Annotated in this window: 93 protein-coding genes, 2 rRNA genes and 2 pseudogenes; 52 read left to right on the plus strand and 45 right to left on the minus strand. The window is 50.4% G+C overall.

The window, feature by feature from the left end:
* A 23S ribosomal RNA gene (locus tag L2712_RS00005) occupies positions 1-94 on the plus strand; the annotation flags it as partial.
* A gap of 251 nt (positions 95-345) precedes the next feature.
* Positions 346-461: ribosomal RNA gene (gene rrf / locus L2712_RS00010) — 5S ribosomal RNA — on the plus strand.
* Positions 462-1,211: 750 nt separating this feature from the next.
* On the opposite strand, the gene mutT is transcribed toward rrf, so the two are convergent.
* The 9 genes and pseudogenes from mutT to nadC all read right to left on the minus strand — a co-directional run bounded on the left by mutT (position 1,212) and on the right by nadC (position 9,671).
* The gene (gene mutT / locus L2712_RS00015; protein WP_248976513.1) at positions 1,212-1,601 is read right to left on the minus strand and encodes an 8-oxo-dGTP diphosphatase MutT; all 390 of its coding nucleotides are present in this window, start codon (positions 1,599-1,601) and stop codon (positions 1,212-1,214) included.
* Positions 1,602-1,814: a DNA gyrase inhibitor YacG gene (yacG, locus tag L2712_RS00020; RefSeq protein ID WP_033540807.1), complete on the minus strand. Its 213-nt coding sequence runs from the start codon at positions 1,812-1,814 to the stop codon at positions 1,602-1,604.
* A gap of 48 nt (positions 1,815-1,862) precedes the next feature.
* Positions 1,863-2,597: a cell division protein ZapD gene (gene zapD, locus L2712_RS00025; protein WP_033540806.1), complete on the minus strand. Its 735-nt coding sequence runs from the start codon at positions 2,595-2,597 to the stop codon at positions 1,863-1,865.
* Positions 2,598-2,605: 8 nt separating this feature from the next.
* Positions 2,606-3,211 carry a dephospho-CoA kinase gene (gene coaE / locus L2712_RS00030; RefSeq protein WP_248976514.1) on the minus strand — a complete coding sequence of 202 codons (606 nt, stop codon included), beginning with the start codon at positions 3,209-3,211 and terminating at the stop codon, positions 2,606-2,608.
* Positions 3,212-3,235: 24 nt separating this feature from the next.
* Positions 3,236-4,147 (minus strand): prepilin peptidase, encoded by a 912-nt coding sequence (locus L2712_RS00035; RefSeq protein WP_248976515.1) that lies wholly within the window; start codon positions 4,145-4,147, stop codon positions 3,236-3,238.
* 48 nt (positions 4,148-4,195) lie between these two features.
* On the minus strand, positions 4,196-5,461 hold the full coding sequence (locus tag L2712_RS00040) for a type II secretion system F family protein (RefSeq protein WP_248976516.1): 1,266 nt from the start codon (positions 5,459-5,461) through the stop codon (positions 4,196-4,198).
* Positions 5,462-5,555: 94 nt separating this feature from the next.
* Positions 5,556-7,265, minus strand: coding sequence for a type IV-A pilus assembly ATPase PilB (gene pilB, locus L2712_RS00045; RefSeq protein ID WP_248976517.1), 1,710 nt, complete (start codon positions 7,263-7,265; stop codon positions 5,556-5,558).
* 384 nt (positions 7,266-7,649) lie between these two features.
* Positions 7,650-7,752 (minus strand): annotated as a pseudogene (locus L2712_RS00050) (prepilin-type N-terminal cleavage/methylation domain-containing protein); the annotation flags it as partial.
* A 1,037-nt stretch (positions 7,753-8,789) separates the two neighbouring features.
* Positions 8,790-9,671, minus strand: coding sequence for a carboxylating nicotinate-nucleotide diphosphorylase (gene nadC, locus L2712_RS00055; protein WP_248976518.1), 882 nt, complete (start codon positions 9,669-9,671; stop codon positions 8,790-8,792).
* A gap of 277 nt (positions 9,672-9,948) precedes the next feature.
* On the opposite strand from nadC, the gene ampD reads away from it, so the two are divergent.
* The 9 genes from ampD (at position 9,949) to L2712_RS00100 (ending at position 27,800) form a co-directional block, all read left to right on the plus strand.
* A complete protein-coding gene (gene ampD, locus L2712_RS00060; protein WP_033540800.1) occupies positions 9,949-10,500 on the plus strand; it encodes a 1,6-anhydro-N-acetylmuramyl-L-alanine amidase AmpD in 552 nt (183 codons plus the stop codon).
* 31 nt (positions 10,501-10,531) lie between these two features.
* Positions 10,532-11,383, plus strand: coding sequence for a beta-lactamase regulator AmpE (gene ampE, locus L2712_RS00065; RefSeq protein ID WP_033540799.1), 852 nt, complete (start codon positions 10,532-10,534; stop codon positions 11,381-11,383).
* A gap of 279 nt (positions 11,384-11,662) precedes the next feature.
* Positions 11,663-12,415, plus strand: coding sequence for a pyruvate dehydrogenase complex transcriptional repressor PdhR (gene pdhR / locus L2712_RS00070; RefSeq protein ID WP_033540798.1), 753 nt, complete (start codon positions 11,663-11,665; stop codon positions 12,413-12,415).
* A gap of 70 nt (positions 12,416-12,485) precedes the next feature.
* Complete coding sequence (aceE, locus tag L2712_RS00075) at positions 12,486-15,152, plus strand: pyruvate dehydrogenase (acetyl-transferring), homodimeric type (protein ID WP_033540797.1); 2,667 nt, start codon at positions 12,486-12,488, stop codon at positions 15,150-15,152.
* Between the two features lie 11 nt (positions 15,153-15,163).
* Positions 15,164-17,119 (plus strand): pyruvate dehydrogenase complex dihydrolipoyllysine-residue acetyltransferase, encoded by a 1,956-nt coding sequence (gene aceF, locus L2712_RS00080; RefSeq protein ID WP_248976519.1) that lies wholly within the window; start codon positions 15,164-15,166, stop codon positions 17,117-17,119.
* Between the two features lie 153 nt (positions 17,120-17,272).
* Positions 17,273-18,700: a dihydrolipoyl dehydrogenase gene (gene lpdA / locus L2712_RS00085; RefSeq protein ID WP_033540795.1), complete on the plus strand. Its 1,428-nt coding sequence runs from the start codon at positions 17,273-17,275 to the stop codon at positions 18,698-18,700.
* Positions 18,701-18,841: 141 nt separating this feature from the next.
* Positions 18,842-23,296, plus strand: coding sequence for an EAL domain-containing protein (locus tag L2712_RS00090; protein ID WP_248976520.1), 4,455 nt, complete (start codon positions 18,842-18,844; stop codon positions 23,294-23,296).
* A gap of 100 nt (positions 23,297-23,396) precedes the next feature.
* A complete protein-coding gene (locus tag L2712_RS00095; RefSeq protein WP_033539521.1) occupies positions 23,397-25,610 on the plus strand; it encodes a patatin-like phospholipase family protein in 2,214 nt (737 codons plus the stop codon).
* Between the two features lie 135 nt (positions 25,611-25,745).
* Positions 25,746-27,800, plus strand: coding sequence for a M13 family metallopeptidase (locus L2712_RS00100; RefSeq protein WP_248976521.1), 2,055 nt, complete (start codon positions 25,746-25,748; stop codon positions 27,798-27,800).
* Positions 27,801-27,864: 64 nt separating this feature from the next.
* On the opposite strand, the gene hxpB is transcribed toward L2712_RS00100, so the two are convergent.
* Complete coding sequence (gene hxpB, locus L2712_RS00105) at positions 27,865-28,524, minus strand: hexitol phosphatase HxpB (RefSeq protein WP_248976522.1); 660 nt, start codon at positions 28,522-28,524, stop codon at positions 27,865-27,867.
* Positions 28,525-28,933: 409 nt separating this feature from the next.
* Here hxpB and acnB point away from each other — a divergent pair, with 409 nt between their 5' ends.
* A complete protein-coding gene (gene acnB, locus L2712_RS00110) occupies positions 28,934-31,531 on the plus strand; it encodes a bifunctional aconitate hydratase 2/2-methylisocitrate dehydratase (RefSeq protein WP_248976523.1) in 2,598 nt (865 codons plus the stop codon).
* Between the two features lie 94 nt (positions 31,532-31,625).
* Here the strand turns inward: acnB and rsd are convergent, their stop codons facing one another.
* Positions 31,626-32,093 carry a sigma D regulator gene (gene rsd, locus L2712_RS00115; RefSeq protein WP_181404193.1) on the minus strand — a complete coding sequence of 156 codons (468 nt, stop codon included), beginning with the start codon at positions 32,091-32,093 and terminating at the stop codon, positions 31,626-31,628.
* 479 nt (positions 32,094-32,572) lie between these two features.
* Here rsd and hemE point away from each other — a divergent pair, with 479 nt between their 5' ends.
* The 3 genes from hemE (at position 32,573) to L2712_RS00130 (ending at position 37,718) form a co-directional block, all read left to right on the plus strand.
* Positions 32,573-33,637, plus strand: coding sequence for a uroporphyrinogen decarboxylase (gene hemE, locus L2712_RS00120; protein WP_033539516.1), 1,065 nt, complete (start codon positions 32,573-32,575; stop codon positions 33,635-33,637).
* Between the two features lie 622 nt (positions 33,638-34,259).
* Positions 34,260-36,833: a putative bifunctional diguanylate cyclase/phosphodiesterase gene (locus L2712_RS00125; protein ID WP_248976524.1), complete on the plus strand. Its 2,574-nt coding sequence runs from the start codon at positions 34,260-34,262 to the stop codon at positions 36,831-36,833.
* Between the two features lie 78 nt (positions 36,834-36,911).
* Positions 36,912-37,718, plus strand: a complete 807-nt coding sequence (locus L2712_RS00130; protein WP_248977049.1) for an SDR family oxidoreductase — start codon at positions 36,912-36,914, stop codon at positions 37,716-37,718.
* Between the two features lie 130 nt (positions 37,719-37,848).
* Here the strand turns inward: L2712_RS00130 and L2712_RS00135 are convergent, their stop codons facing one another.
* From L2712_RS00135 to purH, 3 genes are all read right to left on the minus strand, one after another.
* Complete coding sequence (locus L2712_RS00135; RefSeq protein WP_248976525.1) at positions 37,849-40,851, minus strand: hypothetical protein; 3,003 nt, start codon at positions 40,849-40,851, stop codon at positions 37,849-37,851.
* Positions 40,852-41,139: 288 nt separating this feature from the next.
* Positions 41,140-42,432 (minus strand): phosphoribosylamine--glycine ligase, encoded by a 1,293-nt coding sequence (gene purD, locus L2712_RS00140; protein ID WP_248976526.1) that lies wholly within the window; start codon positions 42,430-42,432, stop codon positions 41,140-41,142.
* 52 nt (positions 42,433-42,484) lie between these two features.
* On the minus strand, positions 42,485-44,074 hold the full coding sequence (gene purH / locus L2712_RS00145; protein WP_033539512.1) for a bifunctional phosphoribosylaminoimidazolecarboxamide formyltransferase/IMP cyclohydrolase: 1,590 nt from the start codon (positions 44,072-44,074) through the stop codon (positions 42,485-42,487).
* 300 nt (positions 44,075-44,374) lie between these two features.
* On the opposite strand from purH, the gene zntR reads away from it, so the two are divergent.
* Together zntR and L2712_RS00155 are read left to right on the plus strand one after the other, a co-directional pair.
* Complete coding sequence (zntR, locus tag L2712_RS00150; protein ID WP_033539530.1) at positions 44,375-44,851, plus strand: Zn(2+)-responsive transcriptional regulator; 477 nt, start codon at positions 44,375-44,377, stop codon at positions 44,849-44,851.
* Between the two features lie 3 nt (positions 44,852-44,854).
* Positions 44,855-46,240 carry an SO_0444 family Cu/Zn efflux transporter gene (locus tag L2712_RS00155; protein WP_248976527.1) on the plus strand — a complete coding sequence of 462 codons (1,386 nt, stop codon included), beginning with the start codon at positions 44,855-44,857 and terminating at the stop codon, positions 46,238-46,240.
* A gap of 70 nt (positions 46,241-46,310) precedes the next feature.
* Here L2712_RS00155 and L2712_RS00160 read toward each other — a convergent pair whose 3' ends face one another.
* Positions 46,311-47,342, minus strand: a complete 1,032-nt coding sequence (locus L2712_RS00160) for a DUF4382 domain-containing protein (RefSeq protein ID WP_248976528.1) — start codon at positions 47,340-47,342, stop codon at positions 46,311-46,313.
* Between the two features lie 336 nt (positions 47,343-47,678).
* Positions 47,679-48,404, minus strand: a complete 726-nt coding sequence (locus tag L2712_RS00165) for a YebC/PmpR family DNA-binding transcriptional regulator (protein WP_033539509.1) — start codon at positions 48,402-48,404, stop codon at positions 47,679-47,681.
* Positions 48,405-48,888: 484 nt separating this feature from the next.
* On the opposite strand from L2712_RS00165, the gene L2712_RS00170 reads away from it, so the two are divergent.
* Positions 48,889-49,359 (plus strand): GNAT family N-acetyltransferase, encoded by a 471-nt coding sequence (locus L2712_RS00170; RefSeq protein WP_283104722.1) that lies wholly within the window; start codon positions 48,889-48,891, stop codon positions 49,357-49,359.
* Between the two features lie 96 nt (positions 49,360-49,455).
* On the opposite strand, the gene L2712_RS00175 is transcribed toward L2712_RS00170, so the two are convergent.
* Positions 49,456-49,632: a hypothetical protein gene (locus tag L2712_RS00175; RefSeq protein ID WP_232479466.1), complete on the minus strand. Its 177-nt coding sequence runs from the start codon at positions 49,630-49,632 to the stop codon at positions 49,456-49,458.
* A gap of 294 nt (positions 49,633-49,926) precedes the next feature.
* Between L2712_RS00175 and L2712_RS00180 the strand changes: the two are divergent.
* Positions 49,927-50,804, plus strand: a pseudogene (locus L2712_RS00180) (radical SAM protein).
* Between the two features lie 21 nt (positions 50,805-50,825).
* On the opposite strand, the gene L2712_RS00185 reads toward L2712_RS00180, so the two are convergent.
* Positions 50,826-51,659: a mechanosensitive ion channel family protein gene (locus L2712_RS00185; RefSeq protein WP_248976530.1), complete on the minus strand. Its 834-nt coding sequence runs from the start codon at positions 51,657-51,659 to the stop codon at positions 50,826-50,828.
* A gap of 218 nt (positions 51,660-51,877) precedes the next feature.
* Here L2712_RS00185 and L2712_RS00190 point away from each other — a divergent pair, with 218 nt between their 5' ends.
* Both L2712_RS00190 and L2712_RS00195 read left to right on the plus strand, forming a co-directional pair.
* Entirely contained in the window at positions 51,878-52,333 is a 456-nt protein-coding gene (locus L2712_RS00190; RefSeq protein ID WP_033539506.1) for a hypothetical protein, read from the plus strand.
* Positions 52,334-52,556: 223 nt separating this feature from the next.
* Positions 52,557-53,732, plus strand: coding sequence for a type III PLP-dependent enzyme (locus L2712_RS00195; protein ID WP_248976531.1), 1,176 nt, complete (start codon positions 52,557-52,559; stop codon positions 53,730-53,732).
* A 51-nt stretch (positions 53,733-53,783) separates the two neighbouring features.
* Here the strand turns inward: L2712_RS00195 and L2712_RS00200 are convergent, their stop codons facing one another.
* Positions 53,784-53,999 carry an HP1242/YdcH family protein gene (locus L2712_RS00200; RefSeq protein ID WP_088905536.1) on the minus strand — a complete coding sequence of 72 codons (216 nt, stop codon included), beginning with the start codon at positions 53,997-53,999 and terminating at the stop codon, positions 53,784-53,786.
* Between the two features lie 445 nt (positions 54,000-54,444).
* Between L2712_RS00200 and udp the strand changes: the two genes are divergently transcribed.
* Positions 54,445-55,203, plus strand: coding sequence for a uridine phosphorylase (gene udp, locus L2712_RS00205; protein ID WP_033539504.1), 759 nt, complete (start codon positions 54,445-54,447; stop codon positions 55,201-55,203).
* Between the two features lie 89 nt (positions 55,204-55,292).
* On the opposite strand, the gene L2712_RS00210 is transcribed toward udp, so the two are convergent.
* Positions 55,293-56,048 (minus strand): outer membrane protein OmpK, encoded by a 756-nt coding sequence (locus tag L2712_RS00210; protein ID WP_248976532.1) that lies wholly within the window; start codon positions 56,046-56,048, stop codon positions 55,293-55,295.
* Positions 56,049-56,323: 275 nt separating this feature from the next.
* Between L2712_RS00210 and L2712_RS00215 the strand changes: the two genes are divergently transcribed.
* The 7 genes from L2712_RS00215 (at position 56,324) to L2712_RS00245 (ending at position 64,115) form a co-directional block, all read left to right on the plus strand.
* Entirely contained in the window at positions 56,324-56,785 is a 462-nt protein-coding gene (locus L2712_RS00215; protein WP_088905535.1) for an NfeD family protein, read from the plus strand.
* Between the two features lie 30 nt (positions 56,786-56,815).
* A complete protein-coding gene (locus tag L2712_RS00220) occupies positions 56,816-57,742 on the plus strand; it encodes an SPFH domain-containing protein (RefSeq protein WP_033539501.1) in 927 nt (308 codons plus the stop codon).
* Positions 57,739-58,674: an SPFH domain-containing protein gene (locus tag L2712_RS00225; RefSeq protein WP_033539500.1), complete on the plus strand. Its 936-nt coding sequence runs from the start codon at positions 57,739-57,741 to the stop codon at positions 58,672-58,674. Before L2712_RS00220 ends, L2712_RS00225 begins: the two co-directional genes overlap by 4 nt.
* A 140-nt stretch (positions 58,675-58,814) precedes the next feature.
* Positions 58,815-60,980 carry a DNA helicase II gene (gene uvrD, locus L2712_RS00230; RefSeq protein WP_248976533.1) on the plus strand — a complete coding sequence of 722 codons (2,166 nt, stop codon included), beginning with the start codon at positions 58,815-58,817 and terminating at the stop codon, positions 60,978-60,980.
* 116 nt (positions 60,981-61,096) lie between these two features.
* Positions 61,097-61,957 (plus strand): 4-hydroxybenzoate octaprenyltransferase, encoded by an 861-nt coding sequence (gene ubiA, locus L2712_RS00235; protein ID WP_033539498.1) that lies wholly within the window; start codon positions 61,097-61,099, stop codon positions 61,955-61,957.
* Between the two features lie 289 nt (positions 61,958-62,246).
* Positions 62,247-62,759 (plus strand): SET domain-containing protein-lysine N-methyltransferase, encoded by a 513-nt coding sequence (locus L2712_RS00240; RefSeq protein WP_248976534.1) that lies wholly within the window; start codon positions 62,247-62,249, stop codon positions 62,757-62,759.
* The gene (locus L2712_RS00245; protein WP_033539496.1) at positions 62,760-64,115 is read left to right on the plus strand and encodes a hypothetical protein; all 1,356 of its coding nucleotides are present in this window, start codon (positions 62,760-62,762) and stop codon (positions 64,113-64,115) included.
* A 64-nt stretch (positions 64,116-64,179) separates the two neighbouring features.
* Here L2712_RS00245 and hemB read toward each other — a convergent pair whose 3' ends face one another.
* The 11 genes from hemB to L2712_RS00300 form a co-directional block, all read right to left on the minus strand.
* Positions 64,180-65,196: a porphobilinogen synthase gene (hemB, locus tag L2712_RS00250; RefSeq protein WP_033539495.1), complete on the minus strand. Its 1,017-nt coding sequence runs from the start codon at positions 65,194-65,196 to the stop codon at positions 64,180-64,182.
* An 86-nt stretch (positions 65,197-65,282) separates the two neighbouring features.
* On the minus strand, positions 65,283-67,157 hold the full coding sequence (locus L2712_RS00255) for a sensor domain-containing diguanylate cyclase (protein WP_248976535.1): 1,875 nt from the start codon (positions 67,155-67,157) through the stop codon (positions 65,283-65,285).
* The gene (locus L2712_RS00260; protein WP_248976536.1) at positions 67,144-67,953 is read right to left on the minus strand and encodes a TatD family hydrolase; all 810 of its coding nucleotides are present in this window, start codon (positions 67,951-67,953) and stop codon (positions 67,144-67,146) included. Before L2712_RS00260 ends, L2712_RS00255 begins: the two co-directional genes overlap by 14 nt.
* Positions 67,953-68,507 (minus strand): hypothetical protein, encoded by a 555-nt coding sequence (locus tag L2712_RS00265; RefSeq protein WP_033539492.1) that lies wholly within the window; start codon positions 68,505-68,507, stop codon positions 67,953-67,955. The genes L2712_RS00260 and L2712_RS00265 overlap by 1 nt, the downstream gene beginning before the upstream one ends.
* A gap of 114 nt (positions 68,508-68,621) precedes the next feature.
* Positions 68,622-69,377 carry a twin-arginine translocase subunit TatC gene (gene tatC / locus L2712_RS00270; protein ID WP_033539491.1) on the minus strand — a complete coding sequence of 252 codons (756 nt, stop codon included), beginning with the start codon at positions 69,375-69,377 and terminating at the stop codon, positions 68,622-68,624.
* A 3-nt stretch (positions 69,378-69,380) separates the two neighbouring features.
* Entirely contained in the window at positions 69,381-69,779 is a 399-nt protein-coding gene (gene tatB, locus L2712_RS00275; protein ID WP_248976537.1) for a Sec-independent protein translocase protein TatB, read from the minus strand.
* 6 nt (positions 69,780-69,785) lie between these two features.
* Entirely contained in the window at positions 69,786-70,016 is a 231-nt protein-coding gene (gene tatA, locus L2712_RS00280) for a Sec-independent protein translocase subunit TatA (protein WP_033539489.1), read from the minus strand.
* 60 nt (positions 70,017-70,076) lie between these two features.
* The gene (gene ubiB, locus L2712_RS00285; protein WP_088905532.1) at positions 70,077-71,726 is read right to left on the minus strand and encodes a ubiquinone biosynthesis regulatory protein kinase UbiB; all 1,650 of its coding nucleotides are present in this window, start codon (positions 71,724-71,726) and stop codon (positions 70,077-70,079) included.
* On the minus strand, positions 71,723-72,346 hold the full coding sequence (locus L2712_RS00290; protein WP_248976538.1) for a ubiquinone biosynthesis accessory factor UbiJ: 624 nt from the start codon (positions 72,344-72,346) through the stop codon (positions 71,723-71,725). The genes ubiB and L2712_RS00290 overlap by 4 nt, the downstream gene beginning before the upstream one ends.
* A 220-nt stretch (positions 72,347-72,566) precedes the next feature.
* Positions 72,567-73,322, minus strand: a complete 756-nt coding sequence (ubiE, locus tag L2712_RS00295) for a bifunctional demethylmenaquinone methyltransferase/2-methoxy-6-polyprenyl-1,4-benzoquinol methylase UbiE (RefSeq protein WP_033539486.1) — start codon at positions 73,320-73,322, stop codon at positions 72,567-72,569.
* Positions 73,323-73,522: 200 nt separating this feature from the next.
* Complete coding sequence (locus L2712_RS00300; RefSeq protein WP_248976539.1) at positions 73,523-74,566, minus strand: formimidoylglutamase; 1,044 nt, start codon at positions 74,564-74,566, stop codon at positions 73,523-73,525.
* A gap of 1,114 nt (positions 74,567-75,680) precedes the next feature.
* On the opposite strand from L2712_RS00300, the gene L2712_RS00305 reads away from it, so the two are divergent.
* Together L2712_RS00305 and L2712_RS00310 are read left to right on the plus strand one after the other, a co-directional pair.
* Positions 75,681-76,151 (plus strand): hypothetical protein, encoded by a 471-nt coding sequence (locus tag L2712_RS00305; protein WP_248976540.1) that lies wholly within the window; start codon positions 75,681-75,683, stop codon positions 76,149-76,151.
* A gap of 97 nt (positions 76,152-76,248) precedes the next feature.
* Positions 76,249-77,085 carry an Abi-alpha family protein gene (locus L2712_RS00310; RefSeq protein WP_248976541.1) on the plus strand — a complete coding sequence of 279 codons (837 nt, stop codon included), beginning with the start codon at positions 76,249-76,251 and terminating at the stop codon, positions 77,083-77,085.
* 686 nt (positions 77,086-77,771) lie between these two features.
* Here L2712_RS00310 and rraA read toward each other — a convergent pair.
* Positions 77,772-78,257, minus strand: coding sequence for a ribonuclease E activity regulator RraA (rraA, locus tag L2712_RS00315; RefSeq protein ID WP_033539480.1), 486 nt, complete (start codon positions 78,255-78,257; stop codon positions 77,772-77,774).
* A 336-nt stretch (positions 78,258-78,593) separates the two neighbouring features.
* Between rraA and L2712_RS00320 the strand changes: the two genes are divergently transcribed.
* From L2712_RS00320 to L2712_RS00335, 4 genes are all read left to right on the plus strand, one after another.
* Complete coding sequence (locus L2712_RS00320; protein WP_033539479.1) at positions 78,594-78,848, plus strand: YgjV family protein; 255 nt, start codon at positions 78,594-78,596, stop codon at positions 78,846-78,848.
* Between the two features lie 103 nt (positions 78,849-78,951).
* A complete protein-coding gene (locus L2712_RS00325; protein ID WP_248976542.1) occupies positions 78,952-79,482 on the plus strand; it encodes a phosphatase PAP2 family protein in 531 nt (176 codons plus the stop codon).
* A 26-nt stretch (positions 79,483-79,508) separates the two neighbouring features.
* Positions 79,509-80,561 carry an MJ1255/VC2487 family glycosyltransferase gene (locus L2712_RS00330; RefSeq protein ID WP_248976543.1) on the plus strand — a complete coding sequence of 351 codons (1,053 nt, stop codon included), beginning with the start codon at positions 79,509-79,511 and terminating at the stop codon, positions 80,559-80,561.
* A 96-nt stretch (positions 80,562-80,657) separates the two neighbouring features.
* Positions 80,658-83,840, plus strand: coding sequence for an HD domain-containing phosphohydrolase (locus tag L2712_RS00335; protein ID WP_248976544.1), 3,183 nt, complete (start codon positions 80,658-80,660; stop codon positions 83,838-83,840).
* 27 nt (positions 83,841-83,867) lie between these two features.
* Here L2712_RS00335 and accC read toward each other — a convergent pair whose 3' ends face one another.
* The 4 genes from accC to arfB all read right to left on the minus strand — a co-directional run bounded on the left by accC (position 83,868) and on the right by arfB (position 86,708).
* Positions 83,868-85,235, minus strand: coding sequence for an acetyl-CoA carboxylase biotin carboxylase subunit (gene accC, locus L2712_RS00340; protein WP_248976545.1), 1,368 nt, complete (start codon positions 85,233-85,235; stop codon positions 83,868-83,870).
* Between the two features lie 42 nt (positions 85,236-85,277).
* Positions 85,278-85,697 carry an acetyl-CoA carboxylase biotin carboxyl carrier protein gene (gene accB / locus L2712_RS00345; RefSeq protein ID WP_248976546.1) on the minus strand — a complete coding sequence of 140 codons (420 nt, stop codon included), beginning with the start codon at positions 85,695-85,697 and terminating at the stop codon, positions 85,278-85,280.
* Positions 85,698-85,700: 3 nt separating this feature from the next.
* Complete coding sequence (aroQ, locus tag L2712_RS00350; RefSeq protein ID WP_088905524.1) at positions 85,701-86,156, minus strand: type II 3-dehydroquinate dehydratase; 456 nt, start codon at positions 86,154-86,156, stop codon at positions 85,701-85,703.
* A gap of 141 nt (positions 86,157-86,297) precedes the next feature.
* A complete protein-coding gene (gene arfB / locus L2712_RS00355) occupies positions 86,298-86,708 on the minus strand; it encodes an alternative ribosome rescue aminoacyl-tRNA hydrolase ArfB (RefSeq protein WP_033539472.1) in 411 nt (136 codons plus the stop codon).
* A gap of 120 nt (positions 86,709-86,828) precedes the next feature.
* Between arfB and L2712_RS00360 the strand changes: the two genes are divergently transcribed.
* The 7 genes from L2712_RS00360 (at position 86,829) to L2712_RS00390 (ending at position 94,660) form a co-directional block, all read left to right on the plus strand.
* Complete coding sequence (locus tag L2712_RS00360) at positions 86,829-87,206, plus strand: SpoIIAA family protein (RefSeq protein WP_033539471.1); 378 nt, start codon at positions 86,829-86,831, stop codon at positions 87,204-87,206.
* A 54-nt stretch (positions 87,207-87,260) separates the two neighbouring features.
* Entirely contained in the window at positions 87,261-87,443 is a 183-nt protein-coding gene (locus L2712_RS00365) for a DUF3012 domain-containing protein (RefSeq protein ID WP_033539470.1), read from the plus strand.
* 129 nt (positions 87,444-87,572) lie between these two features.
* Positions 87,573-88,004, plus strand: a complete 432-nt coding sequence (locus L2712_RS00370) for a hypothetical protein (RefSeq protein ID WP_248976547.1) — start codon at positions 87,573-87,575, stop codon at positions 88,002-88,004.
* A 175-nt stretch (positions 88,005-88,179) separates the two neighbouring features.
* Positions 88,180-88,389: a hypothetical protein gene (locus L2712_RS00375; RefSeq protein WP_088905522.1), complete on the plus strand. Its 210-nt coding sequence runs from the start codon at positions 88,180-88,182 to the stop codon at positions 88,387-88,389.
* Between the two features lie 8 nt (positions 88,390-88,397).
* Positions 88,398-89,585 (plus strand): efflux RND transporter periplasmic adaptor subunit, encoded by a 1,188-nt coding sequence (locus L2712_RS00380; RefSeq protein ID WP_248976548.1) that lies wholly within the window; start codon positions 88,398-88,400, stop codon positions 89,583-89,585.
* A 12-nt stretch (positions 89,586-89,597) separates the two neighbouring features.
* Complete coding sequence (locus L2712_RS00385; RefSeq protein ID WP_248976549.1) at positions 89,598-92,798, plus strand: efflux RND transporter permease subunit; 3,201 nt, start codon at positions 89,598-89,600, stop codon at positions 92,796-92,798.
* 641 nt (positions 92,799-93,439) lie between these two features.
* A complete protein-coding gene (locus L2712_RS00390) occupies positions 93,440-94,660 on the plus strand; it encodes a hypothetical protein (RefSeq protein ID WP_033539527.1) in 1,221 nt (406 codons plus the stop codon).
* 85 nt (positions 94,661-94,745) lie between these two features.
* Here the strand turns inward: L2712_RS00390 and L2712_RS00395 are convergent, their stop codons facing one another.
* The 4 genes from L2712_RS00395 to L2712_RS00410 all read right to left on the minus strand — a co-directional run bounded on the left by L2712_RS00395 (position 94,746) and on the right by L2712_RS00410 (position 99,424).
* Positions 94,746-97,025, minus strand: a complete 2,280-nt coding sequence (locus L2712_RS00395) for an aminotransferase class V-fold PLP-dependent enzyme (RefSeq protein WP_248976550.1) — start codon at positions 97,023-97,025, stop codon at positions 94,746-94,748.
* 293 nt (positions 97,026-97,318) lie between these two features.
* The gene (locus L2712_RS00400) at positions 97,319-97,780 is read right to left on the minus strand and encodes a NanQ anomerase/TabA/YiaL family protein (protein ID WP_033539464.1); all 462 of its coding nucleotides are present in this window, start codon (positions 97,778-97,780) and stop codon (positions 97,319-97,321) included.
* A gap of 121 nt (positions 97,781-97,901) precedes the next feature.
* A complete protein-coding gene (locus L2712_RS00405; RefSeq protein ID WP_248976551.1) occupies positions 97,902-98,960 on the minus strand; it encodes a DUF3080 family protein in 1,059 nt (352 codons plus the stop codon).
* 32 nt (positions 98,961-98,992) lie between these two features.
* Positions 98,993-99,424, minus strand: a complete 432-nt coding sequence (locus L2712_RS00410) for a hypothetical protein (protein ID WP_248976552.1) — start codon at positions 99,422-99,424, stop codon at positions 98,993-98,995.
* Between the two features lie 116 nt (positions 99,425-99,540).
* Here L2712_RS00410 and L2712_RS00415 point away from each other — a divergent pair, with 116 nt between their 5' ends.
* From L2712_RS00415 to L2712_RS00425, 3 genes are all read left to right on the plus strand, one after another.
* A complete protein-coding gene (locus L2712_RS00415) occupies positions 99,541-100,596 on the plus strand; it encodes a patatin-like phospholipase domain-containing protein (protein WP_248976553.1) in 1,056 nt (351 codons plus the stop codon).
* Positions 100,597-100,817: 221 nt separating this feature from the next.
* Positions 100,818-101,393 carry an LON peptidase substrate-binding domain-containing protein gene (locus L2712_RS00420; protein WP_033539460.1) on the plus strand — a complete coding sequence of 192 codons (576 nt, stop codon included), beginning with the start codon at positions 100,818-100,820 and terminating at the stop codon, positions 101,391-101,393.
* A gap of 230 nt (positions 101,394-101,623) precedes the next feature.
* Positions 101,624-102,541 carry a pseudouridine synthase gene (locus L2712_RS00425; protein ID WP_248976554.1) on the plus strand — a complete coding sequence of 306 codons (918 nt, stop codon included), beginning with the start codon at positions 101,624-101,626 and terminating at the stop codon, positions 102,539-102,541.
* Here the strand turns inward: L2712_RS00425 and L2712_RS00430 are convergent.
* Complete coding sequence (locus L2712_RS00430; RefSeq protein WP_248976555.1) at positions 102,538-104,418, minus strand: alkaline phosphatase D family protein; 1,881 nt, start codon at positions 104,416-104,418, stop codon at positions 102,538-102,540. The two genes, L2712_RS00425 and L2712_RS00430, sit on opposite strands and share 4 nt — an antisense overlap.
* Positions 104,415-105,098: an MliC family protein gene (locus L2712_RS00435; protein ID WP_248976556.1), complete on the minus strand. Its 684-nt coding sequence runs from the start codon at positions 105,096-105,098 to the stop codon at positions 104,415-104,417. The genes L2712_RS00430 and L2712_RS00435 overlap by 4 nt, the downstream gene beginning before the upstream one ends.
* A 182-nt stretch (positions 105,099-105,280) precedes the next feature.
* Between L2712_RS00435 and yegS the strand changes: the two genes are divergently transcribed.
* The 6 genes from yegS to L2712_RS00465 all read left to right on the plus strand — a co-directional run bounded on the left by yegS (position 105,281) and on the right by L2712_RS00465 (position 110,097).
* Positions 105,281-106,198, plus strand: coding sequence for a lipid kinase YegS (gene yegS / locus L2712_RS00440; RefSeq protein WP_248976557.1), 918 nt, complete (start codon positions 105,281-105,283; stop codon positions 106,196-106,198).
* 5 nt (positions 106,199-106,203) lie between these two features.
* Positions 106,204-107,127: a dTDP-4-dehydrorhamnose reductase family protein gene (locus L2712_RS00445; RefSeq protein WP_248976558.1), complete on the plus strand. Its 924-nt coding sequence runs from the start codon at positions 106,204-106,206 to the stop codon at positions 107,125-107,127.
* A gap of 8 nt (positions 107,128-107,135) precedes the next feature.
* A complete protein-coding gene (locus L2712_RS00450; protein ID WP_428617419.1) occupies positions 107,136-108,380 on the plus strand; it encodes a sensor histidine kinase in 1,245 nt (414 codons plus the stop codon).
* The gene (locus tag L2712_RS00455; RefSeq protein WP_033539454.1) at positions 108,380-108,916 is read left to right on the plus strand and encodes a response regulator transcription factor; all 537 of its coding nucleotides are present in this window, start codon (positions 108,380-108,382) and stop codon (positions 108,914-108,916) included. Before L2712_RS00450 ends, L2712_RS00455 begins: the two co-directional genes overlap by 1 nt.
* Before the next feature lie 199 nt (positions 108,917-109,115).
* Complete coding sequence (locus tag L2712_RS00460; protein WP_248976559.1) at positions 109,116-110,006, plus strand: sensor domain-containing diguanylate cyclase; 891 nt, start codon at positions 109,116-109,118, stop codon at positions 110,004-110,006.
* Entirely contained in the window at positions 109,960-110,097 is a 138-nt protein-coding gene (locus tag L2712_RS00465) for a hypothetical protein (RefSeq protein WP_248976560.1), read from the plus strand. Before L2712_RS00460 ends, L2712_RS00465 begins: the two co-directional genes overlap by 47 nt.
* 77 nt (positions 110,098-110,174) lie before the next feature.
* On the opposite strand, the gene L2712_RS00470 is transcribed toward L2712_RS00465, so the two are convergent.
* The 3 genes from L2712_RS00470 to L2712_RS00480 form a co-directional block, all read right to left on the minus strand.
* A complete protein-coding gene (locus L2712_RS00470; RefSeq protein ID WP_248976561.1) occupies positions 110,175-112,232 on the minus strand; it encodes a TonB-dependent receptor in 2,058 nt (685 codons plus the stop codon).
* A 1,000-nt stretch (positions 112,233-113,232) separates the two neighbouring features.
* On the minus strand, positions 113,233-113,442 hold the full coding sequence (locus L2712_RS00475) for a TOBE domain-containing protein (protein WP_144202655.1): 210 nt from the start codon (positions 113,440-113,442) through the stop codon (positions 113,233-113,235).
* Between the two features lie 89 nt (positions 113,443-113,531).
* On the minus strand, positions 113,532-114,428 hold the full coding sequence (locus L2712_RS00480; RefSeq protein ID WP_248976562.1) for a DMT family transporter: 897 nt from the start codon (positions 114,426-114,428) through the stop codon (positions 113,532-113,534).
* A 171-nt stretch (positions 114,429-114,599) separates the two neighbouring features.
* Between L2712_RS00480 and L2712_RS00485 the strand changes: the two genes are divergently transcribed.
* Positions 114,600-115,100 carry a MarR family winged helix-turn-helix transcriptional regulator gene (locus L2712_RS00485; RefSeq protein ID WP_033539449.1) on the plus strand — a complete coding sequence of 167 codons (501 nt, stop codon included), beginning with the start codon at positions 114,600-114,602 and terminating at the stop codon, positions 115,098-115,100.
* Positions 115,101-115,343 lie beyond the last annotated feature (243 nt).

Raw genomic sequence — 115,343 nt, forward strand, 5'->3', positions numbered from 1 at the left:
GAGCCGTCCGAGACTAGGACGTTGATAGGCAGGGTGTGTAAGCGTTGTGAGGCGTTGAGCTAACCTGTACTAATGACTCGTGAGGCTTAACCATACAACCCAAAAGGGTTTCGTAAGCAATGGTTACTGAATCAGAAGAATACAAGTACTTGATTGAAGTGCGGACTCAAATTAGCTCTTGAATAAAGAGTGCAGCTTTTCAAATTTATTATTTTGGTTAATTACGCAGGTAATTGTTTGGCTGACAAAGCCGTAACGAAGCGAAGCGCGGAGTGTACTAGAGTACATGAGCACTGCAGCGAGGAAACAATGCCGTCAGACGAAGAATTAACCAGTAAGAATTTGTCTGGAAACCATAGCATTGTGGTCCCACCTGATCCCATCCCGAACTCAGAAGTGAAACGCAATCGCGCCGATGGTAGTGTGGGGTCTCCCCATGTGAGAGTAGGTCATTTCCAGACGCCTAATAAAGCAAAAAGCCCTAGCCTAAATCGCTAGGGCTTTTTGCTTTCTACGCTCTGCGAAAGCATCTACTTCACCTGCAGTCCAAAGCTGCTTAAGCAGTGTGCGCCCCTCAGCTCGCAGTCTAGCTGCTTCGCGCTCCTGCCATCCATCAAGCTTCGCTTGATAAACGGATGCCTTTCGCCCCCATGTGAGCGTATGTTTGTACAAATATCTAAATGTGGCTGAAGCTGGCCATAACAGTCGCTTATTTTCGTCGTCCCGCCGCTGAGCTTGGTCATAAACTGCATCCTGTGTTTATGACATTCGGCACATCCATGTGCCTTGCTCGCAGTCTAGCTGCTTCGCGCTACAGCCATCCATCAAGCTTCGCTTGATAAACGGATGTCTTACGCCCCCATGTGAGAGGAGCGTTGAGTCAATATCTGATGTATGGCTCGAAGCAGGCCATGACTAGCGCTTCCTCTATATCGCTGAGCTTGGTCATAAACAGCATCCTGCGTTTATGACATTCGGCACATGCATGTGCCTTTCCCCCAGCTCGCAGCCTAGCTGCTTCGCTATGATATGAGGGGCGAGTAAGCACCTCGTATTTGGTTTGAAGCTGGCGATGATAGGCGACTTTCTTATAAATAACAGGGTAATTACTTACTGGGCAGCGGATTGTTATTTGATATCCAATTATGTGTGGATAGTACTTTAGTCATTAAAAAAGCCCGATATTAGGATTCGGGCTTTGAGGTGAATGACTATAAAGAGAGGAGTTTTTCTACTATGGGTTGGTTCGCCGCGGGAAAATCATAATCTTTGAGATCAGCAAGTTCAGCCCATTGAATAAGTTGACCTTCGAGCCCTTTAGCTTGCCCTGTGAAGGACTTAACTGTGTGTATGTCGAGATACACCTGTTTGTCAGGGTAGTCGTATGAGATGGCCATTAGTGGGCTTGTCGATGCCACTTCTAACGCCACTTCTTCCCTCAACTCTCTTATCAAGGCTTCAGAGGTCGTTTCACCCTGTTCGACCTTACCGCCTGGGAATTCCCATTTGCCGCCTTGGTGAAGGTGCTGAGGACGTTTAGCGAGTAATATCTTGTTATCAGTGTCGAATATGATGCCGACAGCAACATGGACTCTTTTCATCTATTGATCCTTAAAAAAATCAGATTCTTCATAGCCAAGGGAATCTAGGGTTTCTGGATCAAATTCAGGTTTCACTGGAATAGCATGTTTCTCAGAGGCCCAATCGCCAAGATCGATGAGTTTGCATCTTTCGCTGCAAAAGGGCTTGAATTTGGATTCTTTTGACCAAACTACCTCTTTTTGACAGGTCGGGCACTTAACTGTGGTTGGCATAATTACTTCCATAGGCCGATGAATGACAGTCGGGCTATGGTAATCACTTTAGGTGCAGGTTGCCAACATAAAGTCGATTGATTTATCTGAGTGCTTTTGTTGGTCAAACAATACAAAGTGGATGGCGTAACGATTACGGTTGCCGCTAATTGTGGGGTAGCATCCCTGTTCTGGATCTATCTTAACTCGAATCAGAGATAGTGCTTGATTGCTAGAGCCTTGGTAGAAGCCGGCGGTAGCCGTTGCTGGATTATAGATGGTTGTATTACGCGTTAATTCAAGTAACAACTTAATTGGGTTGAGTAAGCAATCGAAGTGGCTTGTCCATGCCTTATACTCTTGCTGGCGTACTTCCCAAGGTTTAGCCAACCAGTAGTGTAACTGCGGCAGGTCAAAGTTACAGCATGCGCCTGGCATGCCAAAGCGCTGCCTTAATGCTGATAAAAACCTATCTTGCTTTAGCTTTTGTCCTGGGCGCTCACAGCCGATGAGCTGAGCTCTAGCTTGTTGCATTTGATGAATGTAATGCTCAACTTGCTGTTCATCAATATGAGGCAAGTGCTGCCACTTTTTTAGATTAAGCAGCTGCTTGTCGATATCCTTAATGATTTCGCTGCGATAATCACAACGTTCAGTAAGTTCGCAGAGCGAAAATAGTGGATAGAAACAGCGATGTTGATGGTCTTGATCTAAATTACTTTGTACCTGGCTCGCGAGATATTCGAGCCTAAGATAGCTACGTGTTTTCTCGTTTAATGGCTGTTCGTAGATCAATTCATTCATGACGATAATTAAGTTTGTGCGGCTAATTTTATGTATTTATTATGTAATGCAGAAACCTTACTTCTTAATGCTGATATCGATCCTTGATTGTCGATAACATCGTCAGCTTTGGATAACTTCTCATCTCTGCTTGCCTGGCTAGCTATTATATTTTGTACTTGCTCTGCATCGACAGCGTCTCTTAGCGTCGTTCGCTGAATCTGTAACTCTGGCGAAATATCAACCACTAAAGTGCAATTCACTAACCTATCTAAACCATTCTCAAATAGCAAGGGGACAACCAAAATTGCATAGTTTGAGGTTGAGTTTTGCAATTGTGTTAACATTTCTGATCGGATTATGGGGTGTAATAGGTTGTTAAGCCATTCTCTCTCGGTGGGATTGTTAAATATCCTATCTCTTAGGGCTGTTCGATTTAGCTCGCCATTTTCAAGCAAAATATCGCCGCCGAAATGCTCTGCAATTTCGGCTAAGCCTTTGGTACCTTTTGCTACCACTTGTCGACTCACGACATCGGCGTCGACAAGATCGATACCTAATTCTGCAAACAGGTTCGCCACTGTGGTCTTGCCACTTCCTATACCGCCAGTGAGGCCGACAACAAAATTAGCCATGATAATCTCTGAGTTTGTTGATGTTTAAAGGGTGGAGAGGTACCAGTTAGTGATTCTCTCTCCCCAGATCATCGCTATCCAGCCTGCTAACGCAATATATGGCCCAAATGGAATGGGGTTGCCTGAGTTGATCTTCTTATTGACGATAAGAAGTAACCCAACGAGGGCGCCGACAATAGATGATAGTAGGATAATCAGGGGAAGTAACTGCCAGCCAAACCAAGCGCCGAACACAGCCAGTAGTTTAAAGTCGCCATAGCCCATACCTTCTTTACCTGTTAGCAGCTTGAAGCTCCAGAAGACACTCCAGAGACTCATATAACCTGCTGCAGCGCCAATCACTGCATCGCTTAGCGAGACATAGGTGCTATCAAGGTTAATGAGAAGACCGAGCCACAAGAGTGGCAGAGTGATTTGATCGGGCAGCAACATCTCATCGAGATCTATGCCCGTTAAGGCTATCAGGCCAAAGGTAAGTATGGTCGCGAAGACAAACTGCCAGCTAGGGCCAAAGTAATAGGCGAGATAGGAAACAGCCAACCCTGTAATAGCCTCAATAATAGGGTATCTGGCAGATATGTTGGTTTTGCAGTTAGCACATTTCCCGCCGAGCATTAACCAACCAAAAATGGGCAAATTGTGCCAAGGTTTGATATTGGTTTTACATATAGGACAAGCAGAGCCTGGGACGATGAGGTTATATTTTTCAGGGTAATCATCAATTGGCTGAGCTAACTTGTTTTCAATCTCCTTGATGGTGGATTTATGGTATTCCTCAAGATACTGATTGCACTCTTGCTGCCATTCCCTTTTCATCATGACCGGAAGGCGGTGAATCACCACATTTAAAAAGCTGCCAATAGTCGCAGCGAAAACGAAAGAGATTGCGGCAAACAGTACAGGGTACTGAGCCATTAATTGGATAAATTCAGTCATTGAAGATGCTTATTCTTGTTATTAAAAACTAGGTGACTCGCTCGGGGTTTAACCAACCACATTACCCATTTGGAAGATAGGCAGATACATACCGATGATAAGACCACCTACCAGGGTACCAATCACCACCATCATGATGGGCTCGATAAGGCTTGATAGGCCATCGACAGCATCATCGACCTGCATCTCATAGATATTAGCGACCTTGTTGAGCATCTCATCGAGGCCACCAGATTCTTCGCCTATCATTACCATCTGAATTAGCATGTCGGGAAACAGTCCCGTGGTGCGCATCGCGACATTCATCTGCATCCCTGACATCACTTCGCTGCGCACTTTAATCAGTGCGCTTCGATACACATAGTTGCCTGAGGCGCCTGCGGCAGACTCAAGACCATCGATAAGTGGCACGCCTGCAGCAAAGGTGGTTGCCAAAGTTCTAGAGAATCTCGCCATGGCTGCCTTATGAAGAATCGGGCCAATAGCGGGTATTTTTAATACAAATTCGTCCACTCTGTTTCTAAAGGTTTCTGATTTTAAATGAGCACGTTTAAATGACCAAATACCTATGATTATGGCAATGACAAAGAAGTACCAAGAGGACTGAAGCCATCTTGATATGCCAACAATCATTTGAGTGAATGCGGGTAACTCTGCGCCAAAACCTGCAAAGATCTCCTCAAATTGAGGAACTACCATGAGCAATAGTAGCGCTGTTACACCGATAGCAACGACCACAACAGCAGCAGGGTAGAACATGGCCTTTTTGATTTTTGATTTGAGCGCCTCAGCCTTTTCGCGGTAAGTTGCGATGCGATCGAATACCGCATCGAGGGAGCCTGAGTGCTCACCAGCGGCAACTAAGTCTACATAGAGGTCGTCGAAATATTGTCTGTGCGGTCTTAATGAATCTGATAATGGAATACCTGATTGTACATCGGCAACAATGGTTCCCAGCAATTCACGCATACGAGGTTTTTCATGGCCTCGGCCTAACATCTCTAAGGTGGTGACGATAGGTACGCCCGCCGCCAGCATAGTCGCTATCTGGCGAGTGATCATGGCGATATCCATCGCCTTGATTTTGGGGTCGCTTTTAAATAGTGACTCGGGCTTTTTCTTAACGACCTTGGGGTTAACCCCTTGGGATTTTAGCAGCGCCTTGATTTCTGCCGACGAGGTGCCTCGCAGCTCACCACTGGTTTTTTTGCCGTCACGGTTGGTGCCTTTCCACTCGAAGGTGACGACCTTAGGTTGCGCCTTGGCAGCTTTTTGCTTTTTATTGGTTGTTTTTGCGAGTGATGCGCTAGCCATGGAAAATCCTTTGTTGAAAAGTGTTAAGTTATAAGCAGTAATCACTAGTAAAGAGACTACTTAACAGAGTCTTACGTTACCACTTACGACTTCTTTAAAAACTGGTGACGCGGTTTATTTCGGCGATACTGGTTACGCCTGCAATGACCTTGCGTAGGCCTGAATCTCTCAGATCGCGCATGCCTTGCTCTTTGGCCTGATTAGCGATTTGCAGTGAGTTGCCTCCTTCCATAATAGTACGGGCAATCTCATCTGACATCTTCATTACCTCATAAATACCGACACGTCCTTTGTAGCCACCGGAGCAGAGGTCGCAACCAACAGGTTTGTAGACGGTAAAGCCTTCGTCAATTTGTGCTTGGGTAAAGCCTAATCTGAGTAGTTCGTGTTCTGGTACCTCTTCGGGTTGGCGACATTCGGTGCAGAGTCTTCGTGCCAGACGCTGAGCGATAATCAGGTTTACAGAACTCGCAATATTATAACCAGGCACGCCCATGTTAATTAGACGAGTTAGGGTTTCGGCGGCCGAGTTAGTGTGGAGAGTTGACAGTACCAAGTGGCCTGTTTGTGCTGCCTTTATGGCAATTTCGGCGGTTTCCAGATCACGGATTTCACCTACCATGACTACGTCGGGGTCTTGACGCAAGAAAGATCGCAGCGCAGAGGCGAAGGTGAGTCCGGCCTTTAAGTTAATATGAACCTGGTTGACCCCTTCTAGGTTAATTTCGACTGGATCTTCTGCGGTAGAGATATTGCGCTCTTCTGTATTGAGAATATTAAGGCCTGTATACAGGGACACTGTTTTACCTGAACCTGTAGGGCCGGTGACCAAGATCATCCCCTGAGGTTTTGCCAGCATCTCTTCATAGAGCTTGCGTTGGTCATCTTCATAGCCGAGTTTTTCGATGCCGAGTTGGGCAGAAGAGGAGTCCAAGATACGCATTACGATCTTTTCGCCCCAAATTGTCGGCAAGGTACTGACACGAAAATCGATAGATTTGGTGCGAGACAGCTTCATCTTGATGCGCCCATCTTGAGGCACGCGGCGCTCGGCGATATCTAGCTTTGACATTACCTTAAGGCGAGCTGATATACGACCAGCTAAATTCACCGGCGGCTCAGAGACTTCATGTAAAATCCCATCGATACGAAAACGAATACGGTAGCGCTTCTCATAGGGCTCAAAATGTAAGTCAGATGCGCCCTTACGTATGGCATCAGTTAAGATTTTATTGATATAGATAACGATGGGGGCGTCATCACTGGCATCGCCTTGCTGCTCTTCCTGGCGTTTGTCGGTATCGCTAATTTCTATGCCGGACAGAGAATCTTCATCTATACCGTCTAGGTCGAGCGCCGAGATATCTTCTTCGAGAACTTTCTCAAGCGCTACAGTCAACTTGTCATCTTCAACCAGAATGGCTTCGGCATGTAGGCCGGCGCTGAACTGAAAGTCTTCTAAGGCGGCAATGTTGGTCGGGTCTGATGTGCCAATATAAAGTCGATTTCCGCGCTTAAACAAGGGTAAGCATTTGTGCTTTTCGATCAGTTTTTTGTTGAGGAAATCTTCGGGAATGCTACTGATATCAAACTCATTGAGATCTAATAAGGGAGTGCCATATTCTTCATAGCAGAGCTCGGCTATTTCGCGGGCGGACAATAGTTTCTCTGAGATTATAGTTGATACTAGGGATAATTTTGTTTGACGAGATTTCGAGATAGCTGATGAGATCTGATCTTCGCTAAGTAATTGTTTGCGAATAAAAAGGGTCGATAGTCCAAGGTGTAAGCCTGTGGTCGGCATGAATCATCAGGGCCTTAATAAATTAATTGAAGCCAAAACCAAATGTGCTCATCTGATTTTGGCTTGATATCTGAATTAGCTTTATTATCTAGCTTGCTGTGCAGTTTTTAATTGTTACATCTGCACCACCGGTTCCAGTTAGAGAACATTGCCATTCTAATTCACCGTTCGCTGCTGGAACCGCCTTTAATTCAGCAGTTACACCACTAATTGTATTTGTTAAAGTATCACCTGCTTTGCAGTAAGCTATAGCTGGTAGTGCAGGGTCATCTGCAGTAGCAGCTATTGCGCCACAGTCTAGCGTATTATATACAGAATATCTTTCTGCTAACTTAATTTTTGAACCGCTCATAGAAGCTACTGCATTTGTTGCATTAGATTTTTTTATGTAATCCTGATAAGCAGGCAGTGCAATTGCGGCGAGAATACCGATGATTGCAACAACGATCATTAATTCAATTAGGGTGAAACCCTTAGCATTGCTCATGTTACGAGACATTTTGATACCTTTCATTTTTTCTCTCTCCGTTTGACAGAACTCTGACTCGACTCATCTCTTACTGATGTAGATACAATGACAGCCTATTCTTTTAGCATCGGCTTAATCTAGCACCGACCTTGTAGTTATAGTCATGTTTCTTATGAAACACTACTAATTACTGCTACTTACCGGGTTATATTTACCACGGTTAAGGCCGATGTTTAATATAAGCCTAAAATAAGGGCTAAAGCTGCTCTACTCTGTGCGCTCCTGCGTCACTTAGATGTCGTCCTTGATCAAATCGTTATTGCTATCAACTAGTCTTTATGAATTCCTGAATGAGGTCAGTCGTTAGTACATGACTATTGATCCAACTCCAATCTAGGCTTTCACTCTAAGTTTGATTTATCTACATTCGGCAAACTACACCATTTTGGCGGCTTAACTCATCCAAATCATTTGTTTACAGTTAACTTTTTCGTTTCTCGCGTAGTGTCTTTTTATGAGTTATCGAGACGAACAATTGAGCGTCTGATAACTACAAAAATGTTAACGATATGTTTCGTTAAACCTACCACTAACTAGAGAGCTACTTTAGTTAACGATAATTAATGCTTTCGACTTACTAAGTCGGTCTACCTTCATGGTAAGCTGGCCGAAAGGGCCATCTCGCCTACAGCCAAAGTTAGTACAAAGTTAACAAAAAGGGAACCGTAAATCGCATCAAAGTCTTAATTTAAAGGTGAATTTGTCTAATAAAATTTTTTTTTGTAAAAAAAGTTATAGCGTATTTATGACTTTGATTGAAAAATTGGCGCTTGAAGCCTGAGTGTCAATTTTACAGCGGCCAAACGACCTGTCTAAACTGATTAAATTACATACCAGTCAGTGCTAGTGAGTGTTGTCAGCTAGAATTGTTAAAAAAGTGTTGGTAAGAGGTCTGTTGTTCTTAGCAGTCTTTAGACGCTCGCCTAACCTCTTACCATACTTGTTCTTAAGCAGTACGCCATACATTTATCTTGAGAGACGTTTTCACCTCAGTGTTAATCTTTCAATCTCAAAGACAAATCTAGCGCTTTGACGTGTTTGGTTAGGGCGCCTACCGAGATGTAGTCGATTCCTGTCTTGGCAAAGTCAGAGATGGTATCTAACGTCACGTTTCCTGAGACTTCGAGCTTAACGCGTTGGTTTTCGCTATAGCTATTGTTTAGCTCTACAGCCTCAATCATCATGGTGACGTCAAAATTATCGAGCATGACGATATCTGCACCGGCATCTAGAGCCTGCTTAAGTTCATCAATCGTTTCGACTTCGACTTGAACTAACTTATCACTGGCCAATTGACGGGCAGCGCTAACCGCTGAGGCGATGGAGCCGCTGGCCATGATGTGGTTTTCTTTAATAAGGAAGGCATCGAACAGGCCTATGCGATGATTCTTACCGCCGCCACAGGTAACGGCATACTTTTGCGCGGTGCGCAGGCCGGGGATCGTTTTGCGGGTATCTAACAGTTTACAGTGGGTGCCGGCCAGTCTATCGACATAGAGCTTAGTTAGGGTGGCAACACCAGAAAGCGTTTGGATAAAGTTCATCGCGCTGCGCTCGCCGGTCAAAATAGCGCGGGCTGAGCCTGACATTTCGCACAATACTTGGTTCGGTAAGACGAGATCGCCATCGTCCACATGCCAATGCAGGGCAACTTCGCCACCTAACTGATTAAAGACCTGCTCGGCCCAGGCTTTGCCACAAAATACCCCTTCCTCTCGAGTAATTAGGGTGGCTGTTGCGTACTTATCGCTAGGAATAAGCTGGGCTGTGATATCCAGGCTTAATTTTTCGTCGGCGGTAAGATTGCTATCGGCCTGAAAACCTAAATCTTCTTCAAGTGCGATTTTGACTGCCAGTCTAATGTCATTTTCCAGCATCTTTCTATCCTCATGACTGTGTGCGGCGCTCCGTGAGTCGCTCTTTGAATGACCAATAGGGTATCGGTCGTGATCTAATGGCCGCAAACACTTAACTATATGCCGTTAATAGTAACAAATCCCTAATTGAAAAAGCAGGGATATTTCTCTCCTAATGTCAGCTGACCATGTGTCGATTTGTATTTTGCTATGGGGACCTACTGGCGGCCTTGAGCCAAAGTGAGTTAAAGTGCTAAAGGCTTGATATTATTTGGAGGTAGATTAGCCTGTGGCTGTAATGACGTTAGATAATGGCTGGGTTGAGCAATGCCGAAAATGTATCTCGCCCCATTTTAACGAGCGCCCCTGCGGTGAGGTCAGCTTGTTGGTGATCCACAATATCAGTTTGCCAGCCGGCCAGTTTGGCTTGCCCTATATCGATCAGCTGTTTCAAGGCTGTTTAGATAGCCAGGCGGATGAAAGCTTTTGTGATCTTCAAGGGCTAGAGGTGTCGGCGCACTTTTTGATCCGCCGTGATGGGGAGTTAGTGCAGTATGTAAGCTGTAATGACCGCGCCTGGCATGCAGGGCTATCTCAGTTCGCGGGTCGAAGCGGTTGTAATGACTTTGCAATCGGGGTGGAACTTGAGGGAACCGATAGCATTGCCTATACCGATGCGCAGTATGAGCGGCTTAGACAATTAACCTTGGTCTTGTTTGAGGCATATCCTATGCTCAATAAAGATATGATCGTCGGCCATAGTGACATTGCACCCGGTCGCAAAACCGATCCCGGTGAGAGTTTCGATTGGCAGAGATATCGCGCCAGTTTAACGGATGAACAAATATAGCAAGCTAACAAGTTAGGAGAGGGAATTGTAGATGGCACTGTTTTCTTTGTTGATGGCGATCATGATCGAGCGTCTCAAGCTACTCCCCCAAGCGTGGCAGCTGGAAACCTTATTGGCATTATATGCTAAGAGTTTCTTTGGCCGTAAGCAGTTGGCGAATGATCTTATGATGGCTATCGCCCTGATTTTACCCGCCATAGCGGTGCAGGTACTGGCTTGGTTTGTTGCTGGGATGTTCTGGGGGCTGCTGAGTCTTGCACTCTGGGTAAGCGTTTCTATTTTATGTTTCAGCCACCTTAAGCAGCGGCAGATCTTTAAGCAATATATTCAGGCGGCTTGCCGGGGTGATGCTCAGGCCTGTTACCATTTTGCTGATGAACTCGATCCTTATGTGTCCCTCAATGCCGTATCTGAGAAAGATTTAGGCGAAAAGGTGGGGCAAACCGTAGCCTGGCTCAACTACCGCTTCTATGGCGCCGTGGCCCTCTACCTTATCTTCTTCGGGCCTGCTGGGGCAGTGCTTTATTGCACAGTGCGTTATTTCTCCGATGATGCAAAAAGCCGCGGGGCAGAGTTGCCTTTAGTGGATACGGCCTTGATGTTGTTAGATTGGTTGCCGAGTCGCTTAATCGCGCTGGGCTATGTACTCAGCGGCCATTTTTCGTTGGCATTTGCTCGCTGGCGTCAACAGGCGCTGTGTTGGCGCTGTCCGGCGAGGGAGGTGATCTCTGAAGTTGCTCTGGCCGCGGAGACCATTGAATTTAATTCACCTACGCCAATTTGCGTCCAATCCACCATCTCTTTGCTACAGTTGAGTAAGCGTAACTTTATCTTACTCGTGATAGGTCTCTCTTTACTGACTATCTTTGGGGTCGTGGTATAAGTCAGTCGTGCTTTGGGGTCGTGGTATAAGTCAGTCGTGGTATAAGCAAAAGGATGATGCTCCAACTAGGGCTGCAAACAGCTTGTAGACTGATTGAGATCTTGCCTCACTAAACGTGGGGCAAAGGTCAGACCCCTTATACGTAAAAATAAGCTATTCTCACAAATTGTGAGTTTACATGAAGCGGATCACGAACTAGACATCTGAAATGTGATTTGATAAAGTGCGCTCAGTCAATTAAATTGGTAAGACCAATTTACAATAGGAGCTGAGGGCCATATGGCTTATAGCAAAATTAACCAGCCAAAAATTTCTGATGTGATCATGAATCAGTTGGAGCAGATGATCCTCGAAGGAAGTCTGCAACCAGGTCAGAAGTTACCACCAGAGCGTGAATTGGCACTGCAATTTGAAGTCTCTCGACCATCTCTTCGTGAAGCAATTCAAAAGTTAGAAGCAAAGGGCCTGCTGCTGCGTCGTCAGGGCGGTGGCACCTATGTCAAAGAGCAACTTTGGCAGAGCCTTGCTGATCCTATTGTGGAGCTGATGCACAGCGATTCTGAGAGTCAATACGATTTACTCGAGTTTCGTCACGCCACTGAAGGCATGATGGCCTATTTTGCGGCGCTTCGGGGAACCGACGCGGACATGCAAAACATCAAACAAAAAATCCAAGCAGTTGAAGCCGCCTCTGACATAGAGACCAAGGCCGAGGCGATTGTGTGCTTTTATCGCGCCATTGCCGAAGCGTCTCATAACGTGGCCATGCTGCATTTGGTATTAAGTTTAACTCCCGTGCTGCATAAAAATGTGGCGCAAAACTTAGAGTTGCTAAGGCGTAGAACCGATGCCTCTAAGATGGCGAACGAACATAGGCAAGATCTGCTTGCCGCCATCGTGCGCCGTGACCCAGAAGCAGCAAGAGAAGCCTCAAACGAGCACTTAAGCTACATTGAGGAAGTGATGTTGTCTGTTAGGGAAGAAGATAGCCGGTTGCAGCGTAGTCTGCGCCGTTTGAAGAGTGGCGCATAGACCAATGGTCTAGTCGCCACTTTTTACTATTCAACTCATACAATTAATGTATATAGGGAAGGACTGCGAAATGTCTGAACATATGCTACAAGATTTAGATCCGTTAGAGACTCAAGAGTGGGTCGATTCATTACAAGCCGTGTTAGAGCAAGAAGGCCCAGAGCGTGCTCACTATCTCTTAGAGAAACTTATCGACAAGGCTCGTCGTAACGGTACTCATCTGCCTTATAAAGCAACGACTGCGTATTTGAACACTATTCCAGCGGGCCAAGAGCCACATATGCCTGGTAACCAAGAGATGGAGCGTCGTATTCGCGCTATCATTCGTTGGAATGCCCTAGCTATGGTGCTTCGTGGATCGAAGAAAGATCTTGAGCTGGGTGGTCACATTTCGAGTTTTGCCTCTAGTGCGACAATTTATGACGTTTGTTTCAATCACTTCTTCCGTGCACCAAACGAGAAAGATGGCGGTGACTTAGTCTACTTCCAGGGTCATATCGCCCCAGGTATCTATGCGCGTTCTTTCCTTGAGGGCCGTTTAACCGAAGATCAAATGGCTAATTTCCGCCAGGAAGTAGACGGTAAGGGTCTCTCTTCATACCCACATCCTAAGTTGATGCCTGATTACTGGCAGTTCCCAACGGTATCTATGGGTCTGGGTCCGATTCAAGCTATCTATCAGGCACGTTTCCTTAAGTACCTGACTGACCGTGGTCTGAAAGATTGTTCTGAGCAAACCGTTTACTGTTTCCTTGGCGATGGTGAGTGTGATGAGCCTGAGGCATTAGGTGCTATCGGCCTGGCGGCACGTGAAGAGCTGGATAACCTAGTGTTTGTGATTAACTGTAACCTACAGCGTCTCGACGGCCCTGTACGTGGTAACGGCAAGATCATTCAAGAGCTTGAAGGTGAATTCCGCGGCGCAGGCTGGGAAGTGGTTAAGGTTATCTGGGGTCGTTACTGGGATCCACTATTGGCTCGTGACACCAGCGGTAAGCTACTGCAGCTGATGGAAGAAACCGTTGATGGTGAATACCAAAACTGTAAGGCCAAAGGTGGTGCTTATACCCGTGAACACTTCTTCGGTAAGTACCCAGAGACGGCTGAAATGGTTGCCAACATGTCAGATGATGATATCTGGCGTCTAAACCGTGGTGGTCATGATCCGGTTAAGATCTATGCCGCGCTACAACACGCGAAAAACACTAAGGGTCGTCCAACCGTTATCTTAGCGAAAACCGTTAAAGGTTATGGTTTGGGTGATGCCGGTGAAGGTAAGAACATTGCGCATAACGTCAAGAAGATGGATATCAGCGCCGTACGTTACTTCCGCGATCGCTTTAACATCCCAATTCCGGATGACAAGCTAGAAGAGATCCCATTCTATCACCCAGGTCCAGACTCGGAAGAAGTGAAGTATCTTCTTGAGCGTCGCGCTGAGCTGCATGGTTCTATGCCTGCTCGCCGCGAGAAGTTCTCTGAAGATCTGGAAGTGCCATCACTGAAGATTTTCGACTCTATCCTGAAAGGATCTAATGGTCGTGAGATCTCTAGCACCATGGCGTTTGTGCGTATCCTGACTGCACTACTGAAAGATAAGAAGATAGGTAAGAACATTGTCCCTATCATTCCTGATGAAGCGCGTACCTTCGGTATGGAAGGTCTGTTCCGTCAGGTGGGTATCTATGCCCATGAAGGGCAAAAGTACGTGCCACAAGATTCGGATCAGGTGGCTTACTACCGTGAAGACAAGTCGGGTCAGGTACTGCAAGAAGGTATTAACGAGCTTGGCGCAATGTCTTCATGGGTGTCTGCAGCGACCAGTTACTCGGTTAACGATACACCAATGATCCCATTCTACATCTACTACTCTATGTTTGGTTTCCAACGTATTGGCGACATGGCATGGGCGGCAGGTGACATGCGAGCCCGTGGCTTCATGGTCGGTGGTACGTCAGGTCGTACAACCCTGAACGGTGAAGGTCTGCAGCATCAGGATGGTCACAGCCATGTATTGGCGAATACAATTCCAAACTGTATCTCTTATGACCCAACTTATGGTTATGAGATTGCAGTTATCGTTCAAGATGGTATCCGTCGCATGTACGGCGAAAACCAAGAAGATATCTTCTACTACCTGACCACAATGAACGAAAACTATGTTCAACCTGAGATGCCAGAAGGCGCTGAGGAAGGCATTGTTAAAGGTATCTACAAGCTTGAGTCTGTATCAGGTAGCGGCAAAGGTAAGGTACAGCTGATGGGCTGTGGCACCATCCTTGAGCAAGTTCGCAAGGCGGCCCAGGCATTGGCGAAAGACTTCGGTATCTCATCTGATGTATTTAGCGTGACCAGCTTCAATGAGCTGACTCGTGATGGTCAGGCGGCAGAGCGTTACAACATGCTGCACCCAACTGAGACGCCTAAGCAGGCTTATATCAGCCAAGTGCTTTCTAGCGATTCACCAGCCGTTGTTGCCACCGACTATATGAAGATATATGGCGAGCAGCTACGTGCTTATGTTCCTACCGACTACAAGGTGTTGGGTACTGATGGTTTCGGCCGCAGTGACAGTCGCGAAAATCTGCGTCACCACTTCGAAGTGGATGCTAAGTTCATCGTGATCGCCGCGCTTAAGTCGCTGGTTGACCGCAATGAACTGCCTGTCGAAGTGCTTGCCAAGGCGATTGCCGAATACGGCATCGATGCAGACAAGATTAACCCACAGTTCGCGTAAGGGGATAAAAAATGGCTGAATTAAAAGAAGTTTTAGTCCCCGATATCGGTGGGGATGAAGTACAGGTTATTGAGATCTGTGCTGCGGTAGGCGATAACCTCGCTGCCGAAGAATCTATCATTACCGTTGAAAGCGACAAGGCGACCATGGATATTCCTGCGCCTTTCGCCGGTAAACTTGCCGAGCTCAAGGTCGCCGTGGGCGATACGGTTTCTGAAGGAACGCTGATCGCCATGATGGAAGCGGGTGAAGCGCAAGCCGCCGAACCTGCTTCTGAAGCGCCAGCAGAAGCCGCCCCTGTTGCTGCTCCAGCTGCGCCTGTTGAATCAGCTCCTGCTGCGGCTCCAGCCTCAGCGCAAGTGATTGAAGTCACTGTGCCGGATATCGGTGATGCGTCAGATGTTGACGTGATTGAAGTGCTGGTGGCCGTGGGTGACAGCATTGATGTCGACACAGGGCTTATCACGCTTGAAACCGACAAGGCGACCATGGAAGTCCCTGCGCCAGCTGCGGGTGTGGTCAAAGAGATGAAAGTGGCCGTGGGCGACAAGGTCTCTCAAGGTTCTCTGGTCTTGATGCTTGAAGTCAGCGGCGGTGAAGCTGCTGCGCCAGCGGCAAGTGCGCCTGCTCAAGAGGCAGCTAGTGCGCCAGCGGCAACTTCCAGCGTTGAAGTGAAAGAGATTAGCGTACCCGATATCGGCGACGCGTCTGATGTCGATGTTATCGAGGTTTTGGTAGCAGCGGGTGATGTGATCGAGGCTGACCAAGGCCTGATCACCCTGGAAACCGACAAGGCCACCATGGAAGTACCAGCACCGTTCGCCGGTAAACTGGTTTCTGTGACGGTTAAGGTAGGCGATAAGGTTTCTCAAGGTAGCGTTATTGCGACTATTGAGACGCAGTCAAGCGCCCCTGCGGCGGCTCCAGCGCCAGCGGCTGCACCAGCAGCTTCAGCCCCGCAAGCCAGTGCGCCAGCACCTGCGGCGAACAAGCCGCCTGTGCCGCATCACCCGAGTGCCGGCAGCAAGCCTGCAACGGGTGCCGTGCACGCCTCGCCAGCGGTTCGCCGTCTGGCACGTGAATTTGGTGCAGACCTGACTCAGGTTACTGGTACCGGTCCTAAGGGACGTATTCTGAAAGAAGACGTTCAGGCCTTTATCAAGTATGAGCTGTCTCGTCCGAAAGCCTCTGCGGCTACTAGCGTGGGCGCCGGTGAAGGCGGCCTGCAGGTGATTGCAGCGCCTAAGGTTGATTTCGCTAAGTTCGGTGAAGTGGAAGAAGTACCGCTGAGCCGTATTCAGAAGATCTCTGGACCTAACCTGCATCGCAACTGGGTGACTATCCCTCATGTGACCCAGTTTGACGAAGCAGACATCACTGAGATGGAAGCCTTCCGTAAGCAGCAAAACGAGATCGCTGCTAAGCAAAAGACTGGCGTTAAGATCACCCCGCTGGTGTTTATGATGAAGGCGGTTGCTAAGACACTGCAGCAGTTCCCAGTGTTTAACGCCAGCCTGAGTGCCGATGGTGAGTCGCTGATCAAGAAGAAGTACTACCACATCGGTGTGGCGGTTGATACGCCAAACGGTTTGGTGGTGCCTGTGGTTCGTGACGTCGATAAGAAGGGTATTATCGAGCTGTCAGCCGAGCTGATGGAAATTTCGGTTAAGGCCCGTGATGGCAAGCTGAAAGCAGCCGATATGCAAGGCAGTTGCTTCACCATTTCTAGCCTAGGCGGTATTGGTGGAACGGCATTTACGCCTATCGTGAACTATCCAGATGTGGCGATTCTTGGCGTATCTAAGTCTGAGATTAAACCTAAGTGGAATGGTAAAGAGTTTGAGCCTAAGTTAATGTTGCCGCTCTCTTTGTCTTACGACCACCGTGTGATCGATGGCGCCATGGCAGCACGCTTTAGCGTCACGCTGTCAAGTATGCTGTCCGACATACGCACACTTATTTTGTAATGATGAAGGCTACTCAACATGAGTAGCCTTTTGTTTAACTCCTTGAAAGGTTAAAATGCGGCCACCTTACAAGAACTAACGTTCAAAAAGCTGGCGTCATAATGGGTTGGGCCGGAATTCCTCCCAACACAATGAGAAAGAATAGAGGAAAACATGAGTAACGAAATCAAAACTCAGGTAGTGGTTTTAGGTGCAGGCCCTGCAGGTTATTCAGCAGCATTCCGTGCTGCCGACTTAGGTCTGGAGACTGTTATCGTTGAACGTTTCAGCACCCTAGGTGGTGTGTGTCTGAACGTGGGTTGTATCCCATCTAAGGCATTGCTGCACGTATCTAAAGTGATCGAAGAAGCTAAAGCCATTTCAAACCACGGCGTGGTATTTGGCGAGCCACAGATTGACCTGGATAAACTACGTGAGTTTAAGCAGAGTGTTATCAGCCAGCTGACTGGCGGTCTGGGCGGTATGTCTAAGATGCGTAAAGTCAACGTAGTGAATGGCTTCGGTAAGTTCACTGGACCTAACACTATCGAAGTTGCCGGTGAAGATGGCGTGAAAGTGGTTCACTTCGAGCAAGCGATTATCGCTGCGGGCTCTCGTCCAATTCAACTGCCTTTCATTCCTCATGAAGATCCACGCATTTGGGATTCAACCGATGCGCTAGAGCTGAAAGAAGTGCCAGGCAAACTGCTGGTTATGGGCGGCGGTATTATTGGTCTAGAGATGGGTACTGTTTATTCGTCACTGGGTAGTGAGATCGACGTGGTTGAAATGTTCGACCAGGTGATCCCTGCCGCTGACAAAGATATCGTTCGCGTCTACACCAAGAAGATCAAGAAGAAGTTTAACCTGATCCTAGAGACCAAAGTGACTGCCGTTGAAGCGAAAGAAGATGGTATCTATGTGTCTATGGAAGGTAAGAAGGCACCGAGTGAGCCAGTACGCTACGATGCGGTATTGGTTGCTATCGGCCGTACACCAAATGGCAAGCTGATTGATGCTGACAAGGCTGGCGTGAACATCGATGAGCGTGGTTTCATCAATGTTGATAAGCAGATGCGCACCAACGTACCACACATCTATGCTATCGGTGATATCGTGGGTCAGCCAATGCTGGCACACAAAGGTGTGCATGAAGGCCACGTTGCCGCTGAGGTGATCGCTGGCATGAAGCACTACTTCGATCCTAAGGTGATCCCATCAATCGCTTATACAGATCCAGAAGTGGCGTGGGTTGGTCTGACTGAGAAAGAAGCTAAAGAGCAAGGTATTGCTTATGAAACAGCGACTTTCCCATGGGCGGCTAGTGGTCGTGCGATTGCTTCAGACTGTTCAGACGGTATGACTAAGCTGATTTTCGATAAGGAAACTCATCGTGTGATCGGTGGTGCTATCGTGGGTGTTAACGGTGGTGAACTCCTAGGTGAAATCGGTCTGGCTATCGAGATGGGTTGCGATGCAGAAGATTTGGCTTTGACCATCCATGCTCACCCAACTCTGCATGAGTCAGTTGGTCTTGCCGCTGAAATCTATGAAGGTTCAATTACCGATTTGCCAAACCCTAAGGCAAAGAAGAAAAAATAATTACTTGTTAAATAAAAAAAGCGCTCATTGAGCGCTTTTTTTTTGGTAGGCTAACTTATATATTATATTTTTGTAACAGTTGTAAGTTTATTGCGCCATGCCCCAACCCCGTTGTACCGTCTGTTTTAAATGGGATCTTCTATGAGCTATAGCCAGGCGTTACGCTTAATAGGCCTTTGTTTGCTGCTGTTCTGTGTTAGTGGGCCGAGTGTTGGCGGCGATCTGGTGCAGAGGGTATTTGGTGCCCGGGATGGACTCAACAATGCCACGGTAAACGATATCAGCTTCGATGAGTATGGCTATACTTGGCTCTCCACCGAGCAGGGGCTGTACCGTATCAGCGATACCAAGGCTAGGCGTATCGATAAAGATGCCAATCTTATTCGTCTTTCCGATGAATATATCTATCTTACCGAGTCACTCAGTAAGAAACACCTACTGGTCAGCAGTTATGCCAACACCTATCTGTACGACATCATCAATGATAAGTTTGTGCAACTCGGCACGCCGCAGCTTTTTCCCGAGTTTCATCGCGGTGGCCTGCAGGCAATTACTCGGCAGAAAGATGGCAGTTATGTACTGCTAAGCTACCATGGCGAATTGTATCGCCTTGATTATGAGGCGATGTCGCTCTCATTTATTAGTGCTCTGCCCACCGATCCCGACATGCCTTGGTTTGTGTTGTCCCAATTTGGCGATTCGCAGCTTATTGTGGGTAAGAGTTATGAGCTGCAGCTTAGAGACAGCCTAGGCATGCTCCGAGGGCTGTTTCCCTGGACCGAGGAGCAGGGTCAGATCAAGAGTCTGTTTGAAGACAGAGCTGGTCGGCTCTGGCTGGGGTCGAGCAACGGCTTGTACCGCGTCTATCCAGATACTTTGACGTTGGAAAAGGTAGAGCAGCTTCCCTTTTATGTGACTCAGATGGCCCAGGACAAGTTGGGCTTTCTCTGGCTATCAGGACGAGAGGGGCTGATCAAGTGGCATCCAGATACCTTAGAGCTCAAACGCTTTACCGATGACTTAAAATTGGCAGCTGATTTGGATTATATCTATGATTTGGCGGTCGATAGTAACGATTTGGTATGGGTTGGTGGCTCGGGTGATGGGCTGGCGATCATTGCCGATAACCCTGATTTTGTTATCGACGACTTTACTCAGCGTGCGCCATATCGTCTTAGTGACGAGATGGTGTGGACAATATACGCCGATGAGCAGCAACTCTGGCTGGGGACTGATAAAGGGCTTATCGAGATAGATAGGGTTGCAAAGACGAGTCAAACCTTTGTGCCTGACGAGCTGGAGGTGAATGACAGTGTCTATATGGTGAGCCCATTTGATGAGCAATATCTGCTGCTGGGGACCACCAATGGCCTGTTTGTCTATAACAGATTGAGCCAGAAAACGCTGCGCTTTGCCGAGATCTCCGGGGGGCGAACTTCCCTCGAAAATAAGATGATCTACTCCACCTATAAAGATCCGCTTATTACCTCACGCTGGTGGTTTGTTACGGCTACCGGTCTGTTTTATTGGGATAAAGGCAGCTTGGAGCCCAGCCGGATGCCCGTTAAGGGAGTTGATGGCACTCAGCATCAGATCCCACTTAGATCAATTTACCGCGGGGCCGATGGCAAGCTGTGGGTAGGCGGTGAGAATCTGTTTGGCTATATAGATAACAAGGGGCTCTTCTACTCTCGTATCGATATTTTTGCCGATAACAATATCTCTATCGACGTCAGTTATATCAAAGAGGTGGACTCGGGGGTGCTATGGCTGGGCACTTCGCCTAAGGGCTTAGTGGAGTATCATCCAAAAACAGGCTTGACCTATTTTCTGACCGACAACTGGCAGGTGGATTGTAGCTCTATCTATTTTATCGAGCAGTTGCCTGGTTATCGCGTGCTTGGCTGTGCTAATTCTCTGATCCGGCAGGACTTGACCACGGGCAGCTTGACTGTGATTGAGAAACAGGATGGTTTAATCAGCCATGAGTTAAACGATGGTGCCGCTTATTATGAGCCAAGTGCCGGTTTGTTTGTCGGGAGTCCTGATGGTGTGAGCCTGGTTGATGTCTCTTTAATGCGTAATCGTTTGGCAGAAGATGGCATCATGATGGAGTCAGTGTCTGTTTTTTATGAAGACAGTACCGAGATAAAGCTGGTTCCAGACCCCGGCATGCTTATAAAGCCCGGTGCGCGTCTGATCAGCTTCCAACTCACCAGCCTGGATTATCTCACCGATATTCCATTTCAATTACAGTATCGTTTGCGCCATGGTCAGAACTCGGAAGAGAGTAAGTATCTTCAGCTGATGGGCCAGTCTCAGGTGAACGTCTCAGGTCTTAAAGAGGGCCGCTACACCTTAGATATCCTCAGTGAACAAAATGGTGTCTGGTCGCAAACCCCCTATTCATTTAGCTTTGTCGTAGAAGATTACTGGTGGAACTATGACTGGTTTAGGGCCTTGGTCATTATCTCTTTGTTGTTGGTGGGGCTCTATTTCCTGCTGTTGCGCCAGAAGCAGCTTAGCGCCTTCAGACGGGTAAATCGGGCGTTAAAAGATAGTGAAGATAGACTGCGTCAATCGCTGCGAGGAAGTGACTCCGAATTGTGGGAGTGGCATAGCGACAGTGACTCATTTTTGCTGGAAAATCGTGGCCGCTATTTCCCCGATAAGGGAGATGCCTTTGAGCTTAAGATGGAAGAGTTCCCCATCTACGCCGATGATCAGGATAAGGTGTTTAGCGCCTGGAAGCGCCTATTGTCTAAGCAGGACGACAGGCTTGATGTCGACTACCGCTACCGTCGACCAGATGACTCTTGGGGCTGGACTCGTGTGCGCGGTCGAGCCCTTGAGTTTGATGCCGTGAGCGGCAAAGTCAGAAAGGTTGCGGGGATCTACACGGATATCACCACTCAGCGTCGCTTAGAAGATGACGTTAAGCTGTTAGCGCAAGCCTTTGCCAATACCTCTGAAGGGGTGCTTATCTTAGATGCTGATGAGCGGGTTAGGGTTTCTAACAAGGCGGCGCAGAAGATTTTGGGCATGACCGCCGATGAGTTGATTGACCGCTATTTTGCCCAGTTGGTGCACAGCAGCGAAGAGCGAAGTGATGAGATCAATATCCTGCTAGAGCAGGGGATCACCTGGACCGGAGAGCATGAGTTTCAGTGTGCCGAGGGGCTTATCTGCCCCGTGTGGTTAAATCTGTCGACCATGACGGATGAGCGTGGCGCTATTAGCCACTATGTGGCGGTGTTCTCCGATATTACCGAGCGAAAGCAGACCGAGGCGGACCTGCGCCGCCTGGCTAACTATGATGTGCTCACCGGTCTGCCCAATCGCTCGTTGTTTGCCTCTCGCTTAGCCAAATGCATCCATCGCGCCGAACAAACCCAAGAAAAACTGGCGTTGATCTTCCTCGATCTGGATCGCTTTAAGAATGTTAACGATTCCTATGGTCACAGCATGGGGGATGCCTTACTCGTTGAAGCCGCTAGTCGACTGCAATCTTGTGTGAGCGATAATCACACCTTGTGCCGTTTCGGTGGCGATGAGTTTGTTATTTTGATGCGAGACATGGCAGATATCGATGAGGTCAATCACCTGTGTGAAGCCTTGATTCGCCAAATCGAGCAGCCGTTCGAGCTCTATGGTCGCGAGTTCTTTATCTCTACCAGTATCGGGGTAAGCCTCTGGCCGGATGATGCAAAGCAGCCTGAGGTGTTAATCAAAAACGCCGATCAGGCGATGTACCATGCTAAAGATGAGGGGCGTGGTAATTTCCAGTACTTCTCGGCCGAACGTAATGCCGAAGCGCTCTACCATCTTAAGTTGGAAGCTGAGCTGCGCAAGGCGATAGACAGGCAGGAGTTTGAACTCCATTTCCAGCCGCAGATCGATATCCTCAAAGACGACAAGGTGGTGGGCATGGAGGCGTTGCTACGCTGGCATCATCCTACAGAGGGCTATATTCGTCCCGATATTTTTATTCGGGTGGCCGAGTCTTGCGGACTGATCATCGATATCGATCGCTGGGTGATCAGACAGGCCTGTATTCAGGGAGCTAAGTGGGGTGAGGAGTTCGGCGAAGATCTGAAACTGTCGGTTAACGTGTCGGCAGTGCATTTCAGGCAGCCCGACTTTATTCAGGATGTGCAGCAGGCGCTCCAGGAATCGGGGATGCCGGCTAAGATGTTGGGGCTGGAAATTACCGAAGGCGTTTTGATGAAAGAGCTACATGTGGCCAAAGATCATCTCGAGGCGCTCAGAGCCATAGGCATAGATGTGGCTATCGATGATTTTGGTACTGGCTATTCATCCCTTGCTTACCTGCGCAGCTTCGATGTGAGTACCTTGAAGATTGACAGATCTTTCCTTATCGATATCGCCAACAACGAGGCCGACCAGGCGATTGCCAGCAGTATTATAGAGCTGGCGCGTAACCTCAAGTTGAAGGTGGTGGCCGAAGGGGTGGAAACCCAAGAACAGCTGGAGCAGGTCTTTAGTCGTGGTTGTTACATCATTCAGGGATACTACTTTGCTAAGCCGATGGCCACTACGGAGTTTGAGCAATACCTCAATGCCCAACTTCAGTAGAACTGTTAAGACAATCTTATTGAAAAGTGAAAATTTTCTCGTTATTTAAGATGTTTGTTAGAATGCCCTGTTCCTTTAACAATAAGATGATGAACTGCCGATGACCAAGCCTTTCCTACTCATTTTTCTGCTAATGAGTCTCTCTAGTGTAGCCGTGAGCCAAGAGCGACCTAAAATCGGCTTGGCACTCAGTGGTGGCGGCGCCAAAGGAGCGGCTCATATCGCCGTGCTTAAGGCGCTGGAGGCAGAACAAATCCCCGTCGATTATATTGCCGGTACCAGTATTGGGGCTTATGTGGGGGGCATGTATGCTCTGGGTTATAGCGCCGAAGAGATCGAAGAGATCATGATGGGCGCCAACTGGAATGCAGGCTATTCAGATACCATTCCCCGCGCAGACCTTAGTTATCGGGGCAAACAGCAGCGCGACCGATTTAATTTACCGATCAATGTGGGTTATAGAGACGATGAAATAAAGGTCCCTAATGGCCTGCTGCACGGTCAGTCTATGTCTATTTTGCTACAGCGCTCGACAGATCTGGTACATAAGTTCGAACATTTTGACGAGCTGCCGATCCCCTATCGTGCGGTGGCGACCGACCTCGAGACCAGCGGCGCCGTGGTGATCGACAGTGGTAGCCTGGTCGACGCCATGCAGGCGTCGGCGACAGTGCCGGGTGCGCTACAGGCTGCTCAGTATAAGGGCCGCATCGTAGTTGATGGCGGTATCGCCAACAATATGCCAGTGGATGTGGTTAAGGCCATGGGCGCCGATATCGTCATCGCCGTGGATATCGGCTCCTCCTTGGTGACACGAGAGCACCTAGAAAGTACGGTTGCCGTGTTAAATCAGTTATCGACCATGTTGACCAATGCCAGTACCGAGCGGCAGAAGCAGTTGCTGACCGCACAAGATATCCTGATCCGCCCCGAGGTGGGGGCGCTCAGTACCACAGACTTTACCATCATGCCTGAAGCGTTTCGTTTGGGTGAGGTTGCCGTTAAGCAGCAACTAGATAGGCTAAAGCAACTTACCGTGACCTCAGAGCAGTATGCTGCCTATCAGGCGCATAAAGATGCCGTCAGCGTAGGCTGGCTCTATAACCTGTCGCAACCAGTAGTGGAAATACGTTTTGACAATAACTCTCTGGTGAGTCAGAAGCTGCTGGCAGAAACCTTAGGCATAGAGCCAGGAGAGGTGGTCGATAAGGCCAAGTTGGAGAAGGGGATAAATAACGTTTACGCCTTAGATAAATTTGAGCGGGTTAATGCCGAGTTTATTGATACCGAAGAGGGGCGTGTCATGGTGCTGCAAACCCGAGCCAAGTCGTGGGGACCCAATTACTTTCAGCTTGGCTTTAGCTGGGAAGACGACTTCACCTTAGATTCTGCCGTGGCGTTTGATGTCGCTTATACCATGACAGATCTCACTGCTTATGGCGGCGAATGGCGCAATGAACTGCGTCTGGGTTATGAGAAATTGCTCTCCTCTGAGCTGTATCTGCCTTTGGATTCTGATCAGCGTTATTTTTCCCGTGCCGAATTGGGTTATGAGAATAAAGAGTGGACCCTCTATGAAGAGAATAATCGTGTCATAGAACTTGATCAGGTTAGGTTCCGCGCCGAGCTGGGCGTTGGTCTTAACTATATCAAGGAAGGGAAAGTTGAAGTTGGTTTGGTGGGGGAAAGCGGTTATCTGGATAATGCGGTATTTATCGGTGAGCAAGACTATAGCTCCTATGGTGCCTACCTCAAATTTGGCTTCGACGACTTAGACAGCATCAGCTTCCCGACCTCGGGTAATCGAGTCACCATTAATATGTACTATCGCCGTGAGCATTCTCCCGACATTTTTGGAGAAGATCCTTCCGAGACTTCATTCCAGATCAAGGCCGATTGGCGCGGCGCCCTGAGTGTCGGCAATCATGCCTTCGTGGGTAAGGCCTCGCTGGCGACAGTGGATAAGGAGCGGGGCTTTAGTGTTAACGTGTCTGAGTTAGGTGGTTTCCTCAACTTATCCGGATACCACAAGAATGCCTTGGTGGGGCCGCACAAGCTGTTCGGTGCCTTCATCTATCAATACGATCTGGGGCGCGACATGCTGGGTATGACTGATTACCCTCTCTATGTGGGTACCAGTATTGAGGCGGGTAATGTCTGGTCTATTCGAGACAGTGTCAGCTTCGACGACCTTATCTATGGTGGCAGCCTCTATCTGGGGACTGATACACCCATAGGTCCTGCCGCGATCGGTTATGGCTGGACTGACGATGGCGAAAATACTGTCTTCCTGTTTCTGGGTAAGAACTGGTAGGCAGATAAGGGCGTCATACAAAGTTACAAAATCGCCCTACAGTCAGACAGACTGGGGTGATAGTGTGTCATTCGCAATGGTTTAACTAACCAGAAGATTAACAATAAAGCGTAAAAAAAAACCGGGGATTTCGAGATGAAAAGAGTCAGTCATTTGGCATTAGCCGTGGCACTAGGCTTGGGCCTGGGTGCCTGCAGCAGCCAGGATGCCAGTAAAGTAGAGAGTGTGCAAACGGCCAAGGTGTCGGGTGTAGAGAAAGAGAATTTCGACCCTCAAGTGCGTCATCAGGACGACTTCTACTACAGTGTTAACGGTCATTGGCTGGCAACCACGCCTATCCCGGCTGACAAATCTAATTACGGCGCTTTCTCGGTTTTGTATGAGCAGAGCCAAAATGCGTTAAAAGAGATCATCGACGAAGTCGCCGCCATGCCAAACAAGGCAGAAGGCTCGAGTGAACAGAAAGTGGGTGATTTTTACGCCAGCTACATGAACACCGATCTGGCTGAGCAGCTAGGCGTAACGCCAATTAAGGTGCCGATGGCTGAGATTCAAGGTCTTAAGAATCATCAAGATGTTGCCAACCAAATGGGTAAACTCTTGGTCTCTGGTGTGCAGATGCCTCTTGGCTTCTACGTTAACAACGATGCCAAGAAGTCGACCCAGTATGGTGTCTATTTCTACCAGTCTGGCTTAACTCTGCCGGATCGCGATTACTACCTGAAGGACGACGCCAAGTTTGTTGCCAATCGCGCTGCGCTGCAAAGTTATATCGCCGAATTGCTAGAAAAGGCAGGCTATTCTCATGCCAAACGTGCGGCGAAAAATGTCGCCGAGATCGAGCATTTCCTGGCAGAGAGTCAGTGGACTCGTACCGAGTCACGTGACGCCAATAAGAGCTACAACAAGATGGATATCGATGGCTTGCAACAGACTGTGAGCAACTTCGATTATTCACAGTTTGCCAACGGCGCCGACATGAACAAGGTCACCGAAGTGATTGTTCGCCAGCCCTCTTTCTTCGAGAAATTTGGCAAGCAGTTTAATCAATTTAGCGTGGAACAGTGGCAAGATTACCTGATGTTCCATCTGGTCGACAGCTATGCCGAGTTGCTGAATAAAGAGTTGGTTGACCTACACTTTGCCTTCCATGGCAAGACTTTGATGGGCATCGAAGAGCAGAAGCCACGCTGGAAGAAGGCGGTAGATGCGGCCGATCAGGTGATTGGTGAGCTGGTGGGTAAAGAGTACGTTAAGCGTCACTTTAAGCCAGAAGCCAAGGCGCGTATGGAGAAGATGATCCAAAACCTGATCAAGGGTTTCGAGGTGAGCATCAATGAGCTCGAGTGGATGACGCCCGAAACTAAGGTGGCGGCCCAAGAGAAGCTGTCTAAGTTCAACTACAAGATAGGTTATCCAGACAAGTGGAAAGATTACACAGATCTTAGCATCAAGGCGGATGACCTGGTGGGTAACTACCTGCGTTACGCGCACTTCGAGTATAAGAGCATGCTGGATAAGCTAGGTCAGCCAATCGATCGCACAGAGTGGCACATGACGCCACAGACGGTCAATGCCTACTACAGCCCTGTGATGAACGAGATCGTTTTCCCCGCTGCGATTCTGCAACCGCCATTCTTTAACATGGATGCCGACGATGCGATCAACTATGGCGGTATCGGCGCCGTGATCGGTCATGAGATCAGCCATGGTTTCGACGACCAAGGGGCCAAGTATGACGGCGATGGCAACTTGAGAGATTGGTGGTCAGACAAAGACAGAGAAGAGTTTAACAAGCGCGGCGCTAAGCTGAGCGCCCAGTATTCTGGTTACGAAGCCTTGCCTGGTAAGTTTGTGAATGGCGACCTCACCTTGGGTGAAAACATTGGTGATCTGGGTGGCCTAACCGTGGCAGCGCGCTCTTACCTGCTGAGCCTCAACGGTAAAGAGGCGCCAGTGATCGACGGCCTGACCGGTGAGCAGCGTCTGTTTATCGGTTGGTCTCAGGTATGGCGTCGTAACTATCGCGATGAAGAGCTGGGTCGTCGTCTGCTGACCGATTCGCATTCACCAAGTCATTTCCGCGCCATGGGTACGCCCCGTAACATACCGGCCTTCTACGAGGCATTCGATGTTAAGGCGGGCGACAAGATGTACCTGAGCGAAGAAGATCGTGTGAAGATCTGGTAACTCATAGATAAATGTAAAAAAGCCCATCCTAGGATGGGCTTTTTGGTATTTGAACTCGACAGATTTAACACATCAGGAAGTCGGCCAGCTCATCGAGACTTTTGAGTTGCTGGTGAGCGGCGGCCCATCTGGATTGGCTCGCCTCATGGGGCGCAGGGATCACCACAGTATGCATATTAGCGGCTCTGGCGGCGATTAGGCCGTTGAAGGAGTCTTCTATCGCTAAACATTCTTGTGGTGGCACTCCTAACGCCTTGGCGCAATTGAGATAAACCTCAGGGTGGGGCTTACCCAGCGCCAGAGACTCGGCGCTCTCTATGGCATCGAACTTATCTGCAATGGCTAATTTTTGCATGACGGCATCGATCAGTTGCTGGGGCGAGGAAGTTGCCAAGCCTATTTTAAGGCCGCTGCGCTGACATGCTTCAAGAGCAGCAGCTACGCCGGGCATAGGCAGGCCGTTGCGTAATATCTCCTCGGCGACCCGTTGCACTATGGCTTCAGAAGTCGCTTGATTATCGTAATCCGCCCAGGGATGACGTTGATACCAGAAGGCCACTACCTGATCGATGCGTAGGCCTGTGGTTTGCTGGGTATCGATAAGGCTGATGGGCAGGCCCAATTGGCGAAATACATGGTATTCGGCGGCTTGCCAGCTCGGTTCCGAATCGATAAGGACGCCATCCATATCGAAGATGACAGCCGATAAATTCAATTGGCTCATGATGAAGAGTCCTGCTCTTTTAGGCGGGGAAAGTGGAATATTATGCGTATTCTTCGGTTAAATACGAGTCTAAAGGCAAAGTTTTTTGCCTTAATATCTTGAGCAAACTTCAGGCTTTTCTCGTTTAGAATAAATTAATCTTTGTTTTATAAAGTCTTTAATATTAGGTGTTTAGCTGTTGATTCAAACTATTGTCTAATTTCATTTGTTTTATGGCTAGGATAATTTGCACTGCGCCCTAGGAAATCCCGGTAATTTCTCACTTCTAAGAGTGTGATCTGATTCATACTTTTGCAAAGCTGTAGTATAATGCGGCCGGAAATACGGGTTGAGCCTGCTTGACTGTGAGCTTCAGAATTGAAGACGTGCAGTTTCGCTGTTAGAACGCCAAACAAAGAGGAATGTTGCCGTGCTAGAAGCATATCGTAAACACGTCGCAGAACGTGCTGCAGAGGGCGTAGTCCCTAAGCCACTAGATGCCCATCAAGTGGCCGAATTAGTCGAATTAGTAAAGAATCCGCCTGCGGGTGAAGAGGAGTTTATCCTTGACCTGCTCGAAAACAGAATTCCACCAGGTGTTGACGAAGCTGCCTATGTAAAAGCGGGCTTCCTCGATGCGGTTGCCAAAGGTGAGGTAACCTCTCCTATCCTATCTTCAGCCCGCGCCGTTGAGCTACTGGGTACCATGCAGGGCGGTTACAACATCGAACCTCTAATTGGTCAGCTAGACAATGAAGCTCAAGCGCCTTTGGCAGCCAAGGCGCTGTCAAACACCTTGCTGATGTTTGATGCTTACCACGATGTGGTTGAGAAGATGAAAGCGGGTAACGCTTTCGCTAAGCAAGTGGTTGAGTCTTGGGCCAACGCCGAGTGGTTCCTGAACCGTCCTAAGCTGGCTGAAAAAGTGACTCTTACAGTATTTAAGGTGACTGGTGAAACCAACACCGACGATCTGTCACCGGCACCCGATGCCTGGTCACGTCCAGATATTCCACTGCATGCCTTAGCCATGCTGAAAAACGCGCGTGATGGCATAGTGCCAGACGAAGCGGGCGTGAAAGGTCCAATCAAAGAGATCGAAACTCTGAAAGAGAAGGGTCATCCACTGGTTTATGTGGGCGACGTTGTAGGTACAGGTTCTTCACGTAAGTCTGCTACCAACTCAGTACTTTGGTTTATGGGCGACGATATCCCAAATGTGCCTAACAAGCGCGCTGGTGGTTTCTGTCTGGGTGGCAAGATCGCACCTATCTTCTTCAACACCATGGAAGATGCCGGTGCCCTGCCAATCGAGCTAGACGTGAGCAAGATGAACATGGGCGATGTGATTGACATCTACCCATACGAAGGCGTCGTTAAGCTTCACGGTACTGATGAAGTTATTTCAGAATTCAAACTGAAAACTGAAGTATTGTTAGATGAAGTTCGTGCCGGTGGCCGTATTCCATTGATCATCGGTCGTGGCTTAACTGACCGTGCGCGTGAAACATTAGGCTTACCTGCATCTGAAGTATTTGTACGTCCACAAGATGTGGCCGACTCTGGTAAGGGTTACACCCTGGCGCAGAAGATGGTAGGTAAGGCATGCGGCGTTGCCGGTGTGCGTCCTGGCCAATACTGTGAGCCTAAGATGACCTCTGTAGGTTCACAAGACACTACAGGTCCTATGACGCGTGATGAGTTGAAAGACTTGGCATGTCTTGGCTTCAGTGCCGATTTGACCATGCAGTCATTCTGTCACACCGCAGCTTATCCTAAGCCTGTGGACGTGAACACTCACCACACCCTGCCTGACTTCATCATGAACCGTGGCGGTGTATCGCTGCGTCCAGGTGACGGTGTTATCCACTCTTGGTTAAACCGTATGCTGCTGCCTGATACCGTAGGTACTGGTGGTGACTCTCATACTCGTTTCCCAATCGGTATCTCTTTCCCTGCGGGTTCTGGTCTGGTGGCTTTCGCCGCGGCGACCGGTGTTATGCCACTGGATATGCCTGAGTCTGTATTGGTTCGTTTCAAGGGTGAGATGCAGCCTGGTATCACGCTACGTGACCTGGTACATGCGATTCCGCACAAGGCGATCGAGATGGGTCTGCTGACCGTTGAGAAGAAGGGCAAGATCAACGCCTTCTCTGGTCGTATCCTGGAGATCGAAGGTCTTGAGAAGCTGAAGGTTGAGCAGGCGTTCGAACTGTCTGATGCCTCGGCCGAGCGTAGTGCTGCCGGTTGTACCATCAAGCTGGACAAAGAGCCTATCATCGAATACCTCAACTCTAACATAGTGATGTTGAAGTGGATGATCGCCGAAGGTTACGGTGACCGTCGTACCATTGAGCGTCGTATCACTGCGATGGAAGAGTGGTTGGCGAACCCTGAGCTGATGGAAGCCGATTCTGATGCAGAATACGCCGAAGTGATCGAGATCGATCTGAACGAGATCAAAGAGCCTATCCTGTGTGCGCCAAACGATCCAGATGATGCCGTACTGCTGTCAAGCGTGAAAGATACTAAGATCGACGAAGTATTCGTGGGTTCTTGTATGACTAACATCGGCCACTTCCGTGCAACCGGTAAGATGCTGGACAAGTTTGCTACGACTCTGCCTACCCGTCTGTGGATCGCTCCGCCAACTAAGATGGACCGTGATCAGCTGACAGAAGAGGGTTACTACGCCATCTTCGGTCGTGTCGGTGCGCGTATCGAGATCCCAGGTTGTTCTCTGTGTATGGGTAACCAGGCTCGTGTTGCCGAGGGTGCGACAGTGGTTTCGACTTCTACTCGTAACTTCCCGAACCGTTTGGGTACAGGTGCAAATGTTTATCTGGCCTCTGCCGAGCTAGCCGCCGTTGCTGCGCTGCTGGGTCGTCTGCCAAGTGTTGAAGAGTATCAAGAGTACGCGAAAGAGATCGATGCGACAGCAGCCGATACATACCGCTACCTGAACTTCGACCAGATCGACTCTTACACTCAAAAAGCGGGCGAAGTGATCTTCCAGTCTGCCGTGTAACTTAGTTAGATTGCGCAAAAAGGCCAGCTAAATAGCTGGCCTTTTTTATTGGGGTTTACCTGTGACTTAAACAAAGTCAGCGGTTTGCTCTCTATTAGGAGTATTTGGCGTGCAAGGCTTCTAGGAGCTGATCTTCTAGCTGGAAGCGGGTTTCCATGGCATCACCTAAAGAGGAGAGATCTTTATCCAGCTGGTAGAGGATCTTGTCGTCGCTGGCGCTGGTGTATTTGTCATTGAAGTCCAGCGCGAGATCTGTGGTTTCGCTGATCTTAGGTACTATGGTCTGTGCCAGTGAATGGCTCGATTCGCCATTTTTCTCACAGGCGGTCATCACGCGGTCATAGACTTCGAAATGGCCTTCGGAGACATAGTCTACCAGTAGGTCACAAAACTCTTTAACTGAGTTGAAGGCGGGGAGTGATTTGTCCATTGCCTCATAGGGGGGCAATCCTGCGATTTGGCAGTAGTTAATCAGTAGCTTACGACGGTGGTTGAGCCATTGATCAATCAGCTTGTTGGCGCCTCCCCATTTCTGTTCGGCCCGTTCTAATTGCTTAAGCATGATGGTCCCCATCGAATTCTTCTTCTGTGACTTCTAATGTAGGTGACAACCACTGCTTTGATCAACCATTTTTTAGTCAATCTCGGCGATCTTTCAGCTGGTCGAATCTGATTGTTTTGTATACAAAATGGTTAGGTCGGGAGTAAATAGAGGGAGTAGAAATAAAATGCCCAGCGATAGAAATCTATCGCTGGGCGAGTAAAGTTTTTGCGGGCTCGATGCGACGAGCTTCTTGATTGTTCTTGCTAGCGCAGACTTTTTATATCAAAGGCGAGGAGACGGTGCAACTTTTTTCGAATGAAATGCGGTGTAGAGCGACTAATCATTGTCGTGAGTCAGTGCCCCTGTGATGGGAAGTCGAGGCAAAAAAATAATCAAGCGGCGTTTGTCACATAAATGTGTTGATGGAGGTTACTTTACTCGCGTAAATGCTAAACTACTGTCCCAGCGAAAATCAATAAGCGTAGGAATAGAGCCTTATGGCAGAATTAAAAAATGATCGTTATTTACGTGCCTTACTGAAACAGCCTGTTGATGTGACTCCTGTGTGGATGATGCGTCAAGCAGGTCGTTACCTTCCTGAATATAAAGCGACTCGTGCACAAGCTGGTGACTTCATGTCACTGTGCCGTAACGCTGAGTTGGCTTGTGAGGTGACGTTGCAACCGCTTCGTCGTTACGATCTCGATGCTGCGATCTTATTCTCTGATATTTTGACCGTACCGGATGCGATGGGACTGGGTCTCTATTTCGAAACTGGTGAAGGTCCACGTTTCGAGCGTCCAACCGATACCATAGACGCCATCAAGAAGCTGGCTGTGCCGGATCCAGAAGATGAGCTGGGTTACGTGATGAACGCCGTTAGCACTATTCGCCGCGAGCTGAAAGGCGAAGTGCCGCTGATCGGTTTCTCCGGTTCGCCTTGGACCCTGGCGACTTATATGGTCGAGGGTGGTTCAAGCAAGACCTTCGAAAAGATCAAGAAGATGGCTTATGCCGAGCCAGCTGCGCTGCACATGCTATTAGACAAGTTGGCCGATTCTGTGACTCTGTATCTAAATGCTCAGGTGGCTAACGGTGCTCAGTCGCTGATGATTTTCGATTCATGGGGCGGCGCCCTGTCGCATACTGCCTACCGTGAGTTCTCTTTGCGTTACATGCAGAAGATTGTTGATGGCCTGACTCGTCATGCCGATGGCCGTCAAGTGCCTGTGACCCTATTTACTAAGGGTGGCGGACTCTGGTTAGAAGCCATGGCCGAAACCGGTTGTGATGCACTGGGTCTTGACTGGACTGTAGACATTGCCGATGCACGTCGTCGTGTAGGCCACAAGGTTGCCCTTCAAGGTAACATGGACCCATCGATGCTTTATGCTTCTCCTGAGCGCATCCACGAAGAGGTGCGTCAGATCCTTGCGGGTTATGGTGAAGGTTCAGGCCATGTATTTAACTTGGGTCATGGTATTCACCAGCATGTGGATCCAGAGCATGCGGGCGCCTTTATTAAGTCAGTTCACGAACTGTCAGCGCAATACCACAAGTAATCGATATCGCAAGTAATCGATACCAATAGTGAGATGGCCAGCCTGGTTAACCCGGCTGGCTATTTTTTTGTCTGAAAGGTGCTAGCCCTCATCAGCCCCCTACACGTAAAAAAATACCTAAGATGTCATGGGATGTAGGCTTGGCTAATTTAAATTCAATAAGCAAAGATAAGTGGGCTTTATAAAAATATATTGATCAGTATGTTGGTGCTTAAGATTGTCCTGTTTCGTCTCTTGGCGGCCAGTTGATCTTCTATCCCCTGCCGCGGCAAATTAAATCGGCCGCTCAGCGCTATTTCTCTTTCAATCTCAATCTATTTGTCTTCTTATCTCGATATGGCTCTATCGTCTGTAGAGAGCACTTAAGTTTCTATAAATTATTACAAAAATAGTTCATCGCCTTATAAGTGGTGAACTGGCTCTCAATTTGTTTCGACAGTTACGCCTCAATTGCCAATTCCTGCGCTAAGTCAATGCAGGGGCCGATTGTCGCAGGCAGGCTATTGGCTAGTTTTGCAACGGCCGGATGCTCGGTAGTTTAATCCCTAGGCCAAATAGGGTATTTTTCTCGCCGACCTGATCACCGCACTAAAGCGACCCTACAGGATGGCTCTGATTTACGATGCGCATTAGTAAGAAAATAGTGGTTTTTGTGGTGGGCTTTTGCCTGCCTGCCATATTGGCCATCGCCTATAGCTTAAGTGTGTGGTTTGACATGCGCCTCGCCGATATTCAACAGGAGGAGGGGCGCCGGACTCTGCACAATATTGCTCTGCATCTTGAGGAAGATTTGCATCAATTCGAAATGTTGGCGCAAATTTATGGTGTGCCTATGGCCTTGTTGCCCTCAGATCAGCAACAAACGTTGTCGGCTAACTGGCAGGCTATGGCGCAATCGAGTCAGGTCAATTTCTATACCCTGCAGGGGGAGCGCCTAACGTCTTTTGACAGAAATAGCCGAGAGGTTCAAGAATTAGAGCTTAATGCCTTCTTGTCCGAAATCAGGGAGCTATCAGGCATCAAGACAGGTTTCCTACTTAAAGGTCAGTTAGGCTATCTGGTCAATGTTATCCCCCTCTCATTTGAGCGCCAGTTGCTGACGGTGAGGCGAGTCGATAACGTCTTGTTGGAGCACTATCAACCTTATGCAGCTTCCGTGCGATTGAGGTTGGCAACCACTGAGGCGATGCCGCTTACCCAAGAGGACTCCCTAAGGGAGACGCTTGAGGTGCCTAACCTGCTAGCTGACCAAACCTTGCTGCTCGATATAGAGTGGGCTGAGCCGCTAAGTAAGGTCTCTAGTGCGCCGATGACATTTATCTACCTTGTCGCTGCTATCAGCTTGCTGCTCTTGCTGCTGGGCTATCTCTGGCTGCGCCATGGGGTGGTCGACCCGTTAAAGCAGTTGTTAAAGCAGCTCGCCAAGGTGGACCCAACGGCTAAGACTTATCAACCGGTCCGCAGCTCTGGGGCCTCTGAATTTATGGTGATCTCAGAACAGATCAATAGCCTGCTTGCGCGCATATTTCAGCAAAAAGAGCGCTCTAAGATCACCCTCGAAGCTATCGCCGAAGCCGTTATTCTCACCGACAGCTGGGCTAAGGTGATCTACTTAAATCCTCAGGCCGAGCGCCTGCTTAGGATAAAGGCGGAAGCGGCGGTGGGGATGAGTCTGGACAAGGTATTTCGCAGTGAAAGTCAGTTAAATGAATCCTTATTTGCTTTCATGGCCAGCGGGACCGCGACGCCAATGCTGAGTAAGGTGAAGTTTAACAGTCATGAGCCACGATTGATGGAGCGTAGCATCAGCAACCTTAGAGGGCTCAACAGTAAGAGCATTGGCACGGTTATCGTGCTAAGAGATATCACTCAGGAGGAGTTGTTAAAGCATCAGCTCAGGCGTAGGGCCAACTTCGATAATGTGACTGGCTTATTGAATCGCTGCGCCTTCGAGGAGCGTTTAAAGGGGTTTGCCGAAGATGCGCAGACATTAGCCATCTGCTACTTGGATCTGGAGCAGTTTAAGCTGATCAACGACTCCTGTGGTCATAACGCCGGTGATTCCATGCTTGAGATGGTCGCTAAGGCGATACAGGCGAGTCTCGATGATAATGGCTTGTTGGCACGTCTCGGGGGCGATGAATTTGGCTTGGCCCTTAAAGATCTGGGGGTGGTGCCCTTGGCGCAGCAGGTTAAGCAGATCATCGACTCCGTGGGTAAGCAGGTGATGGAGCATCACGGTTGTCATTACCATGTGGGGATCAGCGCTGGTGTGGCCATGGCTAGAGCGCCCTATATCAATCCATTAGAACTGCTTAAAGATGCCGATATTGCCTGTATCGCCGCCAAACGTAAGGGCAGTAATCAGGTGCATTTTTATGATGATAAGGACAAGGAGCTCACCTATCAGCGTAACGCGCCTAAGTGGGCTGTGCGTATTGCTCAGGCGATAGAGCATAATGAGCTGCTGCTTTACTATCAACCGATTAAGGCGCTTAGCGAACAGGGCAAGCAGCGCATGGAAGTCCTATTGAGGATCCAGGAGCCTTGCGGTCGCATCTTGGCACCAGCGCAGTTTATTGCCGCGGCGGAGCGCTTTAAGTTAATGACAGACGTCGACAAAGAGGTGATCCGCAAGACCTTCCTTTGGCTCTCTCTTCACGAAGAGCTTTGGGCGGATCACTGTTTGTCTATCAACCTGTCGGCTAACAGCCTGGGAGCCGAAGGCATGGTTGAATATATCATTGCTCAATTGGAACGTTTCGCGATTCCCAGTCACTGTATCTGTTTTGAGATCACCGAGACGAGCGCGATTCAAAATCGCAATCGAGCGATGGAGATGCTCAATCAGTTGAAGAAGCAGGGGTTCTCTTTCGCGCTGGATGACTTCGGCACTGGCTTTGCGTCTTATGGCTACTTAAGAGAGCTACCGGTCAACTATGTCAAAATTGACGGCTGCTTTATCAAGTCGCTTGCCAGCAATGCTAAGGATTATGCCATCGTCAAATCGATCCATGACGTCTGTCAGGTGATGGGGATCGAGACTGTCGCCGAGTTTGTGGAGAACCAGGAGATCATAGATCGCCTTCGATCTATCGGCATCAATTACGCGCAAGGCTACGCCATCGGCAGACCGAAAAGTCTGGAGAGTTACCTCAGCCCGGTGTCAGACAATGTGCATAGATTATTGGCTTAGGTGAAAATTTGGACTTGTGATCGGCAGCAAACTATGTGAATTTGTGGGGTATCCAACTACTTATTGACCAAGTTTATGATGCAGAGTTTAGCCGATAAAGTCGTTATCATCACAGGGGCCTCAGAGGGCATAGGCCGGGCATTAGCTAAGGCGATGGCCCCTCTGGGGTGTCGGTTAGTATTGACCGCCCGCAGCCAGGGACGACTGCATTCTTTGCAGCGAGAGCTGGCATCGACTGCTAGCGTCCCCCCGCTTATCGTTCCCGCAGATGTCACAGATGCCAGCGCCTGCCAATCCCTTATCGATACCTGTGTGGCGCATTTCGGTCGACTGGATATTCTAGTGAACAATGCTGGCATGACTATGTGGTCCCGTTTCGATGAGCTCGAAGATCTTTCGATTTTAGAGCGGGTCATGCAGGTCAACTACCTAGCGCCTGCCGTGTTGACTCACTATGCCTTACCTCATCTTAAAGCGAGTCGTGGTCAGATAGTGGTGGTTGCCTCGGTGGCAGGATTAACAGGTGTGCCCACCCGTAGCGGTTATAGCGCCTCTAAACATGCGGTCATGGGCTTTTTTGATTCTCTTCGCATCGAGCTGGTGGAAGATGACGTGGCCGTTACTCATATCTGCCCCGATTTCGTGGTGTCTGAGATCCATAAACGCGCCCTGGACGGTCAGGGAAAGCCGCTGGGTAAGAGTCCTATGCAGGAAGCCAAAATCATCACCGCCGAGCAGTGCGCGCAGATGATGCTGCCTGCGATTGCCGGACGTAAACGCCTGCTTATCACATCAACACGAGGTCGATTAGGGCGTTGGTTTAAGATTATCGCTCCCGGTTGGATCGATAAGATTGCCCGCAAAGCGATCGCCTCAGGGCATTAGGTTCAAGTTAGCTGAGTTTGATCGCTATAAAGAGCGTTGCTAAAACACTAAGCGAAAGCCAAGTAAAAAGTGCAATAAAAAGCCCAGCATGAACTGGGCTTTTTTCTGTAATAAGGTCGCGCGACCTTGTTTATTCCTTGGTGATATCCAGGTTGATCAGCCACCAGGCTCTGGCCTGAATGTCACCGGCCTCGACCACACCACCACTGCGGTATGGTTTGGCGAAGTGAGTGATTACGATAGGCTTAGCTGTCTGGAAACGTCCCGGATTGACGAACCAGGCGTTGTAAGGATCTTCCGGATTTAGGCTGACAGTGACCTCTGAACTGACCGGTTGGCTCATGCCCGGACATGTGTAGATGCTATTCGATGCCAGTGGGTAGGCTACCCGACTGCCATCTTCACACAGACTGGTTTTTTGTAGCCTGAGGGTGATCAGTGTGCAGCTCTTGTAATCGCTGGGATCGATACACACCTGCGTTACCATATTGGTGTAGCCACCCTCGAGTTCATCGTCGCCATCTTTGCTCACCGCATCGCTGCGCCCGCCGATAGCGGTAAAGTAGGAAGCGTCGCCGGCGGCAACCTCTGCCGGTGAGACCAGTTGAAGGTCGCTACCATCGAAGCTCAGGCTGGCCTCTTCGCCAAGGCCGGGCTCAATATCTTTAAGGAATACCTCATAGTTCAGACTAGTGCTCAGGTAGTTGTCGCCGCCGTCGTCGGTGACAGTGATGCTGAAGTAGTCGTTTTCACGTGAGCGCGGATAAGTATGCAGCGTGAGCTCGCCGTCAGGGGTGAGCTCGGCATATTCTGGGGATACCTGTAGGGTGAAGGCATAGGATAGGTTACCAAAGGCGTTGGTAAACTCTGGTGGTAATACCTTACGATCAGGGTAGTAGACGACTGACTGGCTGATCTCATTCAAGCTGAGACCAGGGTGCTTAGCTTTGGCGATGCTGACGTTAAAGTCGCGCGTAGTACGTTCATAGTTGCGGCTTTGCTCTATCAGCGTCACTTTGGCCATACCTGCAGACTCTATGGTCATGGTACCAGTGTTAGTATTTAGATCAATCACCTTGCGCGAGGCAAGATCGGCGTAGTAAGTGAGCTGGCTATCGATACCACGTCCCGTTACCGCTGGTGGGGTGAGACTAGCTCCCTGGCCGTAATTTGTGCTCAGTAGTTGGCTTGCCAGTTTCAGCTCGGGGTTTTCGACGCCCTTGTCGATCACCACATTCAGTTGAGCTTTCTGAGGCAGATGACCAGCATCGCCGCTATCTGTCACTGTATAGGTCACGTTACCTGCGTTTTGTACCGTCAGGGTAAGTGTAGCCAGGTTGACGCTGACCACATCGCTTTGACCACTTTCCAGGCTAAGACTCAGGCTGCCAATAGCGCCCGAAAGTGGAATATCGATCGTCTTACCCGGCGCATACTGGGTTCGCACCGAAGAAATAGCCAGACTTCCGTTGAGAGGGGCTACGTCGACGAAGAAGCGGCTGCTGGCCGGATGATAGAAATCGTTACCTTTGTCTGTCGCCGTTATCCAGCCTCGGCCGGCGCCAATGATGGTGATCGCCTTGCTGTCGGCATCCTGACTGAATACGCCGTCACCGTCATTTTCTATCTGGTAACTGACTTCGCCCTGATTGTGGTTGGCTTGAGGAACAAATAGTGTGTTAGCAGCGTAGTCGATACGGCTATTTTCTACCGCAAACAAGGTGTTGTCTTGTTTGTCTATCTTGACACTGTACTGCTGTTCTTGTGGTGTCCATAGTTCGCCGCCATCGTCCCGGACTATCACTTCGACCAGGCCGGGTTTGAGGACCTGCATCTGCCCGTTGTTAACATCCAGCGTAATAACATCGGTGGCGCTGGTGGCGGCCAAGCGGTAACTTAGCTTGCCCTTGGCGCCGACGATTTGTGGCATTAAGGTTTGATTCGCTTGGTATTGAGTGTCTATGTCGAGCGCTTGCAGTGAACTGGCCACCCCGGCCTCGACCTTGACCTTAACAGCGCGGCTCGAGCTCAGGTAGTTGCTGTTACCTGCATCTGTCACTTCCACCAGGGTTTCACCCACACCTTTGAAGCGATATTCTCCCTGTTCAGCATCGGTGATCTCAATGATATCCTCGGCCGAGCCCGCCTTGATGGCAAAGTGTAGCTTGCCTTGGGCACCAGTGACCTCGAAGGTTTCGTTCTTGTCGGCGACGAAGCGTGTGTTGATGTCACTGACTTTAAAGGCGAGGTTTTTCGCCTTATCTATCTGTACCTTAAATCGTTGCGTAGGCACCTGAGCATGGTTTAATGGCGCAACTTGTCGCACCTCAACCTCAGTTTCACCGGCACCAAGAATGTTCATTGCCCCAGTGGTGGGGTGGACCTGTACTACCTGAGTGTTAGCGCCTGACGCCAGTTGGTAGAGAGTTTCAGTGGTGGGCGTACCAGTATAGACGGGCAGTAGTTTAGCTCCAAAGATCAGTGGCTTGTTGGCGATATCTTGAAAGCTGGCATAGGTAGTCTCGGCTGGCGAGATACTGATTTGAAATTCGCGTGAATCGGCTAGGAAGTTACGCCCACCATCATCTTTGGCAAGTAGCGTTACGCTGCCACTGCCGACAACCCTGATATTCCCCTGGTCATCGATAGACACCACATTGGCAGGTTGACCGGCGGCCAGCGCCAGGCTGAGATTGCCTTTAACGCCGCTAATACTGGGGGCCAACACGGCGCCATCCACATAGCCTTGGCTGATATCATTGGTCAATAGCGGTGAACGGGGAGCCTTATTGATGGTGATGCTAAAACCTTGGTTGACGGATTTTGTCTGGCTGTTGCCGCTGTCGGTTGCGATCAGTTCTGTGGTGCCAGCATTGAGGATCGTCAGCGACTGTTTATCGGCAGATATCTTGACCACATCGGCAGGGGCACCGCTGACTAATTGATAGCTGATACTGCCTAACTTGCCGGTGATGGCTGGGCTGAGGTGCTGATCAGGTGCATAGGTTTGCACTAGTTCCTGAACTTGAATGCCTGGATGTGCTTGCTTTTCGGCTTGCGGTGCAGGACTGTCCGAGTCGCCTCCGCCACAAGCGGTAAGTATAAGGGTGAATAACAGGGGTAAGTATCTCATTAAGCCTCCAGCTTAAAAAACAGAGGCGGCGAGTATACAGATGTGAATAATCTGCTGCAATGCGATGGAAAAATATTGAATTATGCTAATATTGTGTTCTTTATTGTATAAAAATAATATATTCAGGCTATTTTTAATGCATGATTAAAATTTAGCAGTTAACTTATTGAGTCGTATAAAAAAGCACCTGATACCCTTAAGGAGTACAGGTGCTTTTATGCGATTTTATTGCATGAAAAGTGAGCGTGATCTAAGTCTCAACTATTCATGAATAACCCTTTGTGGGTATTAACTCTCCCGGGCGATTGCGCGATAGGCAATATCGGTACGGAAATAGACGTCGTCCCAATGGATCTCGTTCACCAGCTGATAGGCGCGTTTCTGCGCCTGAGTCACGTTCTCACCCAGTGCCGTTGCACAAAGTACGCGACCACCGTTAGTGACCACATGACCGTCCTTCATGCTGGTGCCAGCGTGGAATACCTTGGCGTCATCATCGCCCAGGCTTAAGCCATCGATCACATCGTGCTTGCGGTAGGCATCTGGATAACCGCCTGCTGCCAATACCACACCCACTGCCGCGCGGCTGTCGAACTCGGCGGTGACCTTGTCCAATTCGCCACGGGTAGCGGCCAGGCAAAGCTCAACCAGATCAGACTTTAGGCGCATCATGATAGGTTGGGTTTCTGGGTCGCCGAAGCGGCAGTTGTATTCCAACACCTTGGCACTGCCATCTGGCGCAATCATCAGGCCTGCATAGAGGAAACCTGTGTAAACATTGCCTTCTGCTGCCATGCCATCCACGGTAGGACGGATAACATTGTCTATGGTCCAGTCGTGCACCGCTTGAGTGACCACTGGCGCCGGAGAGTAGGCGCCCATGCCGCCGGTGTTCGGGCCGTTGTCGCCATTGTCTCTGGCTTTATGGTCTTGGCTGCTGGCCATGGCCAGGATATTGTTACCGTCGACCATGACGATGAAACTGGCTTCTTCGCCCTTGAGGAACTCTTCGATCACCACGCGGGAACCCGCCTCGCCAAACTTGTTGCCAGCTAACATATCTTCGATAGCTGCATCGGCTTCTGCTTGATCCTGGGCGATGATCACCCCTTTACCTGCCGCCAGGCCGTCGGCCTTGATAACGATAGGAAAGCCAGTGTTGGCAGTCACTTCAGCTACATAAGCCTTGGCGGGCTCGATCTCTGTGAAGTTCGAGTATGCCGCAGTGGGAATGTTGTGACGGGCCAGGAAGTCTTTGGTGAAGGCCTTAGAAGACTCTAACTGCGCCGCGCCTTGGGTTGGACCAAAGATAGGCAGCTTAGCCTCGTTAAAAGCATCGACCACGCCGAGAGAGAGAGGCACTTCAGGGCCTACTATGGTCAGCTCAATGGCTTGCTCTTTAGCAAAGGCTACCAGTTCAGAGATGGCTTCGACGGCAATTTCGACGTTTTCCAGCTTAGGCTCTAACGCTGTGCCGGCATTGCCAGGCGCCACGAAGACTTTCTCTACCAGTGGTGATTTGGCCGCCTTCCACGCCAGTGCGTGTTCGCGTCCACCGCTACCAATTACTAATACGTTCATGCTGTATCCTTAAAACGGCGCCCGGGCTTGTGGCCCAGGCGCGAGATGCAAATTAATGACGGAAGTGACGCATGCCGGTGAAGACCATGGCCATGCCATGTTCGTCGGCAGCTGCGATGATCTCTTCATCACGAATCGAACCACCCGGCTGGATGATGCAGCTGATCCCTGCGGCTGCGGCCGCATCGATACCATCGCGGAAGGGGAAGAAGGCATCGGATGCCATGACTGAACCCACAACTTCCAGGTTTTCATCGGCAGCCTTGATACCTGCGACCTTGGCGCTGTAGACGCGGCTCATCTGGCCTGCGCCCACACCAATTGTCATGCTGTCTTTGGCGTAAACGATGGCGTTAGACTTAACGAACTTAGCCACCTTCCAGCAGAACATGAGATCTTTCATCTCGGCTTCGGTCGGCTGACGCTTAGTGACAACCTTGATATCGCTCATCTCAACCATGCCTTGGTCACGGTCTTGAAGCAGCAGACCGCCATTAACACGCTTGTAGTCTAGGCTTTGGGTCTTAGTAGTCCACTGACCACATTCAAGCAGACGCACATTGGCTTTGGCTGCAACTACGTCGCGGGCCGCCTGGCTAACGACTGGCGCGATAATCACCTCGACGAACTGACGCTCGACGATAGCGCTAGCTGTCTCGGCATCGAGTTCACCGTTAAAGGCGATAATGCCGCCGAAAGCCGAAGTCGGGTCGGTTTGATAGGCGCGGTTGTAGGCTTCTAACAGGTCGTTACCGATAGCGACACCACAAGGGTTGGCGTGCTTCACGATGACACAAGCTGGTTCGCTGAACTCTTTAACACATTCCAGCGCCGCATCGGTATCGGCGATGTTGTTGTAAGACAGCGCCTTACCCTGCAGCTGAGTCGCACTAGCGACCGAGGCCTCATCTATGTTTAGATCCACATAGAAGGCGGCACTCTGGTGGCTGTTTTCGCCGTAACGCAGATCTTGCTTCTTCACTAACTGGGTGTTGTAGGTGCGTGGGAACTTAGAGTCCTGATGGCACTCATCTTCACTGTGGGCTGGTACCATGGTGCCGAAATAGTTGGCGATCATGCCGTCATAGGCGGCAGTGTGCTCGAAGGCGGCGATGGCTAGATCGAAACGAGTCTCCAGCGTCGTGCTGCCCTGGTTAGCCTGCATCTCTTTGATAACGCGATCATAGTCTTTGGCGTTAACGATAATGGTGGTGTCTTTGTGGTTCTTTGCAGTAGAGCGCACCATGGTAGGGCCGCCAATGTCGATGTTTTCTACGGCATCGGCCAGGGTGCAGCCTTCTTTGGCCACAGTCTCGGCAAAGGGATAGAGGTTAACGGCAACCAGATCGATAGGCTTAATGGCATTCTGTTCCATCACTAGCTCATCGATACCACGACGGCCAAGGATACCGCCATGCACTTTAGGGTGCAGGGTTTTGACGCGGCCGTCCATGATCTCAGGGTGACCTGTGTAGTCAGAGACTTCAATGACAGGCACGCCGTTGTCTGCCAACAGGCGAGCGGTGCCGCCGGTAGAGAGCAGTTCAACACCTTGAGCGTGCAGGGCCTTAGCAAACTCTAAGATTCCGGTTTTATCTGAAACGCTTAACAGCGCGCGACGAATAGGTCTGGCATTATTCATTTTAGGTACAGGGTCCAGTGGTTATTTTAAGGATCTTTCGGAAAGCAGAACAGTTAGTGCCAACTAACCCGGGCGTATTGCTTTCCAAAAGCCCCTCAAATATTTTTACTGCCCATCGCGGCGCGCGTATTTTAACGTAAAACTGTGTGCCATGCTGTTTTTTTCTGTGCGATTTCACAATACGCCATGGCGAACAAGCCAGCCTGAAAAAATTCCTGCACAATAACCCTTGACCTTAGATTTAACTCTAAGGTTTATACTAGCAATATGACTTTGATGAAATGCTTAGCCGGAGGCGAGATGTATCGTATTGGAGAGTTAGCCAAGCAGTGTGAGGTGAAGGCCGACACCCTACGTTTCTACGAGAAACATGGCCTGTTATCGCCGTCGATGCGTAGCGACTCGGGTTATCGACTCTATACCGAACATGACGCTGAGCGCTTGCGTTTTATCCTGCGCGCCAAGGCAGTGGGCTTTACCTTGTCGGAGATCACTGAGCTGTTATCTATCGATCTGGACAAGTCCAATTGGGCCTGTGCGGATGTGAAGGGGATGGTGGATATAAAGTTGGCCAATGTAGAGGAGAAAATCGCCGAGCTGAATCATTTTCGCGTCTCCCTGCAACGCCTTTCCGATGCCTGCTGCGGTGGTCCTGAGAGCGCCGAACATTGCTCAATACTTGAGGCGCTAGAATCAAACGTCGAAGTGAAGTGTGAAAACCACAGTCATGATCACAGCGAAACCGAATATAAAACCAGTTGTAAGCTAAAGGGTTAACCTATGTTGTTATCTAATTTTATCGACCTCTTTCTCGATTCCGCGCCCTGGCTGCTGTTGGGTCTAGTGCTTGCCGGCATGCTGAAGATGTTTGTGCCTATGGCATGGATGCAGAAGCAGCTGGGGGGCCACGGGATGAAGACGACCATTAAGGCGGCCGTGTTGGGCGCACCCTTACCGCTCTGTTCCTGCGGCGTGATCCCCGCTGCAGTGGGTCTGCGCCGTTCGGGGGCTTCCAAGGCGGCCACCACCTCATTTTTGGTCTCAACCCCTGAGACTGGTATCGATTCGGTCAGTGTTTCCTATGTGCTGCTTGGCCCCTTCATGGCAATTGTTAGGCCTATAGCGGCAGTGAGCAGCGCTATCGTTGCCGGTTTGCTGGTGGGCCGTGATGACGACGAGGTGAAAGTGAGCGATACGGCTGAGTCTGCCCGCTCTAACCAAGCTGCGAGCGATAAAGGCTCCAAGGCAAGCACTAGCTGTTGCAGCAGTAGCAAGCCAGTCGAAAAGCCGCTGGAGAAGCAAGTGTCATCGAGCTGCTGTGGCGACAAGTCAAATGCGCCAGTGCGAATGAAGGCGGATGCCTCACCCATGATGATGCGCCCAACGAGCTCAGGTGCTATGGCTAAGCCAGAAGCTTTGATTAAGCCAGCGGCAGCCACTCAGTCCGCGAGTGGGTCATGCTGTGGGAGCAAGGCAAAGCCCGAGCCGATAAGCTCATGTAGTTCTACTACTGATACGACTAATCAGAGTAATAGCCAAAGTGAGAGCTGTTGTGAATCGACCAAAGATGTGGCCACTGAGCTCAAGGGTACTTCAGTGCTGGCACGGATGGGCAAAGGTTTGCATTATGCCGCCACCGACCTAGTGCGTGATACTACCGTTTGGTTGTTGATTGGTCTTTTCTTTGCCGCATTGGTGCAGACCTATGTGCCAGGGGATTTCATGGCTAAATGGGGTGACGGCATCTTAGCCATGCTGGTAATGGTGCTGGTCTCTGTGCCCATGTATATCTGCGCTACCGCCTCTACGCCTATTGCGGCCGGGCTGCTGCTGGCAGGTGTATCACCAGGCGCCGTACTGGTGTTTATGTTGGCGGGCCCTGCGACGAATATCGCTACCTTAGGTGTAGTGACCAAGGAACTGGGTAAGCGCGCCCTCTATGGTTATCTCGGCGGCGTGTTGGGTGTTGCCCTTATCTCAGGTGTTATCGTTAACTATCTGGTGGAGACCTTCGGTTTTGTGGTGATGCCTCAAATTGGAGAAGAGCACAACCTCTTGCCGTCAGTGATAGTTAATGGTTCGGGGATCATCTTGGCCATCTTGATGCTGAGGGTATTGCTTGCCAAGTTACCCAAGAACTGGTGGCGTCGAGACTGCTGCTCTTAATGTGATGGTTTAACGAATAGAAAAGGCACTCAATAGAGTGCCTTTTTTATGTTTATGACAAGGATGTCACTTAGGTCGCTGGAACAAAATCCATTGGGAAGTGACGTTCTGTCGTAGTGCCTTCAGTCACAACGACATCTTGCTCATCAATGTGAAGGAAGAAAGGTGCTTCGACATCTTCAGGCGTGTTAACTGATTCAGGATCGTCATTTTGTGCCACACAGGTATAGCCAAGGCTGTAGGTACTGGCGGCAACGAAGCCAAATTCATACTCGTAACCGGTAACATTTTCAGCATCATCGGTAATTGGATTAACCCGTGCAGAGGCAATAGGTGCCACTTGTAACTCAACAACGTCGGCATCTGGGCGGAAATCTACCATGTTTTCAAGTGCGGTAGCCGTTGGGTAAAGGTAGACGGCTGGGCTGAACTCGGAACCACCGGCAGCCACTTCACATGCATCCATTACATCACTACTAATTTGGCCATTGATGGCACCTACTTCGGCGTTGTTCACTAGCTGTACAGCCGTTGGCTTAAGCGTCCAGTAGTCTTTGTTGCCATGTGGTGCTTGAAGACCTTTAGATAGGTTGAATTCGGCAACAAAGTCATTAACGCCAGCGGCAATGGTGAAGCTCTTGTTGAAGAAGAGACGACCTGTGCCTTCTTCCTCAGCACCGACGCCGCCACAGCTACCGTTGCTGTTGGTGACCAAGCCAGCGTCCATGTCATCCATAGTTTTGACATAAGAGCTGTTAGTGTCGGCGACTTCGCTATTCTGCATGTAGATACACATCTGGTATTCACCGACCGGGATGGTTTGGCCGGCAACCAGAGTTTCTATCTCTTGGCCTTGTACTGTGAGTAGGTCAACATGCTTTAATTCACCATCTTCTGAGACGTCGAATGAGATAGGTTCACCTGCACCTTTTAATACCACCTGCTTGAAGGCAATATTCACTACTTTAGCATCGGCAGGGTTGTCTGAGACACCTAGGCTAAAGACGCCTGTTTTTGGTGTTTCAGGAGTATCATCACTACCACCACAGGCGGCAAGTAGGCTGGTGAGTGCGATGGCGATAATCGATTTTGAATACTTCATAGGTTACCTGTTCATCATGTTGGTTGATCAATTACACGTGACAAGCCCTCCCGAACAGGAGCGGCAAATCACGTGCGATTGATTTGGATTGTTTTTGTAGGTCTAGCTATAAGGATAGGCGAATACAGGCTCAAGTCCACCGAAAATGGCTTTTAAAGGTGCACTATGAATAAAGTTTAATTGATAGGGTGGTAAGTACTTACTATAAGCGCCAAGCCTTTGACTATGGTCAAAAAAATTACGGGTTGATTGGTGAAAAAAAAGCGATTCGTTATTTACGTGAAACGAATCGCTTTTTATTGTTCAGGCCAGAGTGACAGGCGAGAGAGGTGATGTTTATGCCTTGATGTCGGCGTTGTGGTAGACGTTTTGTACGTCGTCACAATCTTCCAGTGCAGCTTGGAATTTTTCGAACTGGGCGATCACTTCTGGGTCGGTGAGTTCTGTCATGGTCTGTGGCACGAAGGCAATCTCTTCTACTTCCAATTCAGTGTCAGGGAAGGCGTCGTTAAGGGCTGTCTTTGCCTTGTTGAACTCTGTGTGCGGTGCAAACACGCTAATGATGCCATCTTCTACTTCGATGTCGGCGATATCCACGTCGGCCATCATCAGGGCTTCCAACACTGCTTCTTCATCGTCACCTTTAAAGGCAAATACAGCTTGGTGATCGAACATGTGACCCACGGTTCCCGGGCTACCTAGTTTGGCATCGTTCTTAACGAATGCCTGACGGACTTCGGTAAAAGTACGTTTACCGTTATCAGTTAAGCAGTCGACGATGACCATAGCGCCACCAGGACCAAAACCTTCATAACGAGCCGTCTCATAGTCTTCACCACCGCCGCCGCGAGCTTTTTCGATTGCTCGTTCGATAACATGGGCAGGCACTTGATCTTTTTTAGCCTTAGCGATCATTTGACGTAGCGCTAGGTTACCGTCTGGATCAAAACCACCATTTTTAGCGCAAACATAGAGTTCTTTGCCGTAACGAGAGTAAAGTCTAGTTTTCTGTCCAGCCGTTTTGGCCATAGATTCTTTGCGGTTTTGGTATGCTCTTCCCATCTTGATCTATCTCAGTAAGCTAAAAAAATTGGCCCAATATTAGCAGCTTTGTCGACGATTTTGCATACTCCCCCAAGGATTTTGTCAAAACTGTGGTGATTAAAACGCTTAACCTGGGGGCTAAGTGATGAAATCAGGTATCACTAAGACTTAAGCGAGCTTTGTTCGAGCGCGAACTGATAGATATATTCGACAAAGACGCGCATTGACGAGCCTGCTAGGTGCTATGGGGTAAGCTCTGGTTGATAGTTGTCTGCGACATAATACAAAGGGGTTGACGATGGCTTCTTTGAAGGTTCAGTTGTTTGTCAATCTATTGAGCCTGCAGTGCTTTGAGGTTAGGGTAGATAGCCGTTAAGTCATCATTAGCCGCCTTGGTTGGTAGTGCAAGTATTAAATATGGCTGAGATAGCAGCCAATCTATGTGAGTTAGACGAAGGCTATAGTTGGGTTGCAGTGGAATCTGATTTGGGGCACCCGTTTAATGGATAAGGGGAACCGTGTGCGGTGGGAGAATGTGGCGTTTGCCGAGTTGACGCTTGAGTGTCTGTATGAGCTGTTGAGATTGCGGGTCGATGTGTTTGTGGTTGAGCAGGCTTGTGCCTATCCCGAGCTGGATGGCAAGGACACCTTGCCCGAGACGCGCCACCTGTTAGGCTTGGATGCAGAGGGGCAAATTATTGCCTACGCAAGAGTATTAGCGCCTGGGGTAAGTTATCCTCAGGCCAGCATCGGCCGGGTGATCGTTGCCGAGTCTGCCCGTGGTGGTGGCGTGGCCAAGCTTTTAATGCAGCAGGCGATCGCCATTGCCAAGCAAGCCTGGCCGGGGCGAGGAATTCAAATCGGTGCCCAGGAGCATTTACGCCAGTTTTATCAAGACTTGGGCTTTAGGTCTGTCTCAGAGGTTTATCTTGAGGATGGGATTCCCCATCTGGATATGTTGCTAAAGGATTGACTTACGGTGTCGCGGGGACAAATAAAGGAGCACACTGAGTGCTCCTTTATGTTCGGGTAATTAAGCCGTAAGGCTTGTCAGCCACCTAGTTGGTGACTAATCCCTGAGTTGGATCTTAGGCTCATGCTCAACTTCGCCATATCTGTCTATGGTCGACAGTTGGTTTTGCTGGGCGATAATAGCCAGTGGACCCGAAGGCAAATGGCGAACAAACAACAGCCGATACCCATATCGATGCAGGCTATAAAGGGCCATCTTTTGTTCCGCGCTCATTGAGCTCCAATGCTCATCATGATGCAGGACGTTCCCTCGCCTGTCTTGCAGTTGTTGTGCTATTTGCATGTTATTATCTACACGTTTGTCGGCCGATGTAGCCAATAATTTTTCTATGCTGACTAAGGTCAGACAGTTATAAACGATTAATCTGAATGAGATTAACGTCAGTCATTCTACTGACTCTGATTGAACATAAATTGAACGAGATCAATTTATCGGTCGAGATTGGCACACGACTACTAAAAATTATGAAAGTGCTCACATATTCACCATGAATTGAGACAGGTAAAAATGATTAATTATATTGAGCCCCTATTCAGACCACCTTCGGAGTGGAAGTCCCTCATTCTTCAAGTGACTAATGGGTGTAGCTGGAATCGCTGTCACTTCTGTGACATGTATACCGCGCCGCAGAAGCAATTTCGTGCACAAAAACTGGATAATATTGCAGCGGATATTGAACGGGTGGCGCAAAGCGGTGTGCCGGTTTCTCGGGTATTTCTGGCTGATGGCGATGCCATGAGCCTGCCTTTTAAGCGGCTTGAGGCTATCTGTTTGTTGATTCGTGAGCATCTGCCACTGGTGACCCGAATTAGTAGTTATTGCCTGCCGCGCAATCTTAACAATAAGACGGACGAGCAGCTGGCTCGGCTCAGAGAGTTGGGGCTGAGCCTCTTGTACGTGGGTTGTGAGAGTGGCGATGATGAGGTGCTGGCTCGCATCGAGAAGGGCGAAACCTTTGACTCCTCTTTGCTGGCGCTACAGCGTATACGCGCTGCCGGCATGAAGTCCTCCGTGATGATACTCAATGGCTTGGGGGGGTGGAGTTATCCCGGCAGCATGCGCTCAATTCGGCGCGCCTGATGAACCAGGCACAGCCCGACTATCTATCGACGCTGGTGGTCACTCTACCCCTGGGTAAGGCGCGTATGGACGCCGGATTCGATGGTGATTTCAGATTGCCGGATCAGCATGGACTATTGAGTGAGATGCAGCTGCTGCTGAGTGAACTTGAGCTGGAGAAGACTATCTTTCGCTCGGACCACGCCTCTAATTACTTAGTGCTTAAGGGGATCCTTGGTCGTGATAAACATAACTTGTTAGCCCAGGTCGATCAGGCGATGCAGGGGCTGGTGCCCCTGCGTCAGGAGTGGCAGCGCGGCCTATGAGCCCGTTGCTAATGAAAGAAGTTATCGCTCGATATGGATCTCGCGTACCGGGCAGGGGATCTCTATACCCGCCTGGCGAAGCGCGTTGATTAGCTCCAAATTGACCTGATATTTATTCTGATAGTAGCTGTTGGTGGGTACCCAATAACGCAAGCCTATCTCTAAGCCTATGCTGTTAAAACCATTGATACCTATCTGGGGCGGACGCTCCTGGTTTACCTCTTTGTTGGCATCAAGCACCTGCTGGGCGATGGCGAGCACTTGGTTAGCATCGCTGCTGTAGCTGATGTTAAAGCGGATCTCGACCAGCTTGTCGCTAAAGGAGTTGTGCAAGATCTCGCCGACAATATGTTTATTGGGGATGCTAATCACCTCGCCTTCTTCATTGGTCAGCAAGGTAAGCCCCAGGTGAATACTCTTGACGACACCACTAACGCCTTGGATCTCTATGGTGTTGCCCACGACGAAGGGGCGGGTCACTATGATGGTCACGCCGGCGGCGTAGTTTGACAGCATGCCTTGCAGCGCCAAGCCTGCGCCCAATGATGCGGCACCAATGGCCGCCACCATAGGTGTGATACTGATCCCCAGTTTACCCAGCGCGATAATACCGACCATGATAATGATGATTATCCGCACTAGATTAGAGACGAAGTTACTCAGAGTAATGTCGATCTCATGTTTTTCAAACTGCCTAGCGACTAGGTTGGAGACCTTGTTGGCTACCCAGAGTCCCAGCATAAAGATAAGCAGGGCGCCGACTAGTTGAAAACTGTATTTCACCAGAAATTCGGTCAACAGGGTGTAGACATTCTGCAGTTGCGCCAGCTCCTGCTCCAGACCATTTTCATTCATAGCACTCTTCCTAATACCTTGGTGTACGATGATTGCGTTAACTATGGCTATGTTACTTAAATTTCAAAGGCTTGATAACAAATATCTCAAGTTTGTGTCATGGCAAAAATTAGCGTGAGGCGCATCAAGCTATTGCGATGCATTCGGGGGCATAGGGTGCAGTATAAGATATAGTCTGTTTCCCTGTAAGTTAACTTAACTGTATAGAAAGAGGCATTATGAAAGCGCTAGTTTTGGCCATGGGCGTGTTGTTCTCGGCCGCCAGCTTTGCCAGCAGCCTGACCCAAGGTGACCATATCGAGGCGATAAGCCTGACTGATCAGAATGAAGCTGTGTTGGAAGTCAATTCGGATACCCAGGTTTTACTCTTTAGCCGTGGCATGAAAGGCGGTGAGATCATTCAGGAGGCGATTGAGTCTTTGGAGTCACCTATGCCGAGCAATTGGCGTTATGTAGCGGATATCAGCGGTATGCCTTCGCTTATCGCCAAGTTTGTTGCCATTCCTAAGATGCGAGATCTTAGTTTCGCTATCGGTCTCGACCAGGAAGGCGAGGTGACTCAGTTGTTACCTGGTGACAAAGAGACGGCAACGGTTATCAGTCTGGATGGACTCAAGATCATCAAGGTCGTTCAAGTCGATTCGGCAAAAGCTCTGCTGGAGGCGGTGAAATAATCCAAGTAAGGCTTTCGACAACGCTTACTAATTTCTTTTAAATATTAATCGCTTAAGTTGGTTTTTATCGAGTCGAAAATCGAATCGATATTTTTGGAATAAAAACTTATTTATTAAGCATAAAAATTCGTTGATCTGTTCAGAAAAATAGCGTTTACTTCGCTGCGATTTTTAACCGAATCACGCGAATTTATTTTTATTCTGCTACGGAGATACTGGCGAGATGAGCCAATTTCAAGCGATTGATGTTAATGAGTATTATGACCAAGCTACCTTTGACCGTATCAAGTCATTTGCTCAGGACAAACCGACACCTTTCGTCGTAATTGACACTAAAATCATTGCGAAACAATACGATGACATGGTGCATAACTTCCCTTACGCCAGTATCTACTATGCCGTTAAGGCGAATCCTGCCAGAGAAGTATTGACGTTACTGCGTGATCGCGGTGCCAACTTCGATATCGCTTCTATCTATGAGCTGGATATGGTGAGCGATATCGGCGTGACGCCTGACAGAGTCAGCTATGGCAATACCATCAAGAAACGCCAAGATGTGCGCGCTTTCTATGAGCGCGGTGTGCGCATGTATGCATCCGACTCTGAAGCAGATCTTCGTATGATCGCCGAGGAGGCACCTGGCTCTCGCGTCTATGTGCGTATCTTAACCGAGGGGACTCACACCGCCGATTGGCCCCTATCACGTAAATTCGGCTGTCAAAATGAGATGGCGCTTGAGCTGTTGGTGTTGGCTAAGGCCCTTGGGCTTGAACCCTATGGCATCTCGTTTCATGTTGGCTCGCAGCAGCGTGATATCGGCGCCTGGGATTCGGCTATCGCTAAGGTAAAGAGCATCTTCGAGCGCCTGCGCGAAGAGCATGGTATTGAACTCAAGATGATCAATCTGGGTGGCGGTTTTCCGGCTAACTATCTGGATAAAACCAACGAGCTGGGTACTTATGCTGAGAAGATCACTCACTTCCTCAAAGAGGATTTTGGTGATCAGCTGCCACAGATCATTCTGGAGCCGGGCCGTTCTTTGCTCTCCAATGCTGGCGTCTTGGTGTCAGAGGTGGTGTTGATCAGCAAGAAGTCACACACGGCGCTGGAGCGTTGGGTCTTTACTGATGTGGGTAAGTTTTCTGGCCTGATTGAGACCATGGATGAGGCGATTAAATTCCCTATCTATACCGAGCGTCAGGGAGAATTGGATCGCTGCGTGATCGCAGGTCCCACCTGCGACAGTGCCGATATTATGTATGAGCACTATAGCTACGGGCTGCCGGTGGATCTGACCATTGGCGATCGCATGTATTGGCTAACCGCAGGTGCCTATACCACCACTTATTCGGCCGTCTGTTTTAACGGCTTCCCGCCCTTGAAAGATTACTATCTGTAAGGGAAGACAAAAGGGCGCCTAGGCGCCCTTTTATTATCTCTGTTGTTCCCGCTATTTGGTGTGGGTCTTTAAGATCTGGTGTAACGCTTCCTTGATATGCAGTTTTTCCTGTTTGAGACCCTTCACTTCTGGGGTGAAATCGCTGGCCGCATGTTGTTCTAAGGCTTTTATCTCGTCATCGAGTTCGTTGTGTTTATTAAACATCTTAAGAAAATGCGCGTCTTTTGCTTTGAGTTCGCTGATTAAGTCTCTGTATTCTGGAAACATATTGGCCGTCCTTCTTGGTCAATGTTTTGGGGAGAGTGAAAAGCAAAAAGTGCTGTTATTCCCTTTGCTTTGAGTTCAGCCTAGCGCGATTTTAGTGGTGAGTTTGTGAGCTGAATCACCGACTGGACAAGCAGATCCCATCACTCTTTTATTACTATTTAACTATATGTAATTAAATAAAATTATTGGCAACGTTTGTGCTGAATGTTGAGGTTTTTCAAGCTTCTTGCCTTACTAGAATAAATTTGCCCTATTGGCTGGCGGCTTAGGTGGGAGTTGCTATATTTTCAGTGCTGATAGCGGAAAAAGTTTGGTAAATTCATTACAACAAAATATCTAACTGCTGGCGGGGAAAGTGTGATCAGGTTAACCTTAATGGCTTTCATACTAGGTTAAAGTCCATTTAATAAGAATTTTATAATCAAAATTGAAAGGGGTTTTCATAATGTCAGATGTATTTCATTTAGGCCTGACGAAAGAGATGTTAGATGGTGCAACGCTTGCTATCGTTCCCGGTGATCCTGAGCGTGTGAAACGTATTGCCGAGTTGATGGACAATCCAACATTCCTGGCCAGTCATCGCGAATACACCAGCTATCTTGCCTATATCGATGGTAAACCTGTGGTGGTCTGCTCTACCGGTATCGGTGGTCCTTCTACCTCTATTGCCGTAGAAGAGTTGGCACAACTGGGTGTTAATACCTTCTTGCGTGTCGGTACCACGGGGGCGATTCAGCCTGAAGTCAATGTGGGTGATGTGATCGTGACTCAGGCATCAGTGCGTTTAGACGGCGCTAGCCTGCACTTTGCACCTATGGAGTTCCCAGCAGTGGCGAACTTCGAGTGTACCACCGCTATGGTTGCAGCGTGCCGTGATGCGGGACTAGAGCCTCACATTGGTATCACTGCCTCGTCAGATACCTTCTACCCAGGTCAAGAGCGTTACGATACGGTATCTGGCCGTGTTACCCGCCGTTTTGCCGGTTCGATGAAAGAATGGCAAGAGATGGGAGTGCTTAACTACGAGATGGAGTCGTCGACGCTGTTTACCATGTGTGCGACTCAAGGCTGGCGAGCGGCTTGTGTGGCGGGCGTGATCGTTAACCGTACTCAGCAGGAGATCCCTGATGAGGTAACCATGAAGAAGACTGAGACCAGTGCTGTGTCTATCGTGGTCGCTGCGGCGAAGAAACTACTGGCTTAAGCAATTGTGATAACTCGCAGTAACAATAAAAAGGCGCCTTAGGCGCCTTTTTTTGTCTGCATATACTTTGTCATGCATCAGGGTAAGTATTAGAAGTGATATTTAGCGATCACCGAGTAGGTGTTCTGGTCTACGCCTTTAACACCGTACTTGTTTTTCCAAAAATCATACTCGATACCCACAAACAGCTTATCTTTCTTGTGTGAACCAAAGATGGCCGCGCCTAGGTCGTATTTCACCTGAGGGTTAAAGTGGAGGTTTTCTTCATAGCCAGTGTTATCGGCAGCAAACACCCAGTCGATAAAGCCGTCGAGTACTATGTTGGAATTGCCTACGGGGAAGTCCATTCTAAACACAGGTGTTAACTGCCAACCATCGCTCATGTTACCGCTGCTGATGGCATCACGGCGATAGGTATTAAGTTGGAAGTAGCTAAAATAGGGGATCTTAAAATCCAGGCCAACACCATAGAGGAAGCTCTTGACCGGGCCTTCGCCCTCTTCGAACGTAAGTGCCAGTGAGACATCTGTGAGTGCGCCTGCGCCTACAGTCTTGCCTGAGATCTTGCTAGCGCTGAACCGCGGTGAGATCTCGCCGTAAGTGGTGCTATCTTTACCGCCATTGTTGCCGTTGAAGAAGATAAAGTCTTGAAAGGCGAACCAGTCGCCATATTTCCAACCGCCGGCGGTTTCAATGGTGATAGTGGTTTGTTGGTCAGAGGGGGCAAGATCATAGTCGTCGCCATAGAGGGCAGTGGCACTGATGTCCCACCAATGAATCATCTCATCTGCTACGGCAGGTTGTGCGGCAAGCAGTGCGAGTAGCAGCCAATTTCTGTTCTTCATCATATTACCTTTTATCATTGTTATTTGGGGCTAAATTGAAAACAATCTCTGCATTTCTCTGATGCATTTGTTGCTTATTTTTACGCCTTGTTATTGATGCGCCGCAAGTATAAGGGATTTAGTGATTGTGCCCAATTACAAAACAACCAATTTCGTATGGTTAAGTTAAATGTTTGTTGCCTATGTCACATTTTGTGTCGTGACATAATATGTCGCAATCGGAATTAAGAGCTGATATAGTCTTCGCAGGGATACTCTCATTTCAGGGGGGAAATATGGAGTTTTCTAATCCTATCTTTATCTGGATAGCCGTGGGTGTGGTGCTGATGTTAGCCGAAATCATCTTGCCCGGCGGTATCGTGATTTTCTTGGGCGCCGCCTGTCTGGTGGTGGCAGGCGCACTGACGTTAGGTTTTGTCGACGGGATAGTGCAGGCCATGACGCTCTGGTTTATCAGCTCAATCGTTTTGCTATTGGCTTTTCGTCAGCTTACCCAGCGCCTGGTGGGAGGCGATTCCCATGTGGACAATACCGATGAAGAGTTTGATCTCTATAACCAAATTGCCATTGTTAAGGCGGTGATCGGCCCGGCACAACAGTTGGGACGAGTCGAATTTCAGGGAAGCGAATGGCCAGCACTGGGTGATGGCAGTGAGATCCCTGTGGGTGCTCAAGTCAGAGTGATCTGTCGCGAGAATATTGCCTTAGTCGTTGAACCTTTGACAGAGCAGGCATAGGCCTGGCTGACTTTTTAGAGGAAGGAATCTATGTTCGAATTTACGCTATTTATACTCTTTGTTTTCTTTATTCTTTATAACTTGTTGCTTATCGTTCCGATGCGCGAGGTCCATGTGATCGAGCGTCTGGGCAAGTTCAGGCAGGTACTCCAACCTGGTTTTCATTTCTTAATTCCATTTTTCGACCGCGTCGCCTACCGTCATGATACCCGCGAGCAGGTGCTGGACGTTCCGCCTCAAAGCTGTATCTCCAAAGATAATACTCAGCTGGAGGTCGACGGCTTGGTTTACCTCAAGGTGATGGATGGCAAGCTGGCCAGTTATGGTATCGAAGACTATCGCCGCGCCGCAGTTAACCTGGCGCAGACGACTATGCGATCTGAGATAGGTAAGCTCAGTCTGAGCCAGACCTTTTCTGAACGGGATAGCCTCAACGAGTCGATTGTGCGTGAGATCGATAAAGCCTCGGACCCTTGGGGGATCAAGGTACTTAGATATGAGATCAAGAACATTACCCCGTCTCACAAGGTGATCCACACCCTGGAGAAGCAGATGGAAGCCGAGCGTAGCAAACGCGCGGAGATCACGCTGGCCAACGCCGAGAAGGCGGCGATGATCAACCTCTCCGAAGGGCAGCGTCAGGAGGCGATTAATCTGTCGGAAGGTGAGAAGCAGAAGCGGATCAACGAGGCGAAAGGTACCGCGCAGGAGATCGCCATTATCGCCCGAGCCAAGGCCGAGGCGATGACCTTAGTGTCAGAAGCGTTAGCGCTCGAAGGGGGCAACGAAGCGATGAATATGCAGCTCAAGGAGCAGTTCATCAATCAGCTGGGTAAGATACTCAACGAAGCTGAAATTTCGGTGGTGCCGGCCGAAATGGCTAAGCTGGAGGGGTTTTTTGAAGGAATGGAGCAGGTGACTCAGAGTGTGGGTCAGGTAAAAGGAGGTCGCGCATGATTGCCAATATCAACACAGATTTAATCCTACTGGGCATTTGGGGGCTGATCTTTGCCATCTTTATCATCAAGTTGTTCCAGTCGATCCGCTTAGTTCCGACCAAGTCAGCCTATATCGTCGAGCGTTTGGGTAAGTATCACACCACCTTGGATGCAGGCTTCCATGCCCTGGTGCCTTTTATCGATAAGGTAGCCTATGTGCATGACCTAAAAGAGGAAACGATAGATGTGCCGCCCCAGGAGTGTTTCTCCAGCGACGAAGTGAACGTCGAGGTAGACGGGGTGATCTATATCTCTGTGGTTGATCCTGTAAAGGCCAGCTATGGCGTTACCGACTATCGCTACGCCGCCATTCAGCTGGCGCAAACCACTACCCGCTCTGTGATAGGTACGCTGGATCTTGACCGCACCTTCGAGGAGCGAGACGTGATCAGCGCTAAAGTGGTGGAAGTGTTGGATCAGGCCGGGGCTACCTGGGGGATCCGGGTTCATCGCTATGAGATCAAGAATATCACCCCGCCAGAGACGGTGAAGAACGCCATGGAGATGCAGGTTAACGCCGAGCGTGAGCGCCGCGCCCTGCTAGCCAAGAGTGAAGGTGACAAGCAGAGCAAGATCAACCGCTCCGAAGGTGTTAAGGCCGAGATGATCAACCGCTCCGAGGGTGAGATGCAAAAGCGGATCAACGAAGCCGAGGGTAAGGCCGAAGAGATCCTCACCATAGCTAAAGCAACCGCAGAGTCTATTGAGCGTATGGCGCTGGTGGTATCGGCTCCCGGTGGCAAAAATGTGGTGCGTATGCAGCTCGGTGCCCAGTATCTTAAGCAGTTCGATGGCCTGACCCATAGTGCCAGCAAGATAGTGCTACCGGGGAATATGATGGACTTCGATCACTGGATGGACAGCATAGGGTTGGAAGAGAGCAAGGAGTAATCTTTGCGCTTGAGTTAATTGAGCCTAAGCCTTTGCTTAGGCTTTTTTATGGCCGGTGCTAAGGGGCGCTGGGAGTTGGTGGCGGTAGGATCACGCAACGCCTCCTGTTATACTTGCCGCCTGATTTTTTGGAGGCAAGAATGGACGTATCTTCTTTACTCGACGGCTTAAACGATAAACAGCGCGAGGCCGTCGGCGCACCACAATCTAGCATGCTGGTGCTGGCAGGCGCGGGCAGTGGTAAGACCCGGGTGCTGACACACCGTATCGCCTGGTTGATGCAGGTAGAGCAGCAGAGTCCCTATTCTATCTTGGCGGTGACCTTTACCAACAAGGCTGCGGCCGAGATGCGTGAGCGTGTGGAGAAGGTCAGCGGCAGCAGTATGGGCCGTATGTGGATAGGTACCTTCCACGGTTTGGCGCATCGTCTGCTGCGCACCCACTATCAAGATGCCAACTTGCCCCAGAGTTTCCAAATTCTCGACTCAGACGATCAGCTCAGGCTGATTAAGCGCATTTTGAAGAGCCTTAACCTGGATGAGAAGCAGTATCCGTCTCGTCAGGCACAGGGCTATATCAATGGCAAAAAAGATCAGGGGCTAAGACCCAAGCATATCGATGCCGGTGGCTTCCCCATAGAGCAGAACCTGCTGAAGATCTATCAGGTGTATCAGGAGTCTTGCGATCGTGCAGGACTGGTGGACTTTGCCGAGATCTTATTAAGAGCCCATGAGCTGTGGCTTAACAAGCCTCATATTCTGGAGCATTATCAAGAACGATTTAAAAACATCCTGGTGGACGAGTTTCAGGATACCAACGCTATTCAATATGCCTGGATCCGCGTGCTGGCGGGCAGCAGTGCTAATGTGATGATTGTTGGTGACGACGACCAGTCTATTTACGGCTGGCGTGGTGCCCAGGTGGAGAACCTGCACAAGTTTCTACAGGACTTCCCGGCGGCCCAGACCATACGTCTGGAGCAGAACTACCGTTCTTCGGCCAACATACTTAATGCCTCCAACGAGCTGATCGCCAACAACCCAGATAGACTGGGCAAGAAGCTGTGGACCGAAGATCAGGCGGGGGAGAAGATTGGCCTCTATTGCGCCTTCAACGAGATGGATGAGGCGCGCTTTATCGTCGGCCGCATCATGGATTGGCAGGATATGGGCGGTAACCTGAGCGACTGCGCCATCCTCTATCGCTCTAACGCTCAGTCGCGGGTGTTGGAAGAAGCACTGCTGCACAAGGGGATGGCTTATCGCATCTATGGCGGCCTGCGCTTCTTCGAGCGTCAGGAGATCAAGGATGCCATGGGCTACCTGCGCCTGATCAGCAATAAAAATGATGATGCCGCCTTCGAGCGTATTATCAATACGCCGGCGCGTGGCATAGGTGGACGAACCTTAGAGATCCTGCGCAGCACGGCGCGTCAGCAGGAGCTGACCCTGTGGCAGACCTGTCTGCGTCTGCTCGATGAGAAGGTGCTCTCGGGCCGGGCCGCCAACGCGGTGCGCGGCTTTATGGACCTGATTGTGACCCTACAGCAAGAAACAGACGAGCAGTCGCTGCATCGCATGACAGATCATGTTATTCAAACCTCAGGGCTCAAGGCCATGTATGAGGCGGAGAAGGGCGAGAAGGCCCGTGCCAGGGTGGAAAACTTAGAGGAACTGGTCACTGCGGCGCGCACCTTTGTGATGCCAGAAGATCTCGAAGATATGGGCGAGCTCAACGCCTTCCTATCTCATGCGGCGCTCGAAGCTGGTGAGGGGCAAGCAGATGCCTTTACTGATGCGGTGCAGCTGATGACCCTGCATTCGGCCAAGGGCCTGGAGTTCCCTATGGTCTTTATGGCGGGTGTCGAGGAGGGGATCTTCCCGAGTCAGATGGCAATGGATGAGGGCGATAGACTCGATGAAGAGCGCCGCCTTTGCTACGTGGGCATGACCCGCGCCATGAAACAGCTCTATATTACCTACGCCGAATCACGCCGTATTTACGGCCGGGAAAACTATGCCCGTCCGTCACGTTTCATCAAGGAGATCCCTGGTGATTACGTGCAGGAGATCCGCATGAAGACCAGTGTGTCGGCACCGGCCAGTAGTAATAGATTCAGTCAGGCACAGGCCTCGTTCAATGATTCAGGTTTTAATCTGGGTCAGCGAGTGAACCATCCTAAGTTTGGTGAAGGCACTGTGACTAACTTCGAAGGAAGCGGTGCCCAGGCCAGAGTTCAGGTGGATTTTCTCGATGTCGGCAGCAAGTGGCTGGTGGTCGCCTATGCAAGATTGGAAACCCTGTAAGCCAAGGCAGATAAAGCGCTTGAAACTCTTAGGGCGTCAGTCATAATGCCAAAGGATATTGATGAGCTTGCCCACAAAAATCAAAGGCTAAAGCAGTCGTTAGGAGAGCCTAAAAAATGAGGTTAAGGGATAAATTAGACGCCTATTTGCGTCTGGCACGGATGGATCGCCCCATCGGTACCTTTTTGTTGTTATGGCCGTGTCTGATGGCACTGCTGTTAGCGGCCGGAGGCATGCCAGATCTTAAGGTGTTGATCATCTTCGTCATTGGCGTAGTGGTGATGCGCGCCTGTGGCTGTATTATCAACGATTATGCCGACCGTAAGCTAGACTCCCATGTTGAGCGCACCAAGAGCCGTCCTCTAGCCAGCGGTGAAGTGACTGTCAAAGAAGCGCTTATCCTGTTTGTGGTGTTGGGCCTGTTGGCCTTTGGCCTGGTATTGATGCTTAACCCCTTGGTGGTGCAGCTCTCCTTTATCGGCATCATACTGACCATCATCTATCCCTTTACCAAACGTTTCACCAATATGCCGCAGATGTTCCTCGGCGTGGTGTGGAGCTGGTCGATTCCTATGGCCTATGCGGCGCAACTCGGCACAGTACCGGTAGAAGCCTGGTGGCTGTTTGCCGCTAACTGGTGCTGGACTGTGGCTTACGACACCATGTATGCCATGGTGGATCGCGATGACGATCTTAAGGTAGGCATCAAGTCGACGGCGATTCTATTTGGCCGCTTCGATCGCCAGATCATCGGCTTGTTCCAGTTGGCCGCCCTTGGTTGTTTTGTTATGGCGGGTCTCAGTGCCGATCGCGGCCTGGTATTTGCCTTGGGGATCCTCACTTTTATCGGCTTTAGTCTCTATCAGCAGAAGTTGATCTTCGATCGCCGGCGCGCTCCTTGTCTGCAGGCATTCTTAAACAATAACTGGGCAGGTATGACCCTGTTTCTGGCTCTGGGTATCGATTATCTGCTTTAGTCCCTATATCGCCAATTAAGCCACCAATGACGGTGGCTTTTTTGTTTTTACTGTGCTGACAGTCGATCTCTTTCTTCCCCCCATTGGATCATCTTTCTCTTCTTATTTTGCTTCTTAAGGCTTACGTCACAGGCTTAGAGGCGCTAGTGATACAGGCTGCAAGTGAAAGGTTATCTGAGCTCTATCCATTGAGTGTAATTTTGTTGACCTAAGATTGGGTTATTGCAGTGGAAATGTGATTGAATAATAGATAAGTTATTGTATAAAAATCACTTTAAGATAGAGCGGGATGATCAATTCATCCCATCAGGGCAGCGCTCAATCGTTGTCAGAGGAACTGAATATGGATGTGACCCAAGATCTGCAGTTTGTTCGCAGTGTGGTTGTAGATAATATTGCCGACACCCAAATTGATGTTAGTGAACTACATGGGTTCGGCTTATTTTGCCAAGAGTCCGGCTTTGAAGCGGGGCAGGAGCTATGTGTGCTCGATGGTCAGGTTCTCACCATTGAGCATTATGAGAAGATAGAGGCGTTGGTTGCGCCAAATATCCTAGCTTATAAAAATTATATCTTTATGGAATGTAATTACTTAGGGGCAGATAAGCTGTTGGTTAGGCCTTTTAGAACCAAGTATAGTTACATCAATCACAGTCGCACGCCTAATGTCGAGCTGAAGCGCGAACCGCTGCGTATAGTGACCTTGAGAAAGATTGTGGTGGGAGAGGAACTAACGATTGATTATCGCAACGAGCCGCTACCAGAAGCCTATGTAAATAACCCAGTAAAGGATTTTTTGTAAATGGTTAAAACTTCGGTGATGTGTGTTCAGCCGCTAGAACTCGGTGTTGACACCTTTGATGCGGCACTGACGAATAATCGTAATATCAAGAAATTCTTCAGCGCAAATATGGATGTTAAGCCAAGCATCGATTGGATTAACTCCTTCTTAAAAATCCATACCAGAAGCAAAAATTTCAAGTCGATTCTCTCTTCTACTCGGACGCCGGTATCGGGACAGTTACTGAAGGCTGATCTCGCACAGTCAATGTTCTGGGTTAACGATGAATTTGATATTTCTGACAACTTGCTTCCCAAGGAGTGTAAGTTCGATCTGATTTTCGATTATCGTCTCTACAGCTTTATTCTGGTTTACGAGCTGGTATTCGAGTTTGAAGAAGCTCGATTGATGCAATTATTAGGCACGGATTATAAGGATCAAGATAAGAATAATCTCTATAACACTGTGCGTAACCTATTGGTTAAAGAGCATAATGATAGTCAGATCAGCGTTTGGGCATCTCAGGTAATTGAACTAGCGAAGATGAAGACAATTGAATGTCTTAAGCTGATTGATAACAAGCGTAATCATGAGGTGAAGCTGCTCAATAATACAGGGAATATCACCTTCTTCTATCAAGCCGACGCGGCTAATCAAGGGCTGAAAGAAGCCATATTTAACTGTAATACTCAGGCCGAACGTGTTTCCTATAATCAGACCATCATTCTAGATAATGACAAGGTCAGTTACCGTTTTTACAGTCGCTTTCATTCGATTATTTCTAATGATAGAAGTTACTACCATAGGTTCTTCCCGATTCAATACCACATTCAATATATGTGGTTCTCCACGGCTTACTTCATCAATCTCATGGATGAGCTCAATCGTCGCATCCTAATCGATGATCGCAACAAGAGTATTGAAAAGAATCGTGTGGTGATCGACGAATATATCAATAAGTTCGAACTGCTTAGGATCCAGAATCAGGACATGAAGTCTCTGTTTGAGTCTGATAATGACAAGATATATGTACCGATGGAGAGTAAATGGAATATATGTAACGCGCTCGATAATGCGCAATCTTATGTGGCGTCATTTAAAGATTACCTTGAGCGTTCCTATCAGCGTCGTATGGAAAGCACCAACACCAAGCAGAGTAAGATTTTGTTTGTGATCTCCTGTATTCAATTGATGGGACTGGTGAGTATCTGGAACGACTATCTATCTCTCTCAAAAGTAAGGCAGTTTATGTATACCACTGGGATACATAAAGATTCCCAAGTGGAGTTTGTGCTCAGTATTAATACCTGGTTCCCCATTGCGCTCTTTGTTGGGCTGTTGGGCTTTATGGTCTACAGTCATTACAAGAGCCGCTAGAATAGCGTCATAAAAAAAGCCAGTTATTTGCAACTGGCTTTTTTATTATCACGGGCGATTGAGCTTACTTATTTTCAGCTTCTTTTAGCCACTGTGCGGCGCGTTTGGCGAAGTAGGTCAGAATGCCATCGGCACCGGCGCGCTTGAAGCACAGGAGTGACTCCATCACGATTGCCTTTTCGGCCAACCAGCCATTTTCGATGGCTGCCATATGCATGGCGTACTCACCGCTCACCTGATAGGCGAAAGTCGGTACGGCGAGCTCTGTCTTCACGCGATGAACTATGTCCAGGTATGGCATGCCAGGCTTAACCATGACCATATCGGCGCCTTCCTGAATATCCAGGGCCACTTCGTGTAGCGCTTCATCACTGTTGGCTGGATCCATCTGGTAGCTATGCTTGTTGCCGCCTTTGAGGTTGCCAGCAGAGCCAACTGCATCGCGGAAAGGACCATAGTAGTTAGAAGAGTACTTGGCCGAGTAGGCCATGATCTGGGTGTTCACATGACCAGCTGCTTCCAGGGCTTGACGGATAGCGCCAATGCGGCCGTCCATCATGTCAGATGGGGCGACGATATCTGCCCCCGCTTCGGCGTGCGACAGTGCCTGCTTGACCAGGATCTCTGTGGTGATGTCGTTAAGGATATAACCGCTATCGTCGATGATGCCATCTTGACCATGGGTGGTGAAAGGGTCTAGCGCCACGTCAGTCATCACGCCTAGCTCAGGGAAGGCTTCTTTCAGAGCGCGTACTGCACGCTGGGCCAATGCATCGGCATTGTAGGCCTCTTCGGCCATGAGTGTTTTCTTCTCGGCTGGGGTCACAGGGAATAGGGCCACCAGAGGGATCCCCAGTTTGACCAGTTCTTCTGCCTCTTTGAGCAATAGATCGATAGAGTAGCGCTCGATGCCAGGCATAGAGGCGACCTGCTCAGTACGGTTATTACCTTCGAGCACGAACATAGGGTAGATCAAGTCGTTTACCGAGAGCTGGTTTTCGGCCATCAGACGGCGACTAAAATCGTGTTTACGCATGCGGCGCATTCTGCGCTGAGGGAAAGCACTGGTAATGATGTTCACATTCGACTCCTAATTTAGGCTTGTTTGCTTTATTGGGCTACACACTGCAAAGCTCATCCAAGGATGAGGCGTAGCCGCTAAGTCAGTTAATTTAATTCTTCGATTTCGGGCGAATAGACGCAAACGCGATTTCGGCCCTCATTCTTGGCACGATAGAGTGCCTTGTCTGCTTGGTCGACCAGCAATTGAGTATGCTGATCATTGACAATAATTTCGGCGCAGATCCCGATACTAATGGTGAGCGGAATAGCCTGTTCTTCCCAGGTGAGTGGCAACTGGCATACAGTGTTGCGCATTAATTCAGCCACTTGCCTTGCTCCCTCCGAGGAGGTATTGGGCAGTATCATAGCAAACTCTTCCCCACCGAAACGTGACACCAGATCACTTGGCCGCCTTAATTTTGCTTTTAGCGCCTGGGCAATGGTCTTGAGCGCCTGATCGCCTGCCAGGTGGCCATAGGTATCGTTGATGGCCTTAAACCGGTCGATATCTATCATCAAGATGGCCAGCGGTGTCTCTTGGCGACGACTCAAACGTCCTTCGGCCTGCAGTCGTTTCTCGAAGGCGGCACGGTTTTTCACGCCTGTGAGACTATCGACAGTGTTTTGTTCGGTAAGTTTCTGGTTGGCCTCATTTAATTCACGAAGTGCGATCTCAAGCTCTAAAGTACGCTCCTGTACCATCTGCTCAAGACGTTCATTGCTGTCGGCTTCGATTTTCAATGCCTCTTCACGAGCCTGACGAATGCGCTGGGCCTGAAGCAGGGCTTCTTGCTGGATCTTCTGCTTGGCTTTACGTTCATCGTTATAACGAATGGCCAGTACCGCGGCCATGAATACGATCTCAAAAGTCAGGCCAATCATGATAGGTGTCTGGTGCATGATGGGCAGATAGATCACCCCGAGATACATCAAGGCGGTGATAAAGGAGCCTGCCATCATACCCGACCAGGCGAGTGTGTAGAGTCTGGCCAGCTTATGACCTCGCAGGCTCAGCAAGATGGCGATCAGCATCAGCATGCTGGTGGTGAACAATACGGCGATGATATTGAGCTTAAGGGCCACCGAGTAGCTTAAGAAAGGGGTGACTAAGGTGAGAAACAGCGCTGTGGCGGCGCTGTAACGGCAGAGCCTCAGCATCTTGAGGTTATGGTATTTTAGCTGCAGGACCTTCTCGGAAAACATCAACACAAAGGTCAATGCGAACGGGATCAGTATGGGGATCATGATCGCCTGCAAGGTGGGCCAGTTGGGCCACAGATAACGAAACGACAGGCCGTGCAGGGTCGCCACCAATAGGGTGACAGATAATACATAGCCAGAGTAGTAGCTGTAACTGTAGGAGCGCGAGGTGAGCGCAATAAACAGGCTGAACAGGCCGATAGCCATCAGGGCGCCTAGCTGAAACCCTTGATAGAGAGACTGGGTTTCGGTGGCATTAACGATATGATCAGCCGATAGCAATGAGATAGGCAGATTGGCGCTGCCTTGGGTTGCAACGCGAATATAGAAAGTGTGTATCGCCTCGGGGGGCATCTCGAATCGGTAGAGAAAGTCATTGTTGATGATAGGGCGCTGATGAAACGAATAGCTGTCGCCCATCTCCAGGTGAACCGTCGGCTTACCCTTTTGTTGGTGGTAAAGGTTTATCTCATCCAGGTGAGGATTAGCCAGTTTAAGGTAACGCTGCATCGGGATTTCTGTGGCGTTGTAGAGGCTGACCTTGACCCAGAAGGGCTTGACCCCAAGGTGTTGATTAAACTCAGGTGAAAGTCTTTGCCAGCGGCTGGAGCTGAGCCGACTTACCTGCTCTATGTGGGTGAGTTTGTCATCTTGTACATAGTAGAGCCAAGCGGAGAGCTCGATAGACTGATCTTTGTTGACCGCCAACAGTGACTCGCCTAGGCCAATGCCAGGAAAGCTTATGGTGAGCAACAGCAAGAGCAGCTTAAATTGGCTCATAGTCCGCTTCCAGGCCAAAAAACTCACAGCTGTTGAGATAGGCCTGACGAGCAAAAGCGTTGGCATTCTCGCCTCGCAGTGCAGCTATCGTTTGACTGATATAGGGCAGATACTGAGGTTTGTTCTTGCTCGACTTGGGTTTGGGGCGCATGCTTCGCGGCAGCAGATAGGGACTATCAGTTTCTATCATGATGCGCTGGGCTGGAATATCGGCCACCAACTCGGCCAGCTCCTGACCGCGCCGTTCGTCGCACACCCAGCCTGTGATGCCTAAGTGCAGATCCAGTTCGATATAGCGTTCTAAGCTGGCACGGTTGCCGGTAAAGCAGTGTAATAATGCGCCTTTGAGCTGAGGGCGATAGTTCTGTAATATCGACGCAAAATCGTCGTGGGCATCACGTTCATGCATCAGTACCGGCATTTCGAGCTCGACCGCCAGTGCAAGCTGCGCCTCGAAGGCCTCGCGCTGTTTTGGCCGGGGTGAGAAGTCCCGGTTATAGTCCAGGCCGCATTCGCCAATGGCCACCACGCCTGTTTGTCTTGCCAATTGCCTGAGTTGCTCGGCGCTAGATACCTCCCACTCACTGGCGTGATGGGGATGCACTCCCGCCGTGGTGTAAAGCGCTTTCGGGTAACGGGCAGCAAAGTCGATGGCTTGCTCGCTCTCTGGCAGGTTGGAACCAATAACAATAAGCGGCGAAACCCCTTGGGCCGCCGCATCATTTATGAGCGTATCACACTCTTTTTCTAATGGGCTGCCAACTAAGTTGACAGCTATGTCTATATAACTCGGCATTATTCGAGGCGTTTAACCCTAATGGTAGAGTTGGTGTCATCTTTACCCAAGAGGAAAGAGCTTAGTGCGCCTTTCTTGATATACACAGATTCGCCAGCCTTAACCTTGAAGCGGTTAGTGTCGTTCTGTTTCCACACCTGGCCGTTATCGAAGGTGATGGTTAAAATACCATGTGGGTTTTTCTTGACCGACTTGACGGTTAACTCAATCTTGTCGAGCTCGGCTTTCTCTTCCTTATAGACCTTACCAAAGCTCTCTTCTGCCGCTTGTGCAGTGGCTACTGTGGCGGCAGGTGTGCTAGCCACAACGGCGTTAGCCTTAGGAGCTGGTTTAGGCTGATGTGCGGGTGCCGCTACGGGCGTGACATTCATGCTGTGCTTAGGCGCCTTGCCTACTTTAGCCGCCAGGGTGTCGTAGCAGATTAATCTGTCTAGCTTGTCTTGTTTGGCCGCACATTGGCTGAGTTGTTGCTCAATACCAGCAGAGGCATTCAGTGAAAAAAGCAGAGTGGAGAGGGCTAGCCAACTGGTTGTTGCCGCAAAACGTAAGCGCATATAGAGTTCCTTTTTATTATGGAGAGCTCACGGCGAGACAGGGCAAAATGCGGGTAATAAATAGCGTTAAGCTATCCGTTGACGGCTAGCTTAACGCAAGGTTCTGTTTTATTACTACTCAGGGCTGTCTTGCTCGGTGAGCTCGTCTTCGTCAGAGTCCTTTTTACTGTAGAAACGCGCGGCAATCAATCCCCCTTCAAACAATATCAGCATAGGAATGGCTAACATGGTTTGCGAGATGATGTCTGGCGGCGTCAGCAGCATGCCTATGACGAAGGCGCCGACAACAATATAGGGACGCTTAGCCTTAAGATCTTCGACCGTCGTAACACCTGCCCAGCAGAGTAGAATCACCGCAATGGGGATCTCAAAGGCCAGGCCAAAGGCGAAGAAGAGTTTAAGGACGAAACTCAGATAGCTACTGATATCGGTCGCCACTTGCACACCTTCTGGCGCAACACTGGTGAAGAAGCCAAACACCACTGGAAAGACGATGTAGTAGGTGAAGGCAATACCCAGATAGAAGAGTATGGTGCTGCTGGTAAGCAGAGGTAGCATCAAACGCTTCTCATGTTTGTACAGGCCAGGGGCGATAAAAGACCAGATCTGGAACAAAACATAGGGAATAGCGATAAAAAATGACAAGACCAATGTCAGTTTAAAGGGAGCAAAGAAGGGGGCTGCCACATCGGTAGCGATCATGCTACTGGTTTCTGGCAAAGCCTGCATTAGCGGCGTTGCCATGTAGTGATAGATATCGTTTGCCCAGTAGACCAGGCAGATAAAGACCAGAAGGACACTGCCAATGGCCTTGAGCAACTTGTTGCGTAACTCAAGCAAGTGGCTGATTAACGGCTGTTGTTGCGACATGAACTACCCGTCAGATTTTTCGGTTGAATTGCTGGCCTTGGCTGTAGTGGTCTCTGCAGGTTTCGCCTTGCTGGCGGCATTGTCGCTGCCATTGGCTTTCTCTTCTACCTTATAGGGACGATTAACAGATTGGGCTGCTTCTTTTAATTGATCGATTGAATCCTGTAACTCGGGAGAGAGGTTTTTTAAGCCCTGGCTTTCTGCCTTCTTGAGATCTGCATGCAGCTCTTCAATTTTAAGCTCTTGTTCCAGTTCATCTTTAACCGAGTTCGCCATGCGTTTCATGGCGCGAATCCAGCCTGAAATTGAGCGAACCGCGACCGGTAGTCTTTCGGGGCCAAGTACAACCAGCCCCAAAATACCAATCAACAGTAGCTCCATAAAGCCGATACCGTCGAACATAAGGAATTACGCCTGTTCTTTGTCCTTGGACTCAGTCTTCTTTTCGTCAGTCTGAGCAGTTTTTTCTGCGCTGGTGTCTTCGATAGCCTTCTTTTCTTCTTCTGAAGACATTGCATTTTTGAAGCCCTTAACAGCACCACCGAGGTCACCACCTAAAGAGCGCAATTTCTTAGTGCCGAAAAGCAAAACTACGATTAAAGCAATGATAAGAAGTTGCCAAATACTGATGCCACCCATGTAACTTTCCTCTTGATGTAATACTGGTCCTATTATGACCCTTTGGTTATTTAGTGCTAGCTAAAATTTACGATTCTTTGGTCTAGATCGCCATCCGAGTAACCAAAGGGTTGCACCGATGCCGATACAAGCGTAAGAGGCCCATAGTGTAGCGTTTTGAGAAAACAAAATACTGCCACAGATCACTAAAACTGCCGATGTGATTAAAAGGTAGTTACTTTTATGGGCTTTTTGTTGCTGTTTTAGATAGCGATCCAGCAACTGGTTCTGGCTATTAACAAAGTTTTTGCCCATTTTCAGGTTGTCATACACGAGTTCGGGTAGCTCGGGCAGCTTATCTGTCCAGTAGGGGAATTGCTTCTTGATCTTCTTCGCCATTCCCATGGGACCCATCTGTTCGTCCATCCAGCTTTCCAGGAAAGGCTTGGCAGTTTGCCAGAGATCCAGCTGAGGATAGAGTTGACGCCCCAGTCCCTCGATATAAAGCAGGGTCTTTTCCAGCAGGACTAATTGAGGCTGCACCACCATGTCGAAGCGACGCGCGGTACGAAACAGCTCCAGCAGCACATGGCCGAAGGAGATCTCATCCAGCGGCTTGTTAAACATGGGTTCACACACCACCTTAATGGCTTGCTCGAAGGCGACCAGATCTGTGTCGGCGGCGACCCAACCCGACTCGATATAGAGCTGGGCGATACGGGTATAGTCGCGGTTAAAGAAGGCGAGGAAATTCTCTGCCAGGTAGCGCTTATCTTGCTCGGTGAGCGTACCCATGATGCCGCAATCCAGCCCTATGTAGAAGGGATCCTCGGGATGCTCAGTGCTGACAAAGATGTTGCCGGGATGCATGTCGGCATGGAAAAAGTTGTCGCGAAACACCTGGGTAAAGAAGAGCTCGACGCCGCGTTCGGCCAACAGTTTGAGGTTGGTCCCTTGGGCTTCCAGTGCCGCCCTGTCAGATACGGGGACGCCATAGATGCGCTCCATGACAATAAGGCGGGTAAAGCAAAACTCTTCGTACATCTTAGGGATGTAGAGGGCGCCCGAGTCAATGAAATTGTTTCTGAGCTTGATGGCGTTGAGCGCTTCAAGCTTGAGGTTGAGTTCACCTTCTATGGTGGTGCGGTAGTCTTCCACCACCTCTGCTGGACGCAGGCGGTTGCCCTGACCCAGCAGGGTCTCCAGCACCTGTGCACTTTGGGTCATCAGCTGCAGATCGGCGTGGACCTTCTCTTCCACATTGGGCCTGAGTACCTTGAGCACCACCTCTTCACCATTGGACTTTAGGGTGGCGGTATGTACCTGAGAGATAGATGCCGAGGCCAGTGGGGTGTCGTCAAAATTATCGAAATAGGTCTCTATGGGCGCACCGAGTTCGGCCTCAATTTGGGCTCGGGCGATGGCAGAATCGAACGGCGGCACCCTGTCTTGCAACATGGCGAGCTCTTCGGCCCACTCATCGCTGAGCAGATCCCGGCGAGTCGAGAGCATCTGCCCGAATTTGATGTAGACAGGGCCCAGCTCTTGCATTGCCAGCTTGAGGCGTTCGCCGCCCACCTTATCTTTATGTTGGTTGGTTAACCAGAAGAAGCTCCAGCGCAACAGCCTGAAATACCAGGGTTTGAGCTTAGCGGGGATAAGATCATCCAAACCATATTGAAGCCCCGTCTTTACGACTTGGTATGCACGCCGCATGCTTTTGATTGTCATCTGTTGCTGTTTGCCTTGTTTATGAGTCGCTCAATCCGTTGGCTTAAGGCGTCGGTATCGGCCTCAAGTTGTTCGATTCTATCACTAAAATGCACAAGTTCTAGCTTGTGTGGGCTCAGGCGATACTCTTCAGAGGTCAGTTGTCCCATATGGTCCCAACTCTTTGAGAGCACTTGACTCACCTGTTGCTTTAACTGCCTGGCACCCTGTGTCACCAGGTGGGTTGGCGCATCGCCGATATAGCGAGATAAAGGCTCGGCAAAGTCAAACTCCACCTGTTGCATAAAGTGGCTAAAGCTCTGTAATAGGTTGAGATCGCCTTCCAGAGTCAGCTTGTCTTGCTTGATTAATTCAGTGAGATTTGCGCCTTCGGTGAGGCGGTACAGGGTAGTCAGATCGGCATTGACCTTAGTGGTCACCTCGCCATCATACTGGCTGAAGACCTGGATCTCCTTGGCAAACAGCAGATAGATGGGCCAGCTCAGTTGGCTGAGTTCGAGACAGAGTACTCGCCCCTGCAAATTGTGGAGTTTGGCGTAGGCGCCGGGAGACTGCTGAGTCACTTGTTTGAGTGCGGTTTCTAGGCCCGCACTGATCAGCAATGCAATTTCACGTTTCATGCGTTACCTAAGACCTATGAATCGTTGGCTGCTGGGCTAGTCATCAAATGATGACAGCGCAAAGGTGTCGCTATTCTACACTAAACTGGCGGCAAAAGGGCTAGGTAAAAATGTCATTTATTCAGTGAGATTGCGGCGAGGTGGTCAAAACAGGCGACAACAAAAAAGCCCCGAATGTTCGGGGCCTCTTTCGATATAAGCATAGGTATTCAAAACGCTATTAGAACTTATAACCCTTGTGCAGGGCGACGATACCGTCTGTCATATTGGTGTATTCCACCTGCTCAAAACCGGCGTCGACCATCATACCTTTAAGGGTTTCCTGGTCCGGGTGCATACGGATAGATTCGGCCAGGTATTCATAGCTACCGGCGTCCTGGGTGATAATATCGCCCATCTTAGGCAGCACCTTGAAGCTGTAGATATCGTAAATTTTACGCATCAGATCATGCTGTGGCTTGGAAAACTCCAGGATCAGCAGTTTACCGCCCGGCTTAAGCACTCGCAGCATTGAGCGTATCGCCGAATCTTTATCTGTCACGTTACGCAGACCGAATGCGATGGTGATGATATCGAAATGGTTGTCTGGGAAGGGCAGTGCCTCGGCATTTGCCTGCACATAGTTAACATTGCCCACAACGCCACGGTTACGCAGCTTCTCGCGACCCACTTTCAGCATGGAATCATTGATGTCGGCAAGAGTCACCTGACCTGTGTTGCCCACAATATGGGAAAACTTAGCGGTCAGATCGCCTGTGCCACCGGCGAGATCCAGTACCTTCATGCCCGGGCGTGCACCGGCACTCTCAATGGTAAAACGTTTCCAAAGGCGATGAATACCAAAGGACATCACATCGTTCATGATGTCGTACTTGGCGGCGACTGAGTGAAAGACGTCGGCAACGAGATCTGCCTTTTTCTCTGCATCGACCGTTTTATATCCAAAGTGGGTACTGTTTGAGCTGCCCTCTGACATTACTGTTTCCTGTTTATTGCTGCGATTAACCGCGAGTGTATGTGATTGACTCGAATTGCTGAATCATTGGTCTATCACTCTGTGATCGATGTAAATAAACCGTGCACAATTTATCAAAAAATGCGTGATAGCGCAGAGTTTCAAAATTGAGGAGCGCATTACAGCATAATATTAGCAATATGCCAAATGCGCTGAGCGGCTTATCCCAAGGGGTGTTGCATCATACGACCCTGAATATAGGCGTAAATTAGCTCGCTGATGCTCTGGCCTGTTTCTCGGCGACCGGCTTCGACGCCAGCAACGTGACAGCTTGGCGCCGCCTCGGCGAGATGCAGGTAAGCGGTAGGGGTTTTACGCGCTATCTGATGCACATAGTAGAGGGCATCGAGCAGGGGAATCCCCGCCGCCGTCGAGGCGCTGCTGGGCATATTGATGATGGCATCGAGATCTAACTCCAGTGCTACCGGCAGATCGCTGGAGCTTAAATCATTCACTATCTCTTTGACTGCTTGTTCCAGGCTGATCTCACGTCTTACCCAGATAGACTGCAGCGTATGCCACTTGCCGCCGAAGGCACTTAGCTGCTCCAGCGTCTGCTGACTGTTTTTCAGCTCGTGCAGCCCGAGCACATGGTAGTGGCCTAAGGCGCCGCTGGCGGCAGCATAGCTAAAACCATTGCCGCTGTGGCGGCCTTCTCGCGGGCGAAAGTCTGAGTGAGGATCTAAGTTAACGGCAGCAACCGGGCGGCCGGTTATCTTCTTAGTGGCCATCAAGAGGCCGTAGGCATTGTTGTGACCGCCACCTATTACAATGGGTTCTAACCCTGCTTCCATCACCTGACTGACGACATCTATCACCCGCTCATCGAGCTTGTCGACATGCTCTCTCAGGGTCTGAGCGCTGCTACCCTCGGGCAATTGAAGATCGTCAGTGGCAATCTGCCCCAGCACCAGGCAGTGGCTGCCATCGAGAAACTGGTTCGATTGAAAATTGCAGAACTGGGCCATGGCAGCCTCGAAACCATCGATGGCGCCGCCGCGGCCCAAATTGGCGCGAGGGCCGAGATCTTCGCCAATGCCTAGGATGGCAAAACGAGCGCCATTGGCCTTTGCCTGTTCTAAGTGTTCGCTCAGGGAGCTCTTGCCCTCGAAGCAGTGTAGGGTCTGGCCTATCTTGGTTTCGCCGTCGCGCTGGGCGACAAAGCCCTGGCAACGCTCGGCAGTAAATGGAATTAGGGTTTGCATTATGGGTTCTGTTTTTAGTTGTTGATGCAAAGGTGGGGTAATTTTAATGGATAAAATTCAGGAAAGTTTGATTTTTTTGTGGGCTGCACAAATTTCAGTTTTTTGGATTAGATTTTGGGTGGGTAAGTTTTGATTATAGTTGTAAAGTTTGGGTGATAGCCCCAGGCAGTATGCTTGTTGGGTGTATGTTTGAAGGTCGTACCTTCACCGTTACTTATCGCCTGCCCGGCGAGGGATGTGCAGATACCCTTGTGAGACGCCGCAAGTACGCTCCCTGTAGGCTCGACGATGGCATCTGACCTACACGGATGTAGGGAATGCCAAAAAATGTAGGGAACATTTTTGGCCCGGACGACGAAGGTCACAGCCGTATCTACACTGGGTATCTAACGCCTCTTCGATTTAGCTTTAATGAACGCGAGAGGAAACCTGGTTTGTTTTTCGTTGTAGCGTTTAGCTGAATGCTTGTTGGGAGGTGTTTGAAGGTCGCACCTTCACCGTTACTTATCGCCTGCCCGGCGAGGGATGTGCAGATACCCTTGTGAGACGCCGCAAGTACGTTCCCTGTAGGCTCGACGATGGCATCTGACCTACATGGATGTAGGGAATGCCAAAAAATGTAGGGAACATTTTTGGCCCTGTCACGGAAGCTCACCAGTGTATCTACACTTGGTATTTAACGTCTGACTTCATCTGGTGTTCGAGGGTTCTAGGTTTATTCAAGTTGCAGTGTTTGGCTGAATGCTTGTTGGAAGGGAGTTCGAAGGTCGCACCTTCATGGCAACCTATCACCTGCGGTGAGCTTATGTGTAGATACATCTGCTACACGCCGTGAATCCATCCGTGGAGGCTCGACGATGGCATCCATGCCATCGACGTCCGCAGATGCATCTACACCGGTGTATTTCATCTCTTCGATTTAGCTTCATTTGGTGTGACTAGGTTAATCGAAGCAAAATTATTTTTGTCCCATTGCGCGTTTTTCCAGATGGTGTATTTAGCAAAATGTTGATAAGTTCGTTACATACAAATAGTTAACTGTGCGCGTTTTCTCTGGTCCAACGAGGTAAACGCGCATGCGCACTAATAAAATGTTATGTTTTCTGGAGAGATCGTGCGTAAAGAAGATATTAAAGACCCTTTAAAGGAGTGTGCGTTTGATTTCTTTTATTGGTTCTCACGATTTGAGTTTGCACTTAAAGAAAATCGTTTCTTAAAACGCAATGGCATTGGAGAAAATGCAGAGCCGGGGTGGGATGCGTTCGTAGAAAAGTACGCAGAGACGTTCGCACATACATCGGAAACCAATAAACTAATTGAACTTAACCCAAAAAGACAAAAGGTTGGGGAACATTCAGACCTTCAGTGGCGAGAAGTAGGTTTAGCCGATTGTAACTCTGAACTCGGTAGAGTTGTTCGCTTGCTTAAAACTATCAGAAACAACCTCTTTCACGGAGGTAAACACGGTGCAGAGGGTTGGGATAATCCAGCACGAACACAAGACTTATTGGTTACAGGTAAATCAATCTTAGATCAATTGGCAAAGCTGGCTGACATAGAAGCAGACTATACCCAATACTATTAAAAACATAACAAGCAAAGGCAGCATCGCCCTGCGGGCTGGACGCGCTAACGCGCGCCGCTGCTTTGGGCGTTAAATTTCTTCATGAAAAAGGACTACTGTGAGTAAAGACCCTATAGACAAAGCAATAGACAAATCATTGGATACCACAATTAATGGTGTAGCCAATTTTTTTGGCGCTATCTGCATGCCTGCAGCAGAAGAATTAGGCGAGCTCGTCAGGGATCAAGTTAAATACTATAGATCCAAGAACCTTATATCTATTCAGGAAAAAATCCAAAAGCGACTAGGCCAGTTGCCTGAAAGCGCTGGCAATACATCACCCAAATTACTAAAAGTGCTCATCGAAGATGCTTCATGGGAAGAGGATGATACAGTCCAAAATCTATGGGCGGGTCTAGTATCAGGTGAAATCGCATCTGGAAGCAGCAGTGATGATTCAGTGATTTATACTGAGCACCTAAAAGGGATGTCGTCATATGAAGCTAGGTTACTAGAAATAATATATAGCGATGATCGAATAGCTGACTTGATTTTTAATCGTGAAAACAGTGTAACTGAATTTGTCTCTATAAATCATATAGATATATCAGTTATTGATATCCTAAACTCATCTCCAAAACCTCTCGACTACATTGTGCAAAATCACTCTCATGAAATGATTATAAGTGATGTAAAACATCACATGTTAGCATTTGGCTTTGTTAAACCTCAGTTACATTCTTTAGTAAAAAGAGGCCTAATTAATAGCTGGGAAGTAACAACTTACTTAAACGATGAAAAATATATCCGATTTGAGCCTTCATCATTAGGCTTAGACCTTTATATGCGATGTACGGGCTATAAGTTATATCCATTAGAGGCATATGTTGTCACAAGGAAACATTGGCGCGATGAACTTGGCTATAAATCTAACAAGCACAAGAAACAGGACTAATAAAAGCCTATCGGCTTTAATTAGCCGCTGTTGGCGGGCGTTATCCCATAGAAATTTTTATCCGAAACTGACAAGTTAGCGTTAAGGCCTTAACTCGAAAATGTCCATAAACAACTTAGCTTTGACAGGATGATGGGGACCAAATGCGGCTCAATCGAAGAGATAGATAACCCAGTGTAGATGCTGCTGAGGGTATCGAAAACAGGGATGTTTTCGTTAAGCGGTCAGGGATGACGTATAGCGTCCCGAGGCAGTATCTGCACATAAGCGAGCCGCAGGCTATTAATTGCAATGAAGGTTCGACTTCATACACTCTGACCGGCATCCACCAAGCCAAAGGCAAAATGTTTAAAAAGAGCCAGCATGCCTCGGCAGTACATGCACATAAGGTCGTTCCTTCACATCCGTGTGATCACGACATTGGTACGTCCTTGCACTGCACCTGCCGCAGGCAATTGGTACACCATGTGGTAAGGTTTCAAAATGCCACTTCAAAGTTCAAAGTTCAAAGTTCAAAGTCGCTTGAAGCTCAACATAGATAACGCAGTGCCTTCGCGATTGCGGGTAATACTGGTTGCTGTGAGAGAAGCGGGGCTATCGATAGGCCACAAAAAAGGACGACCTGTGGTCGTCCCTTTACGATTAAATGGCTAAGCCAAAATCATCATGCCATTTCGGGCTTTAGCTTAATCGATATCTAGAGGCTCGGGTGACAGGATGATGCCTGTGTTGTCGGCGTAGATATGGTCGGCTGGCAGGAAGGTGACGCCGCCGAAGTTAACCGGGATCTCCAGTTCGCCAACGCCATGACCATCGGCGCCGACAGGGATAGAGGCTAACGCCTGAATTCCGATGTCGAGATCTTCCAGTGCGTCTACGTCACGCACCGAACCGTATACGATAATGCCTTCCCAGTTATTTGCCACGGCGATCTCGGCGATGCTCGCGTCGATCAATGCACGACGTAGTGATCCACCACCGTCGACCAGCAGTACTTTGCCTTCGCCATCTTGTTGCAGAACTTCAGCGATTAATCCATTGTCTTCGAAGCATTTAATGGTGCTAATTGAACCGCCGAAAGAGCTACAACCACCATAATTACTGAACATGGGCTCAACAACATCGACCACATCAATGTAAGTGTCACAAAGTTCTGAGGTGTTGTATTCCATAAGTCATACTCCTGTAGAGAGGCATTTTACTGGGATAAATCAGCAATATATTGTTACCAGCCAGTATATAAGGGATTCTTAAAAAGAAAAGCGTTATCAATCACGCTATTGGTGATAATAGCGGCGTTTGGCCAACTTGTTGTAATCTTTCTTTTATTGCTTTCTAATTGTGCAAAAAATATGACAAAGGTCATTAAATAACGTATTTAAATTACAAGTCTGGGCTAAATTTGTTAGCATATGGTCAGTCAACGATTAACTTAACTTTAACTTGCTTTAGGGGCACGGATCCCCCAGTTAGCTTATGGACGGCAGAGGGCCTCAAGAAGGTGCCTTATGGAAGCTTCAAACACAATTGAACTTATTGGTTATTCCGCCTCAGTGATGGTCGCTATCTCTCTGATGATGAAAGATATAGTCTGGCTAAGATGTCTTAACTTTACCGGTTGTACATTGTTTGTGATCTACGGGATCTATATCTCAGCCTGGCCAGTTGCTGGCATGAACGCCTTTGTCGCTTGTATCAATATCTATCATTTAGTGAAGCTGTTTCGTGCTAAATCCCAAGTGGGTAATACCGCCGAAGCTTAAGTTAGTCAGCCTTAGCTGTCACAAATATTTAGGCTAGATGTCACCTAGGCGTCATCGCAATTTTTTAGGCTCCTGATCATATCAAAGTGATCCGGAGCCTTTTATGTTTCAGACCCTCGCTAAGCTAGATCGTCAGGCCTTTGCCGTGATCAACGCCTATGGCGCAGCTCATGGGCTAAACCCTAAGGCCAGGTTAGTTTCGGCCACGGGCGACGGGCCTTTTTATCTCTATCTGTGTGTCGGCCTGCTTTTGCTGGACGAACGAGGGGAAACCCTATTCAACACGGCGCTTGCCGCCTTTATCTTAGAACTGCCTCTTTATCTCGCGCTTAAAAATAGCATTCGCCGTACCCGTCCCTGTTATCAGTCTCTGCGGGGCGGTAGTAGCCTGACACTGGCCTTTGAGCCATCAGATAAGTTCAGTCTGCCATCGGGCCATACGGCGGCGGCCTTTGTGATGGCCAGCGCCATCGCCAGCTGTTATCCCTCATTTGCCTGGCCCGCCTTTGGTTGGGCTACGGCTATCGGTGTCTCGCGTATCATCTTGGGCGTGCATTACCCGCTGGATATTCTGGCGGGTGCCCTTTTGGGCGTGACGAGTTGCTACCTGGCATTACCTCTCATCGGTCAATAAATCACTAGCAGGAGTCAGCACAAAAAATGCGTATCCTTTACGGCGTGCAAGGCACAGGGAATGGCCATCTCAGTCGTGCTAGAGTTATGGCTAAGGCTTTTAAACATCAGCAAGTCGATGTCGACTTCTTCTTTTCCGGTCGAGAGACTCAGCGTTATTTCGACATGCAGTGTTTCGGCGACTATCGCGCCCAAACAGGCCTAACCTTTGCGACCCAAAATGGCTGCGTCAGTATTGCCAGGACGGCGCTGCAAAACTCCTTGAGTGCCTTAGTTAAAGATGTACGCGCCCTGGATTTGAGTGGTTATGACCTGGTGCTTAACGATTTTGAACCTGTGTCTGCCTGGGCGGCGCGCCTTCAGGGGGTACCCTCTATCGGTGTGAGTCATCAGGCGGCGTTGCAATACGATGTGCCTAAGGTGGGCAACGGCTGGTTCAATCAGATGTTGCTCAACTATTTTGCCCCGGTCGAGCGGGCACTGGGCTGTCATTGGCATCATTTTGGTTTTCCTCTGCTGCCGCCTTTTGTCGAGGTAAGCGAGGTGGTGGCCTATAACTCCCATGAGATTCTGGTCTATCTGCCGTTTGAGTCGCCGGAGGATATCAATCACCTGCTCAAGGACTTTGGCGAGTACCGTTTCTCTGTGTTTCATGGTTCGGCTGCGCCGAAAGATTGCGCAGACAATCTGATCTGGTCTGGCTTTAACCGCGAGGGCTTTAAGGCCAAGTTGGCCCAGTGTGGCGGGGTGATCGCCAGCGCAGGCTTTGAGCTGGCCAGTGAGGCGCTCACCCTGGGTAAGAAGCTGCTGGTGAAGCCGCTACATGGCCAGTTTGAGCAGCTTTCCAATGTGGCGGCGTTGGAGTTGCTGGGCGCAGCGGAAAGTATGAAGTGGCTTGACCCGACAGCGGTAAAGCGTTGGCTACGCTCGCCAAAACCTGAGCCTATTGCCTATCCTGAGGTGGGTGATGCCCTGGTGACTTGGCTCAAGCAGGGGAATTGGCATCAGGGGGAAAGCCTTTGTCATGAGCTATGGCAACAGGTGGAATTGCCGGAATCATGGCGTAAAAAAAGTCCTTAAAATCGATAGGTTAGGATGCCATTCCCCTAGGATGTGAGGCCTGCAGATCTCTTGTTATACTCATTGAGTAGGATACTCTCGTGACAAGGATATCGAATGCAGGGCCTCACCTTAGCGAAACCCAAACGGCTAACCATACGCTTTACGGTGGTGGGCATCTTCATTATTGCGACGCTGTTTACCGCCTTGGTTGCTATCGGCTTGCAGTACTATTTCAGTCAGCGACTGGCCACCGAGTCCAGCCTTCACCTGTATAATCAGAGTGCCAACAGCACGGCAAGCTATCTGCAGCAGCTCGACAGTCAGGCGAGCAATACCACAAAATTGGTGGCGAACTTTGAAGGCCTGTATACGCCTATGGGGCTGACGAAAGCCGCCAAGCTGGTGTTTAGTCAGGCGATGCTTTCGGCCAACTTTATCTATGCCATCTATCTCGGCAGCCCGGATGGTAATCTGTTTGAACTGGTCAATCTCGACGCCCACCCCATAGTGCGCCGGCAACTTAAGGCGTCGCTGGAAGATCGCTGGGTGATCATCAGTATTCAGGGGAAGGGGGAGGAGCGTATTCGCGCCTTTCACTACTTAGATGCCGAGTTTAACCAGCGGGCGAGCCGGATGGAGCCCACAGACTATGATGCCAGCATACGTCCCTGGTTTATCGATGCCCAGCCCGGCAAGGTGTTTAAGACTGAGCCCTATCTGTTTCAGAATCTGCAGGCGCCCGGCATTACCTATTCCATCCGCTTGCCCGATAGTGACGCCGTGTTAGCGGTGGATATCGCCCTGTCGAGCCTGGATGATTACCTCGCCTCGCTCAGTCAGGGAGAGTCGGCGCTGGCAAGCGCTGAGGTCTATGTGTATCGCGCCAGTGGCGACCTTGTGGCCTCTAACCGTCAGCGTGATGCCGAGCAGCAGGGGCCGCGGGTTGAGCGACTCGAACTCACCCCTGAGGAGCAAGCTTTGGTGCAGAGTACGCCGGCGCTTATCGCCTCTAATGAAACCGATTGGCCGCCGATAGATTTTGCCGTTGCCGGGCGCCCCATGGGGTACAGCATAGATTTGCTCAATCTTGTGGCAGAGATGACAGGGCTGACCATCAACTATAACAACGGCTTTACCTGGCCGGAGTTTGTCGACAAGTTCAGGGCGGGGGAGATCAATCTGCTCCACTCTGTACTCAATAGCGAGGCGAACCGCGCTTTGGGGGTCTTTAGCCAATCCTATCTTAGTATGCCGTTTGCCGCCGTCACTCGTCCTGGGCAGGCGTCGATCCACCATGTTGCTGAGCTTGCGGGCAAGCGGGTAGCTATTCCTAAGGGCTGGTCGATTATCCCTATTATCAAGCAGTATTTCCCCGAAATAGAGGTGGTGGAGGTGACATCTACCCGAGGCATTCTGCAGGCCGTTAAAGATGGGCGGGTATATGCGGCTATCGACAACAGCATAGTGCTGCACTATACCGCGCAGCAGTATTTTCTCGACGATCTCCAGTTTCATGAAGATTTGGACTATGCCCCTGTGGATATTCAGGCGGGGCTCAGCATGGTGATGCATAGGGATGATGCCGCGCTGGTGGCGCTTATTGATAAGGCGATTGACCATATCAGCCCGGCTCAAATACAGGCGCTGCGTGATAAGTGGTTTGCCCAGGGGCAGCGAGTCGCACCTCAAAACATCCAGGGCGTCGTACCTTACAAGGAGCTTATCGATATCGCCGCAGATGCTAGCAGGCATCAGCAGTTAAACGAGATAACGCTTAATGGCGTGCCGAGCTTTGTCTATGTCACCCCTTTTGGGCAAAATACCGCCGAGACTGAGTATTTCGCCATTTTAGTGCCCAAGGATACCTTGTTGGCTTCGAGCCTAGATAAGGTAGAGAAATCCATACTGATCACTGGCCTCTGCTTGTTGCTGGCGCTGCCTTTCTCTTGGGTGTTTGCCTCACCCATTATCACGCCCATCAAACTGTTGGCGCTGGAAAACCTCAAGGTGAAATATCGCCGTTATGACGAGGTCACTAAGGTAGATTCCTATATTAAGGAGATAGATGAGCTGGCGATCTCCTTGGTGGATATGTCCGAGTCTATTCGCCAGCATGAGCAAGACCATAAGGCCTTGATGGATGCCTTTATCAAGCTGATCGCCCAGGCGATCGATGATAAGTCCCCTTATACTGCGGGTCACTGTAATCGAGTACCCGAGCTAGGGCTGATGTTGGCCGAATATGCCGCCAAGTCGGATCTGCCTGCCTTTAAGGCGTTTCGTTTTCGTAATGCCGATGAGCACAGGGAGTTTCGCATCGCCGCCTGGTTGCATGATTGCGGCAAGATCACCACGCCCGAGCATATCGTGGATAAAGGCAGTAAGTTAGAAGTGATCTATAACCGTATCCACGAGGTGCGAATGCGCTTCGAGGTGCTGTGGCGCGACGCCGAGATCCACTATCTCAAACAGTGTCAGGTGAGTCCGGAACGTCAGGGCGAGTTTCTGACCGCATTAAAGGCGCGCCGTGAGCAGTTAAGAGAGGACTTTGCCTTTGTTGCCGGGGCGAATGTGGGCGGCGAATTCATGGAACAGGCCGATATCGACAGGCTAACGGCGCTGTCGACCATCACTTGGGAGCGCCACTTCGATGACCGTCTTGGCCTCTCTCCCGTAGAGGAGTTGAATTATCCCGATCTTAGCGCCGAGGTGAGCCTGCCGGTGACCGAGCCATTGCTGGCCGATAAGCCCCATCATGTGATTGCCCGTCAGCGCCCTGAGGTGTTTGACCCTAAATTTGGTATCAAGATGACGGTACCCGAGGCGCTCTATAATCAGGGCGAACTCTATAATCTGAGTATCTCCCGCGGTACCCTGACTGCTGAGGACAGGTTTAAGATCAATCAACATATTACCAGTACCATCAAGATGCTCGAGAACTTGCCCTTCCCACCTGAGCTGGCGCGAGTGCCCCGTTACGCCTCGACCCACCATGAAACCCTGATAGGTACGGGCTACCCCAGAAAGCTAAGCGGTGATGACCTGTCGATCCCCGAGCGCATTCTGGTGCTGGCGGATATCTTCGAGGCGCTTACGGCGGCCGACAGGCCCTATAAGAAGGCTAAACCCCTGAGTGTCGCCATCGATATCTTGCATAAGATGGTGCTGGATCAACATGTGGACGCCGAGGTGTTTAAGCTGTTCCTCACCAGCGGTATTTATTTGGAGTACGCCGAGCGTTACCTAGCACCGGAGCAGATAGACGAGGTGGATATCGACAGGTACCTGGCGGCCTAGCGATCTGGGTTGAGGCCTGGCAAGCACTCATTTTCCAGGTAGAAAGGTATCTTCCAGATAGTGAATAGAGGTCTCTCCCTGCTGCACCTTAGGATCGGCAAGCAGCGCCTTGAGCAGGGGGATATTAGTGTCTATGCCTGAGATTGTGAGCTCGTCCAGCGCGGTGCGCATGCGGGCTATCGCCTGGGTTCTGTCATCCCCCCAGGTGATCAACTTAGCGATCATGGCATCGTAATAGGGCGGAATATCATAGCCGTGCGTGAGGTGAGATTCCCAGCGCACCCCCAGGCCTCCCGGTACCTGCAGCTGAGTGATCTGTCCCGGTGAAGGCGTAAAGGTGCGCGGATGCTCGGCATTGATACGACACTCTATGGCGTGTCCCTTGGGAGTCACTTGCGCCTCGCTTAGGTCGAGTGGCTCGCCCTGGGCGATAGTGAGCTGCAGCGCTAAGAGATCCACCCCTGTGACCATCTCTGTGATGGTGTGCTCCACCTGAATGCGGGTGTTCATCTCCATAAAGTAGAACTCGCCATCTTGATAGAGAAACTCTAAGGTGCCCACCCCAAGATAACCGATCGCCTGACAGGCCTTGATACAGCTTTGGCCTATTTGCTGGCGCTGCTCGGGCGTTAAGCCAGGCGCCGGTGCGGCCTCGATCACTTTTTGTTGGGCCCGTTGCAGCGAGCAGTCTCGTTCGCCCAGAGACAGACAATTCCCCTGTTGATCGCACACCACCTGCACCTCGATATGGCGTGGCCGTGTGAGATATTTTTCCAAGTAGACGCCGCTATTGCCAAAGGCTGCCTCGGCTTCGCGGCGGGTGAGGGTGATGGCGGCAAGCAGCTGAGCCTCATCCTCGACGATACGCATTCCTTTTCCGCCGCCGCCCGCGGTGGCCTTGATGATTAGCGGGTAGCCTATCTCAGCGGCGATTTGCTTGGTGCGCGCCTCATCATGGTCCAGTAGACCGTCTGAGCCGGGCACAGTGGGCACTCCGGCCGCCTTCATGGCGGCGATGGCGCTCACCTTGTCGCCCATCAGGCGTATGGTGTCCGCCGTGGGGCCGATAAAGTGAAAGCCGCTCTGTATCACCTGCTCGGCGAAGTCGGCATTTTCGGACAGAAAGCCGTAACCTGGGTGGATGGCATCGACCTGAGTGAGATCGGCGGCGGCGAGGATAGCGGCAATGTTGAGGTAGCTCTCTTTGGCGGGCGCCGGACCGATACAGACTGTCTCATCGGCGAGTGTCAGGTGACCACTTTGCTTGTCGGCACTGGAGTAGACGGCCACCGTTTTGATACCAAGTTGGTGACAGGCGCGGATGATGCGCAGTGCTATCTCGCCGCGATTGGCGATCAACAGCTTATTGAATCGTCTTGGCGTCGGGTGCGGCATGCGGTCTCCTCATTATTGCCTCTGCTGAGGCCGGTTATCGCGCTATTCGATCACCATCAGAGGTTGATCGAATTCGACGCCATCGCCGCTCTGGCATAATATGGCCTTAACCACGCCTGCATGGGGCGCCTGGATCTGATTCATCATCTTCATCGCTTCTATGATGCAGACGGGCTCACCTTGCTCGACCTGTTGGCCTACGGCCACCAAGGGAGAGGCATCGACAGCGGGAGCTAGATAGAAGGTGCCGACCATCGGGGAGCGTAGCAGGGTCTCTTCGTCATATTCCGCCTCGCCTGATGCTTCATCTGTTTGGCTAGGAGCTGGCTGAAGGCGCGGGCTGGCTGTTGCTGCGAGTTGGCGGCAGATACGAATCGACTCCTCGCCCTCTTTGATCTCAAGTTCGCTAATATCCGAGGCCTGCACCAGTTCGATTAGCTTCTTGATCTTGCGTATATCCATGCTCTATCCCTTCTGCTGGCTGGCTTTTACACGGGCGATGGCCGAGTCCAGGGCGTAGCGATAGCCCTGTTCGCCGAGACCGCAGATGACGCCGACCGCCTTGTCTGAGAAGTAGGAGTGATGCCTAAAGGCTTCTCTGGCGTGCACATTGGAGAGGTGAACTTCGATAAATGGAATAGCAACACCGAGTAGGGCGTCTCTGAGCGCCACGCTGGTGTGGGTAAAGGCCGCCGGGTTGATGATGATGAAATCGGCGTCGGTTTGATGAATGGCGTCGATCAGCTCATGTTCGGCATTGGATTGAATATGGTTAAGGCTAGCGCCTTGCTCGGCGGCCAAGCACTGTAACTGCTCGACAATCTGTTCTAAGGTGTGATGGCCGTAATGGCCAGGTTCTCGTCGTCCCAGTAGGTTGAGGTTAGGACCGTTTACTAAGAGAATTTTCACCGATTTACTCATCTAGCACACCTTACTGCGTCAGTCGTTTAAACAAGATACCTGCAACTTAGCATACTTATCGGCGAATTTGACGTCTCGTTAGCAAAAATCACCTTGAGGCAAAGCGTTAGTCAAGATCATCTTGAGATAAAGAGGAATGGATTAGAACTGCTTCTGCCTGAGGGCCTTCGTCGCGCCGCGCTGCTTCTTGGTATCGACTCGCCTGCGCTGGCTGCCCTTGGTGGGTTTGGTGGCGATCCGTTTCTTGGCGGTGTGCCCCACGCTGGCTACCAGGGTGATAAATTGCTCTAGCGCCGCCAGGCGATTGGCCTCCTGACTGCGACTGGCCTGACACTTGATGATGATCTTGCCACTCTTGGTGATGCGATGGTCTGCCTTGGCCAGCAGTCTTTGCTGATAAACCTCCGGCAGGGAAGATTGACGGATATCGAAGATCAGCTGCGCCGCGGTGGAGACCTTGTTGATATGTTGGCCACCGGCGCCACTGGAGCGGATAAACTGCCATTCCAGTTCGTTATCGGCTAATTGGACGCGGTTAGAGATGGTTATCATGGCTATTTAAGATCGCTCGCTGGTCGGCATGTTCGGCTTATTTGATCTAGACCTGTATCATTAGCCCGTCAAAATGATGCAAAATGGTCGCCAAATTAGGCGCCTTCTCGGAGTGTGTGTATGTTATGTCAAATCGCCGATATCACCAATGGGGTGATCAGTTTATTTGCCAGCGGGCGATTGTCGACCCAGGACTATTGCCGCAAGATAGTCCCCATCATTGAGGAATATCAGCAGGCCTCCGGCAAGGTGTGTCTCTATATCGAGGCGGATGTCTTGCTAGAGGGCTGGGAAAGCCAGTCACTGTCGGGTGTCGGTGAGCTACAACTGCCTAGGTTTGATGCCTTAGTGCTGGTGGGCGGCCCCGATTGGTTTGGTAATGCGGTGCGCTTGATGGGCCCCTTTATGCAAGGTGAGGTGGCGTGGTATGCTCTTGAGGATAAGCCCCAGGCCATCGAGTGGATCACCGCCAAGCTAAGTTGTCCACTCGAGCCCTAGTGTATGGCTAGGGACTCGTAATCTCATAATCTAAGACCCTTAAGGAAATACCCCATGTTGAAATCTTCACTCTCTTTGACGTCTGCCGCGCTAGCTCTGACACTTATGGCGTCGCTCTCTGGTTGTGCTCCCGAAGTCGGTAGCGAAAAGTGGTGTAAACAGATGGAAGATAAGCCTAAGGGTGACTGGAGCGCTAACGAAGCGGCCGATTACACTAAGCACTGCGTATTTAAGTAGTGCCTCGAGTGTGATCTGGCTAGCATGATGGGGCGAATGTCCTGTCAAGGAGAGGGGAGGCAATGGAACTATTTGTCACCCCTTTAGTCTGATTATTAGACCTTTTTACGCTTTTCCTTTGGAGTTTGCTTGAGTCTCTTCTTTCGTCAACTGGTTCACAAGTTAGCCTTGATGATGATCGCCGTGGTAGCACTGCAATTTGCAGGGGCAAACCTGGGTGCGCATCAACTGCATCTTGGCAGCCATGAAGAGGAGAGCGAAACCCATCCCCATCTGCAGTTTACTGCCGAAGTGGTGAGTCTGCAGCAGTGTGTCGATTGCCAGTGTGGCTTCGATGAGCCAGAGCTTGAGACGCCACATCAACATCAGATCAGCAAGACTGAGACTCAGACCTTTGATCTCTGCCTAGACTGCCAATGTCATGGCGGCCATGTCACCTTAGTGTCTCAGCTAGCCTGGGTGCCTTCTGTGCCTGTGAGCGATGAGCCCGCCAGTGTCAGATTGCATTATCTTCCTCCTGTCCCACAAGCGGCCTATCGCCCGCCAATTTCACTATCTTAAGCCGTTAAAAAATAATCTCTTCAGACCGAGTGTTTTATGACTTGGGCTGGTGGATCACTGTTTTTATCGGGCGTTTTCATGCCACATATCACTACTTGTATTAGCGATGCCCATAGGCCATTGGGTCCTTGGCTCGCCGTGACATGACGCCTGTTCCTTAAGATTAGGAATTGCAATGAGAAAAACCTTAATCACCACCACACTGCCTGGCGCCTTGTGGAGCATCCCCCTGCACGCCTCACCTGGCGAAATGGCTCCGGCACCGCTGCCGCAGATCAACAAGATTGGCTTTCAATATTGGATGAATCAGAGCGTGTCGCTCAATGCGCCTTTGCAGCATCAGATAAACAAAGGGTCTTATAGCGTCTTAGGTTTAGGGCGGTAGGTGAAAATATGAAAAATCAATCAAGTAAAAGCACCTTGTTGCCCTTGCCATCTCTAGGGCGCGCCATGGCCTTTGGCGGTTTGATGACCATGACGGCACTTGGCGGTGTGGTACTCGGGGCCGAAGGCCATGATCATGCTGCTAAGCCTGTCAGCGCTCAGGCGTTACAGACACCAGGCGACGAGGAGGCTCACGGTGGTGAGCTGGTGCTGACTCAGGAGCAGCGTCTGTTGGCCGGTATTGAGGTGACGTCCGTCAGTACCCAAGGCTTTAGCCTGGCGGCTGTGGCCACCGCCACCTTAGTGGTCGACAGAGATCGCACCGTTACCCTGGCGCCCCAGCTGGATGTGCGCGTACTGGCGCGCCATGTGGTGCCGGGCCAAGAGGTCAAGAAGGGCCAGCCCCTGTTGACTCTGGTCGGCGCAGCGGTAGCCCAGGCCCAGGCGGATCATATCAATGCTGCCGCCGAATGGAGCCGGATTAAACGCATGAGTCAGAGTGCGGTGAGTGCCAGTCACCGCCAACAGGCGCAGGTCGACGCCGAGCTTAAGCGCGCTATCTTGAGTGCCCTCAAGATGACACCTGAGCAGATCAAGGCGCTGGAGTCCGACCCAGAAAATATTGGCAGCTATCAGCTGTTGGCGCCTATCGATGGTCGTGTGCAGCAAGATGTTGCCATGCGGGGGCAGGTGTTCAACGGCGGCACGGCCTTGATGCAGCTTACCGATGAGTCTCACCTCTGGGTAGAGGCTCAGGTGACACCGACTCAATCTCAACAGATCAAGGTCGGCAGCAAGGCGCTGGTGAAGGTGGGGGATTTCACTCTGGAGGCCGAGGTGATCGGTCGCTCCCATGAGATTGACAGCACCACTCGTACCGAGCAGATCTTGGTGGCCTTCGCCAATCCCGGTCATGTGCTCCACGCTGGGCAGTTTGCCGAGATCTATCTAGCTGATGATAGTCAGGGTGGGGTGATATTGCCCGATGCGGCGCTGACCCGAGGCGGTGACGGCGACTGGCAGGTGTTTATCGAAGAGGGAGATGGTTTCGAGGCCGTCGAGGTCGAGGTGAGTGAGCGCCAACGTGGTATGAATCTGGTGGAAGGCTTACGCCCTGAGATGCGGGTGGTGGTTTCCGGCGCCTTTTTCTTAGCCTCTGAGCAGGCCAAGTCAGGTTTCGATATTCACAACCACTAAGAGGTCGTTCTTATGCTGCAGAAACTTATCGATGGCGCGATTCGCAATCGTCTTATGGTGGCGCTGGCGCTGCTGTGTGGTGTGATTGCCAGTGTTGTCATCTTACCTAAGCTCAACCTCGATGCCTTTCCCGATGTCACTAACGTGCAGGTGACGGTCAACACCGCCGCCGAGGGGCTGGCGGCCGAGGAGGTGGAAAAGCTGATCAGTTATCCGGTGGAGTCGGCCATGTATGCCCTGCCATCTGTGACCGAGGTGCGCTCTTTGTCGCGCACAGGACTGTCAATTGTGACCGTGGTGTTTGCCGAGGGGACTGATATCTACTTTGCCCGTCAGCAGGTGTTCGAGCAGTTGCAGGCGGCGAGGGAGATGATACCCGATGGCGTCGGAGTGCCGGAAATTGGCCCTAACACCTCGGGACTCGGCCAGATCTATCAGTACATACTGCGGGCCACGCCCGAGTCGGGGATCGATGCCGCCGAGCTGAGAAGCCTCAATGACTATCTGGTAAAACTTATCCTGATGCCGGTGGGCGGCGTGACAGATGTGCTCTCCTTCGGCGGGGAGGTTCGCCAATATCAGGTGCAGATAGAGCCCAATAAACTGCGCAGCTATGGTTTGTCGATGGTCCAGGTGACCCAGGCGCTGGAGAGCAATAACCGTAACGCCGGTGGCTGGTTTATGGATCAGGGCCAGGAGCAGCTGGTAGTTCGTGGCTATGGCCTGTTACCCGCGGGTAAGGCAGGCCTGGTGGCGATCGCTCAGATCCCACTCGCCGAGGTGGGCGGTACCCCAGTTAGGGTGGGGGATATCGCCAAGGTGGAGTTCGGCGCCGAGATACGGGTGGGCGCCGTCACCATGACCCGCCGCGACGATGCAGGAACGCCACAGGCGCTGGGCGAGGTGGTTGCCGGTGTGGTGCTTAAACGCATGGGCGCCAACACTAAGGCGACCATAGACGATATCTCGGCGCGGACTGCCATGATAGAGCAGGCGCTGCCTAAAGGTGTCTCCTTCGAGGTATTTTACGACCAGGCCGATCTGGTCAATAAGGCGGTAGAGACGGTGCGCGATGCCCTCTTAATGGCCTTTGTGTTTATCGTGGTGATCCTGGCGCTGTTTCTGGTGAACCTTCGCGCAACGGCACTGGTGCTGCTCTCTATTCCTGTCTCTATCGGCTTGGCGCTGATGGTGATGGCCTACTTTGGCATGTCGGCCAACCTGATGTCCCTCGGTGGGCTGGCGGTGGCTATCGGTATGCTGGTGGATGGCTCAGTGGTGATGGTGGAGAATATCTTTAAGCACCTCACCCAGCCAGACAAGCGGCATTTAAATCAGGATAAAGAGCGAGCCCCTAGGGAACTTAGCAGTACCGCCTCAAGGGTGATGCTGGCCGCCAAGGAGGTGTGTAGTCCTATCTTCTTCGCCACCGCCATCATCATAGTGGTGTTTGCGCCGCTGTTTGCGCTGGAAGGGGTTGAGGGCAAGCTGTTTCAGCCTATGGCGGTGAGTATCATTCTGGCCATGGTGGCGGCGCTGTTTGTCGCCTTGATTGCCGTGCCTGCCCTGGCGGTATTCTTGTTTCAACCAGGCGCCTTTAAGCGCGGTATTACCCTGAGGGAGAGCCCTGTCCTTAAGCCGGTGGAGGCGGTTTATCGCAAGTTACTTAGCGCCACCATGGGCAGACCCAAGTTGGTGCTCTTGCTGGCAATAGGCTTGTTTGGTTTTAGCATGGCACTGCTGCCCAGACTTGGCACAGAGTTTGTGCCCGAGCTTGAGGAGGGCACCATCAACTTGCGCGTCACCCTGGCGCCTACAGCTAGCCTAAGCACTTCATTAGACGTGGCGCCCAAGCTCGAAGCCATCTTGATGGGCTTTCCCGAGGTGGACTATGCCTTGAGCCGTATCGGCGCGCCAGAGCTGGGGGGCGATCCTGAGCCTGTCAGCAATATAGAGATCTATATCGGCCTAAAGCCGATCGATGAGTGGCAACACGCCGAGACCCGTCTCGAGTTGCAGCGCTTGATGGAAGAGAAGTTAAGCGTCTTCCCCGGCCTGCTGTTTACCTTCTCTCAGCCCATCGCTACCCGTGTCGATGAGTTGCTCTCTGGGGTAAAGGCGCAGCTGGCGATCAAGCTGTTTGGACCGGATCTCGAAGTGCTTTCCAAGAAGGGGCAGGCACTTAGTGACTTGGTGTCTAGCATAGAGGGCGCGGTCGATGTCTCTTTGGAGCAGGTGTCTGGCGAGGCTCAACTGGTGGTGCGTCCCAAGCGGGACCTGCTGGCCCGCTATGGTATTAGCGTCGATGAGGTGATGAGCCTGGTGAGTCAGGGGATCGGCGGCGTCAGTGCCGGGCAGGTGATCGACGGTAACGCCAGATACGACATCAATGTACGCCTGGCAAGCCAATATCGTAGTGCGCCCGATGCGCTGGAGGATCTGCTGCTGAGCGGCGTAAACGGTGCCACCGTGCGCCTGGGTGAGGTGGCCGATGTGGTGGTTGAGATGGCGCCGCCTAACATCCGCCGCGACGATGTGCAGCGCCGAGTGGTGGTGCAGGCCAACGTGTCGGGACGCGACATGGGCTCAGTGGTCAAGGATATCTACGCCATAGTGCCTCAGGCGGATCTGCCGCCGGGATACACGGTTGTGGTCGGCGGCCAGTATGAGAACCAGCAGCGGGCCCAGCAGAAGCTGATGCTGGTGGTGCCCATCTCGATCGCCCTGATCGCCCTGTTGCTTTACTTCTCCTTCGGTTCCATCAAGCAGGTGGGCCTGATCATGGCTAACGTGCCGCTGGCGCTGATCGGCGGCGTGGTGGCCCTCTACGTCAGCGGCACCTATCTGTCAGTGCCTAGCTCTATCGGCTTTATCACTCTGTTTGGGGTGGCGGTACTCAACGGCGTGGTGCTGGTGGATTCCATTAACCAGAGGCGGGCCGCGGGAGAAGCCCTCTATATCAGCGTGTATGAAGGCACTGTGGGACGTCTTCGCCCCGTGCTGATGACGGCGCTGACCTCGGCGCTGGGCCTGATCCCTATCTTGCTATCGAGCGGTGTCGGCAGCGAGATCCAAAAGCCGCTGGCGGTGGTGATCATAGGCGGCCTGTTTAGCTCTACCGCCCTGACACTATTGATCTTGCCAACCCTGTATCGCTGGCTCTATGAGACTAAGGCCGTCAAGGGTAGCAAGGTGTTAGATGCCTTAGATTAGCCGATTTGATCCTGAATTTAGCGTTTCAAGGGGCCAGGGAGGGCCGGAGACAGCGATGCTTTCAGTTTGTCATCGTGGTTAAGTCTCTTTCGTGACATCCAGTGGGAGAAAAGGTGCCTTGTCGTTTCGGTTCATCCCTAACCTGTGGGTTGAGCGATAAGATGCCCTTGCCCTGATTGCCACGCGCGGCAGGACGCCGCGCCTTTTTAAGGTTCACTTATCTGCTTTATCTTGTTTAGTGTTTCATATGATTATTTTGTTTGAGTCGTAACTATGCGGCTCGATTACATGATCGCTTTATACGGGCTAAAGCATGTGTTGCCTGTTAATTATGAGTGGTTTGTGTTAAGTTTAAGCCTCTAATGCTTTGAGTAATCCGCTGTTTTTGACTGCGGGTTGCCTATATGTTGCCACTAATAATAATTCTAATCATTTTCATAGTTTGAGTACTGATCATTACAGCAGGGTGTTAGTTAGCCTTGGAGTTTGTTCGGTGTGACGCCCTCATGGCGACTTCACTTATTCGGCATTGCTTGTATTTAGCAGTGTCCCTTTGGCTGAACTCTTGGCCAGTTTCTCTACTCAAGATGCAAATGGCAGCATGGAAGCAGAATAATAAGTTAAACCTGAGAGGATGAATGATGATTCGCTATACACTTGCAGCTAGCTGTATCGCAATGGCTTTGTGTGCCAATGCCAGTGCCACCACTGTGGACGAAGAGCTTAAGGCGCTAAAGGCGCGCATTGAGCAGTTGGAAGCCGAAAAGGAACAAGCCCCTGAAAAGGAGGAGATGGATAAGTCGATTAAGTTTGGCGGCGCTGCCCGTTTTCAATACTCCTATGAGGATTATTCCGATGCCAATACCGATCGCGGTGGTGACTTCGACTTTGATCTCTTTCGTATCGATGTAAACGGTAATCTGGATGACGTGATTTTTTCGGCCCAGTATCGTTGGTTCGAGTATATGAATGTGATTCATCATGCCTGGGTAGGTTATAACTTTGATGATGAGCAACAGGGAAAGATAGGGGTGACTCAGGTGCCTTTCGGTATCTTAACCTACGCGTCTAATAACTATTTCTTTAGCTCTAATTTCTACTTAGGCCTGGAAGATGATTACGATCTGGGACTTAACTACACCTATAAGAGTGACAGCAATCGATTAGACTTAGCCTTCTATAAGAATGATGAGCAAGGTGGTCTGGACGGTTATGTATCGGATCGCACCCATAGATATGCTTACGATGTTGTTGGTGTTCGCCTGGCAGGCGAGGGGATTTATGATGCGCCAACCGATGGCTATGCCGCCGGCGAGAAGAACACCTTCAACGCTCGTTACAGCCACAACTTCATGTTTGATGGCGGGAGTTTTGAGCTAGGTGTCTCGGGTCAGGTAGGACAACTTGAAATTGAAAATGGTACAGATGGCGACCAGATGGCGGCAGCGCTGCATGGTGTACTCAACTATGATCGCTGGAACCTCAAGTTACAGCTGACCGATTACAAGTATGATGTTGATGGCATGGATGTGGAGCGTATGGTGGTGGCGGCCTACGCCTTTTATGACTCGATTCCCGCCGAGGCAACCAGTTATGTTGCCGACTTGGCCTATAGCCTGCCTGTTAAGTGGGGACCTGTATCAAACTTGACCTTCTATAACGACTATTCGTTAATCACAGATAAACCCACAGGGCAGGAAGATACCTTCATGAATGTCACCGGGGTGGCGGTCACTGCGGGTGGTCTCTACACCTATTTCGATTTTGTTGTGGCTCAAAACCAGCCTTTCATTGGTGGCTCCATGGTGGGCGACGGCGGCACCAACAAGCGCTTTAACATCAACTTCGGCTACTATTTCTAGTCTGCTTGGGTCTAAGCCAAATAAAAAACCGCATCTTTTAGGGATGCGGTTTTTTTCTGCCTGTCAGGCGAGGGTGGGCTTGAATTTAGCTGTCGCTTAACGCATAGCCGCCTTTAAGGTGGGCGATGTTGTTAAAGCCCAGTCGATGTAGGGCTTGGGCTGCCACCAGTGAGCGACTGCCGCTACGACAGACCAATACCCATTGAGCCTCTCTATCTAACTGGTTTTCTTGAACAAACTGCACCAGACGTGTCATGGGAACGTTAATGGTTTTCTGCCCAAGGGTCCCCAGTTCATGTTGCAGGGCATATTCATGGGGTTCGCGAATATCCAGCAATTTAAGGTTGGGTGAGCTGCCTACTTGCTGGTTTAGCGTCTGGCTGTCGTACTCTTTCACCTTGGCTTTACTGCATCCGCCGGTATAGGCACCGCAGATGATCTCGCTGCCAGCCTCATCTTTGAGATGCGTGTCGAGCCTCGCCTTTTGCTGCTCAAACTGCGCCATGGTGATGGTGCCGTTGATCACCTCATTCAGGAGCGGGTTAACCCTAAATTCGGCGGCGAAGCTGGTGGTGAACTCGTTGTTATAGTCGTGGCTTGGGCACAGTAGTGTGTTATCGCCTACCAGGCTGTGCAGCAGCTTGAGGCTGTTGTACATCTGTTTGGCGCAGCTGCTGTCGAAGTTGGTGCGCCCCAAACTGCCCATTAAGACCAGATCGCCACAGAAGGCATAGAGCACTTCGCCTTCGGCTGAACATAGCAGCAGGCTGATACTGTCTTTGGTATGACCTGGGGTTGCCACTTTTACCAGAGAGAGTTGGCCCAGCGACAGTGACTGAGCTGGTCTGGCACCGATCTCAGTGATCTGATGCGTCGCTGGCCAGCCAAGATGATCACTTGTCTGTTCAGGCAGATAGCGGGCCGCCAACTCCACACGTCCCGAGACGTGATCGGCATGGCCGTGGGTGTCGATAAAGGCGATAGGCGACAGCTGCTGGCATTGCAGCAGGGTATCGATACGCTGACCGAGCTCAGGCAAGGGATCGATCACCACGGCCTGTTTGCTCTGTTGATCGGCGTAGATCCAGCTACAGCTGGAGCCAGATTTGAGCTGGACTAAGCCGTTAAGCGGTTTTTTATCTGTAGAGACATCATCCGTGCTCAGGGTCAGGCAGCTATTGCCTAATGCGTTAGCGGCCGATTGAATGCGCTCACAGGCCTGATCCACCTCAAGCTGTGTCATGGCCGGACCGAAAGAGAGACGAATGGCGGATTCACTCTGCCAGGCGGGCAGGCCCATGGCATCAAGCACGAAGCTGCGAGTCACTTTTGAGCTGCATGCCGATCCTGAGCTGACGCGGATATTGGCGGCGTCGAACAGATCCATGATCTCCTTGCTGCTAAAACCTGGCACGGCGAAGTTCAAGGTGGTGGGCACACTGTTGTCGAAGCTGTGGTTGAATACCAGTGTAGGGAAGGCATTTAACAGCGCCTGAGCCAGTTGCTGACGGTATTGCTCCAGACGTTCCCCGCTATAGAAGGGAGTATCTTGTTCGGCGAGTAACATGGCAAACACTTGGTTGAGCGCCGCCATACCCGGCAAGTTTTCCGTGCCTGAGCGCAGGCCACCCTCTTGACCGCCACCGGCGATAAAAGGGGTAAAGGGGGCGCCCTCACGAATATAAACGAAGCCTATGCCCTTAGGCGCATAGAGTTTATGGCCGCTAAAGGGCGCGTAATCTATGCTGGTTTGCGCCAGTGTCAGAGGACGTTTGCCCAAAGCCTGAACGCAGTCCACCATCCAAAACACTTTAGGGTTATGCTGACGTATGCAGCTATCGAGTGCGTTGAGGTCCTGATATACCCCGGTTTCGTTATTGACCGCCATGGTGCAGATCATCAAGGCATTGGGCACCTCTTTGGCGATGAAGTCGAGATCCAGCGCGCCTTTGTCATCGACGGGAATCGCCTTGACCTCGGCGCCGATCTCCAGCAGTTGGTTCCAGTGAGCCAGAGAGTTGGGCACTGCCTTATGTTCGGTCGCGCCGTATAACAAGCTGTATTGCTTGTTGGGATCCAGGCTGGCCTTTGCCTTGATGAGGGCGGAGAGAATGGCAGTCTGTATGCCTTCGGTGGCGCCACTGGTAAAGATGATCTTGCCTTGGCCACTGGCAAGAATCTGTTTGGCGCGCAGGCGCGTCTGCTCCATCAGGCTTTTGGCTTTAAGGCCTGTGATATGGCTGCTGGACGGGTTGCCAAACAGCTCTTCCATCGCACCCAGGGCTGCTTTAGCGGCTTGGGGCAATACCGGAGTGGTCGCGTTGGCGTCGAGGTAGATCTGACTCAGTTCAGGGCTGGGATGCATGGGGTACTCGCTTTTGCTGTTTTTATTATTAGAAAAAATTCCCATATAACAAAAAGCTATATGTAATTCGATGCGGCTATATTAGCAGTTTGTGAGTATTGATCAAGATCATGTTTTTGCTCTTAGACCCCCTTGGCGTGAGTGCCGTTTATCGATAAGTCAGGTAAAGAGGGCTGGCGAGCTAATACAAGAGGTAGCGGGCCAAAGAGTGGAGCTTGGTTACATTTTGTATCGGGAGACTGGCTGTGGGGGAGTGCAAAACGCCCGCAATGACAGCGGGCGTTAGCAAGGGGCTATATTCTTACCTTGATCACTACCTTTCTCACCTTTTGTGGTGTCGCCGAGGTGCCTGGCATGTGCATATCCTGAGGGAAAAACAGCGCAAACATCCCTGCCTTCAAGGGGATAAAGGCGGCAGCTTCTTTGTTGGACTCATAGTCGTACTCGGCGTAGTCGTGTTTGTCATAGTAAGGTTTCGATGGGGTCTGATCCGCTAGTGGCAGATAGCCAAATTCCTCTTCACCACTGACCACATACTGCACGTCGATATATTTGCGGTGCACCTCGAAAGGCTCGACCTCTCTGGGCTTAGTTTCATAGTCGTTGACGATAACAAAAATATCTTTGCCATCCAGCTCATAGTTGCCAACGGGCAGCTGAGTGAAATCTGTCTCTTTTAGGTGTTGCAAGGCTGTGGCAATACGTGGCCCTAGGTGGGTGTAGTGTGCCAGGTTGTCTAAGGTATCCAGGATCATGATCTGCGGTCGCCTAGGTTGAAGCAAGCTCTGGTGTGATAGCAGCTTTGGTTTGAGAGAGGGATAGTGTAGCAGTCTTTTCGAGCGGCAAGGTAGCCTCTGTGGCTGGATAAGTACAGCCCTAGCGGTTTGGCTGGGGAATATTACAGCTTTCTCTGAATGCTTGCCACCATTTGACGTGCCTGCGCATCTGCGTCTTAAGCTTTGCAGGCAGAGCGTCTTGCTGTTCGCCGAAATGCAGTTCGATAAAACCCTGATAGCTGCTGCCTTCAAAGAGCGCCAGCAGCGGCTCGTTCAGACGATAGTGCAGCTGGTTAAGTTGTGACAGATAGGCCTGGATCTGAGCAAGATAGAATTTGTGAAACACATTTTGCAGTATCTCTTGCTTGTGGTTGGCATGGCCTGGCCGACAGGTGATCGAGGCGGCATGTTCTGTTAAATAGTCATTGAGGGCAACTAGCTGGGCTTGGCTGTAGCTTAAGGAGCGCAGATACTTGGGCAGCAGAGATTGGTAGGCCAGCAGCGCCAGGGTGGGTTCAATCTGCTTGGTGTCTATCTGCTGCCAAGCTTGCTGTGCTATCGCGCGCTTAATATCAAGCAGTTGACCCAGCGCCGATTCGAGCTCGAAACGCCCGGCGCGCGTCTTGTCGAGCACCAAGGAGTCGTAGCCGATGAACAGGCTCTGGGTGATGCTCCTGTCTCTGGTCAGAACCCGGTTGAAGTCTTCCATCGCTCCATCTTGTTTCTGCTTGAGGGCCTGTGTCAGCTCACGCCTTAGCGGACCGGCCTCTAAGGTGTCGATGCAGGCGGGGGCCAGTTGAATAAAGCGTATCTGGTAGATGAATTGCTGACTCGGCGGGGCGACCTTGCCGAGCGTACTGTTGTGGTCGGCTATCAAGGTGCCAAGCTGACAATGACTCAGAGAGAGGGTTTCTAAGATAGAGATGGTCTGCGATGGGCGGGTAACTGGTTTAGGTCTGCTTATCTGCTGAGGAACAAAGTCAGCGGCCGTGTAGGGGCGTTCAATCACATTAGAGAGACGTTGGCCGTAATCTTGCCAAAGATAATCGACATCCTTGGCCCGCTGGCATCCCAGAAGTAAAAATGAAAATCCCACGGCGATGCAGGCTTTGATTATCGAGTCGGTTATACAGGTTGCGGCGGCGTTGGTCTGCTGCATACTGCCCCTTATGCTAGTGCCTGCGGCTTAGGCTAGGTTTGGCTTAGACTGATATCCTTATTGAGCCGGATACCGTGAGCACTAAACGCCTGTTTTAGCTCAGCCAGGCGCTTGGCACTGAGAGACAGATTAACCTTGAGCGTCTTTGCCTGGGTGGTTATCTCGATCTCTGTGGGTGCAACACGGCAAGCAACGATATCTGTATAGGTTATGTAGGGATCATTGCCAAGGGCACCTTGATCGTCGAGGGGAATATTGAGGAAACGAACGGCGTGTTGGGTGAAAATAATCTGCTGTTTTAGCAACGCGCTTGACCAGGCAAGCAGAGCCAGGCTGTAGCCGATAAACACTATCTCATCTTGTGAGGGCAAGAGTAAAGATTTGAGCAATATCAGGCAGACCGTCAGCGTCATGATGACGTAGGCGAGTGTTTGATAGGGCCTGATTGTTAAGATTTCTTCCATTTTTTCCTCTGTAACCTCCTGTTACGAGCCTATTTTAATCGCCCTGACAAGTTTAGTGCAATTCTTATAGAATGGCCGAGAGCATATGCACAGATAAAATCAGGGAGCCGAGTTAGGTGCTTAAGTTACGTTTTCTTGCCGGGCCAAAGGCCTATCGTCAGATCGCCGAGCAGGGGTTGAAGCCCGAGCTTTTTACTCAGGTGCTGGCGGCCTCGGGAGGCCCAAAATGGCTGGGGATTGCCGCGTTGGATAAATACCTGTTTGGCACTTTTTTTAAGGCGAGAGAGACGCCGCTTTATACTTTGGGCGCCTCCTCTGGCGCTTGGCGTTTGGCCTGCTTGGCGCAGCAAGAACCATTGGCGGCTTATGAAAGGCTGGAGCGAGAATATATCGGCCAGCGTTATGACACTAAGCCCACAGCACAAGAGGTGTCGGCTAAGGTTGCTGGCATAGTCTCTGGTATCTTGGGCGAGCAGCAGGGAGCCGATATTGTGGCCAACCCTGTGATTAAGAGTCATTTTATCGCCTGTCGTGGCCGTCATCTTAATCGGCTTTCCCATCCAGCGGCCCTGGGCGCTGGGCTTGCCACTACGGCCATGAGTAACCTGCTCAGTCGGCGTACTCTGGGGTGGCATTTTGAGCGCTATCTGTTTGGTTGCAGGGATGCTATGTCGCCCTATCGTGAGCTTAAGGACCTGCCGGGTCGCCACCTCGCTTTGACCAGTGACAATATTGGCCAGGTTTTACTCGCTACAGGTTCTATTCCCTGGGTGCTGGCACCAGTGACCCAGATTGAGGGGGCGCCTGCAGGCCATTATTACGATGGCGGTATCACAGATTATCATTTTGATCTTCCGCTGGCTCATGCGCCAGGATTAACCCTATATCCCCACTTCTACAGCAAGATATTGCCCGGCTGGTTCGATAAGTCACTGCCCTGGCGCCGAGCCAAGCGTAACTATGATAATGCGCTAATTCTGGCCCCTAGTGAGGACTATGTGAGCCAACTCCCCTATGGCAAGTTACCCGACAGAAATGACTTTAGTCGCCTTAGTAGCGAAGAGCGCATTCGCTACTGGCAACAGGCGGTGCAGATGAGTCAGGTGTTGGCGGATGATCTGGATAAGGTATTAAAAAGCGGTGATATTATGCGTTATCTTACCGCTTTCTAACGGGCGGAACTAAGACAACGTGAAACAAACAGGCCGCTTGGTGGGTCTAATTAGCGAAGGACCGGGTATTTTGATTGGCATGGCATCGCCGATCCAATAATGGCGTTTCAAGCAGTAATTTTGACAACTGCTACACTTTATCATTATTGCTCCTTGGTTAAATTTCCATCGCACTGATTAGGTATTCACGGCGATCACCGACCAAGGGGGAGGAGGTTGCTATGTTGACTCAAGAGATGGCGTTGATCACCCGCGATGAACTGCTGTTGCCCGATGGCAGAATAGAGATCCGAGTGGCTGGCCCTAGCAACTTGACTCTGATTGCCGAAGTGCTCAAAGGTCACTTCCAGTTGGCGTTTGCCATGGCCCGTCCTCAAGCGACTCCCCCCTGTTATCCACTGGCAACACAGTGCGAGATCATAGATTTCCATCAGCTCGAAGATGACTGCCTTGGCCTAGTGTTGGAAGGCAAACAGAGAGTTAAAATCTTATCTGCGGCGAAACGCCGTGATGGCAACTGGATCGCCAGAACCTTAAGCTGTAGCAATTGGCGTGAAGAGCCTATCAAAGGGGAATTTGAGCTGATCAGTGCCGCTTTGGAGCAGTTCTATCTGGTTAATCCTTCTCTGCAGCAGCTGTATGGCGATCTTCACCTTGATGATGCCACCTGGGTGAGTCAGCGATGGCTCGAGGTCTTGCCTCTCTATAATCGCGACAAGCAGGTGCTGGTTAATCAGCCCGATTGCCATAAGACGATGGATTTCGTTTTGGAGCTGATTAAGTCCCATGCGGGATAATCATACCAATGTTAGTCAATAACAGGTCATTCTAGCTTGTTAGAACGCTCGATAACGGCGTTACTTTTTTGCTTGTAGAGTAACGGCTTATCGAAAATCCTGCCTAGTGTTCAAAGGTTTTTTCTGCGCGATATTTGAACACTCACTTACCGTGATTGGTATAATTTGCTCTCATCTTGGGAGTAATTTTTGCTACCATATCGACCTGTGTGTAATTAGGCCTTTTTGTCATGGTTCGAGCGGCTCAAGCCTCCTTTATCGCATTACCCCAAACAAGTCAGCTACCGGCAACGGTTTTCGACTATTTTTGCCAACGTTTTGACAATATCCCTGCTTCCGTGTGGCGTGAACGATTTACCCAAGGCAAGGTGCATTGGCAAGATGGCCAGTTACTGGATCTCACCACTCCCTATCGGCCCCAGCAAAAGGTCTACTACTATCGCGAAGTGGCTAATGAAGCCCCGCTCCCCTTTGAGGAGTCCATTCTCTATGAGGATGAGCAGATAGTACTGGTCAACAAGCCGCATTTTATGGCACTGCACCCTAGCGGCAGCGTGATCAATCAATGCCTTGTCAACCGGGTGAGAGCAAGAACCGGCTGTGATCAATTGGTTGCCGCGCATCGCCTGGATCGCGCTACCGCAGGTATCGTCTTACTGGTAAAACAGAGCGCCCATCGCGATGCCTATCATGGGTTATTTCGTTACGGTCAAATAACCAAACGATATCAGGCCTTGGCGAAGTTAACCCCGGAGCTGTTGGCGGATTATCGCGCCGGAAAACTTACTTTGCCCAAGCGCTGGACGGTAAAGAATCGCATCGACAAGGGCACACCGAGCTTGATCATGTGCGTGGTCGATGGCGAGCCCAACAGTCATTCGGAGATCGCCCTTATCGGCGTCGAAGGGGAGATAGGGCGTTTCGAGCTGATGCCGATCTCAGGCAAGACGCATCAACTAAGACTTCATATGAACAGTCTGGGGATGCCAATTCTCAACGACAATTTTTACCCTAAGTTACAGCCAAAGGGGACAGAGGATATCACCCGGCCGATGAAACTCCTGGCGCAGCAGCTCACCTTTAAGGACCCGATCAGTGGACGCCTTATCGACATCACACTGCCTGAACTGAGCCTGGATGAAGGTTAGCTGTCACGAGACTGACGTGGTGGCAGGAATTCTGTGGTGCTCATGTCGCCGTGTAGCACGCTAATTTTTGCCGGCGCGCCATCTTTGCCGAAACTTACCAGGCCAATCCCGCTGGCGTTGATAAGACGCTGACTACGCAGCCCATTGGGGCGGCGGCCGCGAATCGACATGCGTTTGCGCTTGGTGAACCAGTTGAGCGGCGAAAAATGACCATAGAGCCAGCCGTTAAACTTGTCGAAAACCGGCAATAGCTTTTCCGGAAAGTGGTTTTTGATGCCGCTGCAGGTGATCTGATAGATCTTAGGGCTATGGGTTCGAAAGCGGATGCCGATGTCATAGGCAAAGGAGTAGTGCACATCGCCGGAGAGGATCACAAACTGCTGCGGTGTCTTGCGATGCAGGAAGATGCTCAGCAAGGTATTGGCCGTTCCCGGATGGGCCATCCAGTTCTCGGCATCCACCAAGAGCGAGGCGCCGATAAAGGTGGCACTGCGCTGCACTGCCTCAATTAACTTAACCCCGAACATAGGCGCGGCCGAGACGATAATCACCTTCTCCTGACCGACCAGCTGTTGCTGAAATTCCATCAGGGCCTCCCAATCCATCAGCCCCGATGGTTTGGCCAGGTTCGATTCGCTGCGCCATCTCTGGGTACGGGTATCGAGCACGACCAGTTTGGGTGACGTATTGAGGCTGTAATGCCACCCATCAAAACTCAGCAGGCTCTCAATAAGGGCGTCGTGTTGCGTCTCCTGACGAGACTCGAGGAACTCTTTTAGCTGAGGCAATATCTCAGGGGTAAATTTGGCCTTCTGATTTCCCAGCCCCTGAAATAGCAGATAGCCTATCAGGGCATTGCCTATGATGCGTTTGGAGAAGGGGTGGCCATAGGCCGCTTGCTCCCATTTAGCCGTGAGGTTCCAGTCGTCTGTGATGTCATGATCGTCGAAGATCATATAGGTCGGCAGATGAGCCATCAGGCGCCTGACCTTGGTCAGTCCCGCCTTAAACTCCAGCAGGTGTCCCCATTCTTTCTGCCACCTCTGTTGATTAGCGGGGGACAGACCCGTGACCTCTTTGGGAATGTCTATTAACTGCCACAGTTCGGGTGACCAGGAGAGTAGGTAGAGCGCGACGATTTCGGCCAGGCTCACAAGATGGTTTTCGGCGATCGATGAGGTGAAGATGGGGTGATTAATATACCAACGCACCAGTGCGCTTCCGGCTGGATATTCGGTACGCGGCAGTAGCTTCTTGTGCCTCTGGTACATCGCCGCCGGATGATAGCTGATCTGCTTACTATGGGTAAGCGGTGCTTCTTGAAACGCCTCTTCATGAAGGCCTAAGACTTCTATCGTCTTACCTATGGCATAAAGCATGGGGCCGGCGACATCGTCCACGTAAATCTGATCGCCGCTAAGCATCATCAGTGCTGGGCGCTCGGCGACGTCAGGGACGTTTTCAATCAGGGTATCGGCGGCGACCATGGCATCACTACTGTGGTGATGAGGGTTACGACAGGAACCGTGCAGTAAGCTGTCTATATCGGGCTTTACCACGAAATCTGGGCTATCGCTGTCGCCATAGGTGAGTTGCTCTACCTGAGAGAAGATCTGGCCGTGGCGACTGTCACTAAGCCCATAAGGGATGCGTGTCCCCACAGGGTTAAGCCCTGGCTGGCTTAGCGAGATCAGGTATAAAAAGGCCTTCTTGCCCAACTCAAGGCATTCTAAGGCATCACCCGTAAGTAAATGCTGAGTATCGCCCAAAGTGACGGTGAGCTGGGAAAGCGGCTCGCTGGTCACCAGGGAGAGGGTAAAATGGTCGGCGTCGCAATGACGTAGCAGAGGACCCGTTAGTAATAGAGGTAGCGTCATAATGATTGAGTGCGCTTACAGTTCATGGGCTTGGCATCGTAGCCCCAGGTGATGCGCGCCTCACCCTGGTGTTCCCACAGGGATTCGTTGCGCCCCACGTAGCGGCTACCACTACCGCTGGGTTGGTGATACATAAGTGAGACGCTGTCACCAAACTCGGCGATCAGGGTGCCAGGCTCGGTGGCGAAATAGCTGACCACTACCTCTTTAGCGGCGATGCCGTCGCATTGGTAGTACACCTCGGCGCTAGGGCCAATGAGACGGTATCTGGCTTGCAGTTCTGCGATCCGCATCTGATAGCTGTTATGAACGCATTGGCGCTTATCGTCACGCTTCCAACACTCGTCGCGCCCCTTTATCCAGCCGCGCTGCTCCGCCTTCAATAGCGGCGGATGTTCATTGACCGCCTTGGCACTGGCCGCCTGAAAGACTTGGGCGAGCTGAGTGTCCAGCGTTGCCAGCGTCCTGTCTTGGCAGACTAAGCGGGCCATACTGGAGAGCTGGTCGTTGTCGCAGCGAAAACTGGGTTGATTGTCGGCGCCATTAATCACCCCATTAATCAGCTTAGTGTCGGCCTTAGCTATGTGGTCGTTTTCTAGCTGCCCGGAGGCCGGAGTTGGCGAGTTGCTGCAGGCCGACAGCAGGATGCCAGTTGCGACAACTAACGAAATTATTTTCATGACTAAGCTCCTAGCCTTGGCCTGATATCCTTGATAACAACAGAGAATATCCTGTTGCGGCGGACGCGGCAAATATCCAGGATTAAAACCGTTTCATTCTCGCTGGCATGCCTGCGTTTGGTTTAGCCTCTGCCTCCTTACTGCTATGATTAGGTAACAGAGGGCTGGGAAGGAGAGTGACAGTGACGCTACGTATCATACTCAATGGCAAGAAAGCCGGCATTGAGGAGGTCAGAGAAGCGATCGCCCGTGTCAGAGAAGATCATGACATCCAGGTGCGTGTAACCTTTGAGGCCGGCGACGTGGCGCGTTTGGTTGATGAGGCGATAGCCGAAGGTTGTAGCCGGATTGTGGCCGCCGGTGGCGATGGTACACTCAACGAGTTGGTAGATGCCTTGATGGGGCATCCCAAAGAGAAACGTTGCGAGGCGGCGATTTTACCGCTTGGGACGGCAAACGACTTTGCCGCAGCGGCTGAAGTTCCCGAGGATTATGAGGCAGCATTAAGGCTGGCGGCTGAGGGCGAGGCCTATGGGGTCGATGTAATTCGTGCCAACGACAGGCATGTGATCAACATTGCCAGCGGCGGCTTTGGTGCCCAAGTCACTTCAAATACTCCTGTGGCGCTAAAACACTTTCTCGGCGGCGGCGCTTATACCTTATCTGGCTTAGTGCAGGCGTTGAACTTTAAGCCCTATGATGGTGAGTTTGTTATTCATGGGGAGTCCAGTCAGCAGCAATTGCTGGTGGGCGCCGTCTGTAATGGTCGTCAGGCCGGTGGTGGCCAGGTGCTGGCGCCCGAAGCCTATATTAACGATGGTTTGATGGATCTGGTGGCCCTGCAGGACTTTCCTATCGAGGCGCTGGCCCAGGTCATTGCCGAGTTACAAAACCCGGAATCGGACAACCAGTATGTCAAATATCACCGGCAGCCCAGCGCCAGTTGGCGCTCCAACCCGCCGATGCCGATTAATTTAGATGGTGAGCCCATCACAGAGACCCAGGTAGATTTTGAGATCCAAGCCGCTGCCATCAGCCTGGTCTTGCCTGCCGATTGCCCTATGTTGAAACCTGGTACCCAACCCATAACAAACGAGTAGTATTGATGTTGAAGATAATGATCACCGGCGCCACAGGTTTATTGGGGCGAGCCTTGATTGAGCGATTTTCCAGTGAGGCGGTAACCATACTGGCTTGTGGGTACTCGCGGGCGACTCCAGATATGCACAGATTGGATTTGACCGATAAGCCGGCTGTGGAGTTGTTTATTGCGAACCATAAACCCGATGTGATCCTTCACTGCGCCGCCGAGCGGCGACCCGATGTGTCTGAGCGCGACCCGCAGGCGGCGCTGGCGCTTAATCAGGCTGCCAGTGAGCACTTGGCGCAGGCGGCTAAGGCCCATGATGCCTGGCTTTGTTATATCTCTACCGATTATGTGTTTGACGGCACAGCGCCTGATTATGGTGAGGAGGATGAGACGCATCCGCTCAATTTCTACGGTGAGTCCAAACGTCAGGGGGAGCTTGCCGTCCTAGGTGTGTCACCTGGCTTTGCCGTTTTGCGCTTGCCTATTCTCTATGGTCAGGTGGAGTCGTTAGCTGAGTCCGCCGTCTTGGTGATGTTAACTCAGTTGGTGAGTCAGGAGGCTAGCACGCAGGATAACTGGGCGACCCGCAGCCCCACCTCCACCTTAGATATCGCCAATGCCCTGGTTGCCATGATGACACGTCAGCAGACTCTGGGGGATGTTAGCGGGATCTATCACTTCACCGGCGCCGAGCGAATGACCAAGTATCAGATGCTGGTCAAGATGGCCAAGATCTTGGGACTGAGCCATCAGCATATCGCGCCGCTTTCAACTCCTAATGATAGTGCCAAGCGACCCAAGGATTGCAGCCTGAGTATGGCACGGCTCAAATCTTTGGCGATAAAGAGTGAAATCGAATTCGAACTGGGCGTAAAATATAGCCTGTCCCGCTCCGGTCCAGCCCTTGCCAAGATCGGATTATCCTCTGATTTAAATTAGGAAATAATGTGCCGACTCTGAGTTATGGTCGTTACCGAGCCGCCGACCAGCTAGCCCTGCTGCGCATCATGGCCCTGATGCTGAAACTCTGTTTGACCTTTGTATTTGCCGATACCTTTGGTCTGTCGCTGCATAGTCCGGCACTGAATCTGACATTGATCCTTGAGGCCTGCTATTTAGGTTTCACCTTTTGGCTGCGAAAGCCTCTGCTCAGCAGTGAAGCTGGGCTCTTTATCGCCCTGGTGCTCGATACGCTGCTGTGGATCTCCTGGCTCTATTTCTCCGGCGGTGCCACCAATGCTTTTATCTCTTTGTTGTTACTGCCCATCGCCATCGCCGCCGTGCTGCTGCCATTTTGGGCGCCTTGGTCTTTGGCGCTGCTCTCGAATCTAGCCTATAGCCTGATGTTGTTTGCCACGCCCGATAGCAGCATGAGCCACCACGGCATGGATATGCAGTCTCACTATCTGGGAATGTGGGTTAACTTCATTATCTCTTCGTTGGTGTTGACCACCAGTGTGGCCCTCTTAGCTAAGCGGATGCGGCGCCAGGATGCCCAGCTGGCCTTTATGCGTGAAGCGCAGCTGCGTCAGGAGAAGCTGATCGCCCTGGGCACCGCCTCGGCGCAGATGGCTCATCGACTGGCGACGCCTCTGGGAAGCCTCAGGCTGCTGGTGGAAGAGCTTCAAGAGGAGGCAACAAATGACGGGCCTGCACTGCAGGAGATGAAGTCGGCACTATCGGTTTGCGAGGCCACTTTGATGGCGCTGCGAAACGCCACAGAATCGATACGTGACGGTGCCGTGCGCACCGAATCGGTTGAGCAGTTGGTCAGCGGCCTGCGTGATCAGGTCAACTTGTTAATGCCAGCGGTGAAGCTTGAATTGCAGCCTGATAAAGCGGTTGCCAAATTGGCGCTGACCGTCGATGCCAGCCTGCAACCTGCCTTACTGGCGCTGATTGAAAATGGTGCCAGAGCCAGTCAGGAGAAGATAGATGAGATGCGGGTAACCCTCTCAGTGCAGCGTCAGGAGGATGAGCTGGTACTGAGTGTGCGAGACTTCGGCGCGGGAATACCGGCGCCGCTACTGCAGCAGCTCGGGCATCAGATTGTCGAGCAGCCAAAGGGAATGGGGGTCGCCTTGTTACTCAGCCATGCCAGCCTGGAGCGACTGGGGGGACGCTTGATCCTCGGCAGCCATGTGGATGGTGGCGCCGTGGCGCAGGTTTATCTGCCAATAGTGGAGGCCTAATGAAGCGCTTGTTGATCATTGACGATGAGGTGAGTTTTGCGGGGATATTGGCACGGCGCATGGCAAAACATGGTTATGAGTGTGAACAGGCCCATGATGCTACACAGGCGCTACTTAAGGCGCGGCAGTTTAAGCCCAGTCATATACTGCTGGACATGAAGCTGGCCGACGATAATGGTCTGGCATTGATCGCTCCCCTAAGGGGCGCCGCTCCTCAGGCGGTACTGGTGCTGCTGACCGGTTACGCCAGCATAGCCACAGCGGTGGAAGCGATGCGTCTGGGCGCCGATAACTACCTGACCAAACCCGCCGATACCGCGACCCTGCTCAGGGTGTTGGATGATGAGGCGCCCAAGGTGATCGAACCAGAGGTCGATGAGGTGCCCCTGAGTCCTAAACGGGTCGAGTGGGAGCATTTGCAGCAGGTGCTGAATGCCAACAAGGGTAATGTCTCTGCGACGGCGCGCCAGTTGGGGATGCACAGGCGTACCTTGCAGCGTAAATTGCTGAAAAAACCGCAGGATATGAGTTATTAAACCGGTTTACACCATTGCCTTGGGGGCATTTGAATTGATTATTTAATAACGGCGCTATCTGTTATATCTATGATTTGGGTTTGAATTGGGCTAAGTTGACCTCTATGCTCTAAAGCATAGCTAGTTCACAGGTAGGTGTGTTTGACCTCAGGTCAAAACGCCAGGAAGGCGATTTCGTTGTCCGTAGAAAGGAAAGACGATGCCGACAGAATCTTTGTACAGCAGTGAACGCTTTTTACTCGATAATCCTATCGATCTTATCTCCCTCGACAAGTGGCAAAAGACGGTTAATCTGCTGGCCAATGTGTTCAATGCGCCTGCCAGTTTTCTGGTGCAATATACGCCAAAAGGGTTTCAGGTCACCATCGCCAGTAAGCAGGTCAGTAACCCCTATCCGGCTGGGGTGGTGATTGCGCCCGATACCAATATCTTCTGTCGACGTATTGTCGACACTCAAAAAGATCTCTATGTACGCGATGCCCAAATAGAGCCCTGTTGGCAGACCAATCCCGAGGTGAAGAACGACGGTTTTTCATCTTACTTAGGGGTGCCGGTGTTTTGGCCCGATGGCCGCTGTTTCGGTACCTTCTGCGTGATGGACTTCAACAAGACTGATTACCAGGACACTTATTTTGAGTTGATCCATCAGCTCAAAGAGATCCTTGAGGCCGATCTTGCCCTGTTAGATATTTACGGTGAACTGAAGCAGCTGGCTCATCTGGATGAGCTGTGTCATATCAATAATCGCCGTGGATTTAAGGGATTAGCAAGGCAGCGTATTAAGTTGGCTCAGCGTAATGAGAGCCGCTTAGCCATGCTCTATATCGATGTCGATAACTTTAAAGGGATCAATGATGGTCATGGCCACCTGGTGGGCGATGAAGTCTTAAAGTTGCTGGCGGGGATCATCAAGCAAAGCGTGCGCGCCTCGGATGTGGTGGGGCGTATCGGCGGGGATGAGTTTGTGGTGCTACTGATGTGCCAAAGCGATGAGGATGGTTATTGCTACCGAGACCCGCATCATGCAGGGGCTAGACAATGCCATGGCCGACAGTCATCTGCCAGAGGTGACCGTCACCATAGGTCATAAAATAGTGGATCAGGATGTGCGCCTAGATACCCTGTTGGCCGAGGCCGATGAGGATATGTTGCGCCGTAAGCGCGATAAACTGGGCCTTTAAATAAAAAAAGCCCCGAGCGTGCAGTATGCTCGGGGGACGGGAGCGCAGTGGAGGGTTCCCAAAACCAGTAAATATTCTTAGAAGCGGTATTCTCCTGCTAGCCAGGCGTTAAGGCCTGTGCCAGGCATACGTTGTCCGGGGGCGAGATCGGCATTAAATACCCGGTTGTAGCCACCGAGATGATCTTCATAGTCGACATCAAACAGGTTGTTTACCCCGGCTTTTATCTGCCAGGCTGGTGCGTCATAGGCCATCATTAAGTTGACTAAGCCATAGCCGGCGCTGGTCTGTTCAGATTGGCTGACAGAGACCTTGTCCTGCGCGGCTACCATGACCCCTTCGATACGGGCCGACCAGTTACCTTGTTGGTAATTGAGGCCAAGGTTGATCTTAGGCGGCGCAATGCGATACAGGTTATCGTCGATGTCGCGGCGCTCACCACTGACGTAACTGGCCAGCAGATCCAGCTGCCATTGGGCGTTGATCTCGTAGCTGGCATTGATATCCATCCCCAGTAACAGGGCATCGACATTGGCAAACTCCATGGGATCTTCACTGCCCATCATATTAGCTGCCATGATCACCGCAGGATCGTGCGACTTGACCCCTTGTATGTAGTCGTCGATACGATGCAAGAAAAATCGCGGGCTGATACTTAGCCCCTGACGATTGAAGTCGGCGCCGAGTTCCAACTGATAGGCAGTTTCCAGCTTCAAATCCATCTTGCCCACATAGGTGCGGCCGTCGGCCAGGCCACCTGTGGACTGCATCGGGATCCACAGGTATCTCTGTTGGTAGCTGGCGCTGTCTTGTTTGCGGGCTAAGCCTAGTATCCAGGTGAGATCCGAATTGACTCGATAGCGGCCATTAATCACCAGATCCACGCCTGTTTGTGCTTGAGCGCGATCGGCCTGGTTATACCTGTCCATTAATACTTTGATGGCAGGCATGGCAGCAGCCATGGAGTGGTTAACCTCGTCGGCATCGGTTCGGTAGTGCTTTACCCTTGCGCCAAGTTGCCACTGCCAATGGTCAATATCCTGTTGCCACTGGGCAAATAGGCTGTAGGTATCGTCCTGCACCTGATTAAAGTTGTCGACCTTAAAGATAGGCTTGCTGGGATCGGTGATCACCGAGTTGTGCGTGCTGAGTTGGCTGTCGATGCCAAATAGCCAGGCGTCTTTACCCAGTGTCAGCGCCATATCATAGCTCTGGCTCTCGGCGTTGTTGTACCTGGCACTTGCGCTTTCTGGTTTAACTCGCTCGCTAAAGTTGTCCATGCCGTGTCTGGCGTCGCTATACGCCAGATGCCAGTTCAGCCCCCAGCTGTCCAGGTTATGTTCGCCTTCGAGTTTAACTCTGTCGGTGCGAATGAAGTCGATATCCATGGGCAAGGCTGGCGTGCCTGCTTCGGTGGTTTCCAGATGTTGATAGCCGATGGCAATAGATTCATCCTCTAATCCCTTATCGCTAAGATTAAAGCGATATTGTCCGCCGACCATCTGCTTGTCATAGCCGCTAGGGGAAATATGCAGGCCGCTGCCACTTTTGAGATCTTTATCCCCATGCATCAGGTCGCCATAAATTAATAGGGCATGCTGCTCGCCGCCCACATTGACCTTGGCGCCAAGATGACTCTGTACACCGTTGCTTTGATATTGGCCGGCAATGCGTCCTTGGGTATCGTTAAAAGTGGCCTGAGATTCGATTACTTTAATACTGCCGCCAAGGGTATTGGTACCGGCGGAGACGGGGGCAATACCCCGGTGCATATCGACACGTTCGCTGTTGATCAGGCTGGCATAACTTAGCGGGGTGTCCATAGCATTAGGGCCGGCGCCGGCGAGCGATACACCATTGATCTGAGTGTTGACCCTGTCGCCAAACAGACCACGATATTGCGCAATGCCTGTCAGGGGACCATTACCATTTACCGCTGTCCCTGGCAGTTTAGAGAGTAAGCCGCTGATGTCGCTCACTGGAGCCTGGGCCTCGGGGGTGACAGAAGTAAAGTTGTCCTGATGGGCGCCATATACCTTTATCACCTCGAAGGCGGCTTCTTGAGCCTGGACAAAGGGGAGTGTCAACAAGGCTGCGCCAATGGAAAGGGTAAGATAGGAAAAACGCAGTGCCATGATATTGGTTTTGTTCGTGTTTAGATGGCGGCATTGTGGCAGTGAAGGGAAATTGTGACAAAGCCAAATCCCGATAGTGCGACAAGGTGTCGCACCATGGTAAATCGCTGACTTATTGCCTGTCTTTAGCCACGACTTGCCTTACCGCTGGATGAAATTCAAACAGGTGTTTGCTTTTTTCACCACATAGGAAGGGGGGAGTTTGATGGTCAGAAGATTAAATTTTTTAAGGATAAAAGTGGCTTGGTTTATTGTATTGGTAAAATTGAATACAGGATTCAATTGGTAAAGTTGTTTTTAATCATTGGTTTATTGTTTTCTTGTCTCTTTGTTCACATTTTTTTGGTTTATTTGTATGACCAATATAATTCATTGACATCAATAAGATTCAGTCATTTAATTAAACCTCAAGTGTTTGATAAATTAAACGCGGTGGTCGTTTTGTTGTGCTCTCAAATGCTTAATTAGTGCCGAGTGTTATACCGGCGAACAATGTTGAATTGGGTATTGATTATGGAATATGAAACAAACACTGGACATAGCGTGACTGAAACAGAATCTGACCACGGTGCAATAACGCGTCGTCAATGGCTACAAGAGATGTTGGCTGGCAATGAGACAGACCTGAAAGATGAAGAGCCTAATTGCTATGTCTTAGGGTACAACTGACACCTGAGTTTATCGCCGTCCCGTTGACGCGAGTAAGTTAAGGCTAGACATCACGCGATAGCGAGCAATCAACCTCTTGTGTCTTCAAAGCAGCCTATTGTGAGACCTGCTTGTTTGCAGCAGTGCTTGTTTTGAAGCGGCAATAGCGCTTGAGTAAGACTGCTAAAGTCTACGGAAGCATTGCTATTTAAAGTCATTACGAGCGCTGTTGGAGTATGATGTTAAGCGGATAAAGCGATGTCGGCATAGGGCTACTAAATGAGGATAAAGTCTGGAGTGAAACACTCCATTTTATCGGCCCTATGCCTGAGTCACTCTCAAAGGAGAGAGATTAGTCGACGGCTATCATCACGTTGCTTGCCTTGATGATGGCATAGGCTTCGCCGCCTACGACCAGTCCTAGCTGCTCACAGGATTTTTTAGTGACCACAGAGGTGATCTCTACACCCGGCGCCAATTCGATAACCACTTCGTTGTTGACCGAACCTTCCTCAATCGCCTTGATCTTACCGGTTAGGTTATTGCGTGCACTGATTTTCATCTTAATTTATCTTCCTGTTAAATAATGAAAAAGTCATGGTAACTCTTTCTATGGTCAAGGATAAACCTCGGCATTGAATACTGTGACCCCTATTGGGATTTAGCCTGAGTGATCCGCCTACGCTCGGCGATCAAGCCGATGATTTGCGGCATGAGTGAGGCGACTATCATGGATAGCATCAAAAGGTATTGATGTGGGGTGAAGGATTCGCCCAATAATACCATGCCCGAGACAATCCCCGCCACCGGGTTGGCGATGCCGCCGAAGGTAAAGTCCACCACGCTCATGCGCTGCAAAAGCCAGACATACATGATATAGCCAAGCACAGTATTGAGTAGGATGATCCAACCTATACCCACGGCATTATTCAGGTTCAATTGTGCGAGCGATTCACTGTAAGCCTGTGGCGCAAACCCAGCGTGGATCCCTGCGGCCACGCTGAGAAGGGCGCCGCCAATGATCAGTTGCCAGGTGAGCACTGTCCACCAGTGGATACGATCGCCTAAAGCCTTGGTGATCGTGCTGCCGACTATGATGCAACTAATGGCTGCCAGCATAGCAAGTAGGCCAACGGGGTTGAGACTGATGGAGTTTGGATTAAACAGCAGCCAGGCTAATCCAATCAGTATTAAGCCAAAGATCCCTTGGGTCAGGCTAGGGCGACGCTTACTGATCACCCAATGAAATAACATGGCAAACACAGGCACAGAGATCATGCCCACACCTGAGATGGCCGAGGGCAAGGTAAGGGCCATCACAAAGATCAGGCTAAAGAAGGCGGCGATATTGATCAAGCCCAGGCGGAATAGCAGCCCCCATTCACCACGCTTGGGCAGGCTGGGTTTGATCGCCAGTAGAATAAGACCCGCCGGCAGCGCCCGTAAGGCACCGAGTAGCAGAGGTGGCCAGTCTGGCAGTGTAAATTGGGTTACCGCATAGGTGGTGCCCCAGAAGAAGGCGGGGATCATGGCCAGGAGTACATTCATATTTATCTCAGTAAGAAGTATCTTTACGTGAAGATATTAGTCTGCACGCTTTACTTAAGCTTGTAAAGTCTCTCTGGATTAATTATCTTTGCGTTAAGATAATTAATGGCGACTAAGTCGTACCCATAGGTGCGTATCGCCTCATTCAACTTATGTTCTCTCGGAGAGTCGATGAACTCAGATCACCTCGACGGCGTCGATCGCCTGACAGCCCAGTGGGCTAAAGAGAAGCCGCAGCTGGATACACTGCCAATGGCGATTCTCGGTCGCCTAATGCGTATTCACAAACACCTGGAATGTCAGCTGACCGCCTGTCATAAACAGTTTGGTATCAGTATGGGGGAGTTCGATGTATTGGCTACTTTGCGCCGCAGCGGTGAGCCCTATCGTCTTACGCCTTCAGAGCTGTTGGCAGCCATGATGTTGACTTCGGGTGCCATGACCAATCGCATCGATGGCCTGGAGAAGAAGGGGTTAGTATCCCGAACTCATTGCCAGCAAGACAGACGCAGCGTCACCGTCGGATTGACGCCCAGTGGACTGGCGCGGATCGATGAGGCGATAGAGGCCCATGTCGAACTGCAGCATACTTTGACAAAGCAGTTATCGCTCGATGAGAAACATCAAATTAATCATTTTCTTAAGCTTTGGCTAGCCGACTTCGAGTCCTAGACGAGTTATGAACGGGTCGGTAGTCCCTGTGGGCTTGCCGACTTTTTCAGCGCTTAGCTGTGTTATTTTTGTAAACATATAATTACATTTAGTGCTGCTCTACCTAATTTATTCGCTCATTTTGACCATCAGAAGATCCCCTTTACCTTGTCTCATTGAGTTCGCCCAGCGAGCGTGAACGGCCCGGCTTTCCCTTGCTTTTTATGTCTGTTTTTACCTTCAGAAACCCACCTGACTTTTTAG

The sequence above is a fragment of the Shewanella marisflavi genome (assembly GCF_023283925.1).
In the GTDB taxonomy this organism is placed as follows: domain Bacteria; phylum Pseudomonadota; class Gammaproteobacteria; order Enterobacterales; family Shewanellaceae; genus Shewanella; species Shewanella marisflavi.

Excerpts from the sequence above, each read along its gene's own strand:
- ubiE (WP_033539486.1), bottom strand. The coding sequence starts at position 73,322 with ATGTCAGAGGGCAGCTCAAACAGTACCCACTTTGGATATAAAACGGTC.
- uvrD (WP_248976533.1), top strand. The coding sequence starts at position 58,815 with ATGGACGTATCTTCTTTACTCGACGGCTTAAACGATAAACAGCGCGAG.
- L2712_RS00360 (WP_033539471.1), top strand. The coding sequence starts at position 86,829 with ATGTTATGTCAAATCGCCGATATCACCAATGGGGTGATCAGTTTATTT.
- L2712_RS00395 (WP_248976550.1), bottom strand. The coding sequence starts at position 97,025 with ATGCATCCCAGCCCTGAACTGAGTCAGATCTACCTCGACGCCAACGCG.
- L2712_RS00480 (WP_248976562.1), bottom strand. The coding sequence starts at position 114,428 with ATGAATGTACTCCTGGCCATGATCCCCGCCTTCTTCTGGGGCACCACC.
- arfB (WP_033539472.1), bottom strand. The coding sequence starts at position 86,708 with ATGATAACCATCTCTAACCGCGTCCAATTAGCCGATAACGAACTGGAA.
- accB (WP_248976546.1), bottom strand. The coding sequence starts at position 85,697 with ATGGATATACGCAAGATCAAGAAGCTAATCGAACTGGTGCAGGCCTCG.
- L2712_RS00255 (WP_248976535.1), bottom strand. The coding sequence starts at position 67,157 with ATGAGCCAATTTAAGCTGCTCTTGCTGTTGCTCACCATAAGCTTTCCT.
- L2712_RS00260 (WP_248976536.1), bottom strand. The coding sequence starts at position 67,953 with ATGCCGAGTTATATAGACATAGCTGTCAACTTAGTTGGCAGCCCATTA.
- L2712_RS00165 (WP_033539509.1), bottom strand. The coding sequence starts at position 48,404 with ATGGGAAGAGCATACCAAAACCGCAAAGAATCTATGGCCAAAACGGCT.
- L2712_RS00265 (WP_033539492.1), bottom strand. The coding sequence starts at position 68,507 with ATGCGCTTACGTTTTGCGGCAACAACCAGTTGGCTAGCCCTCTCCACT.
- L2712_RS00470 (WP_248976561.1), bottom strand. The coding sequence starts at position 112,232 with ATGGCACTGCGTTTTTCCTATCTTACCCTTTCCATTGGCGCAGCCTTG.
- L2712_RS00035 (WP_248976515.1), bottom strand. The coding sequence starts at position 4,147 with ATGACTGAATTTATCCAATTAATGGCTCAGTACCCTGTACTGTTTGCC.
- hxpB (WP_248976522.1), bottom strand. The coding sequence starts at position 28,524 with ATGAGCCAATTGAATTTATCGGCTGTCATCTTCGATATGGATGGCGTC.
- L2712_RS00420 (WP_033539460.1), top strand. The coding sequence starts at position 100,818 with ATGTTGACTCAAGAGATGGCGTTGATCACCCGCGATGAACTGCTGTTG.
- ampE (WP_033540799.1), top strand. The coding sequence starts at position 10,532 with ATGGCACTGTTTTCTTTGTTGATGGCGATCATGATCGAGCGTCTCAAG.
- L2712_RS00240 (WP_248976534.1), top strand. The coding sequence starts at position 62,247 with ATGATCAATTCATCCCATCAGGGCAGCGCTCAATCGTTGTCAGAGGAA.
- L2712_RS00200 (WP_088905536.1), bottom strand. The coding sequence starts at position 53,999 with ATGTTTCCAGAATACAGAGACTTAATCAGCGAACTCAAAGCAAAAGAC.
- aroQ (WP_088905524.1), bottom strand. The coding sequence starts at position 86,156 with ATGAGTAAATCGGTGAAAATTCTCTTAGTAAACGGTCCTAACCTCAAC.
- L2712_RS00190 (WP_033539506.1), top strand. The coding sequence starts at position 51,878 with ATGAAAGCGCTAGTTTTGGCCATGGGCGTGTTGTTCTCGGCCGCCAGC.
- L2712_RS00170 (WP_283104722.1), top strand. The coding sequence starts at position 48,889 with ATGGATAAGGGGAACCGTGTGCGGTGGGAGAATGTGGCGTTTGCCGAG.
- L2712_RS00290 (WP_248976538.1), bottom strand. The coding sequence starts at position 72,346 with ATGAAACGTGAAATTGCATTGCTGATCAGTGCGGGCCTAGAAACCGCA.
- L2712_RS00325 (WP_248976542.1), top strand. The coding sequence starts at position 78,952 with ATGTTTCAGACCCTCGCTAAGCTAGATCGTCAGGCCTTTGCCGTGATC.
- rraA (WP_033539480.1), bottom strand. The coding sequence starts at position 78,257 with ATGGAATACAACACCTCAGAACTTTGTGACACTTACATTGATGTGGTC.
- L2712_RS00195 (WP_248976531.1), top strand. The coding sequence starts at position 52,557 with ATGAGCCAATTTCAAGCGATTGATGTTAATGAGTATTATGACCAAGCT.
- L2712_RS00430 (WP_248976555.1), bottom strand. The coding sequence starts at position 104,418 with ATGACGCTACCTCTATTACTAACGGGTCCTCTGCTACGTCATTGCGAC.
- tatA (WP_033539489.1), bottom strand. The coding sequence starts at position 70,016 with ATGGGTGGCATCAGTATTTGGCAACTTCTTATCATTGCTTTAATCGTA.
- aceE (WP_033540797.1), top strand. The coding sequence starts at position 12,486 with ATGTCTGAACATATGCTACAAGATTTAGATCCGTTAGAGACTCAAGAG.
- L2712_RS00390 (WP_033539527.1), top strand. The coding sequence starts at position 93,440 with ATGATTCGCTATACACTTGCAGCTAGCTGTATCGCAATGGCTTTGTGT.
- lpdA (WP_033540795.1), top strand. The coding sequence starts at position 17,273 with ATGAGTAACGAAATCAAAACTCAGGTAGTGGTTTTAGGTGCAGGCCCT.
- tatB (WP_248976537.1), bottom strand. The coding sequence starts at position 69,779 with ATGTTCGACGGTATCGGCTTTATGGAGCTACTGTTGATTGGTATTTTG.
- ampD (WP_033540800.1), top strand. The coding sequence starts at position 9,949 with ATGACGTTAGATAATGGCTGGGTTGAGCAATGCCGAAAATGTATCTCG.
- L2712_RS00155 (WP_248976527.1), top strand. The coding sequence starts at position 44,855 with ATGTTGTTATCTAATTTTATCGACCTCTTTCTCGATTCCGCGCCCTGG.
- rsd (WP_181404193.1), bottom strand. The coding sequence starts at position 32,093 with ATGCTTAAGCAATTAGAACGGGCCGAACAGAAATGGGGAGGCGCCAAC.
- L2712_RS00330 (WP_248976543.1), top strand. The coding sequence starts at position 79,509 with ATGCGTATCCTTTACGGCGTGCAAGGCACAGGGAATGGCCATCTCAGT.
- L2712_RS00400 (WP_033539464.1), bottom strand. The coding sequence starts at position 97,780 with ATGATCCTGGATACCTTAGACAACCTGGCACACTACACCCACCTAGGG.
- accC (WP_248976545.1), bottom strand. The coding sequence starts at position 85,235 with ATGCCGCACCCGACGCCAAGACGATTCAATAAGCTGTTGATCGCCAAT.
- aceF (WP_248976519.1), top strand. The coding sequence starts at position 15,164 with ATGGCTGAATTAAAAGAAGTTTTAGTCCCCGATATCGGTGGGGATGAA.
- L2712_RS00160 (WP_248976528.1), bottom strand. The coding sequence starts at position 47,342 with ATGAAGTATTCAAAATCGATTATCGCCATCGCACTCACCAGCCTACTT.
- L2712_RS00405 (WP_248976551.1), bottom strand. The coding sequence starts at position 98,960 with ATGCAGCAGACCAACGCCGCCGCAACCTGTATAACCGACTCGATAATC.
- nadC (WP_248976518.1), bottom strand. The coding sequence starts at position 9,671 with ATGCTGGAAAATGACATTAGACTGGCAGTCAAAATCGCACTTGAAGAA.
- L2712_RS00410 (WP_248976552.1), bottom strand. The coding sequence starts at position 99,424 with ATGGAAGAAATCTTAACAATCAGGCCCTATCAAACACTCGCCTACGTC.
- L2712_RS00300 (WP_248976539.1), bottom strand. The coding sequence starts at position 74,566 with ATGCAAACCCTAATTCCATTTACTGCCGAGCGTTGCCAGGGCTTTGTC.
- L2712_RS00135 (WP_248976525.1), bottom strand. The coding sequence starts at position 40,851 with ATGAGATACTTACCCCTGTTATTCACCCTTATACTTACCGCTTGTGGC.
- zntR (WP_033539530.1), top strand. The coding sequence starts at position 44,375 with ATGTATCGTATTGGAGAGTTAGCCAAGCAGTGTGAGGTGAAGGCCGAC.
- udp (WP_033539504.1), top strand. The coding sequence starts at position 54,445 with ATGTCAGATGTATTTCATTTAGGCCTGACGAAAGAGATGTTAGATGGT.
- L2712_RS00185 (WP_248976530.1), bottom strand. The coding sequence starts at position 51,659 with ATGAATGAAAATGGTCTGGAGCAGGAGCTGGCGCAACTGCAGAATGTC.
- L2712_RS00245 (WP_033539496.1), top strand. The coding sequence starts at position 62,760 with ATGGTTAAAACTTCGGTGATGTGTGTTCAGCCGCTAGAACTCGGTGTT.
- L2712_RS00095 (WP_033539521.1), top strand. The coding sequence starts at position 23,397 with ATGACCAAGCCTTTCCTACTCATTTTTCTGCTAATGAGTCTCTCTAGT.
- L2712_RS00335 (WP_248976544.1), top strand. The coding sequence starts at position 80,658 with ATGCAGGGCCTCACCTTAGCGAAACCCAAACGGCTAACCATACGCTTT.
- L2712_RS00380 (WP_248976548.1), top strand. The coding sequence starts at position 88,398 with ATGAAAAATCAATCAAGTAAAAGCACCTTGTTGCCCTTGCCATCTCTA.
- hemE (WP_033539516.1), top strand. The coding sequence starts at position 32,573 with ATGGCAGAATTAAAAAATGATCGTTATTTACGTGCCTTACTGAAACAG.
- purH (WP_033539512.1), bottom strand. The coding sequence starts at position 44,074 with ATGAATAATGCCAGACCTATTCGTCGCGCGCTGTTAAGCGTTTCAGAT.
- L2712_RS00215 (WP_088905535.1), top strand. The coding sequence starts at position 56,324 with ATGGAGTTTTCTAATCCTATCTTTATCTGGATAGCCGTGGGTGTGGTG.
- L2712_RS00225 (WP_033539500.1), top strand. The coding sequence starts at position 57,739 with ATGATTGCCAATATCAACACAGATTTAATCCTACTGGGCATTTGGGGG.
- zapD (WP_033540806.1), bottom strand. The coding sequence starts at position 2,597 with ATGAATGAATTGATCTACGAACAGCCATTAAACGAGAAAACACGTAGC.
- coaE (WP_248976514.1), bottom strand. The coding sequence starts at position 3,211 with ATGGCTAATTTTGTTGTCGGCCTCACTGGCGGTATAGGAAGTGGCAAG.
- ubiA (WP_033539498.1), top strand. The coding sequence starts at position 61,097 with ATGAGGTTAAGGGATAAATTAGACGCCTATTTGCGTCTGGCACGGATG.
- L2712_RS00090 (WP_248976520.1), top strand. The coding sequence starts at position 18,842 with ATGAGCTATAGCCAGGCGTTACGCTTAATAGGCCTTTGTTTGCTGCTG.
- L2712_RS00100 (WP_248976521.1), top strand. The coding sequence starts at position 25,746 with ATGAAAAGAGTCAGTCATTTGGCATTAGCCGTGGCACTAGGCTTGGGC.
- L2712_RS00385 (WP_248976549.1), top strand. The coding sequence starts at position 89,598 with ATGCTGCAGAAACTTATCGATGGCGCGATTCGCAATCGTCTTATGGTG.
- mutT (WP_248976513.1), bottom strand. The coding sequence starts at position 1,601 with ATGAAAAGAGTCCATGTTGCTGTCGGCATCATATTCGACACTGATAAC.
- L2712_RS00425 (WP_248976554.1), top strand. The coding sequence starts at position 101,624 with ATGGTTCGAGCGGCTCAAGCCTCCTTTATCGCATTACCCCAAACAAGT.
- L2712_RS00175 (WP_232479466.1), bottom strand. The coding sequence starts at position 49,632 with ATGAGCGCGGAACAAAAGATGGCCCTTTATAGCCTGCATCGATATGGG.
- purD (WP_248976526.1), bottom strand. The coding sequence starts at position 42,432 with ATGAACGTATTAGTAATTGGTAGCGGTGGACGCGAACACGCACTGGCG.
- L2712_RS00210 (WP_248976532.1), bottom strand. The coding sequence starts at position 56,048 with ATGAAGAACAGAAATTGGCTGCTACTCGCACTGCTTGCCGCACAACCT.
- L2712_RS00475 (WP_144202655.1), bottom strand. The coding sequence starts at position 113,442 with ATGAAAATCAGTGCACGCAATAACCTAACCGGTAAGATCAAGGCGATT.
- L2712_RS00455 (WP_033539454.1), top strand. The coding sequence starts at position 108,380 with ATGAAGCGCTTGTTGATCATTGACGATGAGGTGAGTTTTGCGGGGATA.
- L2712_RS00465 (WP_248976560.1), top strand. The coding sequence starts at position 109,960 with ATGGCCGACAGTCATCTGCCAGAGGTGACCGTCACCATAGGTCATAAA.
- L2712_RS00040 (WP_248976516.1), bottom strand. The coding sequence starts at position 5,461 with ATGGCTAGCGCATCACTCGCAAAAACAACCAATAAAAAGCAAAAAGCT.
- L2712_RS00445 (WP_248976558.1), top strand. The coding sequence starts at position 106,204 with ATGTTGAAGATAATGATCACCGGCGCCACAGGTTTATTGGGGCGAGCC.
- L2712_RS00460 (WP_248976559.1), top strand. The coding sequence starts at position 109,116 with ATGCCGACAGAATCTTTGTACAGCAGTGAACGCTTTTTACTCGATAAT.
- tatC (WP_033539491.1), bottom strand. The coding sequence starts at position 69,377 with ATGTCGCAACAACAGCCGTTAATCAGCCACTTGCTTGAGTTACGCAAC.
- L2712_RS00435 (WP_248976556.1), bottom strand. The coding sequence starts at position 105,098 with ATGAAAATAATTTCGTTAGTTGTCGCAACTGGCATCCTGCTGTCGGCC.
- yacG (WP_033540807.1), bottom strand. The coding sequence starts at position 1,814 with ATGCCAACCACAGTTAAGTGCCCGACCTGTCAAAAAGAGGTAGTTTGG.
- L2712_RS00375 (WP_088905522.1), top strand. The coding sequence starts at position 88,180 with ATGAGAAAAACCTTAATCACCACCACACTGCCTGGCGCCTTGTGGAGC.
- L2712_RS00130 (WP_248977049.1), top strand. The coding sequence starts at position 36,912 with ATGCAGAGTTTAGCCGATAAAGTCGTTATCATCACAGGGGCCTCAGAG.
- pilB (WP_248976517.1), bottom strand. The coding sequence starts at position 7,265 with ATGCCGACCACAGGCTTACACCTTGGACTATCGACCCTTTTTATTCGC.
- L2712_RS00485 (WP_033539449.1), top strand. The coding sequence starts at position 114,600 with ATGAACTCAGATCACCTCGACGGCGTCGATCGCCTGACAGCCCAGTGG.
- L2712_RS00220 (WP_033539501.1), top strand. The coding sequence starts at position 56,816 with ATGTTCGAATTTACGCTATTTATACTCTTTGTTTTCTTTATTCTTTAT.
- pdhR (WP_033540798.1), top strand. The coding sequence starts at position 11,663 with ATGGCTTATAGCAAAATTAACCAGCCAAAAATTTCTGATGTGATCATG.
- ubiB (WP_088905532.1), bottom strand. The coding sequence starts at position 71,726 with ATGACAATCAAAAGCATGCGGCGTGCATACCAAGTCGTAAAGACGGGG.
- L2712_RS00125 (WP_248976524.1), top strand. The coding sequence starts at position 34,260 with ATGCGCATTAGTAAGAAAATAGTGGTTTTTGTGGTGGGCTTTTGCCTG.
- L2712_RS00320 (WP_033539479.1), top strand. The coding sequence starts at position 78,594 with ATGGAAGCTTCAAACACAATTGAACTTATTGGTTATTCCGCCTCAGTG.
- L2712_RS00365 (WP_033539470.1), top strand. The coding sequence starts at position 87,261 with ATGTTGAAATCTTCACTCTCTTTGACGTCTGCCGCGCTAGCTCTGACA.